General features: G+C 56.0%; 93 protein-coding genes, 1 rRNA gene, 1 riboswitch and 1 other annotated feature (1 of these 96 running past the window's edge). Of the genes, 25 read left to right on the top strand and 69 right to left on the bottom strand.

The window, feature by feature from the left end; all coding sequences use genetic code 11:
- The 8 genes from FHS19_RS25440 to FHS19_RS25405 all read right to left on the bottom strand — a co-directional run.
- Positions 1–465 (bottom strand): 16S ribosomal RNA (locus tag FHS19_RS25440); the annotation flags it as partial.
- Between the two features lie 231 nt (positions 466–696).
- Positions 697–996, bottom strand: coding sequence for a hypothetical protein (locus FHS19_RS25435; protein WP_183584545.1), 300 nt, complete (start codon positions 994–996; stop codon positions 697–699).
- A gap of 161 nt (positions 997–1,157) precedes the next feature.
- Complete coding sequence (locus FHS19_RS25430) at positions 1,158–2,528, bottom strand: NCS2 family permease (protein ID WP_183584544.1); 1,371 nt, start codon at positions 2,526–2,528, stop codon at positions 1,158–1,160.
- A gap of 155 nt (positions 2,529–2,683) precedes the next feature.
- A riboswitch (purine riboswitch) is annotated at positions 2,684–2,783 on the bottom strand.
- A gap of 251 nt (positions 2,784–3,034) precedes the next feature.
- Complete coding sequence (gene guaA, locus FHS19_RS25425) at positions 3,035–4,573, bottom strand: glutamine-hydrolyzing GMP synthase (RefSeq protein WP_183584543.1); 1,539 nt, start codon at positions 4,571–4,573, stop codon at positions 3,035–3,037.
- Between the two features lie 78 nt (positions 4,574–4,651).
- Positions 4,652–6,868: a transglutaminase-like domain-containing protein gene (locus FHS19_RS25420; protein ID WP_183584542.1), complete on the bottom strand. Its 2,217-nt coding sequence runs from the start codon at positions 6,866–6,868 to the stop codon at positions 4,652–4,654.
- Entirely contained in the window at positions 6,869–8,191 is a 1,323-nt protein-coding gene (locus tag FHS19_RS25415; protein WP_183584541.1) for a DUF58 domain-containing protein, read from the bottom strand. It lies immediately after the preceding gene.
- Complete coding sequence (locus FHS19_RS25410; RefSeq protein ID WP_221224082.1) at positions 8,188–9,171, bottom strand: AAA family ATPase; 984 nt, start codon at positions 9,169–9,171, stop codon at positions 8,188–8,190. The genes FHS19_RS25415 and FHS19_RS25410 overlap by 4 nt, the downstream gene beginning before the upstream one ends.
- A 328-nt stretch (positions 9,172–9,499) precedes the next feature.
- Positions 9,500–10,837: a polysaccharide deacetylase family protein gene (locus FHS19_RS25405; RefSeq protein ID WP_246426795.1), complete on the bottom strand. Its 1,338-nt coding sequence runs from the start codon at positions 10,835–10,837 to the stop codon at positions 9,500–9,502.
- 195 nt (positions 10,838–11,032) lie between these two features.
- On the opposite strand from FHS19_RS25405, the gene FHS19_RS25400 reads away from it, so the two are divergent.
- Positions 11,033–11,659: a DedA family protein gene (locus tag FHS19_RS25400; protein WP_183584540.1), complete on the top strand. Its 627-nt coding sequence runs from the start codon at positions 11,033–11,035 to the stop codon at positions 11,657–11,659.
- 143 nt (positions 11,660–11,802) lie between these two features.
- Here FHS19_RS25400 and FHS19_RS25395 read toward each other — a convergent pair whose 3' ends face one another.
- The 3 genes from FHS19_RS25395 to bcp form a co-directional block, all read right to left on the bottom strand.
- Complete coding sequence (locus tag FHS19_RS25395; RefSeq protein WP_183584539.1) at positions 11,803–13,314, bottom strand: DHA2 family efflux MFS transporter permease subunit; 1,512 nt, start codon at positions 13,312–13,314, stop codon at positions 11,803–11,805.
- On the bottom strand, positions 13,307–13,762 hold the full coding sequence (locus FHS19_RS25390) for a MarR family winged helix-turn-helix transcriptional regulator (protein ID WP_183584538.1): 456 nt from the start codon (positions 13,760–13,762) through the stop codon (positions 13,307–13,309). Before FHS19_RS25390 ends, FHS19_RS25395 begins: the two co-directional genes overlap by 8 nt.
- A 305-nt stretch (positions 13,763–14,067) precedes the next feature.
- Entirely contained in the window at positions 14,068–14,526 is a 459-nt protein-coding gene (gene bcp / locus FHS19_RS25385) for a thioredoxin-dependent thiol peroxidase (protein WP_183584537.1), read from the bottom strand.
- 210 nt (positions 14,527–14,736) lie between these two features.
- Between bcp and FHS19_RS25380 the strand changes: the two genes are divergently transcribed.
- The 3 genes from FHS19_RS25380 to trpS all read left to right on the top strand — a co-directional run bounded on the left by FHS19_RS25380 (position 14,737) and on the right by trpS (position 19,009).
- A complete protein-coding gene (locus tag FHS19_RS25380; protein ID WP_183584536.1) occupies positions 14,737–15,831 on the top strand; it encodes an LCP family protein in 1,095 nt (364 codons plus the stop codon).
- Between the two features lie 42 nt (positions 15,832–15,873).
- Complete coding sequence (locus FHS19_RS25375; RefSeq protein WP_183584535.1) at positions 15,874–17,184, top strand: glutamate-1-semialdehyde 2,1-aminomutase; 1,311 nt, start codon at positions 15,874–15,876, stop codon at positions 17,182–17,184.
- A 195-nt stretch (positions 17,185–17,379) separates the two neighbouring features.
- Positions 17,380–17,684 (top strand) — a binding site (T-box leader).
- Between the two features lie 311 nt (positions 17,685–17,995).
- A complete protein-coding gene (gene trpS / locus FHS19_RS25370) occupies positions 17,996–19,009 on the top strand; it encodes a tryptophan--tRNA ligase (protein WP_183584534.1) in 1,014 nt (337 codons plus the stop codon).
- 102 nt (positions 19,010–19,111) lie between these two features.
- Here the strand turns inward: trpS and FHS19_RS25365 are convergent, their stop codons facing one another.
- Positions 19,112–19,978 (bottom strand): LysR family transcriptional regulator, encoded by an 867-nt coding sequence (locus FHS19_RS25365; protein WP_183584533.1) that lies wholly within the window; start codon positions 19,976–19,978, stop codon positions 19,112–19,114.
- 207 nt (positions 19,979–20,185) lie between these two features.
- Here FHS19_RS25365 and FHS19_RS25360 point away from each other — a divergent pair, with 207 nt between their 5' ends.
- Both FHS19_RS25360 and FHS19_RS35795 read left to right on the top strand, forming a co-directional pair.
- On the top strand, positions 20,186–21,100 hold the full coding sequence (locus FHS19_RS25360; protein ID WP_183584611.1) for an NADP-dependent oxidoreductase: 915 nt from the start codon (positions 20,186–20,188) through the stop codon (positions 21,098–21,100).
- 8 nt (positions 21,101–21,108) lie between these two features.
- Positions 21,109–21,279: a GNAT family N-acetyltransferase gene (locus tag FHS19_RS35795; RefSeq protein ID WP_376771968.1), complete on the top strand. Its 171-nt coding sequence runs from the start codon at positions 21,109–21,111 to the stop codon at positions 21,277–21,279.
- Positions 21,280–21,743: 464 nt separating this feature from the next.
- On the opposite strand, the gene FHS19_RS25355 is transcribed toward FHS19_RS35795, so the two are convergent.
- The 13 genes from FHS19_RS25355 to FHS19_RS25295 form a co-directional block, all read right to left on the bottom strand.
- The gene (locus tag FHS19_RS25355; protein ID WP_183584532.1) at positions 21,744–23,006 is read right to left on the bottom strand and encodes an SGNH/GDSL hydrolase family protein; all 1,263 of its coding nucleotides are present in this window, start codon (positions 23,004–23,006) and stop codon (positions 21,744–21,746) included.
- 94 nt (positions 23,007–23,100) lie between these two features.
- Complete coding sequence (locus FHS19_RS25350; protein ID WP_183584531.1) at positions 23,101–24,708, bottom strand: response regulator transcription factor; 1,608 nt, start codon at positions 24,706–24,708, stop codon at positions 23,101–23,103.
- A gap of 15 nt (positions 24,709–24,723) precedes the next feature.
- Positions 24,724–26,076 (bottom strand): ABC transporter substrate-binding protein, encoded by a 1,353-nt coding sequence (locus FHS19_RS25345; protein ID WP_183584530.1) that lies wholly within the window; start codon positions 26,074–26,076, stop codon positions 24,724–24,726.
- Positions 26,077–26,109: 33 nt separating this feature from the next.
- A complete protein-coding gene (locus FHS19_RS25340) occupies positions 26,110–27,834 on the bottom strand; it encodes a sensor histidine kinase (protein WP_183584529.1) in 1,725 nt (574 codons plus the stop codon).
- Positions 27,835–27,933: 99 nt separating this feature from the next.
- On the bottom strand, positions 27,934–28,800 hold the full coding sequence (locus tag FHS19_RS25335; protein WP_183584528.1) for a carbohydrate ABC transporter permease: 867 nt from the start codon (positions 28,798–28,800) through the stop codon (positions 27,934–27,936).
- Positions 28,797–29,750, bottom strand: coding sequence for a carbohydrate ABC transporter permease (locus tag FHS19_RS25330; protein WP_183584527.1), 954 nt, complete (start codon positions 29,748–29,750; stop codon positions 28,797–28,799). Before FHS19_RS25330 ends, FHS19_RS25335 begins: the two co-directional genes overlap by 4 nt.
- Positions 29,751–29,866: 116 nt before the next feature.
- Positions 29,867–31,213, bottom strand: a complete 1,347-nt coding sequence (locus FHS19_RS25325) for an ABC transporter substrate-binding protein (RefSeq protein ID WP_183584526.1) — start codon at positions 31,211–31,213, stop codon at positions 29,867–29,869.
- 276 nt (positions 31,214–31,489) lie between these two features.
- Positions 31,490–31,759, bottom strand: coding sequence for a hypothetical protein (locus tag FHS19_RS25320; protein ID WP_183584525.1), 270 nt, complete (start codon positions 31,757–31,759; stop codon positions 31,490–31,492).
- 135 nt (positions 31,760–31,894) lie between these two features.
- The gene (locus tag FHS19_RS25315) at positions 31,895–32,755 is read right to left on the bottom strand and encodes an inositol monophosphatase family protein (protein ID WP_089549009.1); all 861 of its coding nucleotides are present in this window, start codon (positions 32,753–32,755) and stop codon (positions 31,895–31,897) included.
- 242 nt (positions 32,756–32,997) lie between these two features.
- On the bottom strand, positions 32,998–33,999 hold the full coding sequence (uvsE, locus tag FHS19_RS25310) for a UV DNA damage repair endonuclease UvsE (RefSeq protein WP_183584610.1): 1,002 nt from the start codon (positions 33,997–33,999) through the stop codon (positions 32,998–33,000).
- 36 nt (positions 34,000–34,035) lie between these two features.
- Positions 34,036–34,356: a hypothetical protein gene (locus FHS19_RS25305; RefSeq protein ID WP_183584609.1), complete on the bottom strand. Its 321-nt coding sequence runs from the start codon at positions 34,354–34,356 to the stop codon at positions 34,036–34,038.
- 151 nt (positions 34,357–34,507) lie between these two features.
- Positions 34,508–35,602 (bottom strand): D-alanine--D-alanine ligase, encoded by a 1,095-nt coding sequence (locus FHS19_RS25300; RefSeq protein WP_183584524.1) that lies wholly within the window; start codon positions 35,600–35,602, stop codon positions 34,508–34,510.
- Positions 35,603–35,671: 69 nt separating this feature from the next.
- On the bottom strand, positions 35,672–36,682 hold the full coding sequence (locus FHS19_RS25295) for an amidase domain-containing protein (protein WP_376771961.1): 1,011 nt from the start codon (positions 36,680–36,682) through the stop codon (positions 35,672–35,674).
- A 453-nt stretch (positions 36,683–37,135) separates the two neighbouring features.
- Between FHS19_RS25295 and acnA the strand changes: the two genes are divergently transcribed.
- A complete protein-coding gene (gene acnA, locus FHS19_RS25290) occupies positions 37,136–39,850 on the top strand; it encodes an aconitate hydratase AcnA (RefSeq protein WP_183584522.1) in 2,715 nt (904 codons plus the stop codon).
- A 77-nt stretch (positions 39,851–39,927) separates the two neighbouring features.
- On the opposite strand, the gene FHS19_RS25285 is transcribed toward acnA, so the two are convergent.
- On the bottom strand, positions 39,928–40,092 hold the full coding sequence (locus FHS19_RS25285) for a hypothetical protein (protein WP_183584521.1): 165 nt from the start codon (positions 40,090–40,092) through the stop codon (positions 39,928–39,930).
- Between the two features lie 228 nt (positions 40,093–40,320).
- Here FHS19_RS25285 and FHS19_RS25280 point away from each other — a divergent pair, with 228 nt between their 5' ends.
- On the top strand, positions 40,321–40,461 hold the full coding sequence (locus FHS19_RS25280) for a hypothetical protein (protein ID WP_183584520.1): 141 nt from the start codon (positions 40,321–40,323) through the stop codon (positions 40,459–40,461).
- A 118-nt stretch (positions 40,462–40,579) separates the two neighbouring features.
- Here the strand turns inward: FHS19_RS25280 and FHS19_RS25275 are convergent, their stop codons facing one another.
- Both FHS19_RS25275 and FHS19_RS25270 read right to left on the bottom strand, forming a co-directional pair.
- Positions 40,580–41,143, bottom strand: coding sequence for a DUF1700 domain-containing protein (locus FHS19_RS25275; RefSeq protein ID WP_183584519.1), 564 nt, complete (start codon positions 41,141–41,143; stop codon positions 40,580–40,582).
- Positions 41,140–41,484, bottom strand: a complete 345-nt coding sequence (locus FHS19_RS25270; protein ID WP_183584518.1) for a PadR family transcriptional regulator — start codon at positions 41,482–41,484, stop codon at positions 41,140–41,142. Before FHS19_RS25270 ends, FHS19_RS25275 begins: the two co-directional genes overlap by 4 nt.
- Before the next feature lie 223 nt (positions 41,485–41,707).
- Here FHS19_RS25270 and FHS19_RS25265 point away from each other — a divergent pair, with 223 nt between their 5' ends.
- The 4 genes from FHS19_RS25265 (at position 41,708) to FHS19_RS25250 (ending at position 47,187) form a co-directional block, all read left to right on the top strand.
- Positions 41,708–42,106 (top strand): GntR family transcriptional regulator, encoded by a 399-nt coding sequence (locus tag FHS19_RS25265; RefSeq protein WP_183584517.1) that lies wholly within the window; start codon positions 41,708–41,710, stop codon positions 42,104–42,106.
- Positions 42,106–43,209, top strand: a complete 1,104-nt coding sequence (locus FHS19_RS25260) for a DUF1648 domain-containing protein (protein ID WP_183584516.1) — start codon at positions 42,106–42,108, stop codon at positions 43,207–43,209. The genes FHS19_RS25265 and FHS19_RS25260 overlap by 1 nt, the downstream gene beginning before the upstream one ends.
- 61 nt (positions 43,210–43,270) lie before the next feature.
- Positions 43,271–44,890, top strand: a complete 1,620-nt coding sequence (locus FHS19_RS25255) for an alpha/beta hydrolase family protein (RefSeq protein WP_183584515.1) — start codon at positions 43,271–43,273, stop codon at positions 44,888–44,890.
- 284 nt (positions 44,891–45,174) lie between these two features.
- The gene (locus tag FHS19_RS25250) at positions 45,175–47,187 is read left to right on the top strand and encodes an alpha/beta hydrolase family protein (protein ID WP_183584514.1); all 2,013 of its coding nucleotides are present in this window, start codon (positions 45,175–45,177) and stop codon (positions 47,185–47,187) included.
- Between the two features lie 154 nt (positions 47,188–47,341).
- On the opposite strand, the gene FHS19_RS25245 is transcribed toward FHS19_RS25250, so the two are convergent.
- Positions 47,342–48,085, bottom strand: coding sequence for an IclR family transcriptional regulator (locus tag FHS19_RS25245; protein ID WP_183584513.1), 744 nt, complete (start codon positions 48,083–48,085; stop codon positions 47,342–47,344).
- Between the two features lie 416 nt (positions 48,086–48,501).
- Here FHS19_RS25245 and FHS19_RS25240 point away from each other — a divergent pair, with 416 nt between their 5' ends.
- A complete protein-coding gene (locus FHS19_RS25240) occupies positions 48,502–49,566 on the top strand; it encodes an alpha/beta hydrolase (RefSeq protein ID WP_183584512.1) in 1,065 nt (354 codons plus the stop codon).
- Positions 49,567–49,702: 136 nt separating this feature from the next.
- On the opposite strand, the gene folE is transcribed toward FHS19_RS25240, so the two are convergent.
- The 6 genes from folE to FHS19_RS25210 form a co-directional block, all read right to left on the bottom strand.
- Complete coding sequence (gene folE, locus FHS19_RS25235) at positions 49,703–50,296, bottom strand: GTP cyclohydrolase I FolE (RefSeq protein ID WP_183584511.1); 594 nt, start codon at positions 50,294–50,296, stop codon at positions 49,703–49,705.
- Between the two features lie 57 nt (positions 50,297–50,353).
- A complete protein-coding gene (locus FHS19_RS25230; protein WP_076175831.1) occupies positions 50,354–50,602 on the bottom strand; it encodes a YneF family protein in 249 nt (82 codons plus the stop codon).
- A gap of 96 nt (positions 50,603–50,698) precedes the next feature.
- Positions 50,699–51,733, bottom strand: coding sequence for an HD-GYP domain-containing protein (locus FHS19_RS25225; RefSeq protein WP_183584510.1), 1,035 nt, complete (start codon positions 51,731–51,733; stop codon positions 50,699–50,701).
- Positions 51,734–51,755: 22 nt separating this feature from the next.
- Positions 51,756–53,531: a tRNA epoxyqueuosine(34) reductase QueG gene (queG, locus tag FHS19_RS35370; RefSeq protein ID WP_183584509.1), complete on the bottom strand. Its 1,776-nt coding sequence runs from the start codon at positions 53,529–53,531 to the stop codon at positions 51,756–51,758.
- Between the two features lie 45 nt (positions 53,532–53,576).
- Complete coding sequence (gene lepB / locus FHS19_RS25215; RefSeq protein ID WP_183584508.1) at positions 53,577–54,182, bottom strand: signal peptidase I; 606 nt, start codon at positions 54,180–54,182, stop codon at positions 53,577–53,579.
- A gap of 155 nt (positions 54,183–54,337) precedes the next feature.
- Positions 54,338–54,763, bottom strand: a complete 426-nt coding sequence (locus FHS19_RS25210; protein ID WP_076175840.1) for a GNAT family N-acetyltransferase — start codon at positions 54,761–54,763, stop codon at positions 54,338–54,340.
- A 609-nt stretch (positions 54,764–55,372) separates the two neighbouring features.
- Between FHS19_RS25210 and FHS19_RS25205 the strand changes: the two genes are divergently transcribed.
- Positions 55,373–55,990, top strand: coding sequence for a superoxide dismutase (locus FHS19_RS25205; protein WP_076175842.1), 618 nt, complete (start codon positions 55,373–55,375; stop codon positions 55,988–55,990).
- Positions 55,991–56,131: 141 nt separating this feature from the next.
- Here FHS19_RS25205 and mutY read toward each other — a convergent pair whose 3' ends face one another.
- From mutY to FHS19_RS25180, 5 genes are all read right to left on the bottom strand, one after another.
- Positions 56,132–57,301 (bottom strand): A/G-specific adenine glycosylase, encoded by a 1,170-nt coding sequence (gene mutY / locus FHS19_RS25200; protein ID WP_246426794.1) that lies wholly within the window; start codon positions 57,299–57,301, stop codon positions 56,132–56,134.
- A gap of 43 nt (positions 57,302–57,344) precedes the next feature.
- Complete coding sequence (gene acpS / locus FHS19_RS25195; RefSeq protein WP_183584507.1) at positions 57,345–57,740, bottom strand: holo-ACP synthase; 396 nt, start codon at positions 57,738–57,740, stop codon at positions 57,345–57,347.
- Between the two features lie 196 nt (positions 57,741–57,936).
- Positions 57,937–60,003, bottom strand: a complete 2,067-nt coding sequence (locus FHS19_RS25190) for a beta-galactosidase (protein ID WP_246426793.1) — start codon at positions 60,001–60,003, stop codon at positions 57,937–57,939.
- A gap of 22 nt (positions 60,004–60,025) precedes the next feature.
- Positions 60,026–60,325, bottom strand: a complete 300-nt coding sequence (locus FHS19_RS25185; RefSeq protein ID WP_183584506.1) for a glycosyl hydrolase 53 family protein — start codon at positions 60,323–60,325, stop codon at positions 60,026–60,028.
- Between the two features lie 301 nt (positions 60,326–60,626).
- Positions 60,627–60,881: a hypothetical protein gene (locus FHS19_RS25180; protein WP_183584505.1), complete on the bottom strand. Its 255-nt coding sequence runs from the start codon at positions 60,879–60,881 to the stop codon at positions 60,627–60,629.
- A 226-nt stretch (positions 60,882–61,107) separates the two neighbouring features.
- Here FHS19_RS25180 and FHS19_RS25175 point away from each other — a divergent pair, with 226 nt between their 5' ends.
- Positions 61,108–61,566 carry a WGxxGxxG family protein gene (locus tag FHS19_RS25175; protein ID WP_183584504.1) on the top strand — a complete coding sequence of 153 codons (459 nt, stop codon included), beginning with the start codon at positions 61,108–61,110 and terminating at the stop codon, positions 61,564–61,566.
- A 130-nt stretch (positions 61,567–61,696) separates the two neighbouring features.
- Here FHS19_RS25175 and FHS19_RS25170 read toward each other — a convergent pair whose 3' ends face one another.
- Both FHS19_RS25170 and FHS19_RS25165 read right to left on the bottom strand, forming a co-directional pair.
- Positions 61,697–62,851 carry a carboxypeptidase-like regulatory domain-containing protein gene (locus FHS19_RS25170; RefSeq protein WP_183584503.1) on the bottom strand — a complete coding sequence of 385 codons (1,155 nt, stop codon included), beginning with the start codon at positions 62,849–62,851 and terminating at the stop codon, positions 61,697–61,699.
- 89 nt (positions 62,852–62,940) lie between these two features.
- Entirely contained in the window at positions 62,941–64,677 is a 1,737-nt protein-coding gene (locus tag FHS19_RS25165; protein ID WP_183584502.1) for a pyrroloquinoline quinone-dependent dehydrogenase, read from the bottom strand.
- 222 nt (positions 64,678–64,899) lie between these two features.
- Here FHS19_RS25165 and FHS19_RS25160 point away from each other — a divergent pair, with 222 nt between their 5' ends.
- Positions 64,900–65,298 carry a cupredoxin domain-containing protein gene (locus tag FHS19_RS25160; protein WP_183584501.1) on the top strand — a complete coding sequence of 133 codons (399 nt, stop codon included), beginning with the start codon at positions 64,900–64,902 and terminating at the stop codon, positions 65,296–65,298.
- 52 nt (positions 65,299–65,350) lie between these two features.
- Here the strand turns inward: FHS19_RS25160 and FHS19_RS25155 are convergent, their stop codons facing one another.
- From FHS19_RS25155 to FHS19_RS25115, 9 genes are all read right to left on the bottom strand, one after another.
- A complete protein-coding gene (locus tag FHS19_RS25155; RefSeq protein WP_183584500.1) occupies positions 65,351–66,325 on the bottom strand; it encodes a dipeptidase in 975 nt (324 codons plus the stop codon).
- Positions 66,312–67,457 carry a pyrroloquinoline quinone biosynthesis protein PqqE gene (gene pqqE / locus FHS19_RS25150; protein WP_183584499.1) on the bottom strand — a complete coding sequence of 382 codons (1,146 nt, stop codon included), beginning with the start codon at positions 67,455–67,457 and terminating at the stop codon, positions 66,312–66,314. Before pqqE ends, FHS19_RS25155 begins: the two co-directional genes overlap by 14 nt.
- Positions 67,448–67,726 carry a pyrroloquinoline quinone biosynthesis peptide chaperone PqqD gene (pqqD, locus tag FHS19_RS25145; RefSeq protein ID WP_183584498.1) on the bottom strand — a complete coding sequence of 93 codons (279 nt, stop codon included), beginning with the start codon at positions 67,724–67,726 and terminating at the stop codon, positions 67,448–67,450. Before pqqD ends, pqqE begins: the two co-directional genes overlap by 10 nt.
- Positions 67,723–68,433, bottom strand: coding sequence for a pyrroloquinoline-quinone synthase PqqC (gene pqqC / locus FHS19_RS25140; protein WP_076175870.1), 711 nt, complete (start codon positions 68,431–68,433; stop codon positions 67,723–67,725). The genes pqqD and pqqC overlap by 4 nt, the downstream gene beginning before the upstream one ends.
- 1 nt (position 68,434) lies before the next feature.
- The gene (gene pqqB / locus FHS19_RS25135) at positions 68,435–69,358 is read right to left on the bottom strand and encodes a pyrroloquinoline quinone biosynthesis protein PqqB (protein WP_183584497.1); all 924 of its coding nucleotides are present in this window, start codon (positions 69,356–69,358) and stop codon (positions 68,435–68,437) included.
- 51 nt (positions 69,359–69,409) lie between these two features.
- Positions 69,410–69,481: a pyrroloquinoline quinone precursor peptide PqqA gene (gene pqqA, locus FHS19_RS35790; protein WP_354499730.1), complete on the bottom strand. Its 72-nt coding sequence runs from the start codon at positions 69,479–69,481 to the stop codon at positions 69,410–69,412.
- 232 nt (positions 69,482–69,713) lie between these two features.
- Entirely contained in the window at positions 69,714–70,523 is an 810-nt protein-coding gene (nadE, locus tag FHS19_RS25125; RefSeq protein ID WP_183584495.1) for an NAD(+) synthase, read from the bottom strand.
- Positions 70,524–70,643: 120 nt separating this feature from the next.
- Complete coding sequence (locus tag FHS19_RS25120) at positions 70,644–71,078, bottom strand: BrxA/BrxB family bacilliredoxin (RefSeq protein WP_183584494.1); 435 nt, start codon at positions 71,076–71,078, stop codon at positions 70,644–70,646.
- A gap of 121 nt (positions 71,079–71,199) precedes the next feature.
- Positions 71,200–72,795 (bottom strand): ATP-binding protein, encoded by a 1,596-nt coding sequence (locus FHS19_RS25115; RefSeq protein WP_246426792.1) that lies wholly within the window; start codon positions 72,793–72,795, stop codon positions 71,200–71,202.
- 468 nt (positions 72,796–73,263) lie between these two features.
- Between FHS19_RS25115 and FHS19_RS25110 the strand changes: the two genes are divergently transcribed.
- Positions 73,264–74,526, top strand: coding sequence for a BaiN/RdsA family NAD(P)/FAD-dependent oxidoreductase (locus FHS19_RS25110; protein WP_183584493.1), 1,263 nt, complete (start codon positions 73,264–73,266; stop codon positions 74,524–74,526).
- A 24-nt stretch (positions 74,527–74,550) separates the two neighbouring features.
- A complete protein-coding gene (locus FHS19_RS25105) occupies positions 74,551–75,630 on the top strand; it encodes an NAD(P)H-dependent flavin oxidoreductase (protein WP_183584492.1) in 1,080 nt (359 codons plus the stop codon).
- Between the two features lie 285 nt (positions 75,631–75,915).
- On the opposite strand, the gene FHS19_RS25100 is transcribed toward FHS19_RS25105, so the two are convergent.
- The 10 genes from FHS19_RS25100 to FHS19_RS25055 all read right to left on the bottom strand — a co-directional run bounded on the left by FHS19_RS25100 (position 75,916) and on the right by FHS19_RS25055 (position 86,195).
- Positions 75,916–77,181 (bottom strand): ABC transporter permease, encoded by a 1,266-nt coding sequence (locus FHS19_RS25100; RefSeq protein WP_183584491.1) that lies wholly within the window; start codon positions 77,179–77,181, stop codon positions 75,916–75,918.
- A 93-nt stretch (positions 77,182–77,274) separates the two neighbouring features.
- A complete protein-coding gene (locus FHS19_RS25095; RefSeq protein ID WP_183584490.1) occupies positions 77,275–77,985 on the bottom strand; it encodes an ABC transporter ATP-binding protein in 711 nt (236 codons plus the stop codon).
- Between the two features lie 182 nt (positions 77,986–78,167).
- Complete coding sequence (locus tag FHS19_RS25090; protein ID WP_183584489.1) at positions 78,168–79,181, bottom strand: S66 family peptidase; 1,014 nt, start codon at positions 79,179–79,181, stop codon at positions 78,168–78,170.
- Positions 79,182–79,349: 168 nt separating this feature from the next.
- On the bottom strand, positions 79,350–80,900 hold the full coding sequence (locus FHS19_RS25085; RefSeq protein WP_312887328.1) for an MDR family MFS transporter: 1,551 nt from the start codon (positions 80,898–80,900) through the stop codon (positions 79,350–79,352).
- A 195-nt stretch (positions 80,901–81,095) separates the two neighbouring features.
- A complete protein-coding gene (locus FHS19_RS25080; protein ID WP_183584487.1) occupies positions 81,096–82,730 on the bottom strand; it encodes an ABC transporter ATP-binding protein in 1,635 nt (544 codons plus the stop codon).
- Complete coding sequence (locus FHS19_RS25075) at positions 82,711–83,328, bottom strand: ECF transporter S component (protein WP_183584486.1); 618 nt, start codon at positions 83,326–83,328, stop codon at positions 82,711–82,713. Before FHS19_RS25075 ends, FHS19_RS25080 begins: the two co-directional genes overlap by 20 nt.
- A 133-nt stretch (positions 83,329–83,461) precedes the next feature.
- Positions 83,462–84,235, bottom strand: coding sequence for an energy-coupling factor transporter transmembrane component T family protein (locus FHS19_RS25070; protein WP_183584485.1), 774 nt, complete (start codon positions 84,233–84,235; stop codon positions 83,462–83,464).
- Between the two features lie 39 nt (positions 84,236–84,274).
- Positions 84,275–84,844, bottom strand: a complete 570-nt coding sequence (locus tag FHS19_RS25065) for a GNAT family N-acetyltransferase (protein WP_183584484.1) — start codon at positions 84,842–84,844, stop codon at positions 84,275–84,277.
- A 178-nt stretch (positions 84,845–85,022) separates the two neighbouring features.
- Positions 85,023–85,460: a disulfide oxidoreductase gene (locus tag FHS19_RS25060; protein WP_076175915.1), complete on the bottom strand. Its 438-nt coding sequence runs from the start codon at positions 85,458–85,460 to the stop codon at positions 85,023–85,025.
- Between the two features lie 12 nt (positions 85,461–85,472).
- A complete protein-coding gene (locus FHS19_RS25055; RefSeq protein ID WP_312887327.1) occupies positions 85,473–86,195 on the bottom strand; it encodes a thioredoxin domain-containing protein in 723 nt (240 codons plus the stop codon).
- A 304-nt stretch (positions 86,196–86,499) separates the two neighbouring features.
- Between FHS19_RS25055 and FHS19_RS25050 the strand changes: the two genes are divergently transcribed.
- Complete coding sequence (locus tag FHS19_RS25050) at positions 86,500–87,504, top strand: alpha/beta hydrolase (protein WP_183584483.1); 1,005 nt, start codon at positions 86,500–86,502, stop codon at positions 87,502–87,504.
- 113 nt (positions 87,505–87,617) lie between these two features.
- Here FHS19_RS25050 and FHS19_RS25045 read toward each other — a convergent pair whose 3' ends face one another.
- The gene (locus tag FHS19_RS25045; RefSeq protein ID WP_183584482.1) at positions 87,618–88,106 is read right to left on the bottom strand and encodes a hypothetical protein; all 489 of its coding nucleotides are present in this window, start codon (positions 88,104–88,106) and stop codon (positions 87,618–87,620) included.
- A 71-nt stretch (positions 88,107–88,177) separates the two neighbouring features.
- Positions 88,178–88,486 (bottom strand): hypothetical protein, encoded by a 309-nt coding sequence (locus FHS19_RS25040; protein WP_183584481.1) that lies wholly within the window; start codon positions 88,484–88,486, stop codon positions 88,178–88,180.
- Between the two features lie 246 nt (positions 88,487–88,732).
- On the opposite strand from FHS19_RS25040, the gene msrC reads away from it, so the two are divergent.
- Complete coding sequence (gene msrC / locus FHS19_RS25035; RefSeq protein WP_183584480.1) at positions 88,733–89,212, top strand: free L-methionine (R)-S-oxide reductase MsrC; 480 nt, start codon at positions 88,733–88,735, stop codon at positions 89,210–89,212.
- A 238-nt stretch (positions 89,213–89,450) separates the two neighbouring features.
- Here msrC and FHS19_RS25030 read toward each other — a convergent pair whose 3' ends face one another.
- From FHS19_RS25030 to FHS19_RS25020, 3 genes are all read right to left on the bottom strand, one after another.
- A complete protein-coding gene (locus tag FHS19_RS25030) occupies positions 89,451–89,870 on the bottom strand; it encodes a TipAS antibiotic-recognition domain-containing protein (RefSeq protein WP_183584479.1) in 420 nt (139 codons plus the stop codon).
- 174 nt (positions 89,871–90,044) lie between these two features.
- A complete protein-coding gene (locus FHS19_RS25025) occupies positions 90,045–92,039 on the bottom strand; it encodes an endonuclease MutS2 (protein ID WP_183584478.1) in 1,995 nt (664 codons plus the stop codon).
- Between the two features lie 489 nt (positions 92,040–92,528).
- The gene (locus FHS19_RS25020; protein ID WP_183584477.1) at positions 92,529–94,226 is read right to left on the bottom strand and encodes a glycoside hydrolase family 13 protein; all 1,698 of its coding nucleotides are present in this window, start codon (positions 94,224–94,226) and stop codon (positions 92,529–92,531) included.
- Between the two features lie 376 nt (positions 94,227–94,602).
- Here FHS19_RS25020 and FHS19_RS25015 point away from each other — a divergent pair, with 376 nt between their 5' ends.
- Together FHS19_RS25015 and FHS19_RS25010 are read left to right on the top strand one after the other, a co-directional pair.
- Positions 94,603–95,898, top strand: coding sequence for an ArsB/NhaD family transporter (locus FHS19_RS25015; RefSeq protein ID WP_376771959.1), 1,296 nt, complete (start codon positions 94,603–94,605; stop codon positions 95,896–95,898).
- 102 nt (positions 95,899–96,000) lie between these two features.
- A complete protein-coding gene (locus FHS19_RS25010) occupies positions 96,001–96,297 on the top strand; it encodes a hypothetical protein (RefSeq protein WP_183584475.1) in 297 nt (98 codons plus the stop codon).
- A gap of 153 nt (positions 96,298–96,450) precedes the next feature.
- Here the strand turns inward: FHS19_RS25010 and FHS19_RS25005 are convergent, their stop codons facing one another.
- The gene (locus tag FHS19_RS25005) at positions 96,451–97,380 is read right to left on the bottom strand and encodes a coiled-coil domain-containing protein (protein WP_183584474.1); all 930 of its coding nucleotides are present in this window, start codon (positions 97,378–97,380) and stop codon (positions 96,451–96,453) included.
- A 191-nt stretch (positions 97,381–97,571) separates the two neighbouring features.
- On the opposite strand from FHS19_RS25005, the gene FHS19_RS25000 reads away from it, so the two are divergent.
- Both FHS19_RS25000 and FHS19_RS24995 read left to right on the top strand, forming a co-directional pair.
- Complete coding sequence (locus FHS19_RS25000) at positions 97,572–98,327, top strand: peptidylprolyl isomerase (protein ID WP_183584473.1); 756 nt, start codon at positions 97,572–97,574, stop codon at positions 98,325–98,327.
- Between the two features lie 241 nt (positions 98,328–98,568).
- Entirely contained in the window at positions 98,569–99,303 is a 735-nt protein-coding gene (locus FHS19_RS24995; RefSeq protein WP_183584472.1) for a ZIP family metal transporter, read from the top strand.
- A 153-nt stretch (positions 99,304–99,456) separates the two neighbouring features.
- Here the strand turns inward: FHS19_RS24995 and FHS19_RS24990 are convergent, their stop codons facing one another.
- Positions 99,457–99,930, bottom strand: coding sequence for a MarR family winged helix-turn-helix transcriptional regulator (locus tag FHS19_RS24990; protein WP_183584471.1), 474 nt, complete (start codon positions 99,928–99,930; stop codon positions 99,457–99,459).
- Positions 99,931–100,238: 308 nt separating this feature from the next.
- On the opposite strand from FHS19_RS24990, the gene FHS19_RS24985 reads away from it, so the two are divergent.
- Positions 100,239–101,510 (top strand): serpin family protein, encoded by a 1,272-nt coding sequence (locus FHS19_RS24985; RefSeq protein WP_183584470.1) that lies wholly within the window; start codon positions 100,239–100,241, stop codon positions 101,508–101,510.
- Between the two features lie 162 nt (positions 101,511–101,672).
- Here FHS19_RS24985 and FHS19_RS24980 read toward each other — a convergent pair whose 3' ends face one another.
- A protein-coding gene (locus FHS19_RS24980; RefSeq protein WP_183584469.1) for an ATP-dependent DNA helicase crosses the window boundary here: on the bottom strand, positions 101,673–102,054 show its 3' end. The gene runs 1,574 nt beyond the window's last position; only the last 382 of its 1,956 coding nucleotides appear in the window; its start codon lies beyond the right edge, outside the window; the stop codon is at positions 101,673–101,675.

Genomic DNA, 102,054 nt, shown 5'->3' with positions numbered 1-102,054 from the left:
ACGTTCTTCCCTGGCAACAGAGCTTTACGATCCGAAAACCTTCATCACTCACGCGGCGTTGCTCCGTCAGGCTTTCGCCCATTGCGGAAGATTCCCTACTGCTGCCTCCCGTAGGAGTCTGGGCCGTGTCTCAGTCCCAGTGTGGCCGTTCACCCTCTCAGGTCGGCTACGCATCGTCGCCTTGGTGAGCCGTTACCTCACCAACTAGCTAATGCGCCGCAGGCCCATCCGCAAGTGACAGATTGCTCCGTCTTTCGTCATTCCCTCAGGAGAGGAAATGAGATATCCGGTATTAGCTCACGTTTCCGTGGGTTATCCCGGTCTTGCAGGCAGGTTGCCTACGTGTTACTCACCCGTCCGCCGCTAACCATCAGGAGAGCAAGCTCTCCATCAAGTCCGCTCGACTTGCATGTATTAGGCACGCCGCCAGCGTTCGTCCTGAGCCAGGATCAAACTCTCCAAGAAAGTTGGAAGAATCTGCTCACCCGAAGGGAGTAGCTTTCCAACGAAAGTTTGTAGCTCATTTTGAATCTGACGAGATTGATTTAATCTCATGTTGCATCGGTTATAAAACCGTCGCATGTATACTCACTCGTTGTTCAGTTTTCAAAGATCAAACTTCGTTTCGTTACCGTCTGTTGTTTCAGCAGCAACTCTTATATTATATCAAGTCCGACTCAGTTTTGCAAGCTTTTTTTAATTTCTTTTTTTCAGGCTTGCTGCCAGCGCTTTATGCGATGTTTTCTTGGCCGGAATTAGAATATACCATGTATGTAATTCGATTGCAAGTTTTTTCGACAAAAAATTTAAATCTCCATTTATTCCGTACCCTTTGGTACTTTTGATGGCAACTGCCGCAAACCATTCATAATCTTCATATATACATTCATACGTCAACGATGACTCCAAGCATGTCTTTACGTTTAGAGTAACTCCCTCTTTATCAAGATAGAGCCGCTCGCCTGCTGCAGCGGCGATCCACGCTGCGTCCCCCAATCATTTTTCACATCATTATATAATCCCCAACTTTCAGACTTTTCGTTGCGCTATATATTGCGCTATATATGATACTTTTCAAATTTTCCAAAAATAAAAAAGCCCTCATCCGCTCTATAGCAGACAAGGGCAGAGCATTCAAACAATCAATTCCTAGAGGCTTACTCGGCACCGAGGAATGCGAACCGGCACACCACGATGATGGCCAGCACCCACATCAGCCAGTGAACTTTCTCTTTGCGCTTACCGAAGATGTTACCGAAAACCGCAAGAATCACATAGGACAAGATCCCTGCCGAAATCCCGTTGGCGATCCCGCCGGAGAACGGCATCAGAACGATGGTCAGAAAAGCCGGGAAAGCCTCAAAGAATTCGTCCCACTCGATGTTGCGAACCTGGCTCATCATCAGCACCCCGACGATGATCAATGCCGGCGCGGTAGCCGCCGAAGGAACCACCAGCGCAAGCGGAGCGATGAACAGGGACAGCAGGAACAGAACGCCAGTCGTAATGGCTGTCAAGCCTGTGCGTCCGCCTTCCTCAACGCCTGCCGTGCTTTCCACGAAAGAAGTGATCGTGCTCGTACCCAGAACGGCACCGGCGCTGACGCCGACCGCATCGACGAGCATCGCTTTACCGACGATTTTCTCGCCTTTCTCTTTATCCTTCATGATACCCATCCGGGTTGTCGTACCTACGAGCGTTCCGAAGGTGTCAAACAGCTCCACGAACGTGAAAATAAAGACGATATCGAACAATCCGATGTGCAGCGCGCCTTTCAGGTCCAGATCCCCGACAGCCAGGTTCGAGAACGAAGGCAGCCAGTTGGCGTGGGACAATCCGCTGAGGTCCGTCACCCCCATAGGAATACCGATCAGCGTCGTTACGATAATGCCGATCAGGAGCGCCCCTCTTACTTTCAGCACCATTAGAATGGCGATAATCAAAAGTCCGATCAAAGCAAGCAGCGCATCTTTATGTGTAAAGAAATCGCTTAGCGCCAGGTTGAAGCTTCCGCCGCCGATCGGCTTGCTGATATCGGTACCGGCGTTCACGGTGATCGAGATCAGGTTGGCGAGCTTGAAGCCGATGATGGCGACGAACAGGCCGATCCCCACCGTAATAGCGGTTTTAATGTTTTTCGGAACGGCGACCATCAGCATTTGCCGAACGCGCGTTACCGTCAGAATGATAAAAATAATACCCGAAATAAATACGGCGCCCAAGGCAGCCTGCCAGGTAATTTGACCGTTGGATCCTAGCACGACGGTCATAAAATAAGCGTTCAGACCCATACCCGGCGCCAAGGCGATCGGGATATTGACAAACAACCCCATCAGGATCGTAACGAGGCCCGCGCCGACTGCGGTGGCGAAAAATACGCCTTCATGAGGGATGCCCGCACCGTCCGGCCCGAGAAACAGATTGTTGACGAACAGGATGTACGCCATCGCCATAAACGTCGTGAGACCGGCGATCATTTCTGTTTTTACATTTGTGCCGCGTTCCTTTAATTTAAAGAACCGTTCCATTTTCAAATAATCCCCCTTAGAAATTTGAGTCAGAACGACAAAAAAGCCGGCAGACCGCAAAGCGACCACCGGACATTATGAATGAAAGAAAGAGATATCCGCCGATCATCAGCTTGGACTTACCATGGTCAAGGCAAGCTGCGCCCGCGAGTGGACATCATCTCTTCTAAATTCGTAGCCAGATCATTACGGTGATCTCGTAGAGACTCCCGGGCCAATTCCCGGGATTATACGAAAGAACATATGTCGTTTCTCACATCATTCATTGTATGAAGACAAGCTTCACTTGTCAACAGAAAAAACGAATAATCGTGAGTAAGACATGATTCAATGTTCGGAAATTTGCATATTCCTCCCATGGAACTACGGCCGCCTTACATAGAATTTTTTCTCTAACTAGGGCTTAGCTTTTGGAATTGGTCCAGAAATTATGTAGAAAACAAAAAAAGACCCGCACCTGCCTTAAGCAGGTACGGATCTCGAACCTTCGGATATAACGATCAGCCTTACTCCCACTCGATCGTGGCCGGCGGCTTGGAGGTGATATCGTACACGACGCGGTTGACGTTCTCCACCTCGTTGACGATACGCACCGAAATTTTCTCCAGTACGTCCCACGGAATGCGGGCCCAGTCGGCGGTCATGCCGTCGATCGAGGTTACCGCGCGAATGCCGACGGTGTACGAATACGTACGCGCGTCACCCATGACGCCCACGCTCTTCATGTTCGGCAGAGCCGTGAAGTACTGCCAAATTTCCCGGTCAAGCCCGGCTTTGGCAATTTCTTCGCGCAAAATGTAGTCGGAATCCCGAACGATCGTCAGCTTATCTTCCGTCACTTCGCCCAGCACGCGGATTGCAAGGCCCGGGCCCGGGAACGGCTGGCGCCATACGATCTCTTCAGGCAAGCCGCATTCCTCGCCGACTTTGCGGACTTCGTCCTTAAACAGCGTTTTGAGCGGCTCGATCAGCTTGAATTTCATGTCCTCCGGAAGGCCGCCCACGTTATGGTGCGACTTGATCGTTTGAGCCGTTGCCGTTCCGCTCTCGACGATATCCGTGTACAGCGTTCCTTGCGCCAGGAAGGCAAAGTCGTCAAAACGTGCAGACTCTTCCTCAAACACGTAAATGAATTCGTTGCCGATGATTTTCCGTTTTTGCTCGGGATCGTCCACGCCGGCCAGCTTGGACAAGAAACGCTCGCGGGCGTCGATTTTGACAACTTTCATGTCGAATTTGCCTACAAAGGTATCCATTACGCTCTCGGCTTCGCCCTTGCGCAGCAGACCGTGGTCGATAAACATACAGGTCAGCTGATCGCCGATCGCCTTGTGGATCAGCATCGCAACGACGGAGGAATCCACGCCGCCGCTCAGCGCGCACAGCACTTTCTGGTCACCGACGGTTTCGCGGATTTCTCGAACCTGATCCTCGATAAAGGATTCCATCGTCCAGTTACCCTCACATCCGCAGACTTCATAAAGGAAGTTGCGGATCATTTCGTTGCCGTTCACAGAGTGGCGTACTTCCGGATGGAACTGCACCGCATACAGCTTCTTCTCGCCATGGCTCATCGCCGCGATCGGAGCCGACTCGGTACCCGCGTCGAGCTGGAAGCCGGACGGAAGCTCAACGACATGGTCCCCGTGACTCATCCATACGACCTGACGGTTGTCCAATCCTTGGGTAAGCGTCGTGTCCGGTTTGAACTCAAGCTCCGCTTTTCCGTACTCGCGTTTGTGCGCGCGCTCCACCTTGCCGCCGAGCTGCTGGGCCATCATCTGCATGCCGTAGCAAATGCCGAAGATTGGCAGCCCCAGATCGTAGACAGCCGGGTCCACATGGGGTGCGTCTTCCGCATACACGCTGAGCGGTCCGCCGGAGAACACGATACCTTTCGGGTTCAGCTCCCGGATCTTCTCGATCGGCGTGTTAAAAGGCAAGAGCTCGCTGTATACTCCCAGATCGCGGATGCGTCTTGCGATTAATTGATTATATTGTCCCCCGAAATCGAGGACAACGATGATTTCATTTGGCTTATTCATTACCGTGCCTCCCTCAATTAATGAAATCAATTATACGCAACGATAATTCATACCGTCAAGGAAGCCGCAGCACCTAAGTTATGCCAGCCTGCCGGCGATCAAAAGGCATCTGCGCAGGAAAGCGCTCCCTTGGCTGCGGCTTACGGGAACCTGACCAAAAGCTATCTTTTCCCACTCCGCGGCAAAATCGTACATTTCTTTGCGCATCATTTCATCATCTACCTGAAGGGACAGCACATATTCCCGAACGGTAGCCCCCGGCGGCGCCGCACCGTACCGGCGGGTAATGCCCTTCCACGCCGGAAGCGCCGCCCGAAGCAGCTGCTCCTTGCCCGGAAAGGCCCGCCGCGATAAATACACCAGGCCCCACAGCCAAATCAGGCCGCGATACATCCAGGCGCAGCGGACGGCGGCGGTCAGCAGCAGAGCCGTGGCAACTGCTCCAACCGCGGTCCACACATGCTTGGCCATAAAAGACGCGATCCCCAGCGTGATGTTCTTCACTTGGAGGGCGGCGTGAGTCCAGTCCCAGGTGCCGCCCGACTGGATGTCCTGTGCCTGGACCGTTCCGCTGTCGGAAGGCAGCGCAAATCCAGGCGTTGGGTCGAACGGAATCCAGCCGGAGCCGGGGAAGTACACTTCGACCCAGGCGTGAGCGTCGCCTTCGCTGATCTGATAACGTCCCGGGTGACTGCTTTCCTCTTTTCCCGGGGCAAATCCCCTGACATACCTCGTGGGAATTCCCTCGCTTCGCAGCAGCACCGCCATGGCGGTTGAGAAGTGGTTGCAGTACCCTTTCCGCGTCGTAAACAGGAAGTCATCCACAAAGTCCTCGCCTCGGGGCGGAACGCGGGTATCCATCGTGTAGGCGTAGTAAGTTTTCAAATAGTCCTCCACCGCGACGACCGCATCATATCGCGTGAGCGACGCCGACGTAATCCGGTCGGCCAGCTGCTTCACGCGTTCGGGCAGCTTGTCCGGCAGCTGAAGGTATTCGTCCCTCACACGCGCCGGATCCGCGCCCGCTTCTTCCCGCAGCAGCTGAGGATCCACGGCGGGGATGTCCGCCTTGATCCGGTAGCCGTTCACTTCCGGCACGCCCGAAATCAGCGGCACCTTGACCGTCCCGGCATCTTCGTCGGCGATTACGGTCAGGGACACCGATTTCCGACTCGATTCGAGGTCGAGAACCTCGGCGATGGGACCGCCGGCAAAGAGAGGGAAGCTCTCGGTCATGGGCCGGTTGAACATGATTTGCTGGGTGACGGTCCGGTACTCAGCCATCGGAGCGGTCATCTCCCCACCTTCCGAGTCCGATCCTTCAGGCCGGACCGCGCCCGGAATAAACAGGGTGCGGGAATCGGCCTCCTGACCGGTCCATTTACGGCCGTCATAAACACTGAGCGTTTCCCCCCGCCAATATGTAGGAACGGGACTCTCCGCTTCAAAATAGAGCCGGCCCCCTTGGCTCAAGGGCATTCCCATGTCCTGGTCGTCCCCGCTCAGGTTGTAGCCCGTCACGGCCGCGGCTGAGGCGTCGCCATAATTGTCCCTGACCCAGGATTCCAGCCGGCCGGCGGCCTGCTCCAAGGACATCCTCCCTGGAGGCTTGGGCTCGGCCGCATATCCCAGTCCCCAGCTTCCGCCGAGGACCAGGATGGACAGCAGGCTGAGCGACACGATCCAGGTGCCGTACACCTTGCCGCCAAACCTGCCAGACGTGTCGCTCTCACGCAGTCTGGACAGATGCAGCATCCCTTGAAGCAGGAGCAGCAAACCGCAGGTTTGGATCATATCGGCGTAAATATGGATGCCGAGCAGCGTCTCAAGGCATATTAGGTAGAGCAGAGTGGCCGCGGCGAACAAAAAAATGCTGCGCCGCGACAGGGCCAGCGATTGCACGGAATAAACCAATAAGGACCAGCCGACGATCAAAACCAGCGTACGGGTCTCCGAGCTGGTCTCGGCAAAGCGCCCGGTGGACAGCAAGAGCAGAAGATCATCGCGGCATTGCGATATCCAGGAAATCAGCCAACCTAAGGGCTGGCCCTCTCCGGAAACGTTATACCACGCAGCGCCGACCAGCACGAAGTACACCGGGAGGGTAAACGTCCACTTCGTCAGCAGGGTCCCCCACAGCAGCAGAAGCGCCGTCAGCCACAACAGCGTCGTCATAAATCCATCGTCCGTGGAACCCATTAGCGGCCGGAGCGGAATGAGCCATTCGGCGAACAGCCCCATAAAGGGCAGAGATAGGATGAGTCTGTACAGAAGTGGATCCGTTCGGTCCTCCATTTATACCGCCCCCTCTCCGGGGAAGTTCGACTCCACGTGACCGACGCGGGATACACGGCCGCCGTGCACGATAAATACGCCGGCCCCCAGACGCGAGAGCAGCGCCGCCCGGCGGAACAGGCCGGGATCGTGAACCGCCGCGGCGTACGATGCCGAATCGCTGCTGTCGGTCCCTGCCGCGGCGCCTGCGCAATAGATATCCACATATCCCCCGGAGGAGATGATCCCGGATACGGTGCGAAGCAGCTCGTCGGTCAGATAGCCGGTGACGACCGCCGTTCTTTTGCCCTTTATATCGCCGGCTGCTTCCTGAAGCTGTGCAGGCAGCGGCATGCCGCCGGACAATTTCAGTCCCGACAAGGCCGCAAGCATGCCGGTGATCTCCGGCCCGGTCTCCTGCCTTAACGCAGGGCCGGGTCCTCCGGGTACTCCGGCTTCTCCCCGCAAGCCGGCACGCAGTCCCGAGCCAAGCAGCACCGGTTTCTCGCCAGCACGCCCGGCTTCAACGAGCAGCCCTGCCGCCGTCGATACAGCGGTCTCGAACCCCCGCTGGGCGGCCTCACCGCTGACGTCGCCTGCCCGGGCGCCGTCCGGCATATAGCCGCTGAAGGAGCGGTCGATCATGACCGCATAAGAGGACTGCTGCGCCTCCTCCGGCAGGCTCGTATGCAGGCGGCCCCACCGGGCCAGGTGCTTCCAATGGATACGGTTCGGCGGATCCCCCGGAACATATTCCCGCACCTCCATCCCTTTCATGCCGTCTGCAAACCGGGGAGGCCGGAGACTGGCCTCTTCGCTATAAGACGGCGAAGCCGCCGGCCGGCATTCCTGTCCGACAGGCAGCGGCTCCGGCAGCACGATAAACCGGCCTTCTCCCCTAACGACCTTCCTTCCCTGAAACCACCCGAACAAGCCGCCCCATTCCAGCGCACAGGCTTCAAACCCGTAATGCCCCCGCGGAGGAGCGGGAATCTCATAACGATACGTTAATGAGCGCCGAAATCCGGGAAAGAGAACGCGCCGGAAGCTCCCGCCGGTGTAATAATCCTCCACAGCCATCCAGGGGAGGGGCAGCGGCGAGCGGAAATGAATCCGCAGGGTCACGGGCACGGCCTCTCCCGACGGAATCACGCTCCGGGGCAGGCTGCGTTCCACCCGGATTTGCCGGGGGCCCAGCAGCTGAACCAGCATGCCGCCGGCCAGCACCAGGCAGGTCAGAAACATCATGAACCACAGGGCCTCGCCTCCGTGCAGCCGGTACATGGCCAACATACCGCCCAGCACTGCCAGCCCGATTCCCCATTCGAGGACCCGCCGCATCATAAGCGGCCTCCCTTACGGGAGTGAACGGGGAGCACCAGCTGCCGCAGCAGCTCCCGGACCAGTTCTTCGCTGCTGGCCCCTGCAAGAAGCGCGGCATGGTTCAGCATCAGCCGGTGGGCGAGGACCGGCACGGCGGTATCCTTGATGTCGTCCGGGATGACATAAGAGCGGCCGGCCATGTAGGCCGAAGCCTGGGATGCGTTCATCCAGGCCAGTGTCCCCCGCGGGCTGATGCCAAGCTGGACGTTCGGATGGCGGCGCGAGGCGTCGGCCACCTGGACGAGAGCCAGCTTAATGGACTCGTCAACGAAGACGCCGCGGACGGCACGCTGCATTTTCGCCATTTCTTCCGCCAGCATGACCGGTTTTATAGCGTCCAGCGGATGGTCCAGCTGCATTCGCGTCAGCAGCTCCACTTCCTGGGCCGGCTCCGGATACCCCAGGCTCAGCCGCATCATGAACCGGTCCATCTGTGCCTCAGGCAGGCGGTAAGTCCCTTCGAAATGCAGCGGATTCTGCGTCGCCAGCAGCAGGAACGGACGCGGAAGCGGATAGGTGGTGCCGTCCACGGTCACCTTCCGCTCTTCCATTGCCTCCAGCAGCGCGGATTGGGTCCGGGGCGAAGCCCGGTTGATTTCATCCGCCAGCACGATATTGGAGAGAACCGGCCCCGGCCGGAACTCGAAGCTGCCGCTGTGCGGATGGTATATCGAAGTGCCCGTCACGTCGCCGGGCATCAAATCGTATGTGAACTGGATCCGGCCGAACGTGCAGCCGAGGCAAGCGGCGATGGCCCGGACCAGCATCGTTTTGCCCACCCCCGGAACATCCTCCAGCAGAATATGTCCGCCGCTGAGCATGGATATTAAGGCAAGGCGGATTTCCTTTTCTTTACCGACGATAACGGATCCGACGCGCGATAAGACGCGGTTCAATAATTCCGGGGCAACATCATCATGAAACACCGATGGAGTCGACAAAGTAACAACCTCCGTTTCCAATCATGGCTTGATCCCGTCGTAAATAGGAATCTATCAATATTCTCTCCATGAAGAAAAGGAAGTAGACCTGCCGTACCGGCCCATTTTTTAAGAGATCTAAGTTTCGGAGCTTCCGCTTCCGGACCCCGCTAGAAAAACTTCTGCTAAATGCAGTCTGTCTTCTGTAAGGGTATGTCGATAGACGTATTTGTTATATATCTAGGTTCCAGCGTCATGGCCCGCACAGGCTTCTTAAGGAAAAATCATAGAAAAGAATTAGACGAAGCCCTCTGCAAATATCGTAGAATCGTTCCAGGCACTCAGACCGTTAATATATCGTGACCCGCCGCTCCTCATCATTAACCGATGCCGTGATTCCGGCATATCCGGAAGCTTCAAACAAGCTGCGCAGAGGCACCCACAGCGATCCATTGACCGTCAGCATCTGCAGCTTCGCCTCAGAGATCACCTGATTCCCCTCCACCGCCTCCAGTCTGCCCGTGTCCGCATGGATCCGCAGCGAAACCGCGGCGTCCGCCGACAAGGACGCTACCCAGGCTGCCCCGGCCGAATCCCATACCGTACTGCCCCCGACCCGCTCGGTCAGCGCGCGTAAAGGCACCATGTAATGTCCGTCTACGATGCTGTACTCGCCGGTATCCAGCGTGGTCTCGAGCCCGCCGACGTCCAGGCGAAGCGGTTTGCCAGGCTCGAACAATGCGGCATTCTGCGCAATATGCGACTGAATCCAGGCGGCGCTCGGCGCGCTTCGCTTCAGTCCGCGGGCTGTGGCGTTCACTTTAAATTGTACCGGCGGGTCTTGCGGTGACAAGACACCGAACTGATATCCATGTGCCTTGTACCAGCTAATAATTTGCGGGAGCGCCTTCACGCTTTCCGAATGGCCGGGACCGTCATGCATCAGGAGAACCACCTTGCCTCCCGGTACGTCCGTTGTGGCACCCTTCACGATCTCCGCAGCCGGGACGTCACGCCGCTTGGAGTCGCCGCTGTCCACGTTCCAATCCGTCACGACGTACCCTGCCTGCTGCAGCAGTTTAAAGTACGTGTCGTCAAAATGCCCGGCCGTCCCCCCGGGCGCCCTGATCAGCTGCGGCCTTTCCCCCGTGATCAGGCGGATCTCCTCTTCGGTCTCCTTGATTTGTTCCCAGAACACGGGAAAAGATTGATAGAGTTCGGTATAATTATGGTCATATGTATGATTTCCGACGGCATGGCCTTCTTCGTAGATCCTCGAAATGAGCTGCGGATACTTCTTTACCTGCTCACCGAGAACAAAGAAGGTTGCGCCGATCTTGTTTTTCTTTAACATATCCAGCACCTGGCCCGTTAAATCGCTGGGGCCGTCGTCAAAAGTCAGATACACCGTTTTGGGGCTGACCGGAGCGGCTTTCTTCGTCATATTGGCAGCAAGCAGCCCCGTTTGGCCTACATGGACCGGATCCGTTTTTAGTCCCATAACAGCAGAACTCTTCTCCTTTGCAGCTTCAATGCCCGGAGCCGAACTGACCGCATTCTGAACCAAGGGCGTCAAAGGCTGCAGCAAGGCCCGCCCTTCCCGGACGCTTGCGCAGAATACGATAGCCATCACCGCTAAAACGACCCCGATCGATCCCAGAACAACGCTGAATGTCTTCTTTACCATGTACCTTCTACCTCCACTATTTCTATGAGTTCTGCTTTCTGGTAGATTATATGGTGAGAGAAGTGGAAATAGACTTAAGGAAAGCCGAATCTTTCAAGAGCTTGGCAGTCCATGCTTCCGGATGGAATCCGTTGGAGTCCCGTGGAATCCGGTTGTGATCTTTGGGGGCCCGACCTGAATTGGAGTGAACACCTTTTGGAATTGTTAAAATGGATACATTTGATGTTCGAGCAATACGGCTACCTCGTGTTGTTTCTCGGACTGGCTTTGGAATTTATCGCCCTCCCCTTCCCAGGTGAGACGACGATGGCCTATGCGGGCTTCCTGTCCTATGACGGCATGCTTCATTACGGGTGGCTGCTGATCGTCGCGTTTGCCGGAACCACCCTGGGGATGACCATTACATACTTTATCGGCCTTAAGGCAGGCCTGCCTTTTCTCCAGCGCTACGGCAAATGGTTCCTGCTCTCCGAGCATAAACTGGAGCGGGCCAGCCGCTGGTTTAACAAATACGGGCAGAGCCTGGTCTTTATCGGATATTTTATTCCCGGTGTCCGCCATTTTACCGGCTACTTCGCCGGCATGATCGCCCTGCCCTTCCGCAAGTTTGCGCTGTTCGCCTACAGCGGAGCGCTGGTTTGGGTCTTGTTGTTTATCAGCATCGGTAAAATATTCGGGCCGCAGTGGAAGTTTGCTTTTCACCTCGTGGAAAAGTACTCCTTCTGGATCGTCGGCGCCGTCATTATCGCTGTTGTCGGGCTTCTGCTTTACCGTTACCGAAAAAAAATGCGCTCACTGCTGTCCAAACTGCATGTCAGCTGACATGCCGGGGTAGTGGCGGCCGTGGAGAGACCTGGGTACCGTCCATTTGCCGGCTTCCCTGCCTCATTCCCTCAAACAAAAAAAGACGCACGCTGCATGAAATGCAGTGCGCGTCTTTTTTACACCCTAAATATATAAGTACATTAACCCTCCGCGTTAGCGGTGCTGACTTTTTGCCCTTGAAGCTCGTTCTTGAGCTCGGTGTGCGGCTTCGTTCTCTTGATGAAGAAAGCGAGAACCAGCGCGGCGACACTCAGCCAAGTGGCAACGATGAACGCATAGTTAATGCCGTGAACCATCGAATCAGCGGTCAGCTTCGCCATAGCGGCTTTGTCGGCCGGATTGACCGTCCCCCCGGCAAGAACGTCCTTGACATGACTTTTCGTTTTATTGGTCATGACCGTAACCAGGATCGCCGTTCCGATCGAACCCGAAATGGTGCGCAGCGTGTTGGACATCGCCGTACCATGAGCATTCATGTTCCGCGGCAGCTGGTTGAGACCGGCGGTCTGGATTGGCATCATCAGCATCGACATACCGAACATCCGTATCGTGTAAATGACGATCAGATGATTGTACGATGTTTCAACCGTCAAACGGCTGAATTCAAAGGTCATGATCACCGTGATGATCAAGCCGACAACGGCCAGCCATCTTGCGCCGATTTTATCAAAGACCGCGCCGGTAATCGGCGACATGATCCCCATCAGAATCGCGCCGGGCAGCATCATGAGGCCCGATTCGAGCGGCGTGAAGCCGCGGATGTTCTGCAGGAAGATCGGCATCAGGATCATGCCCGCGTACATCGCCATCGTGATAATGACGTTAATGATCGTCGTCAGCGTAAACATATTGTATTTGAAAATCCGGAACTCCAGCATCGGAATCTTGGATACGAGCTGGCGCCATACAAAGAGGATCAGACCCACCGCGCCGACAATCAGCGTGGCGATAACGGTCGCGCTCCCCCATCCGTCGGTACCCGCGTCACTGAAGCCATAGAGCAGGCCGCCGAAGCCGATGGTCGACAGAACCACCGACAGGAAGTCGAATTTCGGTTTGGTCACGCTCGTTACGTTCTTCAAGAAAAATACGCCGATTAATGTGGCGATGATCGCTACCGGCAGGATGATGTAGAACAGCACCCGCCAGGAATGATGTTCAACGATGTACCCCGACAACGTCGGTCCGATGGCCGGAGCCAGGATCATGGCGATCCCCATCATGCCCATGGCTGAGCCCCGTTTTTCGATCGGGAAAATGTTCAGGAACACGACGGTCATCAGCGGCATCAGAATGCCTGCGCCTGCCGCCTGAATGACGCGTCCGGTCATAAGTATTCCAAAGTTGGGTGATATCGCGCATATCAGCGTTCCCAGCGAAAACATCGTCATCGCTGAAATAAACAGCTGACGGGTCGTAAACCGCGCGATTAAAAAGGCCGATACCGGAATCAAAACGCCGTTAACCAGCATGAAGCCGGTCGTAAGCCATTGGCCTGTTGTCGGCTGAATGCCCAAATCATCCATAATTTTGGGCAGGGCGATATTCATCAAGGTCTGATTCAAAAATGCCACGAATGCGCCGAGGAGCAGTGCGGCAATGATCGGCCCTTTCCGGATATGCTCCATAGATTGAGCTTGACTGCTATTCATAATTTCTTTCTCTCTCTCCCTTTTGGCTGAAAATCCGAATAATTTGCTGGTGTGTCGCTAGTAGATGGCTTCTGTCCTCCTGTTTGATCTGTAAAAGAGGCATCAGACAGCCCATGCTGATTTGCTTGGTTTGCTTTCTAAGTTCATCTCCCTTCTCAGTAATCCGCAGCGCGATCGACCGCCGATCCGTCTCGAGCCGTCTGCGTTCGACGAGCCCCGCTTTGACGAGCCGGTGGACAACCCCGCTGGTGGCGCTGTTCCCCATAAGAATTAAATCTGCCAGCTCGGAGAGACCGATATCCGGATGCTCGCGGAGCGTATGCAGGACAAGATATTGAATCCAGGTGGTCTCAAGAGCATCGGCTTGCTTCCAAAAAATTTGGTAAAACGTGAGATTGACCTGGCGAAACGAATACAACAGTTCGAGAATTTCCTCTTGAGGATCCAAAATCATTCTTCACCCTGTTTCTATTTCCATCTCTTAATATTTCGCGTACGAATTATTTTAAAACCAACATGTTTACGTGTCAATAAAAACATAAGGATAAATTTACATATATTTTTGCAATCCATTTTCATAAATGACACTGAAATTTACCGGAATCGTTTTCATTTAAAGAACGATAATTCAAAGGCGGCTGCAGAGCAAAACTGGGCCCCCGAATCATTCCGGGCAGCCCAGCTCATTTCAAATGTTTTACTTCCTATACTTAGGATCACAGTTTTAATATTTGTTCCGCGAGCTACATAAAATTAAAGGACTGACACGACATCGCCAGCATGGCCCGCCACCCGGAGCTTCCGCCATTCTTTGATGAGCCGTCCCTCTTCATCGATCAGGAACGTCGAACGGACGACGCCCCAGAACTCACGCCCGTACATTTTCTTCAGCTGCCATACGCCGTACAATTCGCTCACATGGTGGTCCTTGTCGGACAGCAAAGGAAACGGCAGGCTAAATTTCTCGGCAAATTTGCCGTGTGATTTAAGCTCGTCCGGGCTGATCCCGAGCACGACCGCTCCTTTTGCTTCAATCTGAGGAAGTGCATCACGAAAATCGCAGGCTTCCTGCGTGCACGCGGGCGTATTGTCCTTCGGGTAGAAATAGAGCACCACTTTGCGTCCCCTAAAGCTGCTGAGGGTTATTTCCTCCCCGGTCGAGGCCGGAAGGGTAAAATCGGGAACCTTGTCTCCAACTGCAAATTCTGTCATATGTACAAACTCTCCTTTCAGAGGTCAAGCACTGCATCTATATAAATTGAACACTTTCGTTCATTTTATCTTGGTGAAATGCTTTCCAGAATGTAAAATTGATTGTATTGTCAAAAAAAATTATAATAAATGAATCCTTACTCTACAAATGTCTGAACATGTCGAAGACAAGCACTCTCCTTCAACAGGATAGCGAAAGGAAGAAAAGGAATGACTCCAAGGAAAAAAACGATATTATGGATTATAGCCATCATCGTATTAGCCATCATTGGTTATGCGGTCTATTATTTCGCATCGATTTATAATGGCCTGCAGGGGCTGCAAAAATCCGCTGAAGAATCTCCATTTAAATCTGTTACCCCCGTCGAAGTCAAAGTTCCCGATCCTCCCAAATGGGAAGGCACCGAACCGGTCAACATCCTGCTGATGGGTGTGGACGCCCGCGGCATCAAGGAAGGTGAAGTTCCCAGGTCTGACAGCATGATGGTCGCCTCCCTGGATCCGGTCAAGAAGCGCATCAATGTTTTCTCGATCCTCCGCGACACGTATACCGACATTCCCGAACACGGCCAGGACCGTATCAATACGGCGATTACCCATGGACCGAATACGGCTATGAAGGCTGTCGGCGATCTGCTTGGCATTCCTATCCAGTATTATGTCTATACGGACTTTCAGGGATTCATCAAGCTGGTGGATGCCGTCGGCGGCGTAGATTTTTACGTGGAGAAGGATATGTATTATCCGAGCAACGCAGACAACCATGAATACGATATCGACCTAAAAAAGGGCCAGCAGCATCTCGACGGCACCACGGCACTGCAGTACGTCCGTTTCCGACATGACGCCACTTCGGACTTCACGCGGACGGAACGGCAACGGGCCTTTCTGAAGGCGGTCGCCCAGAAAATGCAGTCCACGACGTCCATCATGAAGCTGCCGAACATTCTGGAGCAGGTCAGCCCATATATAGATACGAATCTGTCCGTCAATGACATGTGGAAGCTGGCTACGGTCGGTTACCAAAGCCAAATGGCCGGCAGCGAGCAAATTCCGCCGATGAAGCTGCTTAAAGAGGAAAAGGTCGGCGGCGCTTCCGTCCTGACCGTTTCCAGCGAAAGCAAGCTGAAGCAGTATATTCAAGATATTATGAACAAGCCGGAGGCGGTGCCGGTATCCAGCGAAGGCAAAACAGGCGCACCAGCCAATACCAACACGAACACTAATACCAACACGAACACTAATACCAATTCGACAACCTCCGGGGATACCGGGGAGAACGGCAGTACGGGCAGCAGCAACTAGGCTGCCCGCCTGTTTTTTATTTGAGAAAGGAAGTTATCTGTCATGAATCGAACACGTTCCGGGCAATTATACCAGGAAGCATTGCAGCACATCGTCGGTGGCGTCAACAGCCCCTCCCGCTCGTTTAAGGCGGTTGGCGGCGGGGCGCCCGTCTTTATGAAGCGGGCGAACGGAGCCTACTTCTGGGATGAGGACGATAACCGTTATATCGACTATCTCGCCGCTTATGGGCCGATCATTACCGGTCACGCCCACCCGCATATCACGGAAGCCATTACGCGTGCCGCGCAGAACGGCACCTTGTACGGAACGCCGACGCAGCTTGAAATCCAGCTCGCCCGGATGCTGAAGGAAGCGATCCCGTCGATGGACAAGGTCCGCTTTGTCAACTCCGGCACCGAGGCCGTCATGACGACCATCCGTGTCGCGCGTGCCTATACGAAGCGCAACAAGGTCATCAAGTTCGCCGGTTGCTATCACGGCCATTCGGACCTCGTGCTCGTGGCGGCCGGCTCAGGCCCTTCCACACTGGGGATTCCGGACAGCGCCGGCATCCCGACCAGCATTGCGCACGAGGTCATTACCGTGCCTTATAATGACCTCGACGCCCTGCAGGCGGCACTGGCCAAATGGGGCGAAGACGTGGCGGCCGTCATGGTGGAGCCGATCGTCGGCAACTTCGGCATGGTCATGCCGAAGGAGGGCTTCCTGGAGGGCCTCTGCCGCATGGCCCATGACAACGGCTCCCTCGTTATCTATGACGAGGTGATCACCGCCTTCCGCTTCCACTACGGCAGCACGCAGACCTTTGCGGGCCTGCAGAATCATGATGCGATCCGGCCAGATTTGACCGCCCTCGGCAAGATCATCGGCGGCGGGCTGCCGATCGGAGCCTACGGCGGCTCCAAGGAAGTGATGGAGCAGGTCGCTCCGCTCGGCCCGGCCTACCAGGCCGGCACGATGGCGGGCAACCCGGCATCCATCTCGGCGGGCATCGCCTGCCTTGAAGTGCTTCAAGGCGAAGGCGTCTACGAAGAGATGGACCGTCTGGCCACGAAGCTTGCGGCCGGCCTGCAGGCATCGGCCGGCCGGTACGGTGTGCCGCTGACGATCAACCGCATCCGCGGTTCGCTGTCCACGCACTTCTGCGACCATCCGGTGACCAACTACGACGAAGCGCAGGATACGGACGGCGAAGCCTTCGCCGCCTTTTTCCGCGCCATGCTGAACCGGAATATCAATCTCGCGCCTTCCAAATACGAGGCCTGGTTCCTGACCACGGCCCATACCGAAGCGGACATCGACGCGACGCTGGAAGCGGCGGAGGCCTCCTTCAAGGAGATCAGCAAGTAAAAGAGGATCCGGGGAAGGCTGGAATCCACCCCGATCATCGGCGGGTTGCCAGCAAAATTTTATGGCAGTGATATCGGCGGATCGCGGCGGTGGAATAGCGACAGGTTAACAACGGAATAGGAACGGATAGCAGCGGATTAACGGAAAAATGCCCCTTTCTTTCCGCGGGAAAATAAGCTACAATATTCCAAATCCATTTTCACGATGATGAAGAAGAGTACGCGCGAATCGCGGCCTGACAGAGAGCCGGCGGGTGGTGCAAGCCGGTGGCGGCGCGCGCGGAAGTGGGCTTCGGAGTGCCCCGTCTGAACAGGAACGCTTCCCCAAAGAAGCGGTCAGTAGGATGGGCGGCATGTCCCCACCGTTAACCGGGGCAGGGTATCGAGGAAGGCATACACGTTTCATTTAGCGCCGGAATCCGTACCTGTTGAGCAGGGCTGCATCCCTAGGGGATGACGGCCAATCAAGGTGGCACCGCGGGCTAGAGCCCCGTCCTTGGGTAGATCTCCGTCTGGAAATATTCCAGTATGGGGATCCCAAGGGCGGGGCTTTTTGGTGCTGAAATACGCAGGACTGGGGACTTGCCTTGAAGCTTGACCTGAAGAGGCATGAGCTTGAGTCCCTCTCCTAAGCGTAGTACCGGCGTCTATCGTCGGCCCTTCCGCCCGTATAACCAACAAAACTGCAGTACTGAAGGAGGTGATGGCCATGGATGACGGCTGGTGGTGGCGGCCCGGGAAGGCCGGGTTATTAGACATGAACGCAAAGGCAGTTCCGCAAAAAAACCAACGTAAACTCAGGAGGAATAACCATGACAATTTCAACAAACTCACAACCCAAGGACATTGTCCTTACCGGAGACCGCACGACCGGCAAGCTGCATCTCGGCCATTACGTCGGCAGCCTGAAGAACCGGGTGCAGCTTCAGGAGCAGTACGAAACCTATATCATGCTGGCAGATGTGCAGGCGCTGACCACCCATTTTCATACGCCGGAAATGCTGGCGGGAAGCGTACGCCAGGTGGCGCTGGACTATTTGTCTGTAGGCATTGACCCGGACCGAGCGACGCTGTTCGTGCAGTCGATGATCCCTGAAATTGCCGAGTTGACGGTATTTTACTCCATGTTCGTGTCGGTCAGCTCACTGCGTCATAATCCGACGATCAAGAGCGAGGCCGCCGAGCGCGGATACGAGGATCTGTATTACGGCTTCCTCGGCTATCCGGTCAGCCAGGCGGCAGACATCACTTTCTGCAAAGCCACCCTGGTTCCCGCCGGTGATGACCAGATTCCCCATATCGAACAGACGCGCAAAATCGTCCGGCGCTTTAACGAGCTGTATGCCCCCATCCTGGTGGAGCCGCAAATCATCGTCGGTGAGCGGCTGGACGGACTCGACGGTTCGAGTAAAATGAGCAAAAGCCTCGGCAACGCCATCTCCCTCGATTCCACCACGGATGAGGTCCGCAGCCGGATTCGCAAGGCTCCCACCGATCCGGCACGCGTGCATAAAACCGATCCCGGCCATCCGGAGGTTTGCACGATTTACGGGTATCACCGGATATTTCGCCCGGAGGACAGCGGCAATATTCATGACATGTGCACCCGGGGCACGCTCGGCTGCGCCGCCTGCAAAGCTAAAATCACCGGGGCGATCGAAGAGGTGCTGGAACCGATCCGCGAACGCCGCGCCCGGTATGAACAGCGTTCCGGCGACATCGACGACATTCTGATAACAGGTACCGCAAAGGCTCGCGAGGCCGCGCGCCAAACGATGGGCGAGGTGCGGGAGGCCATGGGGATCAACTATTTTGACCGGAGATAAAATCATGATAAAAAGGGACCACCCGGAATTCCCCGGCTAGCCCCTAGGAAGATATCCGTCCAAGGTGATACGGCTGGCCGTTCCTTGGGCGGTTTCTTATTTTTAAAAGCTCTGAACCAGGAAGTCTCGAAATTCGCGCGCAGCTTGCGATAAATAGCGCTCCTTTTGCCATGCGATTTGGTATGTGCGCCGGCAGACCGGCTCCTCGATCCGCAGCACATGAAACGGAAATCCGATCCGATCCACCAGCGTTTCCGGGAAAAAGGCGATGCCTACCCCCGCCCGGATAAAATGGCCAACTGCCGAATGCTCATCCACCTCGCATACGATATCCGGTTCAAACCCGGCCTGCCTGCAAAACTGATCCGTCATTTCCCGAAATGGATTGCCGCTCTGGATGCAAATAAAAGCCTCCCCTGCCGCCTCGCTTAACCGGACGCTGCTGCGGCCCGCAAACCGGTGCGATGAAGGCACCGCCAGCAAAATTTCCTCCGTCAAAAAAGAAATTCCCTCGATGCCCGGCTGCTCGATCGGTGGGAACGTGATACACAGGTCCAGTTCCCCGCTTAACAGCTTATCCCGCTTCTCCTGCTCTCCTGCCTGGGAAATTTGCAGCCGAATTTCCGGATGCATCCCCAAAAAATCTCCGATCCGGTCGGAGAAGCATTTATGCGTGGTCGTCGCCAGGTTCACCCTGCCCTTCTCCGCTCCCGCCAGATCCTCGAGTTCCCTTCTTCCATCTTCCAGGGCGTTCAGCGCGGTCTCCACCCTGCGCAGATAGGCCCGGCCAAAGGCATTCAGCCTGATCTGCCGCCCCTTCCGGTCAAACAGCGGCACGCCCAGGTCCTCTTCCAGCCGCGAAATCGTCTTGCTGAGGGCAGGTTGAGCAATGCGCAGTTCCTCCGCCGCACGGGTTATATGCTCAAGCTCGGCAACTTTGCGAAAATATTGAAGCTGCAGCAGCTCCATCGAAACCCCTCCTTATATACCAAAGGTTATTAATAAATAGCATTATATATATTTTTTATTATTTATGATCGATTATAGAATAAATACAGGCCGAAGGCGAGAGTAAGGCTGCTCAAGCTCACCGCAGAAGGCATGAAATTAAAGCCCTGGATATCCCTATATTCAATGACCGAAAGGATGAACGATAACATGGCAGAACAACAGGAAATGAAAGCCGCGGTAATCCGCACGTTCGGTCCGCCGGACGTCCTGCATACGGCGGATGTGCCGCTCCCCTTACCCGGCCCCGATGAGGTCAGGGTTCGCGTCAAAGCGGCCGGCGTTCAACCGTTCGACCTGGCCGTCCGGGAAACCGGATGGGTCCCGCCCGGGCTAAGCATCCGGTTTCCGCAAATTCTCGGCAATGACTTCGCCGGAACGATCGAGCAGGCCGGAGACCACGTGACGGACTTCGCGGCCGGCGATGACGTGATCGGCTGGGCTCTGCTGGCCAGCTACGCCGAATACGTCGTCGTTCCCGCCAGCCAAATCGTACGTAAGCCGCCGAGCATCCCTTGGGCAGAAGCCGGGGCGCTCGCGGCTTCAGGGCAAACCGCCCACACCGCCCTGCAGGAGCTTCGCGTCGGTGAAGGCGATACCGTCCTGATCCATGGCGCCGCCGGTGGGGTTGGCACCATGGCCGTCCAGCTTGCCCGCGCCTTGGGCGCCACGGTAATCGGAACCGCCAGCGAGCGGAACCACGACTATCTGCGCGCCCTGGGGGCCATCCCCGTCGCCTACGGCCCCGGCCTGGGCGATCGGGTCCGCGCCCTGGCTCCCGGCGGCGTCGATGCGGCCATTGACGCCGCCGGGAGGGATGCGCTCCGGGTGTCCGTGGACCTCGTCCCGGACAGGGAGCGCATCGGCACGATCGCGGACGGCGAGCTTGCAGAGGAGCTCGGCGTCCGCATGATCCGCAGCCAGCGCACGGCCGCGCGGCTGGCCGAGCTGGCGGGGCTCTGCGCCGCGGGCAAGCTGAAGGTCCGCGTGCGCCGGACCTTCCCGCTGGAGGAGGCGGCCGCGGCGCACCGCGAGCTGGCCAGCGGGCACGGCCAGGGCAAGGTCGTGCTGGTGATCGGGTAAGGAGGCCTCTGCTGAAGTCCGCACCGTTTGCAGAAACCGGTGGATTAGCCGTGGATGCGGTGCACCGTCGCATGGGCGTAGGCCAGAAGCTGGTCCGACAGTGCATCGGGCGGGCGCAGTGTAAAAGCTATGGGCAACTCCGGGTGTGTCCGAATGGAGAAAGCAGAAGCGGTTTTTAAGATTACGAAGTGGCAGCAGATGTAAAAGCTGATGCTGTAGTGGCCCTTGCCTGCCAGGGTGCGGCAGCAGGATCAGCAGGGTTCAGGGTGGGGCTATCTAAGGGCTTTAATTAGAGGAGTTGGGCGCCAGCGGGCTCGCCCTCATAGGCTTCGGATCCGATGCTCTCGCTACGAACCAGAGCCCTTAGCGCAGCAGGCATAGCTACCTCCACTTCCCCGATTCCAGCGGAGCGGCCGGATTCATGCTGGAGAAGCGGCAGCCGCCGCCTAAAAGCTTTCCGAAGGAAAGCTAGCACCGGAAGCATAAGCTGTGAGCGAATTTCTTCCTCATCGTTCATTCCGGAATTTCGCGAGCAACAGCGGTCGGAAGCATGAGCCGGACGCGCAGCGGGCTTGAAAGAAGGCTTCGAAGCCCCCACAAACAATAAGGGCTCCCCCATCACCGGGGAAGCCCTTCTCGCTTATTATGGATTGATAAATGCCGTTCTCAGCTTCGCCACGTACTGGACGTCGAAGCCAAGGCCTTGCGCCAGCGCTGCCAGCGGTACGTACGTCTTCGATTCCTTGCCGACCTTGTTCAGGAACGCGGGTGCGCCGACGGCGACCGGTTGGCCGTTCACCTTCACGGTGCTGGCGCCGATCGTAATCACGACCGTGTTGCCCGCGTAACTGATCGTCGCGCTGGACGTCTTGCCGTCCCACTTGGAAGTGGCGCCGACCGCGTTCACGATGTCCTGGATCGCCACGAAATTCGCGCCGTTCTTGATGACCGGCTTGTAAGGCGTGTTCAGCTCCTTGCCGCCAACGATGATGCCCATCAGCGTACCGGACTCGTGAACGGCCAGCTTGGTGTATCCGCCCCAGATCACTTCGGAGAAGACCTTAGCCATCGCCTCATACCCCATCTGGTTCGGGTGGATGTCCCGATCCGCGATGATGTGCGTCATCGTACCCTCGCCGCCGACGAACTCCTTGGCCACATGGGCCACCTTGACGTTGACGCCCTGCGACTGATAGGAGGCCGCCATCTTGTCAATGACGTCGGTAAATCCCTGGGCCGCCTGCCCCAGCTTCGGATACAGCGCCTTGTCGGCGATTTCCGGCATCGGCTGGTACTGGTCGGCGACTACGATCAGCGCGTCCGGATTCAAGCCGTGCAGGTCGTCCAGCACGACCTTCATGCTGTCCGAGTACAGCTTGAATAGCTCCTGCACCCGATCGGACAGCTGCTGGTCCGTCATCTGGCTCCCGGTCTCAAGCAGCTGGGACATGTCGTTGCCGCCGATCGTGATCGTAATGGCGTCCGCAGCCTTCACAGCCGATTGGGTCTGAGGAGCGGCGGCGCCGATCTGGGCGGTCCGGGGATCCGGCAGGTTCGGCTGAATCGCCTCGGCACCGATCGGTTGTCCGGCAGTAACCGCCTCAACAAAGTTTTGGAGCCCCTGGCTCCTCAGCCCGGCGATTCCCACGTTCAACGTTTCCGTCCGGCCGTGAAGCAGTCCCTGCTCCTGCAGCCGGTCCACAAAACCGTAAGGAACGTCCTTCTCTCCTTTACCGGGCTCATAGCCGACGGTTAACGAATCGCCGAAGGCGACGATCCGGTAGGGCTCTTTCGCCGCCGATGACGGCGAAGAGGCGGGTGCCGCTCCCGCCGCGCTCAGCACCAGGGCCGAGGACAGCAGCGCAACGGACAGTGAGCCTATGTACTTGTGAACAGTTCGAAGCATGTGATCACTCCTTATTCAATGGAACAAGCCTCCGGCAGGACGCCAAAGGCTTGCTTGCTAACTTCAGTTTACCACCATTTACCGGCTTGCGGGATTAGTTTTCCCCCGGAATGGCGGCATGCGATTCCCGATATTCCGTCGGGGTTTGGCCCGTAGCCTTTTTAAAAACCTGGGTAAAATACTTCGGATCTTGATACCCCACCAGCGGCGCGATTTGGTACACTTTAACGCTCGTATGGCTGAGCATGTACTTGGCTTTGTCCATCCGGCACTCCGTTAAATACTCAAGGAACGTATAGCCCGACACCTGCTTGAACAAGGTACAGAAATGGCTGATGCTCAGATCTGCGACTTCTGCAACCTCCTCAATACTGAGATCTTGATGATAATGGTTCGAAATATACTGCTTCACCTTTTCAACCACGGTTGGCCCGTCTTCCCGGTGCTGGGTTTTCAGGTGATCCGTCAGTTGGACCGCAAATGCTTCTTTAAGCAGAGCGATCGCGTCATGCAGGCTCCCCTGATCATGCAGCTCATGTATCAGGCCGTCCAGGCGCCAATCCATCGGCGGATTCCCCTGCTCCAGCTGGCGGCACAGGACGATCGTCAGCTCAATGAGCAGCCGCTCGGCCGCCTCCTTCGGATAGGCCTGTTCTTCCAGATATCCCTTCAGCTCATCCCAGCTTGCGTTCAGGCGCCCCATATCGAGCGTCCGGATGGCATCCAGCAGCAGCGATTCGAGGTGCTTCGGATATTTCAGATCCGGATGCCCGGCAATAACCTCATGTTCCGTATCGGCAAACACGCCCTCCTGCTCGGAATAAAAGCGCTGGTACAGCGCCCGGGCTGCGCCGTCATAGGCTCTGCTCAGCTGGTGGATTCCCCGGGTCGTCTGGCTGAGGCCCACCGAGCACTTCAGCTTGGAGAACGTACGGATCCGGTCGATCAGATCGTGGCCAAGCGTAATTTTCCGCGGCTGCAGCGCATCGGGGAACAGGACTATCCATTCTCCGCTATGAAAGGGGAATACCGCCAGGCAGCCGTACTGCTGCGACCACTCCTCCAAAATGTTGCGGACCGCAAACAGCCACAGCCGCTTTTCAGCCATCGACCACCGTTCGCTAAGCTGGTGATAATAATCCAGCTGTACGACGGCCATAAAGTAGTCTTCATCCAGCTCATGGCTCTCCAGCCACGCGAGCGGTCCGCGCGGACGGTCGTTGCCCTCGATCCATTCCGAGTACATCCGCTCGCGGGCCATCACGGACAGCACTTGGACCGAATGCAGCAGCCTGTCGTCGGCCCGCTGCGCGTCCAGCCGGGCTGCGGCCCGCCTCAGCATCTCCGTTAATTCGTCATGATCGATCGGCTTCAGCAGATAGTCGAAGGCCCCTTGCCGAAGCGCCTCTCGGGCATATTCGAATTCGCCATAACCGCTGATTACGATAAAAATACGTCCGGGGTTCCCCGTAAGCACTTCCTTCATCAGCGTAATGCCATCCATACCGGGCATACGGATATCGCTGATGATGATATCCGGCTCGTGCTTCCGGATCAAGTCCAGCGCCCCTTCCCCGTTCCTCGCCTCGCCGGCCACCGCGATGCCCAGCTCCTCCCAAGGGATGGCGGCCTTCAGACTCCGCAGGATGATCGGTTCGTCATCCACCAATATGGCTGTGTAATGCCGGTCTGAACCTTCCACGGTATGTCCCTCCTTTCATTTCACCGCCGTGCTGCGCCTCAGATTCCAATATTGCTTCGAGGAGTCGTCCAGCTCCTGCAGTGCGTCATCTGCCGAAATGTCTCCGTGAATCATCTCTTCGATGACCGCCAGAAACGATTTGTTCACTTCCGGGGACAGCATATTGTCATAAGGAACGAAGGTTTGCGGGTCCTGCTCCATCAATGCGGTGACCTGCGGAAAGACCGGCCCGGTCCGCTCGGCGTCAAAAGGAATGCGCATGGACGGAATCCGCAGGCCTTCGTACACGATCCGTTCCTGTACTTCCGTCGTGTACAAGCTCTTCATCAGCTCCAGGGCCGCCTTTTTCTGCGGTTCGGTTAAATTGGAAGACAAGCCGATCCCGATCGTATAGCCTCCTGCGAGCGGCATGGAACTGCCGGGCTCGAGGGACGGGAACGGAATCGCCTTGATATCGTTCTGAAAATCGGCCGGCGCCCGCTCGTTATGAAACAGCGTAATGTCCCAGTTACCATTTAAATACATGCCCGCTTTACCGTGGCTGAACAGGTCGATCGCTTCTTCGGTCGAAATATCGTTGGGATGGGGACCGAATGCACCCTTTTCCGCCCAAGCCTCGATCTGGTTAAATGCCTTCAGATAAGCCGCATTTTCAAAAGCGGCACCGCTGTTTCCCTCGACTAAGTTTTCGATCATTTGCGGGTTGCCGTAGCGGTCCATTAAATAATGGGCGAAAATAGCCGCCGGCCAGCGCTCCTCATTGCCGAGGGCGAACGGGATATAGCCGTGCTGCTGCAGCACGTCCACCGCTTCGTTTAACTGGCTTAACGTTTCCGGAATGGCGATCCCGAGCTTGCGGAAAAGCGCAGCGTTCACATACAGCGGCTCGGCGTTGCCTTCAATCGGCAGGCCGTAGACATGGCGGTCGAAGGTCCACAGCTTCAAATCTTTGAACTCATTCTCCAGGTGGTTGCCGTTCACGAACTCCGTCAAATCGAGCAGCCGGTTCGACCTGACATATGGCTCGATCTCGGCGCCGCCGAACAGGACGAACATGTCGGGAGGTGTGCCGGTCACCATCTCGCTCTTAAGCTTCTGCTCCCGGTGGATCGTTTGATCCATCCCGTCGAAATTGACCTTGACGTTGGGATGGGCCTCCTCAAATTCACGCACGACATCCTCAAAAATGTTCAGCATCGGCCGATCATGCTCGCTGATCCAGAAATGCCGGAAGGTCAGCGTGATCTTGTCGGTGGCGTCCTCCTCGATTGGCTCATGGTTGGCATGCGCCACCACAACGACCGTGCCGGTCAGTACGACCGCATAGAGGAGCACCCAGCCCCAGCTTCGCAGTTTTCTTTTTAACATCCGTCTCTCTCCTCCTTCCCCCGACGCTCCGGTCTATGGCATAATTTTCGGCACCCGGATCCGAACGACCGATCCGCCGCCGGGAGAGGAGCATATGAGGATGCCGTAGCGGCTTCCGAACCGGATCCGCAGCCTTTCATGGACATTCTTCAAGCCAACGCCGCTGTCATGGTACTTTTTCGATCCGGCGGACTCCTTGTTCCAAATGCGAAGCAGCGACTCCGGGTCAAAGCCCGGCCCGTTGTCGGACACGTCGATGACGATGTCCCGGCCGGCTTCAAGAGCCTGAATGCGGATATATCCTTTGTCCTCCATCGGCTCAATGGCGTGGTACAAGGCGTTTTCAACAATCGGCTGAACGATCAGCTTCTGGGTCATATACGATCGCAGCGTCTCGGGAATGTCGATTTCATAGTCAAACCGGTCTTCGAACCGGTATTTCTGAATGTTCAGGTAATGGCGCACATGCTCAAATTCCATATACAGCGGAATAAGCTCCTGGTTCTCGCTGATGCTGATCCGCAGCAGCTTGCCGAGGGAAATGACCATTTTGCTGATATCCCGGTTCCCGGCCAGCACCGCCATGGAGTTGATCGACTCCAGCGAGTTGTAAATAAAATGGGGATTGATCTGGGCCACCAGCGCCTGCAGCTCGGCTTCCTTCTTGCGGGTCTGCTCCGTCTCCACCTGCTGGATCAGCTCCTGGATCTGCGAGCTCATCCGGTTAAAGCCGTCGATCAGCAGATCGGTCTCATCATCGCTTTGCGTATGGGATGTAATCGGCACGAAGATGCCCTGCTTGACCCGCTTCATGCCGTTTACGGCGCTGATCAGACTGCGGACCAGCCTGCGGATAAAAAACTGGTCGAACCAGAGTGCCGACAGCAAAGAAAACAGTCCTAAAATAATGGCGATATTCCGAATGGAAACGGATTCAGAACGAATCAGCTTCAGCGGCGTCACCGCAACCAGATACCATTGTTCATTGTGGGACGGCAGAAAGGTAATAAGCGATTTTTCGTGATGAAAGGAATCCACGTAATAGTCCTTCGTCTTGGTGTACGTGCCTGACAGAAAAGGAAAAGGGATGTTCTCCCCGATCCGGTCCCCGGATTTGTTGAATACGACGCTGCCCTCTTTGTTCACCAGCAGAATGTCCCCGTTCTTGAGCGTCGCGGCTTCCCAGAATACTTGATCCAAAATATCCGGCTTCACATAGATGACCAGGTAGCCGATCGTCTCCAGCGAGTAGTAGTCTTTGATGACGCGGGCATGAATCATAACCGGCCGGCCCGCTGCCGCCGAACCGTTCTCCCCCGGCCCGGACCATACCGGGCGCCCTTCGGCGCCCAGCATGGACGCATACCAAGCTTGCCGCTTCAAATCGCCGAATGACATCGGCGCGTTGTATTGATAGATCAATTGGTTGGTGGAGTACAGACTGAACGAAGTAATCATCGGGTGGTTGATCAGCAAATTGTTGATCTCCTGCTTGCGGTCGTACGTCACGCTTACATCCGGATTTTTCAGAAACTGCTGAATGACCGGCTGGGTAATCGCCGCATTGGAGACGGAGTTGATCTCATTCAAGGCGAACTTGAGCTTGCGGTCCGTCTCCAGCAGCGAAATCCAGTAGAAATTGTTCGACTTCTTCTCCATGGCGTTGGAAAAGTTGTAATAGGTGACCACGCCCATGATGATAACCGGTATGAACACCAGAAGAATAATAGCCAGTAATATTTTGCGGCGGAGCTTCATGGCACTTGGGTCCTCCTGCCTCCTGCTTCTATGTCTTTAGATCTATTCATTCTTCATGGCATGAAACAATTCCTTCGTGTCTGGCAGATTTCAGGGGAATCAACTCTTGATGGCTCCGGAAGTCAAGCCTGCAATGACCCAGCGGCTGAAGAGCAGAAATACGATCAGAAGGGGCAGCGTCGCCGTAAACGTCGCGGACATGATCATGCCGTAATCAAGCCCGTCGCGATTGGAGAACAGCTGCTGCAGTGCGATTTGGATCGTAAAATGCTCACTGTTCTTCAGTACGACGAGCGGCCAGAAGAAGTCATTCCAGACGTTCATAAAATTGAGAATGCCCAGCGTCGCCATGGCCGGTGTAATGACCGGGATCGCAATGCTCCAGAAAATCCGGAAATGCCCGCCGCCGTCGATGCGTCCGGACTCGATCAGCTCGGAGTGGACCGCCGTGGAAATATACTGCCGCATCCAGAAGATCCCGAAGGCGTTCACCATCGCGGGCACGATCAGCGCCTTGTACGTATCGATCCAGTGCAGCTTCGCCATGATGATGTACGTCGGCAGCACGCTCAGCTGGGTCGGGACGAACAGGGTCGCGATGACGAAATAAAAGAGCCCATTTTTCAGCGGAAAATCATACTTGGCGAAGGCGTATCCGGCCAAGGTGCAGAAGAACACCACCGACACGGTCACCATGGATGAGACAAAGAGCGAATTGAGCAGCGCGCGAAAGAAGTCCGTCCGCTCCAGCACCCGCTGGAAATTGTTCAGAAACTCGCCGCCGATGGACAGCATCGGGGGAATATGAAATACCGCCCCGCGGTCATTTGTCGCAATAACGAACATCCAGTAAAAAGGAAATATCGAGACCAGCGCTCCGATCACGAGCAAAATGTAAAAGAGTGTTTTGCCGATCAATCCCGTATCTCCCGGCGTCCGGGAAGAAGCCGTTTGAAGTGAACTCATGCCTTACCACCTTCCGTATCTCCGTTCATCCGTCCCGATACCCACATGTTAATCATGGAGAAGATGATCGTAATGATAAACAGCATGACCGCCGTGGCCGCCGCCGTACCGAAAAATCCGTTGCGGAAGGCTTCGCTGTACAAATAAGTCACCATCGTAATCCCTTCCTGACGGGTCGATCCCGTCCCGGACTGCCCCAAATAGACGTACGGTTCGGTAAACAGCTGGAGCGCGCCGATGGTCGAGATCAGCGTCACGAAGACGATAAACGGCTTGAGCAGCGGCAGCGTAATGTAGGCCAGCTGCTGGCGGCGGTTAGCCCCGTCGATCCGCGCGGCTTCGTACAGGTCCATCGGAATGCTCTGCAGGCCGGACAAGAAGATGATCGCGTTGTAGCCCGTCCAGCGCCACATCACCATGGTGGAGATGGCGATTTTGACACCCCACCAGCCGGAGTTGAAGGCCACGCTCTCCAGCCCCAGGCCGTTCAGCATCCAGTTGATCATGCCGTTGTTGCCGAACAGGGTGCTGAATACAAGCGTCACGGCCACGATCGACGTAATGTTGGGCATGAAAAAGAGGACCCGGAACGTCTTCTTGAACCGGGTCATCGCCGAGTTGAGCATGACCGCCACAAGAAGCGCAATGATCAGCTGCGGGACGGTGCCCATCACGCCCATAATGAGCGTATTGCTGAACGAGATCCAGAAGGTCGGATCGCTTGTGATCAGATCGTAGTTTTTCATCCCGACGTATTTCATCGGGCCGAGCGCATCCCACTTATAGAAGGACAGATAAATCGTAAAGAAAATAGGGTACAACCCGAAAATGGCGAACAAAATAAAAAAAGGCGAAATAAACGTATAGGCTGTAATCCGGCTCCGCCTTTGCTCCGTCAGAAAAGGCTTCTTGCTGCTCCGGGCCTGCGAAGCGATTACGGTTTCTGCCATGCTGCACCTCCGCGGTTCTCATAGGATCATCCAAACCCGCCAAGGATGGCCCTGCGGCCGTCCTGACGAGTTTGGATGCAGACTACATACTTCAACAATCGGATTTCAGAAAATGATTAGCTGCGTTCCGCCAGCGTTTTGGCTTTCTCGACGGCGGCGTCCCATTCTTTGGCCGGGTCGGCCTTTTTCTCGAGGACGTTTTTCAGCGCATCCTTGAAGAACGTATCCGTCTGGTCATGCAGCGGACCGTAGTAGACCGGTTTGACGCGCTGCGCGGCTTTGCCGTATTCCACGGCCGTCGCCTGACCGCCAAAGAAATCGTCCTTGAAGTCGGTGAAGGCTTCATCTGTGTACAAGGCAGGAATCGAAGGCATCAAGCCTTTGGATTTGAACGATTCCAGCTGATTTTCCTTGCTGTCGAGCCAGGCGATGAATTCGTAAGCTTCCTTCGAATGCTTGCCCTGCTTCGGCAGCGTCAGGAAGGAACCGCCCCAGTTGCCCGCGCCTTCAGGAAGCTGTGTAATTCTCCATTTGCCGGAAGAATCCGGACCGTTGGTCTTGATGTTGCCGGCCATCCATGCCGGTCCGAGCATAACGCCGAATCCGCCGTCATTGGTCGCCTGACCCCATTCCGGAGACCACAGCAGCGTATTGCCGATCCAGCCCTCCTGAATGCCTTTGACCGTAAAGTCATAGGCTTTTTTCACCATCGGGTTTTTGTCGCCGATGAAAGAGCCGTCCGCCTTGCTGAAATAGATCTCACCGTCGGATTGGTCACGAACGCCGTTGTAGACCAGATCCGTCAAGTCCGCAAACGGCTTGCCGGTTTTCTCTTTGAACTGCTTTGCCACCGCAGCGAACTTATCCCACGTATCGATCGCCTTGCCGAATTCTTCCGGATCGGTCGGCAGTCCCGCCTTCTCCATCAAATCGGTGCGGTAATATACGACGGTCGGGCCGATGTCGGTCGGAAGCCCGATCTGGAAGCTGCCGTCCTTGGACGAGCCCTGCTTCCATTTCCAGTCCAGGTAGTTGCCGGCGATATCTTTAGCCCCTAAATCATTCAGGTTGTAAAATTTGTCCTCCGCCGTAATGAACCGCTCCATGAAGCCGATCTCCAGCATGAAGATGTCCGGGGCTCCGGATCCGGCGGACAAAGCTGTCGTCAGATTGTTATGGTGTGCTGTCTGATCGGACGTGTTCTGGAATTTGATCGTAATGTTGGGATGCTCTTTGGTATATTCTTTGCCGAGCTCCTCATAGTTGGTCGTACCGAGCGACCAGAAGGACAGCTCGATTTTCTCATCCGAGCTCGTCTTGGAGGAATCGTCCGTCGTGGCCGCCGGCTCCGCCGTTCCTTCCGAGGTACCGCTGCCGCTTTTACTTCCCCCGCCGCAGGCGGACAAGGAAACCATCAGGATGAGCGCGAGCAGCATGACCGGCCATTTCTTGCCTTTTCTCATTTGTTTAATGCCCCTCTCGAAAATAGGTTGATTTACAAGGATCAGTGTACCGGATCGCTTTCCAAATTTTGAGGAGGCAATATTGCGATTTAGGGTTGAAATTATTACGGTGGGGTTGCTGTGAACAAGTGATGGGAAAGTTTCTTGGGGAGGAATCTCAGCTGCCGGGTGAATTTCGGAGTCCTTAATAAACGGCAAAAGACCTGTGCGGCCTCTCTGCCGGAACCGGCAGCTGCCACACAGGTCTACTTTTGGAGGATCAAGCGATCATGTTCTCTACGACTTCTTGTCCTCCAGGGACTGGCTTTCGGACGCGTCCCCTTCGGCTCTCTTCATATATTTATCATACCGGTCATCAAGCTCCTTCGCCATGCCCCGGTATATCTTCGTCTCTTCCACGATCGGGTCCATCTTCGTCTGGATCCGGATTTCATATCTCGGAGAAATGAGCTCGCGCTCCTTCTCTTCACGGTTTTGCTGCTGCTGCAGCTCGCCTTCGGTCAGCATGTCACTGAGCTGCCGCTCCAAATTGTCCTTCTCATTCATGGGTTGACACTCCTTTGCGCTGTACCGGTGGCCTGCCACCGCGTGAATAAGATCAATTACGTCCTTTGTTTGGTTACCCCGATTCAAGCCTAGTGAAACAGCCTGGCGATCAGGCCCAGCTCCTGAATCTCCGAACTATTCACCGGTCCCCTTCGCTTCCTTCAATGCGCCGACCAGCTCCTGCTGGATCAGACCGTTCGTAGCAACTACATGGCGAACGCCCAGATGATAAGGATTGCCGAGCGTATCCGTGATGCTGCCGCCGGACTCGGTGATCATCAGCGATCCTGCCGCCAGGTCCCAGGCGTTCAAGCCGACTTCCCAATAACCGGTAAGCCGCCCGCTGGCAACATAAGCCAGATGCAGAGCTGCAGAGCCCCCGGAGCGGATGTTGCGCACCCGCGGCGCAAGGTAATTGAGCCCGGCCATATTTTGCGGGAGCGTCGTATCTCTGCCCACCGGAAAGCCCGTTGCAAGAAGGCTCTCATTCAGCGTTCCCTGCTGAGAGACGGACATGCGTTTCCCATGCACATAGGCGCCCTTGCCCTTCTCAGCCACAAACATTTCATCGCGTGAAGGATCATAAATGACGCCGACGATCACTTCACCTTTATGCGCCAAGGCGATGGATACGGAAAAGAACGGATACCCGTGAACATAGTTCGTCGTTCCGTCCACCGGATCTACAATCCACAAGTATTCTTCGTCCAGCGCCTGCTCAAGTGCTTTCTTGGAAGCCTCCGGTCCGGGCTCGACCCCTTCCTCGCCAAGAAGCGCGTGATCCGGAAAATGAGTGAAAATCAGCTTGCGGATCATTTGCTCGGCGCCCTTGTCCACTTCGGTGACCAAATCCGGCGCTCCGGACTTGGTATCCAGCTGTTTTACCGTGCCCAGTTTACTCTTAATCCATTCGCCTGCTTTCGAGGCGGCGTTAATCGCTACAGCCGTAAAGCTCTTGCTGGTTACGACATATGGTACCTTACCCTCTTGGTTCAAAGCATTCACTCTACTTTCTGATTAGATCTGTACTTTGGGACGGCCCCGTCCGCGGGCGGAGCCAAGACGACTCATGAACACAGCTCCCGTCCCCGTGTGGATCAGCTTATACGTCACACCGCTGATTCTATCTCCTAAAACTATACGTATAGACTCCGGCAAAGTTTCGCCCGATTCGGACCGGGAAACCGATTTCCACATTGGCCCCGAAGGTGATGTCTCGTAAAGAAATATATTCCTGTCTAGGGTGTAATCTCAATACTCGCACCATCCAGAATACGCACTCCGTCACCCTGATATGCCTGCAAATCCTCCATGAGCTTAAACAGTGCCCCGTCTTTGGCTTTGGCTTCAATCATGACATCCACCGCAGGTGTATCCCCGGCAATCTTCCGTAAAAAGGTCAAGAGCGGCTCCATCTCGACGTGATCGGCATGGCCGCGCGGGTCCGACTCGCTCTTGGGGCTGGACACGTGAATTTTCGGCGGAAGCGGCTTGTCCTCCCTCGCATCGGCCTGCGCCAGCGGCGTCGACCAGGTATGCAGAATGTCCGGCCACAGCTCCCAGGGCTTCTCCCCATCATTATTCACCCATTGGTGGTGAATATCCAGCACCATCGGCAGTCCGACATGCTGGCAGACCTCAAGCGTCTCGGCGGCCGTGAACGTCTTGTCGTCGTTTTCCAGCGTCAGCCGCTGCTTGATATCTTCGTCCAGCGCGGCAAAATGCTCCTCAAACCGCTGCGCCGCAGCGGTTTTGTCACCATAAGCTCCGCCGATATGTATGTTGTTTTTCGCTGTCGCGTCCAGCCCCATCGCCTGAAGCATCGTGAGATGGTGGCGGAGGTCGCGGATGGAGCTCTCCAGCACCTCGGCCCGCGGCGTGCTGAGCACCGTGAAATGATCCGGATGAAAAGAGACACGCATGTCATGCGCCTTGACGTAATCGCCTACTTCGGCAAACGGCTCGCGGAGCGCCTCAAACGGGCTCCAGTCGCTTAGATCCGAATGGGTCGCCAGTGGAATCAGTTTGGAAGAAAACCGGTACACATGAATGCCGCTGCCGTTGTTATGCTTCAGCAGCCGCAGCGTGTTATGCAAATTTTCGGCCGCGATCCGCTCCAGCTTGCGAATGGCCGCCTCCCGGTCGTTCAGTTTGGTGAAACTGGCCATCGTCATCGTTTTGGAGGGAGACGCATCTTTAATCACGGTGGACATCGCCACGTATCCGAAACGGACCCTCATCATCGGCTTCTACTCCTCTTGGTTATATAATCATCCTTAAGGAGTATGTTCCCCAAAAAACATTTCGTAAGCCAAATTGGTCTGAATCCGCGACTCCTCGTCGGTCAGCTTGCGGATGAGCTCCATTTCGACCTCCGTAACCTCCTGCCCCTGAAAATTGATCTCGGCGATGCAGCCGACGATCTTGACGATCGCCACCGCCACGTTGTTCGGGGTATAGGCAATCACTTTCTGGCCTGTCGGGAAGACGCGGAAGCCCTGCTTGACCATTTTGCCGCGTCCGTATTCGAGCAGCTCGTACAGCTCCTGGTCGCTTTTGAACTTGCACACGGAATTAAATTCGGTCTGGAATCCCATCATTTCATCTCCTTCTCCTGATTAAAATGGAAAAGGTATCCGGCCTATACTGCAGAGCCGGCCGGATACCTTATATGTGTTGCTGTACGTCTAAACCGCTGACATGGCGGTTATCTCACCTCACTAAACATCTGCAACGCCAAGCGCCAAGCTAAATGTCGTTAGCAAAAACCAGCGACTGCTTGCTGCTGTAGCGCTCCAGCGCCAGCTCGATCATCCGGTCCAGCAGCGCCTGATAGCCGAGGCCCGTTTCACGCCAGAGCAGCGGATACATGCTGTATGGAGTGAAGCCCGGCATCGTGTTGACCTCATTGATGAAGATGGCGCCGTCCGATTTGCGGATGAAGAAATCCGCCCGGGTAATACCGCTGCCTTCGATCGCCTGAAAAGCAATCAGGGCGAGCTCGCGCAGCCGGTCCGCCGTCTCGGCGTCCAGCGCGGCTGGAATGACCATTTCGGACTGCCCATCCGTATACTTCGCCGCATAGTCGTAATAATCGCTGGATGAAATAATTTCTCCCGGCACGGATGCCATCGGCTCGTCATTGCCGAGCACGGCCACTTCCACTTCGCGTGCGTCCACAAACTCTTCGACGATGACCTTGAGGTCATAGCGGAAAGCGAGCTCAATCGCCTGCTCCAGCTCCTCGCGGTTTCTCGCCTTGGAGATGCCTACGCTCGATCCCAAATTCGCCGGTTTTACAAAGCATGGGTATCCAAGGTCGTCTTCGACGCCCATGATCAGATTGAAGCTGCTGCGCTCCCACTGCGATTTCGTGAAAAAGCGGTAGCCGCATTGAGGCAGGCCCGCCTGCGCAAACAGCTTTTTCATGACGGCCTTATCCATTCCGGCTGCTGAAGCCAGGACTCCGGCGCCTACGTAAGGAATGTTCGCCATCTCGAACAGACCCTGGATCGTTCCGTCTTCCCCATAGGTTCCATGAAGAAGCGGAAACATCAGGTCGATGCCGGCCTCTCCGCCGTACAGCCTGCTGAAAATCGCTCCCAGCGCCGCTTCCGTGCCTTCCCGGCTCTGTTCCAGCTTGAGCTGGTCCAGCTTGCCGAGGGGAGCCTGCAGCGTCGTTCCTTTTCTCCACTCGCCCTGCTTCGTAATATAGAAAGGAATAAGTTCGTATTTATCGTAATCAAAGGCGTTCATCACCGCAAAGGCCGTCTGCAGCGATACCTCGTGTTCTCCAGATTTACCGCCGTACACAAGGCCTACGGTTGTTTTGTTGTTCCCCATGCCAAACCTCTCTTTTTCCTAATGATTGCAGGTGTCCTCCTGCCGCTGTTCATATACCATTATAATGGTTTAGAAGTAGTCCGGGATATGTAAAAAACGGTATACGGTGTTCTCCGACCAGGCGTAGGAGTCCTTGTAGTCCCAGAAACGGTGCTTGCTGCTGACCGTATGGGCGTTGACCAGCGGGCTGCCGCCGGCATCAAACGCCGTAACGATCGTGCTGTGCTGGAAGGCGCCGTCGCCGTCCCAGTCATAAAAAATGACATCGCCCAGCATCAGCTGCTCGGGCCGCTCCACGAGCTCTCCGCGAAGCCCCCAGCTGCTTGACGACAAAAAGGACTGCAGCGCGTTCGAAACCGCCCAGCTGTAGCTCCACCACTCTTTGCTCCCGACATACCCTTTGTACCACCAGCCCGATTCTCTTTTACCAGTATAGTGGATCGGAGCGCCACCTGCAAAGAGGCATTGCGAGATGTAATTGGTGCAGTCCACCTCGAATACGGCAAACTCCGGATTACTGGACTCCCACCACTCGTCGGCATAAGCCGCTGCTGCCGCGCGGTTATAGCGCGATGTTTTGCGGCCGGGGCCACCCTGCAGCACTTCGGCGTTCAGGTAAGGCTTTGGCCCGCCCGTGGAATAGGCGTAGGCCGGCTGCCCGGTGTGCACGGCAGGGATGCCTGCGGCCGGATGCTTCTCCGGCGTCAGCTGTTCCACCGACACGATCACCCAGGCGTCCCCGTCCCGGATCAGGGTCAGCCTCTCCCGCTGAATCATTTCCTCCACATGATTGACGCCGCCCTTTTCGTAGAACAGCTGCACATACAGCTGCACGTCGATGACCGCCTCCTCCGGGGTATCGCGGATCGTCCGCAGCAGCTTGGCCCTTGTCTCACTGCGAAGCGGCCTTGCCCCCCTTGCGGCATACCACTGTGACAGCCGGGAAGCCCGCTCACTCCTAGCCAATAAATAAGCCGGATCCGTCACGACCTGATCTGTATGTTGTGACCGGTAATCGATCTGATGCTGGTTGTATTGATTTACGTAGGTGTACAGCGTCTGCTTCCATTCCTTCTCCATTCCCATGCATTCCCCTTTCACCCGTTTCGTTAACCCGAATATGTTGTTTCGGCTGCGTATATTCCACTATATGAAAAAATGGGTGCACCTATGAACCCTGGTCCATTTTCGCGTTGCGGAGGTCCGCCGGAAGACCGGAAAAGGACAAGCTGCGCAGTCCGGGCCGGCGGCGGCCGGAACCAGTCCCGGCGCAGATCGGAGGAACGTTTTCCCGTTCTTTTGCCGCCTCGGTCTCTTCATATAAATAGACGCAAAAAGTACTTTACTCCCCGGCTTGTAAACGGTATACTAAAAGCGAACCTCACTATTTTGAAATTATGTTTCATCTAGTGAAACAAGGAACGGCAAAGTGATCGCCCTTATCGCCCTCACCCAAGCCACCCTGAATGATGATTGATTTGATGAACCAAAGTAATGCAGAGGAACCGAATTACGATCAAGGAGGTACATGTAATGACAGCAAAGGATCAATTCTCCACGGCCCGCAGTCTGGAAGTCGGAGGCAAGACCTACCGTTACTACAGCCTGCAGGCTCTCGAAGAGCAGGGGCTCGGCAGCATTTCCAAGCTTCCGTTCTCCATCAAGGTGCTCCTGGAAGCCGCTGTCCGCCAATTCGACGGACGTGCCATTACCCAGGAGCATGTATCGCAGCTGGCCAAATGGAATGAAGGACGTGACGATAACAAGGAAATCCCGTTCATTCCGGCCCGTATCGTATTGCAGGACTTCACCGGCGTACCGGTCGTCGTCGACCTTGCAGCTATGCGCGACACCGTGAAGAAAGCCGGCGGGGATCCGAAGAAGATCAACCCGCTCGTTCCGGTCGATCTCGTTATCGACCACTCCGTTATGGTTGATGCGTTCGGTACCAGCGATGCCCTCAACTACAACATGCAAGTAGAATTTGAGCGCAACGAGGAACGCTACCGCTTCCTGCGCTGGGCCCAAACGGCATTTAACAATTTCCGCGCCGTTCCTCCGGGAACCGGGATCGTTCACCAGGTCAACCTGGAATATCTCGCATCCGTGGCGGCGACCAAGACAACGGACGGAGAAACGGTCGTATATCCGGACTCCCTCGTTGGTACGGACTCCCATACCACGATGATCAACGGCCTCGGCGTCGTCGGCTGGGGTGTCGGCGGGATCGAAGCCGAAGCGGGCATGCTCGGACAGCCGCTTTACTTCGTAACGCCAGACGTTATCGGATTTAAACTTACAGGCAGCCTGACGGAAGGCGCTACGGCGACCGACCTTGCGCTGACCGTTACCCAAATGCTCCGCAAAAAAGGCGTTGTCGGCAAATTCGTCGAGTTCTTCGGACCGGGTCTGGCCAACATCAGCCTCGCGGACCGCGCAACGGTAGCCAACATGGCACCCGAATACGGCGCAACCATCGGCTTCTTCCCTGTCGATGACGAAACGCTGGCTTACCTGCGCAACACCGGCCGCACCGATGAGCAGGTTGCTCTCGTCGAAGCCTACTACAAAGCACAGAACATGTTCCGCACCGCGGAAACCGAAGATCCGGAATTTACGGACATCATCGAACTCGACTTGGCCTCTGTCGTACCGAGCCTTGCCGGACCGAAGCGTCCGCAGGACCGCATCGAGCTGACTCATATGAAGGACGCCTTCAACGACATCGTCCGCACGCCGATCGAAAAAGGCGGATACGGCCTCAGCGATGCCAAGATTGAAGAAAAAGTGACAGTTAAGCACAAAGACGGCTCCACCAGCGAAATGGGAACCGGCGCGGTCGTCATTGCCGCGATCACCAGCTGTACGAATACGTCGAACCCAAGCGTTATGCTCGGCGCAGGTCTCTTGGCCAAGAAGGCCGTGGCACGCGGGCTGAAGAAGCCAGGATACGTGAAGAGCAGCTTGACGCCGGGTTCCCTCGTGGTCACCGATTACCTGCAAAAAGCCGGACTGCTTGAATCGCTCGAAGCCCTCGGCTTCTACGTAGCGGGTTACGGCTGCGCCACATGTATCGGTAACTCCGGTCCTCTTCCGGACGAAGTGAGCCAGGCCATCACCGACAACGACATGACCGTCGCTGCCGTGCTGTCCGGTAACCGTAACTTCGAAGGACGCGTTCACGCTCAGGTGAAAGCCAACTACCTGGCTTCCCCGCCGCTCGTTGTCGCTTACGCGCTGGCAGGTACGGTCAACATTGACCTGCAGAACGATCCGATCGGTTACGACCCGAACAACGAGCCTGTTTATCTGAAAGATATCTGGCCGACTTCCGCGGAAATCAGAGAAGCGATCGGCTTGTCCGTCAGCCCTGAAGCGTTCCGCCGCAAATACGAGAACGTGTTTACCGCGAACGAGCGCTGGAACGCGATTCCGGTGCCGGAAGGCGAGCTGTACGAATGGGACGACAAGTCCACGTACATTCAGAACCCTCCGTTCTTCGAGAATCTCGGAAACGGCTTGGCCGACATCGAGGATATCAAGTCCGCACGCGTGCTTGCCCTGCTGGGTGATTCCGTCACGACGGACCACATCTCCCCTGCCGGCAACATTTCGCCGACCAGCCCTGCAGGTCTGTACCTGAAGGAGCACGGCGTTGAACGCAAGGACTTCAACTCTTACGGCTCCCGCCGCGGTAACCATGAGGTCATGATGCGCGGTACGTTCGCGAATATCCGCATCCGTAACCAAGTGGCACCGGGCACCGAAGGCGGCGTTACGACTTACCTGCCTACGGACGAAGTCGTGTCCATCTATGATGCTTCCATGGAATATCAGGACAACGGACAGAACCTGGTCGTTATCGCCGGTAAAGAATACGGTACGGGAAGCTCCCGCGACTGGGCGGCGAAAGGTACATTCCTGCTCGGCGTCAAAGCCGTCATCGCCGAAAGCTTCGAGCGGATTCACCGCAGCAACCTCGTCGGCATGGGCGTGCTTCCGCTGCAGTTCCAGGAAGGCCATGGCTGGAGCAGCCTGGGCATCACCGGCCGTGAAACGTTCGACATTGTCGGACTCAGCAACGACATCAAGCCGGGCGAGAGCCTGACCGTCACCGCTACACGCGAGGACGGCACCAAGTTCGAATTCCCGGTAACGGCCCGTCTGGACAGCATGGTCGATGTGGATTACTACCACAACGGCGGCATCCTGCAAACCGTGCTGCGTCAAATGATCGCCAACCAATAATAATGTACCAATCAAAAACACCCCGCAGTGCCATTGAAATGGCCTGCGGGGTGTTTTTTTTTGTAATGCGTCCCTATTCATTGATACTGTGAGACGTTGAATAACGGTCGATGATAGATGGCATCCACGGTTCCGTCGAACTCCATCGCACTCAAGGGAAGGAGGCTTCTAGCTGCTTTATCGTTTTTGGGTGCGTTGTCCTCCAGAAACACCTTCTTTTTCATGCCAAAGGTATAAGTCAAGGGTGCAACTCTCCCTTTATCGCTCTTTGCCTTGGCCTTTATTTGGTTCGCCCCTCCCCATTTCTTGATTCAAAAAGATCTCATCTGATGTTTCATTCTCTTGGCAGAAGGGTAAAAAGAAAACAAAATATCGGTCCGTTTACGGATCTGCTGCGTTTTGGGCAGCCGGAATTAAACATTCTTCATGAAGAGCCGATTCAAAATCCATGGCATAAGGAGGCCTGCAGGATGATTCATATGCACGGCATCATGCCCTATCACCCCTCTTACCCTAAGCCGCAGCCCGTTAACCGGCCGGTCAAGGAAGAGGCGGATAAGCAGAAGAGCTTTCAAGAGATTTTGCAGGAGAAGATCAGCCAGAACCGCTGATGCTCCAAGAACTCTGAAGGCAGGCGTCAGGCGGAACCACATCCGTTAACTGTAAAAAGACCGCTCGCTTATGCGTACGGTCTTTTTACAGTTCCGATGAACACTGGATTGCAGAAACCTATGCCGACACCCGGCCGCCCGGCAGTGATCTTCGATATTGGCTGGACAGAAAGGCCATATACTTTTTAAGACCTACCCAGCTGAAGTATGCGATCCCTCCAATGATGGCGCCGACGATCGCCGCTACCACCATGCTGTATTCCGTCGGGACCTCCATGCCGGGTACGCCCATGTTGATCCAGGTCACACCGAACGTGCGGATGACGCCCGCGACCAGAACCAGCAATGTGCAGAAGCCAAAGCCGTAGGCAATCACGGCCAGGACCGGGATGACCATGATGCTGAGCAGCCCTGTCGTGCAGTAGAACAACGCCATAGCCAAAATTTCCCGGAAAGATCCGGTCCGATTCCCCTCGGCGAAATGCTGGCTCCGGTACGCCTTGGCGAGCTTGCGTGGATCTCCCAATCGCGACAGGATCGCCGCCTCCGGCTGCCCGTTCGCGATCCCCTCTGCAATGTGGCTCTCGATTTCCATTACGGCGTCCATCCGTTCTTCATCGGGAAGCTTCTCTAAATACTTGTTCAATTTCTCCAAATAAGACCTTCCATATGGGCTGATCATGGGATCTCTCCTCCATAGATTTGAATTTGGTTGACGCTGCGGCTGATTTTGTTCCACTCCGCAGACATCATCTCCACAAGCTGGTGCCCCGAAGGGGTCAGGCTGTAATATTTGCGCGGCGGTCCTGCCTCCGATTCCTTCCAGAACGATTCGATGTATTGATCCTTTAGCAGCCGCCGAAGCAGCGGATAGAGCGTTCCCTCCGTCACGGCGAGCGGCTCCCACTGATCCAGCAGCGTAACAAGCTCGTATCCGTATCTGGGCTGCTTGGCGATAAGCTGCAAAATGCAGTATTCCAGGATGCCTCTGCGGACCTGCGAAGTCCATTCCGACATTTCCATTTCGTTCGTCCGCTCCCTTCGTTACCATAATAACACCAGGTACCTTGCTTTGCAAGGTACTATGTCAAAATAGTTTCGCAAATGAATTACAATCAGACATGCAATAGTTTGGCGAACTATTTACAATCACTCGTGCAACTGTTATATTTGTTGTATAACAGATATTCATACTCTAACAATAAGTATGACCAACGCAGCATGTTGATGAAAGGAGGGCTCATCATTGATTATCCGGTTGGATATGCAGTCCGACGTGCCCATTTACACACAGCTCATGAATCAGATCATCGAAGGGATCGCCAGCAAACAGCTGGCCCCGGGCGAGTATCTTCCCTCCGTCCGCAGCCTTGCCTCGGATATCGGCGTGAACCTGCACACCGTCAACAAGGCTTACACGCTGCTCAAGCAGGAAGGATTTATTCAAATTCACCGGCAAAAAGGGGTCGTCGTGAACCCGGACGGCATGCCGGGAATCACCCCGGACTATCAGCATAAACAGGAAGCTCAGCTTAGACCCGTCATCGCTGAAGCCATCTGCCGGGGCATGGATAAGGCGGAGCTGCTGCGGATCGTGGAAAGCTTTTACGACGATATCACCCAAGAACCAAAGGAGAATGCCTAATGTATTGGATATCCGTAGTGTTTCTGATCGCCATGTTCGTTCCCCTGTCGCTGTCTCTGATCTGCATGCCTTATTTGACACGGGAAACCGTCAGCTTCGGCGTGTCGGTCAGCGAAGCCGTGTATCACAGCGCTCCGCTGCGCCGCATGCGCAGGCAATATGTATGGGCCAGCTCAGTCTCATACGGCGTGCTGCTGATCGCCTGCCTCTTCGCCATGCTGAACGTGCCGGAAGAGCAGCAGCCTTCCGTCATTTCAGGATTTGTAATCCTGCTGATCGCCGCTTCGGCGGTCATCAATCTGACTTTTTACACGAAAATGAAACGGTACAAAGCCACGCTCCCTCCGGAGGCGCTGAACCCTTCGGTCGTGGCGGTGGATACGTCATTTCGCAGCGGGAACAAGCTGGTCTGGTCGAATAAATGGTTCCTGATCCATGGAGCTATTGCCGTTATCAGCGCCGCCCTCGTCTTGGCCTACTATGACAAAATCCCCGACACGCTGAACATGAAGTTCAACTGGCAGGGCGAAGTGACCCGAACGGCGGCCAAATCGTACCGGACGGTCCTCGGCTTGAACTTGATGCAGCTAGTGATGATCGGGATCTTTATGACCACGAACTGGTCGATCCTTCGCAGCAAGCAGCAGCTCGACCCGGCAAACCCGCAGCAGTCGGTACGCCGAAACGCCGCCTTCCGCCGCAGATGGTCCATGTTCAACGTAGCGGCCGGCCTTATGATGGTGCTGCTGTTCTCGTTCGTTCAATACAACATGATTTATCCGCTAAGCCGGGATGTCATGATGCTTGTCAGCCTGATGATGCCCATTCTGATCGTCGTGCTTGCCATCGTGCTGGCCTTTACCACCGGTCAGGGCGGACGCCGGATCGGCGGCCCCTCTTCCGGTTCCGGGGCAACGCATGTCGTTAATGATGATAAGTATTGGAAGCTCGGCAACATTTATTTCAATCCGCAGGACCCCGCCCTGTTCGTAGAAAAACGTATGGGCATCGGCTGGACGGTCAACTTCGGCAGACCCGGTGCCTGGATTTTCCTGGTCGGTATCTTAGCTGTGGTTATCATCGCTGCCCGAATCGCAAGTTAACGAGCCGGAACGCGATGTGTCATATTATCATTCGGGGATATCCCCTTGAGGAGGAATGTTTATGAAAAAGAAACGGACCCTAAGCGCAGTGGCTGCTGCTTCTTTGACGGCCATCAGCCTGTCTGTCCCTGCTGCGGCGGCTGAAACCCCGGACGCCGCATCCTACGCTCCCGTTCGCGAAACCGCGCTGCGATTGGGCGCCCAGGTCAGCTGGGACCCGGAGCAGCGCTCGGTGACCGTCAAAAAGGGCGATACGACGCTGGTACTGACAATTGGGCGGTCCACCGCCGTACTGAACGGCAGAACCGTGCCATCCGGCGGAACCGTCCGGATTACAGGCCAACAGGCGATGGCTCCGGCCGCCTTCCTGTCTGAAGCCTTAGGCGGCACAGAGAGCGTCACGGGCCCTTCTGAAGCCGCCGACGACAATGCCGACTTGTTCCTCCAGGCCCTGCGGGCCGGGAACGGAGCTGAGGCGGCTAAGGTCATGAGCCCCGCCCTGCAGCAGGCCCTGCCCGCTCAAACGCTGAGCGGCTTGTGGAAGAACTACGAGAGCGTCTACGGCCAAGTTTCGTCAGTAGGCGGCAAGCAGGAAAGCGACAATGCCGTCCACCACAATGTGGCGTACACGCTGCAGACAGCGGCCGTACCGCTTCAGATCACCTTGCGCCTGAATGCAGACCGCCTGGTGGACGATCTGAACATCGGCCCGGTCTCGTCGGGTGGATACCGGCCTCCGGCCTATGATCATCCGGAGGCTTATACCGAACGGGAGGTCCAGATCGGCAAAGGGGAATGGGCCCTTCCCGGAACGCTGACCCTGCCCGCTGGTCAAGGACCGTTCCCTGCCGTCGTGCTCGTTCACGGGTCCGGTCCGAACGACCGGGACACCTCCATCGGCGGGGCCAAGCCGTTCCGCGATCTGGCGGCGGGATTGGCCGCCAAAGGTATCGCTGTCCTGCGCTACGACAAAGTCACGTTTGAACATACCTTTAAAATCGCAGCCAATCCGAAACTGACCGTCAAAGAAGAGACGGTTGACGACGCGCTGTCCGCGGTGAATCTGCTGACCGAAACCCCGGGCATCAACCCCGCCCGGATTTACGTGGCGGGACACAGTCAAGGCGGCTATGCGATGCCGCTCATCGTTGATGCCGATGCCGGCCGGAACATCGCCGGCACTATCCTGCTGTCCGGCCCGAGCTCTTCATTCATCGACGTTGTCGTGGAGCAGCAGGCCGAATTGATTTCCCGCGTGAAGCAGCTGGGTCAGGATCCTGCGCCTTACGAGCAGCAGGCAGCCGTGTGGACCCAGGCCGCCAGACTGCTGGACGACCCTCAGTACTCGATCTCCCACCTGCCGGAGAGCTTTCCGATTCCACCGGCTTACTGGTGGTACGATAAGAAGGATTACAAGCCAGCCGAATTAGCCAAGACGCAGAACGGCCCGATGCTCGTCCTTCAGGGCGAAAACGACTGGCAGGTGCCGATGCATGAATTCGAGCAGTGGAAGGAAGCATTAAAAGGCCGTACCGATGTGGAGTATAAGTCTTTTCCGAAGGTAAACCATCTGCTTGCGGAATATGACGGCCTCTCCACCGGAACGGAATACGCACAGCCTTCCAACGTGACGCCGGCGATAATTGCTACGATCGCAAACTGGATCGGCAAACAGAAATAAGCGGAATGAAGGCGTCAGAAGGCGGCGGTAGTCCGACACTGTAGAGCTCAGGCGCCCTCCTGCTGATAACGTCCCTAAGATATACGGCAGGCCCCTTGAATCGAATCAAGGGGCCTGCTTTTATGTGTCTACCATTGAAGGTGGTGAGCCCCTGGATGTTGGGTCACCCCCTCCCCCTCCAGCGCGGATGCGCGGATGGATTTCCCGGCGGAACTTTGGGATAATGTGGTTTAGAATCTGATTGCTTCATACCTATTTTAATTCATGCTTAGGAGGCCTTGTCCATGATTGAAAAACGCCCCATTACCGCCGATGATTTGTACCGGATGCATTGGGTCGGCGACCCTGCCGTATCCCCCAAGACCGGCGCCGTCGCGTACATATCGAAAACCGTTAACGACCAGCATGGAGGCTACGCCTCCCATATTCGTCTGATCTCGCCGGACGGCCGGGAGGATACCGCCTTTACCGCCGGCGAGCAGGACGCCTCGCCCGCCTGGTCCCCCGACGGCTCCAGGATGGCCTTTCTGCGCAAGAAGGGCGATGCCCGCCAAGTCTGGGTTATGCCCGCGCACGGCGGCGAAGCCCAGGCCGTAACGGAGCTGAAGCACGGCGTCAGCGCCTTCAAGTGGGCGCCCGACGGCAGCGCCCTTCTGCTCCGCGCCGAGGCTCCTCTGGCCGATGAAGCCGTCGATGGGGACTCCGGAGCCCAAGCGGAGAAGCCCGGCAAAGACAAACAGCCGGACGAAAAAATCATTCATCGTATAAAATACAAAGCCGATGGCGCCGGGCTGTGGAATGACCGCAGAACGCATCTGTTCGTTCACGATCTAGCGGCTTCCGCATGCACGCCGGTCACTTCGGGCGATTTCGATGTGTCTTCGTTCAACTGGTCGCCGGACGGCAGCCACATTATCTATACCGCCACACATCCCTCCGCTTCTTTCCCGGATCCCGACCTCCGCCTGACCAACGACTTATTCGTGGCGGAGCGGGACGGCGGCAACGTCCGGCAATTGACGGACGGGCGGCTGAGCATTGGGCCGATCGCCTACACGCCGGACGGCAGCCATATCCTGATGCTGGCCGACGACCTGAACTGCGGCTTTGCCACGCTGACGCGTATGTACCTGATTCCCGCTGAAGGCGGCGAGGCCCAAGCCTGCTATGAGGACTTGGATGTGCAGCTCGGACACGCCTGCGTCGGCGATATGCGTGCGGGAGCCGGCAGTCCGCCCGCCTTCAGCGAAGACGGCAAGCACGTCTTCCTGCAGCTGAGCGAGGACGGCGGCGTCAAGGTCGCCCGCTTTGCGCTGGACGGCTCCGATTACGAGATCGTCGCCAGCGGCGACCGGGAAATTTACCAGTTTGCCCTGGCACCGGAAGGCAGGCTGATTCTTGCTTCCGCGGATACGCTGCATCCGGGGGATCTGTTTGCCTTTGACATGGCAGACGGTGAAGAGACCCGGCTGACCGACTGCAACAAGGAGCTGTTCAGCGAGCTTGCGCTGAGCGAACCCGAGGCCTTCCGCTTCGAAGCCTCGGACGGCTGGCCAATCCAGGGATGGATCATGAAGCCGGTCGGCTTCAAGGAAGGCTCCAAGGTACCGGCCGTTCTGGAAATCCACGGCGGCCCGCAGGCGATGTACGGCTGCACGTTCATGCACGAATTCCAGCTGCTTGCCGCAGCCGGATTTGCCGTGTTCTATACGAACCCGCGCGGCGGCCACGGATATGGCCAGGTCCATGTCAATACGGTCCGCGGCGATTACGGCGGACGCGACTACCAGGACCTGATGGATGCGGTGGACTATGTCCTGTCCGCCTATGACTACATCGACGCCTCCCGGCTTGGCGTCACCGGCGGCAGCTACGGCGGCTTCATGACGAACTGGATCGTCGGGCATACCGACCGCTTCCAGGCCGCCATCACCCAGCGTTCGATCTGCAACTGGGTGTCGTTCTACGGCGTCAGCGATATCGGGTACTATTTTACCGAGGACCAGATTTGGGGCAATCCGTGGGACGATCTGGAGAAGCTGTGGGAGCATTCCCCGATCGCTTACGTGAAGCAGGTGAACACGCCGCTCCTGATTCTGCACGGGGAGCAGGATCTCCGCTGCCCGATCGAACAGGGAGAGCAGCTGTTCGTGGCGCTCAAGCGTCTGGGCAAGGAAGCGCAGTTTATCCGTTTTCCGGGGGCCGACCACAACTTGTCCCGCAGCGGCAATCCGCATCTGCGCGCCCGCCGGCTGACCCATATCGTACGCTGGTTTGAAGAGCATATCGAGCACTGATTCCCCTGATTTCTAATTAATAATCTCTATGATATAAAAAAGCCCGCCATACCGGATCACCGGCATGACGGGCTTTTCTGTCTGACTATGATGCAGACCGTGTGTTTCTAGATTCAGTTCTTCCGGTAACAACCACATTGGGCTTCCCGCCGAACTACGGAATCATCAGCCCCATTTCCCTTGCCGCTTCGATCAGCACGGGAGCGAATTCATTCAGCGTTTCGCTTGACAGCCGGCTCACCGGGCCGGACACGGACAGGGCGGCGGCGACGCGTCCGTTCCGGTTCACGATCGGCACCGCCACCGCGGCTGCGCCGGGCTCGCGCTCCTCGATGCTCGTCGCATAGCCCCGCTCGCGGATGTCCTGCAGCTGCCGCACATAGCTGCCGCCCTTCACCAGCTCCGCCCAATCTGGATCGCTCAGGAGCTCCTCCTGATCGGCGGGCGCGGCAAACGCCACCAGCACCTTGCTCGACGCTCCCACCGTAAGCGGCAGGCGTGCCCCGACCTGTGCCACCCTCCGGATGGCCTGGTTGCTCTGTACCGCCTGAATCCGCAGACGGTCCTTCCCGTCCCGCAGGTACAGGCTGACCGTCTCACCCAGCCGGTCGCGCAGCCGCTCCATCGCCGGCAGCAGCAGCACCGCCGGATCGTCGCTCTGCGACAAATGCGTGGACAGCTCCCACACTTTCATGCCGAGCCGGTATTTCTCCGTCGCCGCATCGCGGACGACGAAAGCCTTCTCCTCCAGGGTCGTCATCAGCCGGTGGACGGTGCTCTTGTGCAGTCCGATCATTCCGGCGATTTCCGTCAGTCCCAGTTCACTGTTCTGCGTAAAACACATCAATATATCCAGTGCCCGTTCAACGGCACGAACCGTTAATTTGCGGTCTTCCATTCCGATCCCGCCCCTCAAATGTTTCACCACATGAAACATGGTTACATAAATTATAAGAAATTCACCGGATAAAGTCTATATTTTCTTCGCTGATCATCTCGCAGGAGGACGCCAATACGTATGCTGTTAAGGCGAATGTTCGGCATCGCTGTACTCGCTCATCACCAGGTGCCCATCCGCTTGTTCGGTTCATGCCGCTGTGGCGCCCGATGTGTATGTCCGCATCAGGAGGACAAAGGTAGTCGGCAGGTGAACCATGGGGCGGCTCACTATTACAATTGTCTAACAATTGTCCGCCCTGGATTGACTTTGGCCTTAGGCTTGCATAGGATATAGAGTAAAATTTTATATGTTTCTTAAAAAGAGTCCGGAAGTTAAACTTAATATAGTAAAGTATTTTATAAGGAGGGGCACGCATGAACATGACATCCCGTAACGACGTACATCTTCCCCGCCCCCTGCCCGATACACCATTACCGTTATCTACGCGAATGATTCGCTTTAAGCATATTCTGGTCGCACTGCTCTTGTCCGTTGTATTTTTCCTGCTGTTCTGTTTCATTGCACTGCACGCCTACATTGCCTGGGTATTGTCCAATCCGACGGTCGCACCCCTGTACTCCAATCCGATGCAGGCCAAGACCATGCAATACGAGGACATCACCTTTCCGGCCCATGACGGCAGCCGGATGATGCAGGGCTGGTACATTCCCGCAGCAGGCTCAACCAAGACGATCGTGTTCAGTCACGGGTACGGCGCCAACCGGGAGGAAACCTGGATCCCGATGTACGATTTGGCGCATTTCGCCCACCGCTTAAATTTTAACGTCATTATGTTTGATTACGGTTTCGCCTCCCAGAACAGCAAAGCCGTCGCGACGGGCGGCAAGGTGGAGGCCCAGCAGCTGCTGGGGGCCATCGATCTGGCCAAGCAGCGCGGGGCCAAGCAGATTGTGGTATGGGGCTTTTCAATGGGCGCCGGCACCGCCCTTCAGGCCGGCCTGCAGACCAAGGATGTCGACGCCATGATTCTCGACAGCACCTTCCTGCTCGAGCCGGATACGCTGTACCATAACATCAAAAATCAGATCGACCTGCCGCGGCATCCGTCGCTGGAAATTTTGCAGCTGCTCTTCCCTGTGCTGAACGGCACGAGCCTGAACCAGATTCCATACCAGCAGGTCAAAAAAGAGGATTATCCCTTCCCGATCTTCTTTATCCACGGGACGGAGGACGAGAAGGCGCCGTATCCGATCGCAGAGAAGCTCGCCGCCAACCAGACCAACCCATATTCGGACGTCTGGATCGTGAAAGGCAGCCACCACGAGCTGATCTTCCGCGAATACTCGCGTGAATATTTGCGCCGGGTGTCCACCTTCCTTGGCAATATCAAGCTGGCTGAGCAGAAGGATATCGATAATGACCCTATGATAAGAAAAACGTCTATCGACGTACCTTCAAAGAAGACAGACCGCGATTAGCTGAAGTTTTTCTTGCGATTTATAGAATGGTTCAGCTTCGCTGAAATTTATAAATTCTATAATCTTCAAAAAATAGCCGCACAAATAAAAGAGGGCACGCCCCCTTCCGGGCATGCCCTCTTTTTATATTTCCGACTTAGTTTTTGATCAAAGACAGAAACTCCGCTCTCGACGCCGGGTCTTCGCGGAAAATGCCGCGTACGCCGGAGGTCACCGTCTTGCTGCCAGGCTTCTTCACGCCCCGCGAACACATGCACAGATGCTCGCCTTCCACGACGACCATTACGCCATGCGGCTGCAGCACATCGACCATAATGTCGGCGATTTGGGACGTAATTCGCTCCTGCACCTGCAGACGGCGGGTGACCGCCTCGACCAACCGGGCCAACTTGCTGAGTCCGGCAATTTTCCCGCTCGGAATGTAGCCGATATGGACCTTGCCGAAAAACGGCGCCATATGATGCTCGCATTGGCTGTAATACACGATATCCTTGACGATCACCAGTTCCTCATGATTTTCGTCAAAGGTCACGCCCAGCACATCACGCGGGTCTACCTCATATCCGGCGAAAATTTCCTCGTACATCCGGGTTACGCGGGCGGGTGTCTCAAGAAGCCCTTCCCGCTCGGGATTTTCACCGATCAGCTTCAAAATTTGCTCGATATGGTACTCGATCTTCTCGCGGTTTTCACCAACCCGCGTGTTTACGTAATCTTTAACGCCAGCCACAGCACTTCCTCCTATCGCTACCCCCTGCTTCTCTGTAGACGTTCTATGCCGAGGGGATTATTTCTTTTTGCGGCCTTGACCTTGTGCCGGGCCCTTCTTGCCGGAAAACTGCTGATTTTTCATCATCTGCTGCGCCTTCTGCATCTGGCGCCCGTTCAGGTTGTAACCCATTTGCTTGGCCATCTTTTGAAGCATTTGCGGGTCATTCTGCATTTTTTCCATTTGCTTGCGCAGATAATACACGCCGATAAAAAACCCGCCGACCAAGCCGACGATCAGCGTAATAATTGGAATTACATATTGCATATTCCGCCACCCCTATAAGTATAAATCGATTCCTTGCGCATGCCTGAGCAGCACGAACCTATCATAGCATGTCCAAATGCGGCTCGCAAATGAATTCTAGGCCAATACGGCCTCGATAAATACAGTCGTTTCCTGCGCCAAATCCAGCTCTTTAATATCCAAATGACCCGCTTCTCCGCGCACGATCCGGACGACCGGACGTCCCGGCAGCCCCCGGTGCTGACGGACCACAAGCCCCGTCTCCTTGTTCGACAGTTTGACGGCCGTCCCGTTCGGATAGATCGACACCATCCTCGTAAACTGGACCAGCACGCCGTGGTCGAGCTGCTTTTCCGACATGGCCATCATTTGCTCGCAGGCTTCATGAGGCATCAGTCTCCGGCCCGAAGGCTTCAGCGGATGAATCATCCGGTCATAAGCGTCCGCAGCGGCGACGATTTTGGCATACAAATGAATCTCGTCTCCGGTCAGTCCCCGGGGAACGCCCAAGCCGTCTACCCGCTCATGATGCTGAAGGGCGACTTGGGCGATCAGCAGGCCGAACTCCCTTTTGTTCTTCAGCTTCTCGAACCCGCGCCAGGTGTGGTGGCTCTTGGAATCCGGGAACAGCTCGTCTCCCTCCCGCATGCCGTTCTTGCCGATATCATGCAGCAGGGCGCCCGTAGCGAGCTCTTTGACCTGCTGATAATTCAGGCCCATATTGACGCCCATCACCGTGGACAACAGGCATACATTCATCGCGTGCACATAATGGCCGTTGTCTGCGGTCCGGACATCCGTAAGCTGCACGAGCAGCTCCTTGTTGTTCATCACGTCCTCGAGAAGATGGTCTACGCTGGCGCCGATCAGCTGGGTGTTCCATTCCTTGCCCGACCGCACCGCCTCAAAAGCGTCGCTCATCTCCTGAATCAGGCCCTGTTTGGTTGCCTCGCTCAGAATGTCCTCCGTCTCCACGTCCGCATACAGCGGATCCTGGATGTAGAGCATCGTGACCCCGATTCGGTTCAGCGTACTGATCATATAAACGGTAAGCTGGACTCCCGCCGACAGCAGTACCGTCCCATTCCCGGAATAGATGGTTTTCCCCAAAAATTGACCGGGCTCCACACTTTCAATGCCTACATACCTCATGAACGTTCCCCCGATTGGTTACTTAATCGGCCCATCCCTTTCGTTCGGGCAGGGAGTTCTCCAGGGTCAAGAGATGGCGTTTGATCTCCATCCCACCGCCATATCCTACGAGACTGCCGTCGGCGCCAATCACCCGGTGACAAGGGACGATCAGCGGTACGGGATTTTTGTTGTTGGCTCCGCCGACGGCACGGACGGCCTTCGGTCTGCCAATCGCATTCGCGATGTCTGCGTAGGATCGGATCTCTCCATAAGGAATATCGGCAAGCGAGCTCCAAACCTGAAGCTGAAACGGCGTTCCCCTCATATCCAGCTGTACGTCGAACGTCTTGCGTTCCCCGGCAAAGTACTCGCCCAACTGGCGCTTCGCCTCTGCCAGACGCTCGTCATCCTGTACAAAATCACCGCCGCCGCACCAGGTGCGGGACCATTTCTGGAGAACCGCCTCCTTGACGTTAAACGGTCCGAACTCGATCAGGCATAGCCCTTTCTCCGTCGCGCACAGCGTCAGTGGGCCGATCGGAGAAATCATCTCCGAATAATAGACCGTTTCCTTATCGCCTCCCAGACCGGGAGAAAAATCATCCGCAGCCATTTCGGCATCTGCGGGTTGTCCGCTTTCAGCGGGCTGAAGCTTCTCCTGCGCTTCGTTCATCATGTCTCTCACCTTTTCGTCCTGTTCTGAAGCCAGACCTTTATTCAGCCAATTCAAAGCTTCTTCCCCTCCTATACGGCCCAGAGACCAAGCTGCGGCACCCCGCAGTTCCGGTCTTGGGTCTTCCAGCAGCACCCTGCCGAGACGGGGCACCGCTGTTTTGTCCTTAAAGTTACCAAGCGCGATCACGGCATTACGCTGAATCGGCTTGCGTCCGCGCCAGGCGGCCGCGCTTTCCCCAAACTTCTCCTTGAACTCCTTGTTGCTTAAATCCAAAATAGGCAGCAGCAGCGGTTTGTCCTTCTCGGGCTCCGGCAGCAAATATTCATGATGCGTCCAGTTCTTCCCCTTGTTCTTTGGGCAGATGACCTGGCAGGTATCGCATCCATACAGCCGGTTGCCGATCTTGCGCATCACCTCGTCCTCCAGAAAGCCCTTGGTCTGGGTCAAAAAGGAGATGCACCGCTGCGCATTGAGCTGGCCGGGACCGACCAGCGCTCCCGTCGGGCAGGCGTCGATGCACATCGTGCAGTCACCGCAGTCCTCCGTCACGGGCGTATCCGGCGGAAACGGAATGTTGGTCACCATCTCCCCGAGGTAGATCCAAGACCCCCATTTGGGCGAAATGATGCAGCAGTTCTTCGCGCTGAAGCCGATGCCGGCCCGCTCCGAAACCGCCCGGTCCACCAATGCCCCGGTATCCACCATGCTCTCCATCACCGCACCCGGCACCCGCTCCCGGATAAACGCCTCAAGCTTGCCCATCGCGTCCCGCAGCACCTGATGGTAATCCCGCCCCCATGCGGAACGGGCGAGGATCCCCCGATATTGTCCAGGCACCTGCTTGGGCTTGTGTTCCATTTTGGATGGATAGGCTACGGCGATAGCAATGAGGGAGGCGGGCTGTGCATCGGGGAGTGCCGGGGTGACGCGTTTGTCCAGGTCCGGCTCTTCAAAGCCGGATTCGTAACCAAGCTTGCGGTGGTTCTCGAGAATCGATTTCAGAGAGACAAACGGGTCGGCCGAAGCAAAACCGATATCGTCAATGCCGAACCCGGCCGCCGCCTCTTTAATGTCCTGTTTCAGCTGCTCCCACGGCGAAGCCGAAGGAGCGTACGCAGCCTGTGGTTTACCTGATGTCATTTCTCCTTGCGGCCTCCTTTCCGTTAAGAGTCTTTCCATAATGCCTTACAGCGATCTCGCTTTGGATATCGGCCAGAAAATAAATTCGGCCCGCCCTACGATCGCGCTCGCTTCCACGCTGCCGAAGGAACGGCTGTCCCGGCTTGCACCGGCATGCCGGTTATCCCCCATCACAAAATAGTGATCCTTGTCCAGCTTCATCGGGCCGAAATCCGGATCCTGAATTTCCACCTCGGTGTAAGGCTCGCTCTGCTCCTTACCGTTCACGTACAGCTTGTGGTTCTTCACTTCCACGGTGTCGCCCGGCACGCCGATGATCCGCTTGACCAGAAATTCCTTTTTCTCCGGGCCGTTGCTCGGGTCGCGAAGGACGACGACCTCGCCGTGCTTCGGTGCGGTAAAATCATATACGATCTTATCGACAAACAGCCGTTCCTGCTCTACCAGCGTCGGCTGCATCGACTGCCCGCGGACCATGGACAGATTAAAAACGAATAAATTCAGCAGCATCATAATGACAAATGCGATAACCAGTGTTTTGGCCCAGTCCCAAAATTCGGACAGCCAGCCGCGCTTGCCTGCTTGATCTCCGGGCGTTGTAACCGGAACCGGCTCGGGGAGGCCTTGCTCCCGCTGATCGACTTGATTCATGCTACACCTCATTTTTATGACAAATTCCCATATATACAGAAAAGCATATCTTCGGGCCTTTTGCAACGCCGTGAAGATATGCTCAAGTATAGTAAATATTGCTTATTAGCGATATGGATGTACGTTTTCTCCATAATACCAAAGGGTCGTTATCTCTATTGCGGCGCGACAATGCTGAGTTTCTGGAATGCCTGCAGCACCTTGTTGGCCCCGTAGCCCATTGCCTCGTACAGAGGCATCGCGGCCTTGTTATGCTCGTCTCCTGCAATCATAATTCCGCTGACTTTACGCTGCTGGAACCGGCCTTCCATCATGGTGACCAGTGCCTTGCCAATTCCCTTGCGGCGGTAATCCGGATGGATGGCGATACGATAGTAGAAGCCGTGGTTATGCTCGATCGTGCCGATCAGGGCACCGACGATCTGTTCATCCTCTTCTGCAACCATAATCAGGTCGGAATCCCAGTAGAGCTGCCTGGAGAAAGGTTCGATCGTATTCTCGTAGCATTCTTCGGATAACGCGATTTGCAGCAGCTCGTTGACACGAGTCGCATCACTTAACTGAAAGGAACGAACATGCATGTCTTAAATCTCCCTTTTCGTTAGCTTTATAGGATTAAGGGATTTTCAGGGAAACAAAAAAACCCTCTAATCCAAGGTATAGTATTACGACAAAAACCGTGAAAATCCTTCTTTATCATCCATTAAACCATAGTTTACTTTAAAAAACACGCGTTTTCTTTTGGAAGCGCTTTAAAGCAAGCGTTTTCATTCTATGATCTGTAAATTTGCCATATAATGGACTGGTTTTGCGGCATAATCCTTCGGGATTTGGGTAAAGGATAACAAATGCGTCTTTGGGTGTCTTCACGGAATCCAAAAAGTTTTTTTCTCGCGATGAAAGAATGGCTCTGCCCGCCTGAATCATTTGAGGTTCGCACAGGCAAAAAGGCGGCGGATAAGTCCGTTCCAATACAGCCGGCAAGCCCATCTCAGGATTAATTCGACTTTGTAAACATAAATGTTGATTTAATCGAAAAAATACGGTTTAATAGAAATGGAATCACATTCCATGCTACATACTTATGCCGATAAAGGGCTCTTTTGGACAACAAAAGCGTTCCTTTATTCATATGAGTCAACCGCCTGCGTTGATTCTACCCAAAAAAACATTAACAGGAGGTATTTATCATGGCATTTCAATTACCACCACTTCCATACCCGAATGATGCGCTCGAGCCGCACATCGACGCTCAAACGATGGAAATCCATCACGACCGTCACCATAACACTTATGTAACGAACCTGAACGCGGCTCTGGAAAATGCTCCTGAACTGCAAAACAAAAGCCTTGAAGAACTGATCTCCAACCTGGACAGCGTGCCTGAGAACATCCGTACAGCCGTTCGCAACAACGGCGGCGGACACGCAAATCACTCCCTCTTCTGGGAAATCATCGCGCCTAAAGGCGGAGACAAGCCAAACGGCCTTCTGGCTCAAGCAATCGACAGTGAGCTTGGCGGCTTGGACAAATTCAAGGAAGAATTCACCAAAGCGGCTACAACCCGTTTCGGCAGCGGCTGGGCATGGCTCGTCGTGGACAAGAACGGCAAACTGGCTGTAACAAGCACGCCTAACCAAGACAACCCGCTGATGGAAGGTCAAACACCTGTCCTCGGTCTGGACGTTTGGGAGCATGCTTACTACCTGAAATACCAAAACAAACGCCCGGACTACATCGCAGCGTTCTGGAACGTTCTGAACTGGGATGTTGTCAGCAAACGTTACCAGGAAATCGTACAGCCGTAAGCTGTACCTTTCCGGAAATAAAGGGGCTGCCCCCAAAGAACTGCATTGCAGTTTCTTGAGGGGCAGCCCCTTTTGCTATCCTCTCTGCCGGATAATTCCCGGCTGCCGAGCACAACACGCTTTGGTTAACGTTTAAAACGATTAATAGGATGAATGTTTGAAGTAGTTCTGTAAAATTTTCAAGAATACATTAGGAAAGGCGTAGTGCTGCATATCCTGCTCGTCGATCCACCGGTACTCCGTCTGTCCCGACGGCTCGCCGCCGTCCCCGGCCGCGTACATCGCCTTCAGCTCGGCTGCCTGCGGCAGGTCCTCTTCGCGGCAGCGGTAGACCTGCAGGTTCCAGTGAATATGGCTGAAGGTATGCTCCGCGTCCGTGAAATGCGCGATCGGCCGCGCAGCGATGCCTTCCTCGAGCAGCGCCCCGGCGAGGATATCCATCGCCGGCTCGTCCGGCAGACGCCCGCTGCGCACCGCCGGCGTCTGCAAATGCGGCAGCTCCCACATGCGGGCGAGCAGCCCTTCCTGCGGACGCTGGCGGATCAGGACGCGGCCGCTATGGTCGCCTCCGCCCTCTACAAGGGCCACCACCCGGTACTCGGGCCGCGGGGGCTTCGCCTTGGTCTTGATCGGCAGCTGCTCCTCCTTGCCTTCCTGCCTGGCGGAGCAGTGCTCCATCACCGGACAGGTCAGGCAGTGTGGAGACTTGGGCGTGCACACCAAGGCGCCCAGCTCCATGAGCGCCTGGTTGAAGTCCGATGCCCGGCTATCCGGGATCAACTCCACGACCAGGCTCTCCATAAAGGCGCGTGTGCTTCCCTTCATGATATCTTCCTCGATCAGGAAGTATCTTGACAGCACCCGCATCACATTGCCGTCAACGGCCGGCTCGGGCTTGTTGAAGGCGATGCTCAGAATCGCGCCGGCCGTATACGGGCCGACCCCCTTCAGCGCGAATACCGACGCCTTGTCGTCCGGCACCATGCCGCCGTGCAGCTCCTTCACCTGCTTGGCCGCAGCCTGCAAATTACGCGCCCGGGAGTAATACCCGAGGCCTTCCCAGGATTTGAGCACATCCTGCTCAGGGGCGTCGGCCAGGTCCTCCACGGTCGGAAACCGCTCGATGAACCGGTTGAAGAATGGAATAACCGTGTCCACCCGCGTTTGCTGCAGCATGATTTCCGACACCCAAATATAGTAGGGATTGCGGTGGCGCCGCCACGGCAAATCCCGTTTATGCTTTTCGTACCATTCCAGCAGGTTGATGCTGAAATGCCGTTTCTGCTCCATTGCACTTATCGAACTGCTCATGAGGTCCTTCATACCTTTCTGGCTGGCTTGATCATGAGCCGGCCTAGTCCCGCTTCTCCACAATGGCGAAGGCGGAAGCCAGCTCGGTCTGGTGGGAGATCGATAGATGGATCACATATTCCGGCTCACCCGGAAGCTCGAGGCGCTCCCAAGCCTGCTCGTTCAGAACCACGACGGGTTTGCCGCTCTCATCGGGCAGCACTTCCATGTCCACAAAGCCGATTTTCCCGCCGATCCCGCAGCCGAAGGCTTTGGAGATGGCCTCCTTTGCAGCGAAGCGCCCGGCGACAAACTCGGTCAGGTTTCCGCCCCGTCTTTTGGCTTCCTCCCTTTCACGGGCGGTCAGCACCCGCTCCATAAAACGGAAGCCCTGACGGCTGCCGAGAAGCAGCCCAACCCGCTTGATTTCCAGCACATCGTGCCCGATTCCGTAAATCAATGCCCCGCACCTTCCCTTCCATGACATACAAATCCTATTGTAACAGGTGCACGCCCCAAAAACGAGCAGCTTGTAAATAGGCAGCTTTCACCAGCTATCCTTCATGGAATGAACCCCGGCAACGTCCACAAACCCGGAGCACAGGCGAAAAATGCGGAGCCCTTCGCCGGGCTCCGCATCCCTGTTACCATCTGCGTTATATTGTGCTTCGCGTCAGCAGCCGCGCACCGTATCCCTCCAGCTTGATGCTTCCGGCGACGGGCTCGCCGTCAGGCAGATCGCGGTATTCCCGCTCGTCCAGATCCACCTGCTTGTCCTCACCCGTGAAGTTCAGGACAAACACATAATCTGTGCTTCCGTCCGACCTGAGCTGTACTGTAACTCCTTGCGGAAGCTTGGTATTCAGCACCGGGCTGACCCCCGCTTCCCGAATGAGACGGGCGTAGAAATCGCCGTAGAACGGCTCCTTCGCGCGTGAGGCGAGATAATAGGCCTTGCCTTGGCCGAATGAATGCACCGTCAGCACCGGACGCCCCGCGTAGAAATCGTCGCCGTACTCCGCCAGCACCCGGGCGCCCTCAGGATGAATCAGGTCGCACAGGTCGTACAGCTCATAATCGCCCTCGAGGCCCAGGCCGTTGTCCTGTACGGGGATCAGCCGGTTGAGCTCGCCCTCATGCAGACCGTCGATCTCTTCGGACCAGATGCCGAGCGTCTTGCGAAGCGGTCCGGGAAATCCGCCCAGATGGCACAGGTCGCTCTCATTGACGATGCCGGACCAGTAGGTCGCCACCAATGTGCCTCCGCCGGCAACAAACGCCTCCAGAGCGGCTCCGGCTTCCGCGGTGCACAAATACATCATCGGCGCAACGATCAGCTTGTACCGCGAGAGGTCGCCGCCGGAACCGATGACGTCCACGGGCACGCCCATATTCCAGAAGGCGCGGTAATGCTGCATCACCGTGCCCTCGTAGTCGATTCCCCGGTTCAGCGGCCCCTGGGCATCCTTCACGGCCCAGCGGTTATCCCAATCCGCGATAATGGCCGTCTCCGCCGGCACGCCGGAACCGGTCACCGTAGCGATTTGCTCCAGCAGGCCGCCCAGCCGGGCCACATCCTGGAACACCCGTGTGTGCTCATGCCCGGCGTGGTCTACGACGGCCCCGTGAAACTTCTCGCTGGAGCCGCGGCTCTTGCGCCACTGAAAATACTGCACAGTGTCCGAACCGTGCGCTACGGCCTGCAGCGACGAGAGCAGATGCATGCCCGGGCGCTTCAGCTTGCTGACCGGCTGCCAGTTCGTCAGGCTCGGCGTGCTCTCCATCAGCATGAAAGGCTGCCCGCCCTTCAGCGAACGGAACAGGTCGTGGTTAAAGGAGAACCAGGCGGAGAGCCTGCCCGGGTCCTGCTTGTCATGCCACGTCGGATAGGCATCCCATGAGATAACATCCAGCACATCCGCGAATTTGCGGTAATCCAGCCCTTCGAACCAGTCCATCATGTTCGTTGTCGCAGGCAGATCCGGCCGAATCGCCTTAAGCGGGGCGATTTCCTGTTTGCAGAAGTCCACGGTTTGGTCCGTGACGAACCTTCTCCAGTCCAGATTGTGGCCGTGGACCATCTTTTCCCCGTGCCGGGCAGGAGATTCAATCTGGGACCAGTCGGTATACGTATGGCTCCAGAACGACGTCCACCAAGCCTTGTTCAAAGCCTCCAGCGATCCGTAACGCGCCTTCAGCCACTCGCGGAACGCTTCCTGGCAGTAACTGCAGTGGCACTCTCCGCCGTATTCATTGGAGATATGCCAGCCGATCACGGCCGGATGGTCCGCATACCGTTCCGCCAGCTTCGTATTGATGATCCGGGTCTTCTCCCGGTATACGGGCGAGGAGTAGCAGTGGTTATGGCGCCCCCCATGCAGATTGCGCACACGGTTCTCCCCTACGCGCAGCACTTCGGGATACTTCTCCGACATCCATGCGGGCCTTGCGCCGCTAGGGGTTGCGAGCCATGCATAAATCCCGTTCGCCGCAAACCGGTCGAGCACTTGGTCCAGCCAGTTGAACGTAAATACGCCTTCCTCCGGCTCCAGCGCAGCCCAGGCAAAAATGCCGATGGCCATCACGTTGCATTTGGCCAGCTTCATCAGCCGGATGTCTTCTTCAAGCACTTCCGGATCGTGCTGCCATTGGTCCGGGTTATAGTCAGCCCCATGCATGAACCCTGAAATAAGCGGGCTGATCGGTGGATAGGATTTCTTCATATGAATGCAAACCTCTTTTCTGCTATGGGATATAAAGCGCCGGGAGCGGATAACCGTCATGATCAAACAGCGTCAGATTGCTCCAATTGTTGGCATGGCCGACGGACCACACCTGCTGCGGCGGGATCCCGCACGGCTCCCAGTAATAGAAGCCCAAGCCCTGGTCATCCGGCGTGCGGCGGATGATGCCGGTTAACGCTTTCAAATAAGCCTGCTGGCCTTCCGGCGAAGCGGGGAACACGGAAGGCAATGCTTCATCATTCTCCACGATGAGGGGAAATCCTTCCCTTGTGCGAAAAGTCCATGGGTAGGCCGTTTCCACGACGACGATGCAGCAGCCAGGTTCTTTTTAGACGGTTCATAAAAGGTCGTTCCCCCTCTTGGAATGCCAATTTCTCTTTTGGTACCGTCATTATAGCAACCCCCCATGTCGTCGCAGCTCATAAAACCAACATAAATGGCACTATTGCAACCCATTGCGGGCACGGGTCCGCGATAGGCTTGTCCCCTGCTGAGCGATGCTTCCGCCGACGAGGGAATTCACGAAGCCAGACATGCCGAACACAAAAAACCGGCGAAAATCAAATCATTGATTTTCACCGGTTCTCCGCTCACTCATTCTATTACCGGGATTCCAGGCTGGCCGGGCTGTTGGCATGAGCCGCCTCGTCATGGGTGCCGGCTTCCTGTGCTTCGCGCTGATCGAACATTCTGCCGATTTTCCAGCCGATGCCTATATTCAAAACCGCCATCGCACCGAATAAAACCACATCACCCCACGGCTCCGGCAGCAGCAGATCGGCCAGCAGCCACCCTCCGGTCATCGCAGCCCCCATCACTGCGCCCTTTACGGACGACCTCAAATGAATTTTTCCCATTCGACACACTCCCCCATCAGTTTTACGATGACCTTAATCGACAAGCTATAGGCCTGCACGCCAAAGTTCTTTGTTTCCTGCTCTTTTCGATATATATGTCGTGGACAAAAACGAATATGCCGTCAAACCGTTAAAAAGCTTCCGCTCTCCCCATCTGCATAAGTTCACCTCTGCCGTGACACAATAACGTAAGTTTAAAAACATACTCCGAAGGAAGGTAGCCTCAATGAGACAACAGTTAAGAATCGGTGTATTGATTGCAGGCATGTCTTTGATGCTGGCTGCTCCGGCCTTTGCTTATGGGGCGGCTGGAACGGCGCAAGACGGCGGAAATGGCGGCATGGGCACAGGTATGGGCACGGGGACCATCGGAACCCAATCCACCGGAGGGTCGCAATACCGGGTGAACAATGTCGGTACGACGTCCCATTACCATGTCAGCGTATATGGCACCGGAACAGGCAGCCAATACTTGAATACGAATTACGGAACGAACAACACCGGCCGGATGGGAACAAACAGCTACACCGGATCCAATACGAATATGCTGACTGACAATAACAGAATCCGGACGAACGCAGCGACGGACACGAACCGCGGCGGAGGTTGGGGCTGGCTCGGACTGCTGGGTCTGATCGGACTAGCCGGCATGCGCAAAGGAAACCCGGAACGGGACCGCGGTTAGTTTGCCCGAAATGCATGGGTCAGCACCTATAAAAATCCCTGACTTACTTCAAATGTAGGTCAGGGATTTTTTGTGCTTTTGACTCCCGGTCGGGTCGATCAATCAACAGCACATTCTGTTGTACCGCTATCTAAATAGCTGTAGAGTGAGCCGGACGTTCATCATATTTAAACGGAATATGCTTCGGGTCTTCAGCGGCAGGCTGAACAAAACCAGCCGGCAGGGTATCGCCCCAAGTGAAGCGTCCCTCGACGAATTTGGACATCCGGGTCTCGAAAAAGGCCGGCTTCTGCTTCCACACCTTTTTGGCAACGGTCACGGTAAATTCGCCTTTCCTGTTCGGAATGGTAACGGAGTACAGGACATCTTTCGGCAGATTCAGTCCGACCAGCACTCCGGTGTACATCGCGCCAGGGGATGTCCGGCTCACCAGATACGGAGGATAATCCATGATGACCGTGCCCTCTTCCGGCAGTGTGATGTCGATCTCCACGCTCGTGTTTTCGGGCATCTTGAACACCCTGCCTTCAGGAAGCGTGTACCTCATGGTGCCGATCGTGACCGACAGATTCGTTTCTTCATCCTCTGGCCAATAGAAAATGGAATATCTGCCGTCTCGATCGGTCGGCGTCGATTTCCCGAAGCCTTCGCCTTGATCCCGGTCGAACCAGACCACCGCGTTCTCGACCGGTCTGCCATTTGCGTCTTTAACAACCCCGCCCATCCGGTATTTATCCACTTGAAAGTAGGATACGACATCACCGCTGCCGGCGATGACCCGTCCGTGAACCTGAACCTTGGACGAATCCCCGGGGTCGTCTTCCACCTTCAGCACCTCAATCGGATAATTCACGCTGATCATGGCTGAAGCAGCAAGAAGCCGCTTCGACATTTCCGGGACAAGAGGTTTCCCGGATACAGTGGCGTCCTTAAGGGAAGCGATACCGATCTGAGTCTCAGCCAGGAGGCTTTGGTCAACGGTCAGGGCGAAAGATCCGTCCTTCCCTGTGGGGACGTCGATTTGGCTCTGGCTGGTATGCACCATAGCGCCGGCCACAGGCTGATTGTCGAGGAGCAGCCTCCCGTGAACGGAGGTCATGTGGGACCCGTCCGACTTCCATTGCTTAAGCCGCAGGGACGGAGATTCAACCGTCAGTTGAGCGCCATGATCCGCCGCTTGCGGCGATGCGGGAGTGTCCGAGGATACCGGCTTCGAGGGCATCCCGGCACATCCGGCAAGACACACCGTTATGATCAAAATGGACAGTCGCTGCAAACACCTCATGGATTCGATTCCTCCCTTTACGATCGTCGTTTTTCTTTTTTGCAAATAAACAGGGGCAAAGCCATAGGCTCTACCCCGCTTCATGAACCTTATTTACTCTGGTGAGCGTTCGTGTCTTCCGCCGTACCCGTCTTGCCTTGCGTTTTGTCGCCGCCAAGACCGAACACGAACACTTTCGGTTTGGGACCGCCGGAAGTAAAGGCCATATATTGTTTGTCGTCTACGACGAAAATTGCCGGGGCTGCTTGAATGCTGCTGCCCGTCGTCTGGAAAGACCAGATGACCTTGCCCTTTTTAATATCCAGGGCGTTGATCTTCCCGTCGAGCTCGCCGTAGAAAGCCAGTCCTGTCGTCGTGCTCGTAAAGCCGCCTCGCATCGGATCCTTCGTCTTGAGCTGGTAGGCTTTTTTACCGGTATTCACATCCATCGCCGTGATGGTTCCGTACGGCACATCATTCGCTGGCGCTGAGGTTGTCGTACCGAACGCGGCCGCTCCGGGCATGTCCGGTGTCGAAGCTTCCGTCTGGCTTTTCGCGGACTTGACGATAGCCCCTTGTTCCACGCTCGGAATCAGCACGTAATTCGTTGCGGGATCATACGTTTCGGGAGCATAGTTCTCGCCTCCGAGGACGCCGGGGTACACCGTGACGCCCTCTGGCGTCGGCTTGGGATGATCGATCTTGGCAAAAGGAACCCCGTCCCATACGACGGCTCCGGTCTTGGCGTCCCATGCGTACCATTGTCCCGACTTCCCGCCCTGCACGACGATTTTTTGCTGCTTGCCTTTGACGGTGGCATTCAGGATCATCGGTGAAGCCGCGGCGTCATAATCCCAGAGGTCATGGCTGATTTCCTGCTTCGCCCATATCAGCTTGCCCGTGGCCGCGTCGACCGCGACCACCGAGTCTGTGTGCGGGTTGTCTCCTGGCCGGGATTCGCCGTAAAAGTCCGGCGCCGGGTTGCCCACGGCAAAGTACATAATGCCTGTCTCTTCATCGATGGCCGGCGGATTCCATACCGCGCCGCCGCCCTGGAATTTACTGTTCGCGAGCCAGTCTTGGCCTTTAGGCGGGACCGTGTAGAAAGGAGAGGCCCAGGCTGGCGACAGGTCGCTCGCTTTATAAGCGTTGACAAACCCGCGGATGCCGTTGTCCCCGCCGCTGCTGCCGATATAAATGTTGCCTTTGTAATACACGGGCGCTGTCGTTTCGTAATAACCGTTCTCCAGCGTCACACCTTTGATGGACTCGGAGATCGGCACCATTTTGATCAGCTTGCCGGTCTTCTGGTCCAGGGACACTATCTGATTGTCGACGGTCAGCATGAACACTTTGCCTTCCCCTACAGCGACGCCGCGGTTGGCAATGATCCCCGACTTGCTGAATGTCGCAGCTTGTTCTGCGGACGGCTTCCAGTGCCAGATTTGACTGCCGGTCGCGCCGTCGAAGGCGAATACCTGATTCCCGGCGGTCGTAATGTATACGATGCCGTCGACGAACACCGGATAGCATTGATTCCCGTTCTTGACGTCTTTGTCAAGCTCCTTCAGGTCCGCGCTCCAGATGACGCCCAAATCCTTGACGTTGGCCGCGGTCACCTCTTTATAAGGGACATGGCGGGTATTTTTCAGATCGAATCCATAGGTGCCGAAGTTTTTGAAAGAGGTACCCGTCACTTTTCCCGGCGTCGTGGATGGTTTGTTCTCGTTTGTATTTTGCGCCGGAGCCGGTGCCGCTGCGTTATTGTTCTTATTCGTATTACAGCCGCTTAGAGCAAGGCTTGTACTTAGAAGGGCTGCGCCAATCATCACGTGAGTTTTTCTCATTTGGAACGATCTCCTCATTTTTTCATTAGAAGCGTTGTAACGTAATATTTCCAGCATGACTAAAAATCATTCAGAAAAATAAACGGTTCTTGGTACACACCCCGAATTTGCACCCGAGCAACATTCTTGGCCGATTTCAGGCAGGTATAAAAGCGATTCGAATCGGTCATCTTGAAGGAGAAGGATCACACCACCCCAGTTTGCATATCAAGGAGGACGACGATGAAACCGAAATTCCGTTTGATCTTTACGATAGCGCTGCTCTCGATCGTATTGGTATTAAGCGCATGCGGCAAAAGCAATAACGGTACGGCGGCTCCGCCTGCCAACAATACAGCTCCGTCCCCTGGCGGAGGACAAACTAAAGAAATTACCGTGACGGCGAAAAACTTTGCTTTTGACCCGCCCAATATCGATCTGAAAGCCGGCGACACGGTCAAGCTGACCTTCAAGAACGTGGATGGCGTACACGGCTTCGAGATTCCTGACCTGAACGTCAATTTGCAGGACGGACAAACGGCCACCTTTACCGTTGACAAAGCCGGGACCTACGATTACAACTGCTCGATCCAGTGCGGCTCGGGCCATGACAATATGACGGGTACGATTACGGTATCCTAAAGACCAAACGAAAAAGGAGTCCCATCCCAAGATGGAACTCCTTTTTTTCGATTTAGTGATTGCGATAATCCGGAGGAAACAGACATGACGTCGCAGCTGGCAGATGCTTCAAATAGAAACGATACCAGTTGCCGCAGATAAAGCCTTCCACATCCTCCTCGCTGTAATGCTTTTGCAGCAATTCAACCAGATCATGATATTTCCCCGCATGCTCCAGGCCCGCAATCTTTTCGCGGATACCGTCGAAATCCGAGCCCAGACCGATATGCCGGCGGCCCCCAAGCGAGCAGATATGGTCGATGTGCGCGAGCAGCCGGTCCATCGTTACCGTTTCCTCCGGATGGACAAAGGGCGGCACAAAGGTGACACCGATGACTCCACCCGTCCGGATGATGGAACCAATCTGTTCATCGCTCAAATTTCTGCGCCGCGGGCATATTTTGCCGGCATTGGAATGGGATGCGATGAGCGGCTTCGCGGACAGCGACGCCAGCTCCCAGAACGCTTTTTCCGAGAGATGGGATACGTCCAGGATCATGCCCAGACGGTTGCATTCTTGAATCAGCTGCCGTCCTTTCTCGGTCAATCCCGCTCTCCTGGACTCCATGACGCCGTCCGCCGCCCAATTGGCGTAATTCCAGGTGATGCCGATACTCCGGACGCCCAGATGATGCAGGATCCGCACATAGGCCAGGTTTCCCTGCAGTGCGTCGACTCCTTCAAGCGATAGCAGCGCCCCGGTCAGTCCTTTCTTCTCTGCGTACTCGAGGTCATCCCTGGACCTTATAAAATGAATCGGGCCGCTTGCGAGCACCTTCTCATGAAACAGATCGATGCTCTCCAGCACATAACGAAACTCCCCGGCATACTTTTCGGGCAAGTAGACGGCAAAGTTCTGGAACCTGATGCCGGATTGTTGCATGCGTTCCAGTGTGACATCCAGCAAATCCTGTTCGTGCGCAAAATCCAGCTGCGGATGCTCAAGCAGTTTGCTCAGCACATCGCAGTGGGCGTCAAATATGGTCACCGGTCATTCCTCCGTTCTTCTTGAACCTGCCGCGATAGGAATAAGAAGGCACAGGGCGATGAGGTGCAGTAACAGATGGTTCATCGTGGTCTTGATTGAGGGAAGATAAAATATCGGATATCAGTCCGTGATGAGGCGACCACTGGCAGACAGGATCCGCCTGTCGGGCGTCGCCGGCCAGCAGGTAAGCTTGGCAGCGGCATCCGCCGAAATCGCGGAAACGGTGTTCACAGCTCCGGCAGGGCTCCGCCATCCAGTCGAAGCCGCGGAAGCTGTTGAAGGCGGCGGATTCCCGCCATATCCATTCGAGGCTCCGCTCTTTAGCGGATTCGAAGGTCAAGGTATGGATGCTGGATGCCGCGGTGCAGGGCAGCACGGTTCCGTCGGGGGTCACCGTCATCGAAATTTCGCCCCACCCGCCCATGCAAGGTTTGGGGAAATCCTCATAGTAATCCGGAAGGACCCAGATCAGTTCAATCTGGCGGTCAAAGCGGGCTTTGGCCCGGAAAAAAGCTTCCTCGGCCGCCGCGAGCTGCGCTCTTGTCGGCAGCAGATGCCGGCGGTTGAGCAGCGCCCAGCCGTAGTACTGGGTATTCGCCAGCTCCAGCCGTCGGGCTCCCCATGACACACACATCTCGATGATATCCTCCACGAGATGGATATTTTGCCGATGCAAAACGGCATTCATATGTAAGGGGATCCCCGCCGCCTGGATCAGGGCAGCCGTTTTCCTTTTGAATTCATGTGCCCGGGAACCGGCAATCGCATCCGCCAGGCCCGGCTCGGACGCCTGTACGCTGAGCTGCATGCTGTCGACCCCCGCGTCCGCCAGCTGCAGCATGCGTTTCTCTGTCACGCCGACCCCGCTGGTAATGACATTCACAAAGAGGCCCAGTTCCCGGGCCTGCCGGATCAGCTGGTCTACGTCCGGTCTCATGAGCGGCTCACCGCCGGTCAGGTGGAGCTGCACGACCCCGAGCTCACTGGCTTCCGTGAATACCCTGATCCATTCCTGCGTGCTCAGCTCATGCTCCCTTTTGGCGAGCTCTACCGGATTCGAACAGTAGGCGCAGTGAAGAGGGCACCGGTGGGTAATTTCCGCCGACAGGGCATACGGTATGCTTACGGACACTTTTCAATCCACCCCCGCTCGATCGCTTGCGTGAGAAACTCGAGAACATCCTCTTGCAGATTGGATTGATTGTATTTCGCTTCAAGCTCCCCGATGATTTGCCCAATCGACCGCGTCCCGTCACACAGCCAAAGAATGGCCCCGGCCGTCGGATTCAGATTAACGACGCGTTCGGGGAGCAGGAGCATATCGGTTTGTCTGGCTTTATCGAACTTCAGCCGTGCGGGACTTCGCAGCCTGAGCTGCTCCGACAGTCCCCAAGCGATCATCGCTGCGCCTCCGCATCGGGATACGCCAGACTTAACGCATCCAGGATGGCCCAGAGGACATCGCATTTAAAGTGCAGGGCGGATATCACCTGCTCCTGCTCGCCACGATCCTTGCATTCGCGCAGAACGAGTTCCAAACCATGGTCCGCGTCCCGCGGAGCCTGATGCAGCCTGGCCTGGAAATACTCCAGCCCTTCCGGACGGATCCATGGATACAGCTGTTCAAACACAGCGATTCGCTGGGAAATGAGGACGGGAGCGAACAGTTCCGTCAAAGAGGAAGCTACGGCAATGAGCCACGGCTGCAGGCGGCAGAAGTTCACGTAGGCATCGACCGCAAACCGGACGGCGGGAAGAACATGGCGCTCATCCAGCATTTCCTCTCTCGGAATGCCGACGGCTTCGCCAAGGCGGATCCAAGCTTCGATCCCTCCCTCGCTTCCTTCCGTACCGTCATGGTCCACAATGCGCTGTATCCAGTGGCGGCGCTCCTCCCTGGAGGGCAGCTTGGAAAGGATGATGGCATCCTTGACGGGGATATTTTTCTGGTAATAGAACCGGTTCGCCACCCAAGCCCGAAGCTGCTCGGGGCTCAGCTTTCCTTCATGCATGCGTACGTGATAAGGATGCTTATCGTGATAACGCTGTTCCCCGACCTGGCGCAGCCTCATCGTTAATTCTTCGTTCGAGAGCAAATGCTGGTTCATGTTAGACCTCCAATTTCAAACCGTCGTAACCTACCTCGATCCCCAGCTCACGGAGCCTGCGGTTCTCCGCAGAAGCCTCGTCAAGGATCGGATTGGTATTGTTGATATGGATGTAAATTTTTCGCCCGGCCGCTATTCGGGAAAGGCCCTCCAGGCTTCCACCTGGGCCGGCAATAGGGACATGCCCCATGTCGGATGCGGCCAATTCGGAAATGTCCAGCCGCCGAAGCTCATCCGAATGCCAAAAGGTGCCGTCCACAAGGACACAGTCGGCCGATTCCAATTGGGTAAGAAGCTCGTTCGACCAGGACTCGACACCGGGCGCGTATACCGCAGTCCCTCCGGTCCGCTGGTCCACCATTCGGTAGCCGACAACCCAAGGGGATGTGGGGGCCCCCTCCTTATGAGAACTCCGATGGACGGAGGCGTACCTCGGCGGCTTGGAGCCCAAAAAGAACGGATATACCATTACTCTGCCCCCAAATAGTGGAAAAGATTCCTGCGGACTGACTTCGAGCCATCGGTAGGCGGCATAGGGCTCCAGGATTTGCCTGACCGGGAAAGCCTCCTTCAGGGCGTCCAATACGGGCGCCGCGGCGTAAACGTCGATTGCCGAGGACTCCCTTAAGTGGAGGAGGCCCATCGTATGATCCAGCTCCCCGTCCGTCAGCAGCACGGTTGAAATGGGCGTCTGCCGGATCGAAGAGCCCGGGGCGAGCTCGGCATGGGCCTCGATCTGTGCACCGATATCCGGCGTGGCGTTGATGAGAACCCAATCGCTGCCATCATCGCTGACAGCCAGCGAATTATGCAGCCGTGCACGTAATGAGGGATCATGCATCCGCACGCGGCGGCAGTTCGGACAGCCGCAGTTCCATTGCGGGAAGCCTCCCCCCGCCGCCGATCCCAGCACCTTCAACAGCATGTTCCTGCCCCCCTCAAAAAAATAGATGCCGGATTGCTCCGGCATGGGATGTCACTTCTGATACGCGTATGCGGTAACCTCCGCACAGACCTCAATGACTTCAAAATCAGGTTTAACCCACATGCCGCCACCCCCTTTGATGAAATATCCCACCCTGCCTGCCAGTAGAGAGCACAAGTCTGTTAAATCATATGTTGCATTTTGACATTCTATAACACATAACCACGCGAAGAGATGTCTACCTTCCGCATCCCGCTGGGCTCCGCATACCTCACGTCCGGATGGCGCCCCGCGGGATGGCATCAAAAAAAGCAGTCCGCGGTTTGCGGCCTGCTCCTGATTCACCCGTGTCAGCTTAAATGCCCGGAATCGAATTGCGTTTATGTGCGGTTCGCTTATAGTAGCTCTCCAGGCGCTCCTCCGCCTGCGGGCTCACTTTCTTGCCTTCCAGATAGTCGCTGTTCTCGTCATAAGTAATGCCGAGCTCGCCTTCGTCCGTCTGGCCTTCCCACAAACCGGCGGTAGGCGCCTTGTCCAGAATCGCCTGCGGGACGCCAAGGTAGCCGGCCAGCTGGCGGACCTGACGTTTGTTGAGCGTGCTGAGCGGCGTAATGTCCACCGCGCCGTCGCCCCACTTCGTGTAGAAGCCGGTAATGGCTTCGGAAGCATGGTCTGTTCCAACGACGAGCAGGTTCAGGTCGAATGCCAGCGCATACTGCATCACCATGCGCGTTCTGGCCTTAATGTTCCCCTTGCCCTGCGGGGTCAGGTGGCGGTGGATGCCGATTTGCTTGAGCCCATGCTCCGCCTCCAAGGCAATCTCGCCGACGGCATCTTCGATATTGGTCTCGGCCTTATATTTCAGGTTAAAGGCTTCCGCCACCGCGTAGCTGTGCTCGATATCCTCCTGAACCGCAAAAGGCTGGAACACGCCCAGCGTCATATATTCCTTGCCCTCCTCCTCGGTGAGCTCGTCGGTCGCCCGTTTGCACAGGCCGGTCGCCACGGCGCTGTCGATTCCCCCGCTGATGGCGATGAGCAGCCCCTTCGCCCCCGCGCTCTTCACATAGGATTTCAGGAAATCCACCCTTTTCCGGACTTCGCTCTCCACATCGATCGCCGGCTTTACGCCAAGGGCCGCAATAATTTCTTCCTGCAAACTCACGATATAAGCACCTCGCTTGAACAGATTAGTCGATGAATAATACGGTGTGATTTCAAACACAAAAGCCCCGTACGTATCGGATGTCCGAATACCCGGGGCATTATGTACGCGGTGCGCCGATTAACGGCACACCCGGTCAAACGCTTCGATCAGATCGTCGGCAATTTCTTGAGCCGAACGGTCTTCGATTTGGTGACGCTCAATAAAATGAACAAGCTCCCCGTCCTTCATCAGGGCGATGGATGGAGAAGACGGCGGATACGGAGCGAAATACTCGCGGGCTTTCGCCGTCGCTTCCTTATCCTGTCCGGCAAATACCGTAAACAGATTGTCAGGCACGATGTCATGCTGCAAAGCCTGAGCTACGCCGGGACGGCATTGGCCGGCGGCACAGCCGCACACCGAGTTAACGACAACCAGCGTGGTGCCTTGCGCGTCCGGAAGGTAAGTCTCTACTTCTTCCGCCGTTCTAAGTTCCTTAATGCCGAGGCGCGTCAGTTCGTCACGCATCGGTTGAATCATATCCTTCATATATCTGTCAAAAGACATGGCCATTCCCTATCACTCCTTGGATACAAAATATCAATGGACAAGCTCATAACAACATCCGCTGTTAATACTCCTATTATACATCCATAAGGGTCGAAATCAAGAGAAACGGCGGCCTCAAGGGCTGTCAGATCATTCCCGCCCACGAATCCGTAACCGGGAAATGAATGGTGAAAGCTGTACCCTTTCCCTCCTCCGATTCCACCGATATTTTGCCGTGATGGCGTTCCACGATGCTGAGACAGAGGGCAAGACCGAGCCCGGTTCCTTTGGCTTTCGTCGTAAAAAACGGCTCGAACAGCCGCTCCTGCCTGCTCTTGGCAATCCCCATCCCCGTATCCTTGATGATCAGCTCCACAAAGGAGTCGTTCAGCCTCGTCTCGATCGTCAGCTGCCCTTTCTCCTCCATGGCTTCCATGCCGTTGCGCGACAGGTTCAGCACCAGCTGCTTGATTTCTTTGGCGTTCAGGCTCAGTTCCGGGACCCTCTCGTCGAGGATCAGCTCGATCGTCTGTCCGCGCAGATTCGCATCCGCCCACAGCAGCGGGCTTAAATCGCTGATGATCGTATGCAGATGCCATTGTTCTTTCTCGGCAATACGGTTCTGGGCAAGGGATAAAAAGTCGTTGATAATACCGTTCGCCCGGTCCAATTCCTCCATGACGATGCGGTAGTAATGGTCGAGCGCTTCCGGGCTCTTCTCCTTCATCAGCTGAAGGAAGCCCCGGACGACGGCCATGGGATTGCGTATTTCATGGGTGATGCTGGCGGCCATCTGGCCGACAAGGCTGAGCCTCTCCACATTCTCCAGCTCGCTTCGCAGCCTCGCCAGCTCGGTCACGTCCTGAAAAGCGAGAACCGCTCCGATAATGGCGCCTGTATGTGTATTCGTTAATGGTGATGTGCTTATGTAGTAGTTATGCGTTCCGATGCGGATCAGCTCATTGCCCAGTTTTTTGCCCTGAAGCGCCTGAACGATCCGGTAGTTGATGTAGTCCTGACCCATAATATCCACGAACATCGTGACGGGGTAGCCAAGCACGTCCTGCTTAGAAAGGTCGGGGTCCTTCGTCTTTACCAGGCTCATCATCGTGTCGTTGATGCTAGTAATATTGCCGGCATGATCGACGGAAACCATAGAAATGGGCGTGGCATCGATGACCTGCTGCAGCTTCTCCTCTTCCCTGAGGTATTTCTCGGAGATGCCCATAACCTGCTCTTTCAGCCGCAGCTTCTCCAGAGCAAATTCGATCATATACACCAGAGTACCTCCGGTGAACATACTGGTTAATATATAGAAGAGAACGATCAGCACCAGCCCTGCATCGGTTAAATCCAGGTTGGGAGATTCGATAATCGGGGCGGCCGTGATCAACAGCATCGCAGGCATAAGGCACAGCCACAGCTTGTTGATCTTCTCCGTGAGCGGACCTTTCCGGAACTTTGGGGACAGCCAAATGAGAAGAGGATATAGCGGTAATCCGGTATGCAGAAACAAACCAAGAACCGTCCAATTGGGATTAAATAAAAAGTAGCACAGAAGGTACAGCCCCGCGAGAGGCAGACCCGTCTTATAGCCTCCATACAGCATCCCGATAAACAGCGGCAGAATGCCCAGGTTTAATGGAATGTAGTTAAAAATCGAGGAGGAAAACAACGAGCAGAGCAAAATCGTCAGAGCGCTGGACAAAATAATGACAAGATCAAAATCCTTTGCTTCCATTCGCTTTCTACGCCTAAAAACCCGGACATATTTGTCCAGTCCCAATGGGAAGAGAAAAGCGAAGGAACCGGCCATAAGTACCTGTGTTATAATGTTTTTCAGTGCGTAAATAATCGCCAATCCCTCCTCCCCGCCAGGGCAGGTATGTGTAGTTCCCAATACGAATCTTTAGTGATTGCAGCTGGTTCTTCCTGCCGTTCGAGTGAAGTATAAGCGCCAGCTAAAGTTTTTGCCGTATCGGTCTCTCGAGCTTGTCAACACCCAGGAGATCGGCATAAAAACAATAGCGATTCATTACAGGTGTAACGGACTACAAGGAATAGGAAGATGTACCGCTGTTTTATGAAAGACGATTTCCTTTTGATTAAATCACAGCCAACACGATATTACAATATATCCTGATATATCCTAAAAAAGGACACACGAAACAGAAAAACAGACTGTCGTAAAAATAAAGGAGATTAACCAGTGAATCGATATGATGTAATTGTTGCCGGAGGCGGATCCGCGGGTCTAATGGCATGTGTCTCGGCCGCCAGGCATGGGGCATCTGTCCTGCTTTTGGACAAAGGAAATAAACTGGGACGCAAACTCGGAATTTCCGGAGGCGGACGCTGCAACGTAACCAATGCCAAAGAAACCGATGAGCTGATCGCCCATATCCCGGGTAACGGCCGCTTTTTGTACAGCGCGTTCCAGCATTTTAACAACCGGGATATTATGAACTTTTTTGAAGGGCTCGGCATTGCCTTGAAGGAAGAGGACAACGGGCGGATGTTTCCGGTATCCGACAAGGCCGCCAGCGTCGTGGGCGCTCTCATTCAGGAGGTGAAGCGGCTCGGCGTGGAGATCAAAACGGACAGCCCGATTGCGGAGGTCCTCTATGAGGATGGGAAAACGGCAGGCGTGCGTCTGAAGTCCGGGCATATTTACAGAGCCCCCAGCGTTATTGTCGCCACCGGCGGTAAATCCGTGCCCCATACCGGCTCCACCGGCGACGGGTACCCTTGGGCAGAGGCCGCCGGCCACACGATTACCGAGCTGCACCCCACCGAAGTCCCTATCGTTTCCCATGAAAAGTGGATCCAATCCAAAGAGCTTCAGGGGCTCTCGCTGCGGGACGTGGAGCTCTCCGTATGGAATCCCAAAGGAAAAAAGGTGATCGGGCACCGCGGGGATATGATCTTTACCCATTTCGGCGTATCCGGTCCGATCGCCCTGCGATGCAGCCAATTTCTGCGGCAGGTCAAAAATAAGTTTCATACGCCGGACGTCGAAATGGCCATCGACCTTTTCCCGGATCTGGACGTTTCGTCGCTCGACAAGCTGCTGAGGGACAAGCTCGCGTCCGAGCCGAAAAAGGCGATCCGTAACGTGCTCAAAGGTCAAGTTCCGGAGCGGATGCTTCCGCTGCTGTTCGAACTATCCCAGTTGGACGGGGACGCCACCTACGCCCATCTGCCCAAGCAGCAGTGGGGGGATTTTGTCGCCTGCCTGAAGCAGTTCCGGTTCCGCGCAGTCGGCACCAAATCAATCGAAGAGGCGTTTGTCACCGGCGGAGGCGTCAACCTGAAGGAGATCAACCCGAAGACGATGGAATCGAAGCTGATGCCGGGGCTGTTTTTCTGCGGCGAAGTGCTGGACATTCACGGATACACCGGCGGCTACAACATTACGGCCGCCTTCTCGACCGGTTATACCGCCGGCATGCATGCGGCGGGATACCATTAACAATCCAATTTCGAGGTGATCGGTATGAGGATGGAACTGAACAATGATCTTTGCCGGCAATTCGGCATTCGTTACCCTATTTTCCAGGCGGGTATGGCTGGCGGCCCTACGACGCCTGAACTTGTGGCCGCCGTATCGAATGCCGGCGGTCTCGGCACGCTGGGTGCGGCCTATATGGAGCCTGCGGCGATCCGCACAGCGATCGCGGATGTCCGCGGGCGGACATCCGCCCCGTTTGCGGTCAATCTGTTCACCGTCCCGATGGAAGACGACAATCGCCGGACCACCGAGGTCCAGCGTGTCCTCGATTCCATCCGGGACGGCCTGGGATTGCCGCCGGCCCCGCCCCAGGCGGTCCAAACGCCGGATCAATTGGAGCGGCAGTTTGCCGAAGTGCTCGAAGCCGGCGTTCCCGTGATCAGCACCGCCTTTGGCGTGCTGTCCCCGCGGCAAATGGAGCTGGCCAAGTCGGCAGGCATGAAGGTGGTCGCCATGGCGACCACCGTGGAGGAGGCGCTGGAAGCCGAGCGTGCCGGCTGTGATGCGGTCGTCGCGCAGGGAAGCGAGGCCGGCGGCCACCGCGGCACGTTCAACGTCGATGCTCACCCCATGGGGGCGAACATCGGTACCTTCGCCCTCGTGCCGCAGATTGCCGACCGGGTGTCCATCCCGGTCATCGCCGCCGGCGGCATCATGGACGGACGCGGCATGGTCGCCGCCATGGTTCTGGGGGCGCAGGCGGTCCAAATGGGCACCCGCTTCCTGACGGCGACTGAGTCCGGTGCGCATCCCGCCTATCAGGCGGCGCTGCTTGCCAGCACCGAAGAGAGCACGGTGCTGACCAAGGCCTTCTCGGGCCGGCCCGCCCGGGGCATCGCCAACGCCTTCGTCCGGGAGTGGAACCAGAGCGGCATGGAGCCGCTCCCGTTCCCGACGCAGAACACGGCGACCCGGGATATTCGTAACGCGGCCGCCCGGCAGAATCAAGCCGGCTACATGTCGCTATGGGCCGGGCAGGCGACAAGAATGCTGAAGACGGGCCAGAGCGCCGCAGACATCGTGGAGGAAACCGTCCGGCAGGCGCTCGAAATATTGAAGTCTTAGCTCTATCCCGAATAACGCGATTGTGGTGCAATGATGGACGTGGTGCTTTCCTATCAAAAAAACGCCTGGATCTAAGATCCGGCGTTTTTTTTGATTATAGAATGTATAAATTTTGAGCAGACCTGAACCATTCTATAATCGCAAGTAAAAACTTCAGATAAATGCGGTTTGTATTCTATGAATGTACGTCGATTTATTTTAAAATATTTGCTTCGAGGATCTCGCTCGCAAGATAATTTTCCGCTAAACGCGGTCTGTCTTCGATGAATGTACTTCGATAAACATTTATATTTTCCTCACCATCATCAGCTGAAGCAGGGTTACCGTGATCCAAACAGTGGCGAGCGCCAGCGGGATCAGTGCGATCACAGCCGTCCAGACCGGCAGCAGTGAGAACAGCAGCAGCCCTGACGTCACGAGCGCATATGGCGCAAGCAGCATCCGCACGGCCTTCTTCATGGAGCCCAGCTTCACCTCGTCCGCCCAAGGGAGCATGGTTACAAAACCTTCCTTCATAAAGGCCACTGTGTTCAAATACAGCCAGTAAGCCAGCAGCAGGTGAAGCGCAGCGTACACCAGGATCTTCACCCCGGGAGGCAGCGTCAACAGGATGGCCGCACTGAGCGACAAGACCTGCGCATATCCTTTAAGCTGCTTCGTCTGGCGCACATATGCCTTTACGCATGCCCCGGCCAGACGATGGACCGGCGTTTTCGACCGGAAAAGACGCTGGGACCTGCGGAAGATCCACGGGCTGCTGCGAATTTTCCGCGGCTTGTCCAAGGCGCTGCTCAGCACGAGTCCGGTCAGCTTGGTCCGCTGAACCAGCTCTTCCTGGAGATCGTTCGTAAATGTTCCGCGAATCCTCATCCGCACCTGAAGCAGCAGCACGTTGATCACCGCAAGCAGGGTGGAAGCGGCAGTCAGCCAGGACGGGCTGTCTATCCACCATACCGACAACACGACGTATGCTGCGGCCGGAAGCACTGCCATGGGCAGGTACAGCAGCCATCTCCGCCAGCCGTGAGCCCGGATCCGAGCAAAATGCTTCAGCCAGACCATCAGGCCGCCGGCTGTCACCGTGAAAAGCAGCCACCAACCGGCAGCATCCAGGCTGATCCCATACCTGCGGACCATAAAGGGAAGCACCAGCAGAAAGCCCCCTCCCGCCTTCAGGGCTGTGGCGATCATGCTGTAAATGCCTCCCCTCAGCATCAGCCCGCGAAGCCACCGTACACGCTGATGAATGAAGAGGACATCGGCCTCGCGGACCATGAGGAACATTTTGCCCGCCGATAGCCACAATAACAGAAATACAGGAATAACGCCGAATATCATATGGCTGCTCCACTGCGGGAGCGGCTCCTTCCATAAACCGTAATACAGCCTCCCCCCCAGCAGCGCGCCCGGAATCAGCATATACAGGAGCACCGTCCAATCCGCCACCGACCGGATGACGGCCATGGTTTCCTTCCAGTGGGTCCGGAGCCGATGCCAGAACAATCTCCCAGGGGTTGGGTAGGCATAACCGGTATCGCTTGAATCCGCCATGTTGATCTCCTTTCCATAGAGCCGGCCTGTCTGCGAAGAAACTCCCGGCCTTCTCGTTCCGCCCCAAAATTGGGCTCATCGAAGTATCCGGCCTCAGGTCAGGGCATCAAAGCAGTCAAACAGCGAAGCGTCCGGCAGCCCGGCCGTCCTGCGGATATCCGTCAAATCCCCCCTGGCCACCATTTGCCCGCCGGAGATCATAACGAACGCATCGCAGATCCGCTCGGCCGTATCCAGTACATGGGTGGACATCAGCACCCCGGCGCCCCTCCCCCGCTCCTCTTCCAGGAGCCGCAGGAAATCCTTGGTCGCCCGCGGATCCAGGCCGATGAAGGGCTCGTCCACGATATAAATATCGGGTTCCGCGAGAAATCCGAGCATCAGCATCATTTTCTGCTTCATCCCTTTGGAAAAACCCGCCGGGAGCTGATGCTTCACCCCGCTCATGCCGAACTGGGCCAGCAGCTCCTCCGCATGGCGTACAAAAGCATCGTAATCCAGTTCATAGGCGGCCGCAGCCAAATCGAGATGTTCCCAGAGCGTCAAGTCGTCGTAAAATACCGGCTGCTCAGGGATATAGGCATACCGCCCGCTTTCCCCTCCAATCGTTACGGACGCCTTGGAGTACTTCAGCAGACCGAGCAGCGTCTTCAGCGTCGTGCTTTTTCCGGCACCGTTCGGGCCGATGACACCCAGAAGCTCGCCGGGCGCCACTTGAAAGGAAACGTCCCAAATGCGCGGCTGTCCTTCCTCATACCCCGCTTCCTCGATATGCACATCGAGCACAGGCAGCAAAGGCTTCATGATCCACCTCCAGCAAAAATAATCCGTTTCAGCCCTAGCGTCATGTATATCAACAAAGGCCACCAAAACCATATGGATCGGAACGGCTTGCGTCCCGACCCTGCATCATCATTTAACTATATGAAAAGTTCATCCGATAATCCATACTTCCCGGGACTGAAATCCGTCCGCAGCCGGCGGGCTTATTTAAAAAACTGGACCAGCGTTCCGCCGCCGCCATCCGCCTTCACTTCGGCATAAGCGCCGTTCACCAGCGTCATTTGCGGCGGCACGTGACCGCAGTCGATATCGTAAATGACCGGTACGCCCAGTTCTTCCGACAGCTCCTGGTATACATCCTCCACCGTGTATCCTTCCATTGGACGGTTGGCCGCACTCCGGCCGAACATCAGCCCGGAGCAGCCTTCGAACCAGCCGGCATACTTCATCTGTACGAGGGACCTGCGCAAATCGGCCGTGTTCAGCTCGCAATTCTCCAAATACCAGAGGAGGGGTTCGCCCGGAATATGGCACTTCCGGAATGCTCCCACGTCCCCGTAAGGCGTGCCGATCAAATGGCGGATGATGTCGACGCATCCCCCGAGCAGCCGGCCCTGAAGCGACTCCGGCCCGCCTGAAACGGTCTTCCACACCGTCGGCTCCGTCAGATGGAAGACGCACGGACTCGGATCGTCGTGCCGCCACTCCTTTTGGTAATTGGCCGATGCCTGCTGCGCAATCCGATCGCCCGGCTTGGCCGTCAGCACGGCCTCCCACATGGCCGAGGTATCATCCGAATCCGTTCCCCGCAGATCGACGAAATTGAGCCCGTGAGCGGTGGCGATTCCGGTCTTCAAAGTGATGGCGAGAAGAAGAACGCTGAGGTCCGAATAGCCGAGAATCCATTTCCGCGGCATGCGGTCAAAGTCCACCCGATCCAATATCTCGATAAGCAGTTCCCCGCCCCACGGAGGAATGATCGCACCGATTCGGGGATCCCCGAGCATCTCGTTCAGCTCCTCGGCACGGACCTTGGCCGGGGCGGACTTGGCCTTGTGCTGCGTCCAGACCGTCTCGCCGACGCGTACACGATAGCCCCTCTCCTCCATACGGCTGACGGCCGTACGGAACATGTCGTGCAGACCGGGCTCTACGCCCGAGGAGGGAGCCGTCACACCGACGACAGCCCCTTTTTCCATTCGCGGATATTGAATCACTGCCGCATCCCCCCATCAGATTTTTCCATTATCTTACTAGAAAAGAACGGCTGGAACAATGACGGTGTTACGGTATTCGTGTCCCCCGAGTTCTCCTGTGGACGACTTGTTCACATACAAAAACAAGGATTCTCCGGACATCGAAGAATCCTTGCTGCGGCAGCATCGCTATGAGGTTTTATCCATTCGGCCTTTCCGCACGCCTTCCTTCTCGTCCTCCGGACCGGCCGATGGAACCGTATTTCGCAGTCCGAGCACGATCAGAAGGCTTACGACAGCGATGACAGCCATCACGACATACAGGGAATGGAGGCTCCCCTCAAGAATATGCCTCAGCTCGCTCCACAACTCCTTGGGAAGCGAAGCGCTTCCTTCCGGAGTCAACAGCTGGTTCACCTCTTCTTGGCTGACCCGCTCCAGCCCGGGAGTATCGGCGAGCCGCCCGGCCAGCGTCAAGTTGATCAGCGATCCAAAGACGGCGACGCCAACCGTCTGGCCCAGCGACCGGATAAAGGTATTCAGCGCCGTCGACGCGCCGCGAAGCGAGTAACCGACCGAAGACTGTGCAATAATCGTGAATACCGTGTTGGAATATCCGAAGCCAAGGCCGTAGATAAAGGTGAAAATCAAAATCACATAATGCGGCGTCCCCTCACTGATCCAGGCTAATCCGAGAGCCCCAATCACAATGCCGGCCAGGCCGATCAGCGTCGTTTTCCGCGAACCGGCGGTAAGAATGAGCCGGCTCCCCGCTACGGAGCCGAACAGCCAGCCGATCGACATCGGCGCCATCGTCAGCCCGGACATCGTCGCATTTTTCCCCATGACCCCTTGAATCCAGAGCGGCGTATACGTCGTGAGGCCGATCAGCAGCGCGCTGGTCAGCATGGCGGCGACGGTTGACACGGAAATGTCGCGGATCCTAAACAGCTTCAGCGGCAGCATCGGCTCCTTCGCCCGGGCTTCCACCACGATAAAGGCTGCCAGGAAAATCAGGGCAAAAACGATGCAGAGCACGATCCACACCGAAGACCAGGCAAAAAACTGCCCGCCGGTCGCCAGTGCAAACAGCAGTGCCGTCATCCCCACCGTAAACGTTCCGGCACCCGCAAAATCGACATGCGTTTCGGCACGCTCCTGCCGCTGCTCGTGGAAATGGCGGGCGATCATCCACATGGAAAGCAGCCCGAACGGCACGTTAAAGCCGAAAATCCAGCGCCAATTCAAATAGTCAACAAAGTATCCGCCGATTAACGGCCCGATCAGGGAGGCGATGCCCCAGACCGAGCTGATCAGTCCCTGGATTTTGGCGCGTTCTTCAATCCGGTAGACGTCCCCGATAATCGTAAAGGTGACCGGAATGACTGCCCCCGCTCCGATGCCCTGAATGGCCCGGAAGGCGATCAGCTGTCCCATGCTTTGCGAGAAACCGCACAGCAGCGATCCCAGGACAAACAGCAGCGACCCGATTTGAAATACCGGTTTGCGGCCGTACAAGTCGCTGATTTTTCCGAAAATCGGAGTGGATACGGCCATGGTCAGCAGGTAGGCGGTAAAAATCCAGCTGAGAAGCTTCATGCCGCCAAAGCTGCTGATGATCGCCGGACCGGCCGGTCCCGTTACGGTTCCTTCGATGGCCGACAGGAACGTGGATACGAGGATTCCGGCCAGAATCCAGTTCCGGCTCTGCTTTCCAGGCAAATGTTCAGATCGATTCACGATGTTTGTATCCTTTCTCCCATTGTGACAAAGTTTCCTTATAACGAAACATATCCACCCAGTACACGAAAAATGGCCTCTGGCAAGAGACCGCTTTTCAGACTGGGCGGATGCATAAGGTTTATGAAAATTTAAGGGCATGAAATTTCAGGCAAAGCCGATCATTCGACCATCGTCAACTGAAAAGCTCCCTGCCTAAAAGCGTGCTTGCATGAGTTCATGACTCCGACCCAGCTGCCGGTAATCTTCGACCATTCCATGATTGAGCCGGAGCACGAAAGAAGCATCCTCCTCCACCAGACGGGGGTCGTGGGTAATCATGAGCAGGGCGGCGCCCTGTGCGGCGGCGCCCCGGCATAGCTTCAGCAGCCGCTGCGCGGCGCGGTAATCGATGCCCGAAGTGGGCTCATCGAGAATGTAGAGCGCTTTCGGCTGGATCAGCTGGCCGATGACGCTGAGCAGCTTCTTCTCACCCTGGCTGAGCAGATAAGGGGAGTCCTGACGACGCCCGCTCAGCCCGGCAGCCGCAAGCAATGCCTCGGCTGCTTCGGTCTGCTCAGGCGTCAGTTCAGTTTGCCGCCGGCGCCAGCCGCTTCGAATCCGCAGGCTGTATACGAGCTCATCCCACACCGTATGCTCCACGAATTGATGCTCCGGCTGCTGGAACACGTATCCGATGTCCCGGGCCAGCTGATGAACCGGCATGCCGGATACATCCCGGCCCTTCCAATATACCGAACGGGCAGGAACCGGGAGCAGGCCCATCAGGAGCCGGGTGAGCGTCGTTTTGCCCGACCCGTTCTCACCGGTCAGCATGCCCCATGCTCCCGGATGCATCGCGAACGAAACGTCCCGGAGCGCCTCCTGCCCTCCGGGGTAGGTGTAGCTGAGGTTCCGGACCTCGAGCAGCGGTCCGGAAGCCGGGGCGCCGCCAGGAGAATCGTTCCCTGGCGGCCTCTTCGCCGGCGCCGTTACCATGCCGGCGCTCTGCAGGGTCCCGGTGGCCGGCTCCGCTGCATGCGCGCCGGCTTCCGGGACCCCGCGGCGGCCACCCGCCGGGCCGCCGGCTTCCGCTGCCCCCTCCCACGGGGGCAGCACGCCGAGCTGCGCCAGCCGGTCCCGGCTGGTGCGCAGCAGCTCCTGCGGCGCTCCGTCCAGCAGGACTGCGCCGCCGTCCAGGACGATGACGCGCTCCGCAGCGCGCGCGGCATCGTCGAAGCGGCCGGACACCGTGACGACGGTCCGGCCCTCGGCGTGCAGCCTGCGGCAGAGCTGCACGAACTGCGCCTGCGCCGCGGGGTCGAGGCTGGCGGATGCGTCGTCGAAGACGATCATCCGCGGAGACAGCGACAGCACCGCGGCAATGGCGGTGCGCTGGCGCTGTCCGCCGGACAGCTCGCGCACCGGGGAGCGGCGGCGGGCGGTCAGGTTCACCGCCGCCAGCGCTTCTTCCACGCGGGATTCGATCTCCGCAGGCGGCACGCGGAGATTTTCAGGCCCGAACGCAGCCTCATCCTCGACGACGCCCCTCACCAGCTGGGCGTCGGGATCCTGAAACACGATGCCCGCGACCTTGGCGATCTCAGCGATCGGGGCCTCAGCCGGGTCAATCGCGTCCAGCTGAACCTTCCCTTCCCGGCGGCCGCCTCCGCTGCGCGGAAGATAGCCGCTAAGCAGCTGGCACAGGGTAGACTTGCCGCTGCCGCCCGGTCCGATCACTGCCGTAAACTGTCCGGCCGGAATCGTGAGCGACACACCGTGGAGTGCAGGCTGCTCCACATCTTCGTACCAATAAGAAAGCTCCATCAGCTCAATGGAAGTTCCCTGCATCCGCAGAAGCCTTTCTGCCAATGGCAAAACGTTTAAGCAGTCCGCTCCGCTGAAGCATATCCCCGAGCACCTTGGTGAGCAAGCCGCACAGCACGATGCCGCTGATGATCCGCACCACCATCGTTACTGCCAGCACTTGAAAGCTCCAAGACGTATACCCGAACATGTTCGCCGCGCAAATGAACCAGATCGGCACCATCGCACCGCCGACCAGCATCATCGCACCGGCATTCCAGCGTTTGTAGCGCAGCAGAAAAAATACGGCCTCCGCCACAACCAGATAGCACAGCGCCGCCACGATGCTCGCCGCGATCCCGTACGTATTGCCTACGAAGCACTGGATCGCGCCGCCGATTCCGTATGTAATCGCCGCGGTTCCCGGCTTGCGGATAATGTAATAGGCCAGCAGGCCGTACACCATGTACACGCCGACGATGGTGGAGGTCGCCACGGGCCCGCCCAGGCTGTTCAGCATTTTATTAATGTAAGATAAATAAAAGGTCAATACCGCGTTCGCTGTGGCCAGCATCGCCATCAGCACGATGTCCAGCGTCGTAAACGGGACAACACGTCTCTTTGATTGTGATAAAGTTTCCATCTCACGTCAACTCCTAATCAGGAAAATGGTGGGATTTTTCACCCCTGAGGAGGCATCGCAGGTTTCCTGCGTCATGGCCATGCCTCCCTGCTATTGTGCATGATCGGATTTGAAACGTCAACCAAAAAATAAATTACAGGTTAACAATATGGATATACCACCACAACGCCGCGGTGATCAGCACGGTCCCCACCGCCGTGATTTGCCCGGCAGGCGACGGCTTCTGCTCCCGTAAAAATGTCCGCTCGGGGTAGGCGCCAAAGCCCTTGGCTTCCATCGCTCCCGCAGTCTGCTGAATCCGGCGCACAGCATTATGCAGTATGGCGGACACAAACACCTTCCACCAGCCTAACCGCTGCTTGATTCCCTTAGGGCGGGCCGCTCCCCTGACCTGATGGGCAGCCGAGATGCTTCTCCCTTCTTCCTGAAGCAAAGGCAAAAATGTGAGCGCCATCGAAATGCCGAAGGCGAACCGGTAAGGAACCTTCAACCGCCGGGTTAACGCGGTGACGAGATCGCCGGGATCGGTTGTGACCATGTACACAAAGGATGAGAGAAACACCGTAAACATGCGCAGCGTCACCGAACCGGCCGCATCGGCTCCCTCCGTCGTGATGTGCAGCACGCCGAACTGCCAGATCGTTTGGCTGCCGGGTACGGTCAGCAGGGTCAGTACAAAGTAGGGAACCGCAAAACCGATCAGGAACGCCATCGCCGTCCACTGCCTTCTCCAGCTGACCCCGCCTGCCATTCGGGCCAAAAATGAAGCCGCCAGAAGCAGCAATGCCTGGCCTCCCGATGTGTGCAGACGCATCGTCAGCACGGCGATGCAGAGCAGAACCACGAGCTTGCTGAGCGGATCGATGCGGTGCAGCGGCGAGCCTCCCCCTTGATACGATATGATCATCGTTTATTCGCTCCTCCTTGTTCTAAACTCTAAACCTTGTTATACTCTCGCCTGCTCCCACTCTTCGCGCAGCAGCGAATGGAGCAGCGCATCGTGAAAACCTGAAGCGGTATGGCGGTACTGTCTCAGCCGTCCTTCGGCCGTGAATCCAAGGGACCCGAACAGACGGACGGCTCGCTCATTCCGCGGATTCGTCAGCGCTTCAATCCGGTTGAGGCCCATGGTCCGGTAGCCGAACCCGAGCATGAGGCCGATCGCCTCGCGCATGTAACCCTTTCCCCAATGGGTTCTCGCAAGCTCGCAGCCGATTTCTCCCCGGTAGGCCCCCTCCAGCTGCCACCAATTATAACCGCAGCTGCCGATGATCCCGGCCTCCGGCAGGAGAATGCCCCAGCGAAGCCCATCCTCGGTGGCGGACAGACGGTTCAGCAGCCGGATGAGCTCCGCCGCCGCCGATTCGTCAGGCAGGTCCGGAAGATCCGAGTACTTCCGCACCTCCTCGTCGGTCCAGAGCGCATACAGCGCCGGGGCGTCGCTTTCCTGAAGCGGACGCAGCCGGATCCGCTGCCCTTCAAGCGCGGGAATATGCCCGCTGCATTGATAGCTCATCCAAACGCCCCCTTCGTGTACTTTGCAATATTATCAATGTACAACGCCTGCCCCCTGCAGCACAAGAGCGCCCTCTCTCCCGTTTTTTGGGATAGATCGCAAAAAACACCCCGGCGCTAGCCCCCTCCGTAAGGAGGGCTGCAGCCGGAGTGCTTGTCCATCGCCGAATGATACATCCTTATTGCTGTGCTTCCGTTCTTCCCATCAGCAGGAATGCGATGATGAAAATAAAAGCGATCAATGCGAGAAGCGGGATCGTAATAAAACCAAACCAGTTCAAATAATCAAAATTGCAAGGAATGCCTACCTTGCACGGCAGTGCATTGGCAAGAGCCGGAATCTTCTGCTCCGCATAATGATAGATCGAGATGCAGCCGCCGATCGCGCTGAGGGTCACCGCATAAGGAATGATTTTACGGTCATTTTTATAGCTGGCGATTCCGAGCAGAATCACTTCCGGATACATGAATATCCGCTGGAACCAGCACAGCCTGCACGGTTCATAGTGCATGACTTCGCTTAAATACAGGCTGCCTCCCGTGGCGATAAGGGACACGATCCAGGCAAAATACAGGCTGTAGGGCTTGATGAACGCAATGAAACGGTTGCCTTCCATCCGAAACTCCCCTTACTTGTCGGTATCAGCCGACTTTTTATCCAGATAGCTCTTGAGTGCGGTGTAATCGAGCGAGACATTCTCCGCTACCTTCTCGCCGTTCACGTACAGCGTTGGCGTGCTGTTCACGCCAAGCTTGTTGCCCGTAGCCATATGGCTGTCCACTTCATCCTGGTACGTCTTCTCCTCGATATCCTTGCTGAGCTGATCGTAATCCACCTTAATGTTATTGTCGCGGGCCAGCTTCACCAGAAACTCCGGCGTAGCCCACTCGGTTTTTTCGTCCTGCTGGTTATCGAAGAGTACGTGGTAATACTTCCAGAATTCGTCCTTGTTCTGATGGAATACCGATTGCGCGGCCAATGCAGCCGTGTTGGAGTCGGCATTCGGACTGATGATAAGGTAATTCATGAAATACAGGGCGGCTTTACCCGAATCGATAAAATCCTTCTGCAGGCTCGGCTCAATGTCCTGACTGAAATACTGGCAGGCAGGGCACTTATAGTCGCCCATCTCCACGATCTTGATCGGGGCTTCCGGATTTCCCAGCACCGGGAGCGAGCTGTAATCAAACGATGCTTCCTTGGATTGCGGCCGAATGAACACCAGCAGCAGGACCAGCACGACGATACATGCACCTGTAATCCACATGATCTGCTTCATGCGTTTCTCCTGTGCTGCCCGCTGGGCTTTACGTTGGGCCACGGCGTTGACTTGTTTCTTCTTCGGTTTCACGAAGCCTGACGTCTCCTTTCCTGTGAACTAAAGCTGAGGCGCCTTGGCATTTGGGTCTTTAGTTCTTCCTTAATGTAAGTTACTTAACACTTCTTCTCTAGGTTATTCTAGCATCTCCCCCCGCCGATGACCAGAAAGAACCGCTTCCAAAACCGGTCAAATCGGGAATTGTTAAATAAATTGTAACAAAATCAATTACATGACAGCCCGTAGTGACTTTTTTCATGAAAATATGAGTTGACTTGAAACGTTCCGGTGATACTACTTTTACCTTAAATGTATGAAAAGAAGGGGGGAATATCTTATGGAGTGGCAGACTGCCGTTATTGTCGTTTTTGCCGCTGTCCTGGCCGCGATCGTAATAACGCGTTACGCCTTTTATCAAATGACGCAGATGAAAGCTCTCACGTACGAGCAGACCTTTCAAGCCATGGAGCAGGTCGGGCTGTTCAAGCAGGACTACTTTGAGTCGCTGCCCAAGGAGGAGGTTCAAATTACGAGCTATGACGGGCTGAAGCTGAACGGCATGCTCATACCGCACCCGTCGGGCTCCAACCGTTTTGTCATTCTGGTCCATGGATATACTGCCTCGCTTCCGGCATCGATTCCCTTTATGGACATTTTCCGGGATGATGGGTTCAACACGCTTCTGATCGACCTGCGCCGGCACGGAAAAAGCGAAGGCAAATATACGACCTACGGGTTCCACGAAAAGCACGACATTGATTCCTGGATCCGGTGGATCCGCGCCACGTACGGCAGCGACTCGGTCGTCGGCCTGCATGGCATGTCGCTTGGTGGAGGCACCGTGCTGGAATACCTGTCGCTGCCTCACACGGACGCCGCCTTTGTTATCGCCGACTGCCCTTATTCCGATCTGAAGCGCCTGATGCATCACCAAATGCAGGCGTTGAACCGTATTCCCGCTGCCGTTTTCCTTCCGCTCGTCGACCGCAGGCTGTTCCGGAAAGCCGGTTTTACGCTGAATCAGGTCAGCCCCGTCCGATCCGCCCGGTACAGCCCCGTTCCCATCATGTTTATACATGGTACGCGGGACCGCTATATCCCGACGGAGATGAGCGAGGAACTGTTTGCCGCCAAGGAGGGAATGAAACGGCTTCTTCTCGTTGAGGGAGCCTCACACGGCAATGCGCTGGGAGTCAATCCCGAACTGTATAAAAAAGTCGTGCAGGAATTTGTCCGCGACGTGATGGAAGGAGCCGTACCCGTCCGGCAGCCGGAGCAGGCCGAGGAGCTTGTGGAAGCGCCTGTGCAGACGGGGCTTCCCCAGCCGGAATTTAATATGTAAGACATCCAGCGCCAATTCACTAACATTCCGTACAACCCAAAAAGCCCCTTGGACTCCGGACTCTTCTCCTTGGACCAAGGGGCTCTTTCTATTTTCTGAACATGAAGCCAGCCTTATCGCATCCTGTACTGCTTGCTCTCCTCTGCCGCGATGTCTTCCCGGATGCTCATTTTCTCCGCGTTGTAGTGACTGATCGCCTGGTTTAATCCCTTCAGGTCGTATACGGAAATATCCAGTTCGTTGAGCGCATCCACGTCCGATCTCAGGCGGTCCCTCAAATCCGTCAGCCTGCGGATATGGGACTGCGCGAATTGTCCCGCTCTTTCCTCCGTCAATTCCGAGGATTTCTCGGCTACCAGGGCGCCGTTGACCTTAACCAATTCATCCGACAGCGTATGCTTCAAACGACTCAGCCGGCGCTTCAGACGCGCACCAATCATGACATATATGGCAAATCCGAACAAAAGAATCGCCAGGGCATAAGACAACCAATACCATGCTCCGTGCGCACTGTGCTCAGCTTCAGCATCGGGCAGCTCTGCCGCCAGCAACCGCTGCAGCACCGGGCTTGTCATCCAAACCGTAATCAGCCATTTATGCATATTCATTCCCTCCATTCTACGATGCGGTAACGATTCTTGGTGGCAGGAAGTTGATCTTGGAAGTCCGGGCGTTAAGCGCCGGCATTCGCCCTCTCCGTTTCTTCAAGTGGTGCCAGCACTTCCCCGCACAGCTTCTGGAGCATGACCTGAATTTCCTTGAACTCCCCAATTCCCGTTCCGGTCAAGCTGTATTCATCACCGTGGGCCGTTAGAAAGTTCAATTCGGTCAGGCGCTCCAGCTGCTGCTTCACTTCCCGTTCCCCCACCTTATAGCCGTGCGCCTCGAGCACGGGCTGCATATCACGGATGGTCAAGTCATGGTGATGGGCATGGTAAAGCATGTGGATACTCATGAATAAATTTTGTACGTCTGCACGCATAGATTCCTCTCCTTCCGGCGAACGCCTGTAAAAATGAGCCTATCATTACCATTGTTTACCCTTCTTCCGCTGCCGGGAAACAATACCGATCCCCGCTAAGCCGTGCCGGACGCCGGAAACGGCAGGCTTTGCAGGAATTGACCTTAACTTTGAGAGGGAGGAATTTTACTTGACGTGGGAGGAATTCCTGTATACTATCTTTTATAATTAACCAACGGTTAAAAGACAGAAAAGAGGTGGATCGTCATGTTTCAAGCCCTTCCCTACGAAGGAAACCGGAATGACCAATTTGCAGCCGTTCTCGAACAGCTTAAGTCGCTCATCCATGATGAGCCCAGCTCCATTGCCAATCTAGCCAATGCCTCGGCCCTGCTGAACAGCTTCCTCCCTGACATAAATTGGGTGGGTTTCTATCTTTTTGATGGAACTGAGCTGGTTCTCGGACCGTTTCAAGGCCTCCCGGCCTGCATCCGCATTCCTTTGGCTAAAGGGGTATGCGGTACAGCGGCAGCCGAGCGGAGAACGATTGTGGTCGATGACGTGCATGAGTTTCCCGGGCATATCGCCTGCGATGCCGCCTCGAACAGCGAAATCGTCGTTCCGCTGGTCCAAGGTGAGCGCCTGATCGGCGTACTCGATATCGACAGCCCACTGAAGGGGCGGTTTGACCAAGATGAGCGGCAGTTTCTCGAACAGTTTGCCGGTATTTTGACGGCACAGCTGTAATATAGGATCCTGGAAAAAAAACAAAGCGGTCTTCCGCATATCATGCGGAAGACCGCTTTTCTCCATTCCTGCATGACCGGACGAAACGGCCGATGTCGCCATTAATTAGATGCCGCGGGCTCAAATTCCCGGAACCGGCACGATCGAATGAACGGATGCTCCTGCTCCCATATACAGGCAAAAGCCCGCCCGGCCAATCCTTGGCCAGGCGGGCTTTCTTTATCATTTTTCATAAACCTCACTTCAACTCGCGCTCGGCGAATAGGATCATCCCGTCCCGTAAAAAAACGGGGAGCTGCGGATGGTATGCCGTAAACAGCTGCTGGTGTTCGGTCTGTTCCACATACAGATTTCCCAATCCGATATACACCATCGCCGACGGCGTATAATAACGGCTCATCCATTCATAGTGCCTGCGGATGATCTGCTGAACCTGCGGAGCACCCGGGTGATGGCCTTCCTCGATGGCCGCCTTTAAGTCCCTGTTAATCTGGTCGATTTCCCGCTGGGACCGCAGGTAGTCTTCCTTGGTCCACAGCTGCATTTTCTGCTTGCTCTCCTGCGATTCGGATTCGCCGCCCAGCTGGGTCAGCACGTCCTGCTCGGTCTCACTGGATCCGGCCGGGCCTGAGTCCCGGCCTCTGTTGTCTGGTTCCATCGTTTCTCCCTCCACTTGACTTGCTGATCTATATCTTTTTGCCGCATGGTCTGTACGATTGATGTCGGGTCTTGTCACCTTCCAATTACCCGTTTCGCAGGAATTTAACCGTCGCCGGGAGGGCATTTGTCCGCATTTTTTAACATTTATTTCTGCCGCAATTCGATTCACAATTTAGGTCTTTGAGTCGGGGTCGCGAATGATGGACAGCCCTTCGACATGTTTGCGCTGCATCAGCTTGCTCTTCTTCCGGTTCTCCTTGGACTCAAAAATAATGTCGAAATCGTAGTCCTCAGGATACAGCTCGCTCTTCTCAATAAACAGCTTGAGCCGCTTCTGGTTGATCCGGATCTTCTCCTTCTGAATCATGACCCCTACCATGCCCATGGCATCTTCCGGCTCGTAGACGATACCCGTTCGCCCATAGGAGCTGACGTATACCGCGTCTCCTATCTGAAGCTTGCGGGCAGACTCGGCGGGTACTTGCTCCTGCTCCTCATCCGCCTGATCACGGTCCTTTTCTCCATCGCCTGGACGGGCTTCAGCCGGGTCGAAGGACGGATTCGTCTCTTCTATCGGCTCAGACGCCGCGTGCACAACGGGGTGTTCCTCGGCTGCATCGGGCTGCAGGGCAGGCAGCGGCTTCTGCCGCTGCAAAATTTCCTGCGACCGCTCGATAATGCCTGCCGTCATCCCCAGCTTTGTGGCGATTTGAATCGCGTAGCTCTGTCCCGCCTCCCCGATCGTCAGCCGGTAAAGCGGCTCCAGCGTCTCGACATCGAACTCCATCCGGGCATTCTGGAAGCCCGGCGTCCGTGCCGCAAACGTCTTCAGCTCATTAAAATGCGTCGTGACCATGATCATGGCGCCTCTGCGGCTGAGCTCCTCCAGAATGGCGATTGACAGGGACATCCCTTCGCCCGGATCCGTTCCGGCCGCCAGCTCGTCGATCAGCAGCAGGGTGTGGCGGTCCGCCGCATCCACCATCCCGATCAGGCGCTTAATTTGGGCGGAAAAGGTGCTGAGCGACTGCTCAATGCTCTGTCCGTCCCCGATGGCCGACAGCACTTTGGTAAATACGGTGAACGTGCTGTCCTCCTCCACCGGCACGAGCAGACCCGACTGCACCATCAGGGTGAGAAGCCCCAGCGTTTTGAGCGCCACCGTCTTGCCGCCGGTATTCGGCCCGGTAATGATCAGCGAGCGGTAACCGCCGCCCAGTTCCAGCTGCAGCGGCACCATCGTCTTCAGCATGAACGGATGCCGTGCTCCGCTTACCTGAATGCGCCCGCTGTCGCTAAGAAGAACATGGTTCCCGCCCAAAGTGCGGCTGTATTTCGCTTTGGCAAAAATAAAATCGTACGTCCCCGTAATATCGATGTTCAGCAGCAGATCCGCCGAAGCCGCCTCAAGCAGCCCGGTCAACGCGCTCAGCACGATGCCTTCCTCCCGGGCCTCATCCGCTTCGAGCATGCCAAGCTCGCTTTGAAGATGGGCGACTTCCTCCGGCTCCACAAAGACGGTCTGCCCGCTCGTCGACTGGTCGAGCACCGAGCCCTTGATCGTTTTGTGATACTCCCGTTTGACCGGAATGACGTACCGGCCGCCCCGGACACTGACCAGGTTTTCCTGCAAAATCGAGCCGTGCCTCGACAGAATTGCGGCGATCTTTTTCTGAATGCGCTCCTTCACGATGGCGATCTTCTTGCGGACGCGCTCCAGGTTTTTGCTGGCTTGGTCGTCCACCCGGCCAAACCGGATGCAGCGCTCGATTTCGCTCTTCAGCTTCGCCAGCTCCTGCATCGAGGCAGCATACGAGCTGATAACCGGCGCAATGTCGCGCTTCCCGGCCATGTACTTACGCAGCTGCCCGCAGCTGTGCAAGAACGTCTGCACCGCGGTGAAATCCTGCTCGTCGAACAGGTACCCCGTATGCAGCAGGGAGACGATCCGGTCGATCCCTTCCAAGGATGGCAGCGGGACACTGGCGCCTTTATCCAGCAGCGCCTTGGCTTCGGCCGTCTCATCCAGCGCCCTGCGGACTGCATTGACCGTCGTCAGCGGCTCCAATTCATCGATATGCCTGCGTCCTTCGTACGAAACCGCATAGTCCCTTAACATTTCCTTCATTTTGTCGTATTCCAGCATGATCATCGTCGTTTGATCCATCGCTTGATTCATCCTCCTGTTTCTTTTTATGACTTCCTATGGCAACGCAAAAAGGGGCAGAGAATACGCGCATGCGATTCCTGCCCCTGGTCTGCCGGACTGCCTTTGTCTCCTGCCTTTGCGGTACGCAAAAAAACCGTGCTGCAAAGAGCACGGTCCTGTATGCCGGAGGGCCAGCCGCCCAAAAGGCGGCGGCCCGTACCCGGCATGACAACGGTCGAGCGGCCAACGCTCCACCGATTCGGATCACAAAGGTTTCAAACAGTCCGCAAGGGATTATCGTTTGATGCTTCGCGTGTTCTTAACTAGTTCCAAGACCGCATTCTGCAAAGAGGCGCATTGAAAGAAAGGGTGCCCTCCCGGGCATTCCTCGCCTGTCTTCACAGCATACAGCCGATATGGAGTTTGATTAGTTAAGAACAACCACCGTCATCAAAATCTCTCCCTTGTTATAGGATGAAGTAAATTTACCAAGTTTGCGCCATGAAGTCAAGGGGCGGATGTCTTCATCAGATACACTCTCGCCTCGTACGGCCTCAGCTTCAAATGGCCGAGGTCCTCCTCCCCCTTGATTGGGTAGTTGGAGACCAGCAGCTGCTTGGCCTCCGGAACGAGCTCCGCCGGAAGCTTCAACACCGGCTCCCCTCCGAAAAAGTTCAGGATGACCAGGAGACACTGGTCTTCCAGCGTCCGGGTATACACATACAGCTCTTTGTCGAGCGGAAGCAGCAGCTTGTATTCGCCGTACACGATGACTTCATGCTGCTTACGGAGGGCGATCAGCTTTTTATAGTAATGGTAGATCGAATCCGGATCCTTGATCGCATCCTCCACGTTGATCAGCGGATAATTCGAGTTCACCTCGATCCACGGCGTACCCCGTGTGAAGCCCGCATGCTCCCCATTGGTCCACTGCATCGGCGTCCGGGCGTTGTCCCGGCTTTTCATCCAAATCGCCTGCATGACCGTCTCTTCGGGCACGCTTTGATCCAGCTGCTCCTCGTAGTAATTCAGCGTTTCCACGTCCCGGTAATCGTCGATCGAGGCGAAGGCGATGTTCGTCATACCGATCTCCTCGCCCTGGTAAATATACGGCGTGCCTTCGAGCGTGTGCAGGAAGGTAGCCAGCATCTTCGCCGACTCCACCCGGTACTTCTGGTCGTCCCCGAACCGGGACACCGACCTCGGCTGGTCGTGATTGCATAGATAATTCGCGTTCCAGCCCTTATTGTGCAGCACCGTCTGCCATCCGCTGATGACCTTTTTCAGCTCCAGCAGGTTCCACGGACGGATATCCCACTTGCCGGAGCCGGAGGACCCCGCATCTAGCTGCATATGCTCAAACTGGAACACCATGTTCAGCTCGTTGCGCGTATCCCCGACATAGCTGAGCGCCTGTTCCGGACCCAGACCCGACGTCTCCCCGACGGTCATGATGTCATAGTGAAACAGTACCCGTTCGTACAGGTTGTTCAGCAGGGTGTGCACGTTTTCCAGGTTGGAAAACAGCTCATAGGCGCGTACCGTCGGCAGCTGGTCCGGGTTGTCCCCGTCCGGCAGGCCGACCGCTTTGACAATATGCGCGATCGCGTCGAACCGGAAGCCGTCCACACCCTTTTTGAGCCACCATTCCACCATTTCATGCATGCTGTCGATCACCTTCTGGTTTTCCCAGTTCAGGTCCGGCTGATGCTTGGAGTACAGATGCAGATAATACTCGCCTGTCTTCTCGTCGTATTCCCAGACCGAGCCGCTGAAATAGGATTCCCAGTTGTTTGGCGGATTTCCGTCTTTGCCTTTGCGCCATATATAATAATCCCGCTTCGGATTATCCTTGCTCGACCGTGATTCGATAAACCATGGGTGCTCGTCCGAGGTATGGTTCAGGACCAGGTCCATCATGATTCTGAGACCGCGCGCATGTGCCTCCCGCAGCAGACGGTCAAATTCCTCCATCGTGCCGAACTCGTCCATAATGTCGCAGTAGTCGCTGATATCGTACCCGTTATCGTGATTGGGGGACTTGTAGATCGGGCAGAACCAGATCACGTCCACCCCCAGGTCCTTCAAGTAATCCAGTCTCGATATAATGCCGAGCAGATCCCCCTTGCCGTCACCGTTCGTGTCAAGGAAGCTGATCGGATAGATTTGATAAACCACGGCTTCTTTCCACCATTTTTTGTTCATAACCTGCTCCTTACGTGCTCCATTTTGTGCCGGATATCCGACGGTTGTTTACAAGATCGCGCGAACACTTTATAATTATTGTAAACCGATTTCCGGTTTACCTTTCAGAATGAGAGCAAGTTTTTACATTTCAATTAAATAGAATTCATTTGGAGGAGCCTGCCATGTGCGGGCTCTTTTTGCCTTTTTTCCCCTCTCATTCGTTGTGCGAGTCCGCCATGCACTCTTCCTTCATCTTGGTTTAAAGGAGGATAGACACGTTAATTTGTAATCCCGGCAAAAAATGAAGAGATCTGGATAAGCTATACGACATGCCGATCTCTACTCAAAGAAACCTAACCCGGGCTGCATGATTCAGGATTCACACATATATTGGATGGGGAGGCACGCTATGGAACAGCAAGCTGTACTGGCTATTGGTATTTTTCTCATTGTTTATGCATTTATTATCGCGGAAAAAATTCACCGGACGATCGTGGCGATGATCGGCGGTGCGCTCATGGTCATTTTCGGCATCGTGAGCCAGGAAACCGCGATTCATCATATCGATTTCAACACGCTCGGCCTGCTCGTCGGCATGATGATCATCGTCAACATTACGGCCGAGACGGGACTATTCAAATTCATCGCCGTGTGGGCTGCGAAAAAGGCCAAGGGCCGGCCCGTCGCCATCATGGTGGCGCTGATCCTGATCACCGCGATCGGATCGGCGTTTCTCGACAACGTGACTACCGTTCTGCTCATGGTGCCTGTCACGCTCAGCATTACCCGGCAGCTGCGGGTGAACCCGACGCCGTTTCTGATCACCCAGATCATGGCGTCCAACGTCGGCGGTACCGCCACCCTGATCGGCGACCCGCCCAACATTATGATCGGCAGTGCAGTGAAGGAGCTGACCTTCGTCGCCTTCATCAACAACCTGATGCCGATTGCGGTGATCATTCTCGTCGTGTTCATTCCATTATTCATTCTCATGTTCCGCAAGCAGATCAAAACGACCCCGGAGCTGATGCAGAGCATTATGGATTTGGACGAAAAAGAGCTGCTTACCGACCGCAAGCTCCTGATCAAGTGCCTGACAGTGATGGGGCTGACGATCGTCGGCTTCTTCCTCCACCAGCTGGTTCACCTCGAGTCGGCCACCGTTGCCCTCGCCGGTGCGTTCCTGCTGCTCCTGCTGACGGGCGAGCATATGCTGGAGGAGGCTTTTGCCAAGGTGGAATGGCCGACGATCTTCTTCTTCGTGGGACTGTTCGTGCTGGTGGCCGGACTGATCGAAACCGGGGTCATCGCCACCCTGGCGGAGAAAGCCACCAACCTCACGGGCGGCGACGTCGCGGCGACGTCGATGCTTATCCTGTGGATGAGTGCGATCGCGTCCGCTTTTATCGACAACATTCCGTTTGTCGCGACCATGATCCCGATGATCCAGGACATGGGCAGCCTCGGCATCAGCAATTTGGAGCCGATCTGGTGGAGCTTGGCTCTGGGCGCCTGCCTGGGAGGCAACGGATCCCTGATCGGCGCGAGCGCCAACCTGATCGTGGCCGGTATGGCTGCCAAGGAAGGATATCCGATCAAATTCGCCCAGTTTCTGAAGCTCGGTTTTCCGATGATGCTGCTGTCCATCGTCCTGGCCAGCGCTTACGTGTATCTTCGGTATTTGATGTAACAGCCGAAGGCAGTTGGAGGCGTTGATGTTGATGATGATGTTGGTGGGGGCAGGCCGGCCCCCGAAAGCAGCGCAAATAGAACGTGCGAAGGAGGACACATTATGCTGGAGTATCGCTACGACCCGAGCATTATTCAGATTACGGAAAGCGTCAACGAACAGGACGCGGAGTTCCGCATCCGGCTGCTGCAGGAAGAGCCTTATTTGGACCGGCTCAAGCAGATCAGACGCTTTTTCGAAGACAATGATATCTACACTGACGCCCTGTTTTATGTCTACAAAAATCACGAGTACGGCGCAATCGTCCGGAAGGAATACTACGTCGACTTCGTGCTGGCACTGATGAAGCATCAGCTGCTTCAGAGCGTGGAGTGGAAGACTTCGCCAGAGAGCTCATAGCCCGCTGGTGGCGTCGCTGGTGACTTTGGGTGGTGGCGTTTTCCGTGACGTTCACCGCTACGTTACGTTTGGCAAATAAGAAGCCGCCCGGCTTGCTCCTCGGAGCAAAGACCGGCGGCTTCTTTTATCGCGCTTATGGTGTTGCGTCAACGGCTACTCCGCCAACTCAATGATCGAATCGTATTTCCGCTTCGTATCTGCCAGCCGGGTTTCGAGGCGTGAATACTCCTCCTCCAGTCGGCGGACAATCCGCTCGACCTCGGATATTTTCTCCTGCACCTCGTCCTGGGTGTCCCGGATTCTCCCCTGCACGAGCCAATCGGATATAAAGCCGTCGAAGAAATAATCGGAAAATTTCAGAAAGCTCCCGATCCCGATTTCGATATCCAGCGCCATTTGCACGTCCTTCAGCTCTTTGCCAAACCGGCGCAGGCTGAACTGCGCTGATTCAATGTTCTCCATCGCCTCATCGATGCGGCTGTGCTTCATATGCGTGGAGATCATACCGCCGCCGAGCATGTCGTAGGTGCCCCAATTTCCGGCCGAGCCCAAACTGTCATCCGCCCGCTCCAGATCCTCCAGTACGGCCTCGCCAGCGCGCACCGCTTCTTTCAATTCCTTGAGCTGGACCGACAGGTCGGCCTGCTGTTCGGCGAGTGCCGCCAGCCCGGCGTTGTTCTGTAAAATCACCTTTTCCTTCTCGTCCAGAATCTTCTCATATTCAAACTCCGCGTAACGAACCTCCTGAAACTTCCGCTCCAGCTCCTGCAGTTCGTTTTGGATATCTTCCACGCTGCGCGCGGCCATATCGTATTTCGCCTTGACCTCCAGCACTTCCAGCTGCTCCCGTTCCAGCTTCTCCTCTTTCCGGCCGATCATGCTGTAAAACAAACCGGAGAGCGAAGTCCCCGTCAGACGCTCCACGTCCTTCTCCTCATCGGCAAGCCTGAGCTTCCAGCGCTCGGCTTCGTCCTTCTGCTCTCCCTGCTCCCGCGACAGTTCCTCCATCCGGTGTTCATACTTCGTTTTGTTCCGGATGTCCTCTTTCAGCTTGGTCAACTGACGGTTGGCTTCTTCAAACATAACATTCCCTCCGTTTCCAGTCTGCGATCTGTTGTTATATGTAATAAACGTCATAGCAAGCCGCGAAGTTTCATGGAATGTTCAGCATGATGCAAAAGCCATACGTAACCCCAGCAGCTCCCAAAGTGGATTTTATCCGCAAAAATCGCTATGATTAAACCAGATTGCACAAAGGAGTGAACCTCAATTTCATGAAACTGAAGACATTCACGCTTCCGCTCGTGCTCGTGCTGACAGCGGCGCTTGCGCTTGGCGGATGCGGCAAGAAAAACAGCGACGAGGACGCATCGAAGGACACATCCGGAGGACAAACGACAGAGCAGACGACGGATCAGACTTCCGGCAATTCGTCATCGTCCGATACGGCTGGATCGGATTCCACTACGGACGGTTCGACCTCGGCCTCCGGTCAGCAGCAGAAGAGCTGGACAAGCCCGCCTGCCATGCAGATCGACCAGAACAAAAAGTACGAGGCTGAAGTCAAAACGTCCAAAGGCACGTTTACAATCGAGCTGTTCGCCAAGGACGCACCGAAGACGGTCAACAACTTCGTGTTCCTGTCCAAGGAAGGCTTTTACAACGGGGTCGTGTTCCACCGGATTATCGAAACGTTCATGGTACAGACCGGCGACCCGACCGGAACAGGCTCCGGCGGACCGGGATATTCTTTCGAGGATGAGAAAACGAATTATAAATACGAGCCGGGCATCGTCGCCATGGCGAACGCCGGTCCGGATACGAACGGCAGCCAGTTCTTTATCTGCACCGGCGCGGACAGCGATTACCTGAACCAACAGCCGAACTACACCATTTTTGGCAAGGTTACGAAGGGTATGGATGTCGTGATGCAGATCGCCAAAACACCGGTCACCGTCGGACCTAGCGGCGAGGAAAGCACCCCGACCGAAAAAGTTACGATCGACGGCGTCACGATTACCGAGAAATAAGCCTGTGCGAAGCCGCTCGCTTGTACGGCGCAGCACATCATGATACAGTAAAGAACCGTTCACCCCAGAGGGTGGACGGTTCTTTTTTTGGCGTGCTAAATCTTCTGTCCGGGTCATGCATCAGCAGGCTTGTTCATATTTTAAATTAAACACGAACAAGCCCTGCGGCTTTGATCGAATTCACCGGTATGCACTCGGGTGAAACCCAAGGTATCTCAGCCGCTGGCAGCAGGAGGCCTACGTGAACGCAATGATTCTGGGAAGCCTCGCGACTTCCCTATGTACGGCGGCGGGAGCCCTTCCCGCCCTGCTGTTTTCAAATATCAGCCACCGGGGCAGAGACAGCCTGCTCGCTTTCACGGCAGGAATCATGGTCGCCGCCTCAACGTACGGGCTGATCCCGTCCTCCCTCAAGCTGTCGAACCTTTGGGTGCTGTCCGTCGGCATTCTTCTAGGCACGGTGACTTTGACCTTGATGGAGCTGCTCATCCCTCACACGGACCCGGTCCATGATATCAAGCGGAGCAACAGCACACAGACGGGATCCTGGATGTTTCTGTCGGCCATGGCGCTGCATAATTTACCCGAAGGGCTGTCGGTCGGCGTCAGCTACGGCAGTCCTAACCAGGAGCTGGGGACGATCGTTGCGCTGAGCATCGGACTGCAAAACATCCCCGAGGGCTTTTTGACCGCGCTCTACCTCGTTACGCACGGCATGCGAAGGCGGTACGCCTTCCTTCTCACCGCGCTGACGGGCGGGCTGGAGTTCCTCTCCTGCTGGGCCGGGCTGAAATTCACCGCTTCCTTCGCCGGTATCGTCCCGTACGGGTTGGCCTTTGCCGCCGGTGCCATGCTGTTCGTCGTATACAAAGAACTCATCCCGGAAAGCCATGGAGACGGCAACGAGCGGGCTTCGACCTTTTCCTTCATCTTTGGGCTGCTCTCCATGATCGCCATGACGCATATGCTGGGGTAAGGGACCGGAATGCACTCTCCTGGAAAATAGAACAATACAAACAACCCTAAGAGACTGCTACGCCACCTACACGCGGTGGAAGCAGTCTCTCGTTTTGTTGCGTGGATTTTATCCCCTGATCAGCAGCAGCACTGTTCTCCTCTTCGCCATCGCCTACCACACGGGGCGCAGTGGGTGCTGTAGTTCCTCTTCGTTGACGTTTTCGATAATATGCTTCAAATCCTGCTGCAGCGTCTTCATATGGTCGCTCCCGATCATCCGGGCCCAGCGCTGCTCAATCTCCTTGTAGATGTTCTCTTTCGTCCGTACCAGCGACCAGCCGCGTTCAGTCAGGACGACCATCTTGCCCCGGCCGTCGGACGGGTGGGGTTTGCGCGCGACATAGCCGCATTCCTCCAGGTAGTCAAGCATTTGGCTGACCGCCTGCTTCGATATGCCCAGGTGCGCCACGAGCGTCTTGGCCGTCGCCCCATCCGGCATCAAGCCCTGGAACAAAAAGCTGTGCGCCGGCCGCACATCGCCGAACCCCGCCTCCTTCAGGCGGTTATGAAGCTCCTGGTTCATCGCGCTGAAGGAGAGCGATAACAGGGAAGCCAAATCTTGATTATATGGGAACGTTTTGAACATGGTTGTACAACTCCTTGCTGTCTTAAAGGAATAAATTGGTCAGTTAGATTGACTTCAAAGCATTTTCATTATACCGTTCCCGAGATGCGTGAATCAAATTCCGAGAAGTGGCACCGCTTCCATCATGAAACAGGCTCTGGGCGCAACTTCCGCCGGCCCGGAAACGTCTGGTAGGTAACGCCGATTTTTCCACTTTTTAGCGCAAGAAGTGCCGCATAAGGAATAGGAAAGAGTTCCATTTTCTCCTCAACGCGTAAAATGCTCTTGGTCTTTAGACCTGATTCCATCGATAAGGAGGTTTGCGATCCATGCCAACAACCAAAACGCTGCCGCTGCTGCTCGCCCTGCTCCTGCTGGCATTATCGGCATGCTCGAAGCAGGAAGACGGCAGCCCAGACCAGCGCAGCAATCCGACTCCTCCGATCTCGCTAGCGGCCCGGAAGCAGGAGGCGGGCAAAATCGATCCTGCGCTCATCTCCGCTCACAACCGCCTGGGACTGCAGCTCCACCGCGAACTGGCCGGGCAGGCCGAAGCCGGAGACAATGTCCTTCTCTCCCCCTACAGCATCTGGACGGCCTTGTCCATGGCATACAACGGCAGCGCCGGCACGACGGCACGCGAAATGGCTGCCGTCTTCGGGCTGAAGGACATGCCGCTTAGCGAAATGAACGAGGGGAACGCGATTTTGGCCAGACTGCTGGAAGGGGAAGATTCCGGCGTCCGGCTGAACATCGCCAATGCCATCTGGCATCAGCAGGGCGTTCCGTTCAAGGATTCTTTTATTCAGGCGGGCAGGGAGAGCTTTGGGGCCGAGATCCAGGAGGTTGATTTCGCTTCCGACAAGTCCGTGAAGACGATCAACCGCTGGATCAGCAAGGAAACCGAGGGCAAAATCGCAAAAATGCTGGAGCAGCCGCTGTCGCCAACGACCATCGCGGTGCTGGCCAACGCGATTTATTTTAATGGAGCATGGACCGATCCGTTCAATCCGAAATACACCAAAGACGAACCGTTCACGCTGGCCGACGGCAGCGTTCGGACGCTTCCAATGATGCATACCGCCAATATGCTGCCGTATAAGGAAACCCCCGATTGGCAGGCCGTCCGCCTTCCTTACGGAGACGGCCGCATGGATATGCTGGTTATCCTTCCCGCCGTCGGCTCTTCACTGAACCCATTGGAGGAGCAGCTCTGGACGGATCCCTCTCCGTGGCAGCAGCCCTTTGATGAGGCATCTGTGCAGCTTGGACTGCCCCGGTTCAAGGCTGAGCACGGCCGCGATTTGAAAGATCCGCTCATCCGGCTCGGCATGAAGCAGGCCTTTCAGCCGGATAGGGCCGACTTTTCCCATATGGCCGACATTCGCCCGCTGTTCCTGTCCACGGTTCTGCACCGGATGGTGCTGGACGTCAACGAAAAGGGAACCGAGGCTGCTGCGGCTACGGTCATCGGGGCCGAGTCCGGCTCGATGCCGGTAAAAGTCCACGAAATGACGGTGAACCGTCCGTTCTTCCTGGCGATCGAGGACACACAGACCCGCGCCTGGTTGTTTATCGGTTCGGTGAACGATCCCGAATGACCGGCTCGCACACAGACAAAAAAGCCAACCCCTTCCTGAAACGGCTAGGGTTGGCTTTTAATCATTCGGCAATCTGTTTACCTAATGAAAAATTAACGGGTTCAACAATATGAGGCGACTTGCGTTCCTGAGTGCCGTGAAACCCGATAGAGATTCGGCAGGCTAAGACAACGCCTGCAGTGTTACGCCTTCGGGCAGGACCGCCAGCACTTGCTCCCGTACGGGCGTACTGCCCGCTAGCTCCTCGCCCAGGATGGCGACGATGCCCCGGTCCTCGCGGGTTCGGATCAGCCGGCCAATGCCCTGGCGGAGTCGAAGCAGCATATACGGCATGTCCACCTCTTCAAACGGAGCTGGCGATTCTTTGCGCTTGGCCGTAAACACCGGATCATGCGGCGGGAACGGCAGCGACCAGACGATCACGTTCGAGAGCGCCGGTCCGGGCACGTCCAGTCCCTCCCACAGGCTGACCGCGCACAGCACGCTCGTCTCCTCGCGCTGGAAGGCGGAGATCAGATGACTGATCTCCTGATCCCCTTCGAAG

Source organism: Paenibacillus rhizosphaerae, assembly GCF_014192015.1.
GTDB lineage: Bacteria > Bacillota > Bacilli > Paenibacillales > Paenibacillaceae > Paenibacillus_AQ > Paenibacillus_AQ rhizosphaerae.
The sequence above is the reverse complement of the archived record's forward strand: the minus strand, read 5'-3'. Positions and strand labels throughout refer to the sequence as shown.

Excerpts from the sequence above, each read along its gene's own strand:
- FHS19_RS25080 (WP_183584487.1), bottom strand. The coding sequence starts at position 82,730 with ATGCAGGGAACTTCCATTGAGCTGATGGAGCTTTCTTATTGGTACGAA.
- guaA (WP_183584543.1), bottom strand. The coding sequence starts at position 4,573 with ATGAATAAGCCAAATGAAATCATCGTTGTCCTCGATTTCGGGGGACAA.
- pqqD (WP_183584498.1), bottom strand. The coding sequence starts at position 67,726 with ATGATCGCTTGGGGACTGTCGGAGCAGCTCAGGCTGCGAAGTCCCGCA.
- FHS19_RS25345 (WP_183584530.1), bottom strand. The coding sequence starts at position 26,076 with ATGTTAAAAAGAAAACTGCGAAGCTGGGGCTGGGTGCTCCTCTATGCG.
- FHS19_RS25165 (WP_183584502.1), bottom strand. The coding sequence starts at position 64,677 with ATGAGAAAAACTCACGTGATGATTGGCGCAGCCCTTCTAAGTACAAGC.
- FHS19_RS25430 (WP_183584544.1), bottom strand. The coding sequence starts at position 2,528 with ATGGAACGGTTCTTTAAATTAAAGGAACGCGGCACAAATGTAAAAACA.
- FHS19_RS24985 (WP_183584470.1), top strand. The coding sequence starts at position 100,239 with ATGCCAACAACCAAAACGCTGCCGCTGCTGCTCGCCCTGCTCCTGCTG.
- FHS19_RS25170 (WP_183584503.1), bottom strand. The coding sequence starts at position 62,851 with ATGAGGTGTTTGCAGCGACTGTCCATTTTGATCATAACGGTGTGTCTT.
- FHS19_RS25380 (WP_183584536.1), top strand. The coding sequence starts at position 14,737 with ATGACTCCAAGGAAAAAAACGATATTATGGATTATAGCCATCATCGTA.
- FHS19_RS25000 (WP_183584473.1), top strand. The coding sequence starts at position 97,572 with ATGAAACTGAAGACATTCACGCTTCCGCTCGTGCTCGTGCTGACAGCG.
- FHS19_RS25095 (WP_183584490.1), bottom strand. The coding sequence starts at position 77,985 with ATGAAGCCTTTGCTGCCTGTGCTCGATGTGCATATCGAGGAAGCGGGG.
- FHS19_RS24990 (WP_183584471.1), bottom strand. The coding sequence starts at position 99,930 with ATGTTCAAAACGTTCCCATATAATCAAGATTTGGCTTCCCTGTTATCG.
- FHS19_RS25015 (WP_376771959.1), top strand. The coding sequence starts at position 94,603 with ATGGGGAGGCACGCTATGGAACAGCAAGCTGTACTGGCTATTGGTATT.
- FHS19_RS25325 (WP_183584526.1), bottom strand. The coding sequence starts at position 31,213 with ATGAGAAAAGGCAAGAAATGGCCGGTCATGCTGCTCGCGCTCATCCTG.
- FHS19_RS25180 (WP_183584505.1), bottom strand. The coding sequence starts at position 60,881 with ATGGGAAAAATTCATTTGAGGTCGTCCGTAAAGGGCGCAGTGATGGGG.
- FHS19_RS25065 (WP_183584484.1), bottom strand. The coding sequence starts at position 84,844 with ATGAGCTATCAATGCAGCGGGCATATTCCCGCGCTTGAAGGGCAGCGG.
- lepB (WP_183584508.1), bottom strand. The coding sequence starts at position 54,182 with ATGAATCAAGTCGATCAGCGGGAGCAAGGCCTCCCCGAGCCGGTTCCG.
- FHS19_RS25045 (WP_183584482.1), bottom strand. The coding sequence starts at position 88,106 with ATGCATAAATGGCTGATTACGGTTTGGATGACAAGCCCGGTGCTGCAG.
- pqqC (WP_076175870.1), bottom strand. The coding sequence starts at position 68,433 with ATGAACCAGCATTTGCTCTCGAACGAAGAATTAACGATGAGGCTGCGC.
- uvsE (WP_183584610.1), bottom strand. The coding sequence starts at position 33,999 with ATGAGGGTCCGTTTCGGATACGTGGCGATGTCCACCGTGATTAAAGAT.
- FHS19_RS25040 (WP_183584481.1), bottom strand. The coding sequence starts at position 88,486 with ATGCGTGCAGACGTACAAAATTTATTCATGAGTATCCACATGCTTTAC.
- FHS19_RS25245 (WP_183584513.1), bottom strand. The coding sequence starts at position 48,085 with ATGGAAGACCGCAAATTAACGGTTCGTGCCGTTGAACGGGCACTGGAT.
- FHS19_RS25005 (WP_183584474.1), bottom strand. The coding sequence starts at position 97,380 with ATGTTTGAAGAAGCCAACCGTCAGTTGACCAAGCTGAAAGAGGACATC.
- FHS19_RS25405 (WP_246426795.1), bottom strand. The coding sequence starts at position 10,837 with ATGGTAAAGAAGACATTCAGCGTTGTTCTGGGATCGATCGGGGTCGTT.
- FHS19_RS25270 (WP_183584518.1), bottom strand. The coding sequence starts at position 41,484 with ATGGAAATGTCGGAATGGACTTCGCAGGTCCGCAGAGGCATCCTGGAA.
- FHS19_RS25120 (WP_183584494.1), bottom strand. The coding sequence starts at position 71,078 with ATGGCCATGTCTTTTGACAGATATATGAAGGATATGATTCAACCGATG.
- FHS19_RS25360 (WP_183584611.1), top strand. The coding sequence starts at position 20,186 with ATGAAAGCCGCGGTAATCCGCACGTTCGGTCCGCCGGACGTCCTGCAT.
- FHS19_RS25300 (WP_183584524.1), bottom strand. The coding sequence starts at position 35,602 with ATGGGGAACAACAAAACAACCGTAGGCCTTGTGTACGGCGGTAAATCT.
- FHS19_RS25205 (WP_076175842.1), top strand. The coding sequence starts at position 55,373 with ATGGCATTTCAATTACCACCACTTCCATACCCGAATGATGCGCTCGAG.
- mutY (WP_246426794.1), bottom strand. The coding sequence starts at position 57,301 with ATGAGCAGTTCGATAAGTGCAATGGAGCAGAAACGGCATTTCAGCATC.
- FHS19_RS25020 (WP_183584477.1), bottom strand. The coding sequence starts at position 94,226 with ATGAACAAAAAATGGTGGAAAGAAGCCGTGGTTTATCAAATCTATCCG.
- FHS19_RS25025 (WP_183584478.1), bottom strand. The coding sequence starts at position 92,039 with ATGGATCAAACGACGATGATCATGCTGGAATACGACAAAATGAAGGAA.
- FHS19_RS25365 (WP_183584533.1), bottom strand. The coding sequence starts at position 19,978 with ATGGAGCTGCTGCAGCTTCAATATTTTCGCAAAGTTGCCGAGCTTGAG.
- FHS19_RS25010 (WP_183584475.1), top strand. The coding sequence starts at position 96,001 with ATGCTGGAGTATCGCTACGACCCGAGCATTATTCAGATTACGGAAAGC.
- FHS19_RS25210 (WP_076175840.1), bottom strand. The coding sequence starts at position 54,763 with ATGCATGTTCGTTCCTTTCAGTTAAGTGATGCGACTCGTGTCAACGAG.
- FHS19_RS25050 (WP_183584483.1), top strand. The coding sequence starts at position 86,500 with ATGGAGTGGCAGACTGCCGTTATTGTCGTTTTTGCCGCTGTCCTGGCC.
- FHS19_RS25335 (WP_183584528.1), bottom strand. The coding sequence starts at position 28,800 with ATGAGTTCACTTCAAACGGCTTCTTCCCGGACGCCGGGAGATACGGGA.
- FHS19_RS25240 (WP_183584512.1), top strand. The coding sequence starts at position 48,502 with ATGAACATGACATCCCGTAACGACGTACATCTTCCCCGCCCCCTGCCC.
- FHS19_RS25275 (WP_183584519.1), bottom strand. The coding sequence starts at position 41,143 with ATGATCAGCCCATATGGAAGGTCTTATTTGGAGAAATTGAACAAGTAT.
- FHS19_RS25250 (WP_183584514.1), top strand. The coding sequence starts at position 45,175 with ATGATTGAAAAACGCCCCATTACCGCCGATGATTTGTACCGGATGCAT.
- FHS19_RS25295 (WP_376771961.1), bottom strand. The coding sequence starts at position 36,682 with ATGGAGAAGGAATGGAAGCAGACGCTGTACACCTACGTAAATCAATAC.
- FHS19_RS25420 (WP_183584542.1), bottom strand. The coding sequence starts at position 6,868 with ATGGAGGACCGAACGGATCCACTTCTGTACAGACTCATCCTATCTCTG.
- FHS19_RS25395 (WP_183584539.1), bottom strand. The coding sequence starts at position 13,314 with ATGAATAGCAGTCAAGCTCAATCTATGGAGCATATCCGGAAAGGGCCG.
- FHS19_RS25190 (WP_246426793.1), bottom strand. The coding sequence starts at position 60,003 with ATGAAGAAATCCTATCCACCGATCAGCCCGCTTATTTCAGGGTTCATG.
- FHS19_RS25230 (WP_076175831.1), bottom strand. The coding sequence starts at position 50,602 with ATGCAATATGTAATTCCAATTATTACGCTGATCGTCGGCTTGGTCGGC.
- FHS19_RS25175 (WP_183584504.1), top strand. The coding sequence starts at position 61,108 with ATGAGACAACAGTTAAGAATCGGTGTATTGATTGCAGGCATGTCTTTG.
- bcp (WP_183584537.1), bottom strand. The coding sequence starts at position 14,526 with ATGACAGAATTTGCAGTTGGAGACAAGGTTCCCGATTTTACCCTTCCG.
- FHS19_RS25340 (WP_183584529.1), bottom strand. The coding sequence starts at position 27,834 with ATGAAGCTCCGCCGCAAAATATTACTGGCTATTATTCTTCTGGTGTTC.
- trpS (WP_183584534.1), top strand. The coding sequence starts at position 17,996 with ATGACAATTTCAACAAACTCACAACCCAAGGACATTGTCCTTACCGGA.
- FHS19_RS25260 (WP_183584516.1), top strand. The coding sequence starts at position 42,106 with ATGTATTGGATATCCGTAGTGTTTCTGATCGCCATGTTCGTTCCCCTG.
- msrC (WP_183584480.1), top strand. The coding sequence starts at position 88,733 with ATGTTTCAAGCCCTTCCCTACGAAGGAAACCGGAATGACCAATTTGCA.
- FHS19_RS25105 (WP_183584492.1), top strand. The coding sequence starts at position 74,551 with ATGAGGATGGAACTGAACAATGATCTTTGCCGGCAATTCGGCATTCGT.
- FHS19_RS25330 (WP_183584527.1), bottom strand. The coding sequence starts at position 29,750 with ATGGCAGAAACCGTAATCGCTTCGCAGGCCCGGAGCAGCAAGAAGCCT.
- FHS19_RS25375 (WP_183584535.1), top strand. The coding sequence starts at position 15,874 with ATGAATCGAACACGTTCCGGGCAATTATACCAGGAAGCATTGCAGCAC.
- FHS19_RS25075 (WP_183584486.1), bottom strand. The coding sequence starts at position 83,328 with ATGGAAACTTTATCACAATCAAAGAGACGTGTTGTCCCGTTTACGACG.
- FHS19_RS25160 (WP_183584501.1), top strand. The coding sequence starts at position 64,900 with ATGAAACCGAAATTCCGTTTGATCTTTACGATAGCGCTGCTCTCGATC.
- FHS19_RS25070 (WP_183584485.1), bottom strand. The coding sequence starts at position 84,235 with ATGATCATATCGTATCAAGGGGGAGGCTCGCCGCTGCACCGCATCGAT.
- FHS19_RS25030 (WP_183584479.1), bottom strand. The coding sequence starts at position 89,870 with ATGGAACCAGACAACAGAGGCCGGGACTCAGGCCCGGCCGGATCCAGT.
- queG (WP_183584509.1), bottom strand. The coding sequence starts at position 53,531 with ATGACATCAGGTAAACCACAGGCTGCGTACGCTCCTTCGGCTTCGCCG.
- FHS19_RS25320 (WP_183584525.1), bottom strand. The coding sequence starts at position 31,759 with ATGAATGAGAAGGACAATTTGGAGCGGCAGCTCAGTGACATGCTGACC.
- FHS19_RS25280 (WP_183584520.1), top strand. The coding sequence starts at position 40,321 with ATGATTCATATGCACGGCATCATGCCCTATCACCCCTCTTACCCTAAG.
- FHS19_RS25355 (WP_183584532.1), bottom strand. The coding sequence starts at position 23,006 with ATGCTTCGAACTGTTCACAAGTACATAGGCTCACTGTCCGTTGCGCTG.
- FHS19_RS25100 (WP_183584491.1), bottom strand. The coding sequence starts at position 77,181 with ATGGCGGATTCAAGCGATACCGGTTATGCCTACCCAACCCCTGGGAGA.
- FHS19_RS25255 (WP_183584515.1), top strand. The coding sequence starts at position 43,271 with ATGAAAAAGAAACGGACCCTAAGCGCAGTGGCTGCTGCTTCTTTGACG.
- FHS19_RS25415 (WP_183584541.1), bottom strand. The coding sequence starts at position 8,191 with ATGATGCGGCGGGTCCTCGAATGGGGAATCGGGCTGGCAGTGCTGGGC.
- FHS19_RS25225 (WP_183584510.1), bottom strand. The coding sequence starts at position 51,733 with ATGAGGTATGTAGGCATTGAAAGTGTGGAGCCCGGTCAATTTTTGGGG.
- FHS19_RS25060 (WP_076175915.1), bottom strand. The coding sequence starts at position 85,460 with ATGGAAGGCAACCGTTTCATTGCGTTCATCAAGCCCTACAGCCTGTAT.
- pqqB (WP_183584497.1), bottom strand. The coding sequence starts at position 69,358 with ATGCTGTTGAAGGTGCTGGGATCGGCGGCGGGGGGAGGCTTCCCGCAA.
- FHS19_RS25115 (WP_246426792.1), bottom strand. The coding sequence starts at position 72,795 with ATGGAAGCAAAGGATTTTGATCTTGTCATTATTTTGTCCAGCGCTCTG.
- acnA (WP_183584522.1), top strand. The coding sequence starts at position 37,136 with ATGACAGCAAAGGATCAATTCTCCACGGCCCGCAGTCTGGAAGTCGGA.
- FHS19_RS25305 (WP_183584609.1), bottom strand. The coding sequence starts at position 34,356 with ATGGGATTCCAGACCGAATTTAATTCCGTGTGCAAGTTCAAAAGCGAC.